This is a genomic window from Oerskovia enterophila, from assembly GCF_001692445.1.
GTDB lineage: Bacteria > Actinomycetota > Actinomycetes > Actinomycetales > Cellulomonadaceae > Oerskovia > Oerskovia enterophila.
Map to the genome: position 1 here is coordinate 57,672 of NZ_MAQA01000004.1, position 115,343 is coordinate 173,014.

Here is a 115,343-nt window from a genome sequence, read left to right on the forward strand (position 1 = left end):
GCTCTCGGTCCAGCCCGTCGACGGCGCCGCCCGCTTCGGCGTGCTGCCCGCGGGGACCACGGTCACCAAGGGGGCGTCGCTGTTCCCGCGGCTCGAGGACCCGGTCGTCGAGGGCGCCTGACCATGGCTCGCAAGCGCGAGCGCGGGTGGCCGCCCGCCCCCGAGGCGTTGCCGCTGCCCGTGGTCGACGACCACACGCACCTCGAGTCGATCGCCGGCGTCCTGCCCGACGTCGACGAGGAGGGGCGACCCGTCCCGGTCCCGACGGTCGCGCAGCACATCGAGGATGCGGCCGGGGTCGGGGTGGACCGCATGGTCCAGGTCGGCTGCGACCTGCCCTCGGCCCGGCTGACGGACGCCCTGGTGCGTGAGCACCGGGCGCTCCTCGGGGCGATCGCGATCCACCCCAACGAGGCGACCCTGCACGCGGGCGTGACCGAGGTCGGCCCCGACGGGCTGGTCCCGACCCCCGAGGCGCGCCACGCCGTCGGGCTCGACGACGCGATCGCGGAGATCGCCGCGATCGCTCGCGACAACGACCGCATCCGGGCGATCGGCGAGACGGGCATGGACCTCTTCCGCACGGGCCCCCAGGGCGCAGCCGTCCAGCGCGAGTCGTTCCGGGCGCACGTCGCGCTCGCCAAGGAGCTCGGGCTCCCGCTCCAGATCCACGACCGCGACGCGCACGCCGAGGTCATCGAGGTCCTCCTCGCCGACGGCGCCCCCGAGCGGACGGTCTTCCACTGCTTCTCGGGCGACGCCGAGATGGCGAGGCTGTGCGCCGCGCAGGGCTGGTACCTGTCGTTCGCGGGACCTGTGACGTTCGGCGCCAACGACGAGCTGCGCGCGGCTCTCGCGGCCGTGCCCCTGGGCCAGGTGCTGGTCGAGACCGACGCGCCCTACCTGACGCCGCACCCCTACCGCGGACGGCCCAACGCGCCCTACCTCCTGCCCCACACCGTGCGGAAGGTGGCCGAGGTGACCGGGACCGGGCTCGAGCAGGTCTGCACGCGGCTGAGCGAGACTGCCGAGCAGGTCTACGGCCCCTGGTGACAGCTCGGGCGACGACCTGACGAGTCCCCGTTCCCCCGCCGTGCGGTGCGTCCCGGCCGACGCGCCGGACGGGCTTCCCCCGAAGGTCGCGTTTCCACTACGGTCTGCTTGTCCGTGATGCCGGGAGCGTCACCGGACGCAGGTCGAGACAGGAACGGAAGGTCACGTGGTCGGTGGCGACGGGGTGCGCAGGAGCTCCTTGACGGGTAGGTGGCGCCTGGCCGCGCAGGCGGCGATCCTGGCGACCGTGGTCGGGACGACCGGAGTCTTCGCGCTCGCCCACAAGTCCGTGGTCCTCGACGTCGACGGCGAGGTCCGCACGGTCAGCGCGTACGGCTCGACCGTCGGCGACCTTCTCGACTTCCAGGACGTCGCGATCAAGGACTCCGACCTCGTGGAACCGGCGGCAGACGAGCGGGCGACCGACGGCGGCACCATCGTCGTCCGGACGAGCCGGCAGATCTCGCTCGAGCTCGACGGGAAGCCGCAGACGTTCGTCACGACGGCCCGCACGGTCGGTGAGCTGCTCACTGCCCTCGGCCCGCGCGCCGAGGGCGCCATGACCTCGGCGTCGCGCTCGCAGTCGCTCGGTCGCGAGCAGATCCGGGTCTCGACCCTCAAGACCGTCCACGTCGCCGTGGACGGCGCGATCGTGACCGCCACGACCTCCGAGGCGTCGGTCGAGGGGGTCCTGGAGCACGCGGGGATCACCCTGTCGGTGGGCGACGCGGCGTCGGTCCCGCTCGGTGCCGCCGCGGTCGACGGCATGCTCGTGCTCGTCACGCGGGCCGCGAGCGGCGCGGCGACGGTCACGGAGACCCTCCCGTTCGAGACCGAGGAGGTCAAGGACCCCTACCTCCCGCAGGGGCAGCGCAACGTCCGGACGTCGGGCAAGGTCGGCGAGGCCGTGACGACCTACGCCATCCAGACCGTCGGCGGTACCGAGGTCTCGCGGACCGTGGTGGACCGCACGGTGACGCGCGAGCCGCGCACCGAGGTCGTCGTGGTCGGTTCGCTCGACCCGTCGACCATCAAGGTCGACCCGGGGTCGTCCAAGGCGATCGCCAAGTCCCTCGCGGCCCAGCGCGGCTGGGGTGACGACCAGTTCGCGTGCCTCGACCTGCTCTGGATGAAGGAGAGCAAGTGGAACGCGACGGCAGAGAACAGGTCGAGCGGCGCGTACGGGATCCCGCAGGCCCTCCCGGGCTCCAAGATGGCCAGCGCCGGAGCCGACTGGCGGACCAACCCGGCGACCCAGATCACCTGGGGGCTGGGGTACATCGAGGGCCGCTACGGCACGCCGTGCGGCGCCTGGAGCCACTCGCAGGCCAAGGGCTGGTACTGAGCAAGGGCCGTGCGAAGACCCTGTGAGGGTTCTCTCCGCAGGGGCTCGCCAAGCCCTGACATAGGTGGTGAAAACCGGACAGGGCGGCGGTGCCGCGCTCGGAAGGGGTTGGCACTGGATAACGGATCGGTTACGGTCAACTGTCGCGCACTGCAGCCCGCCCTGTCGTCACCCGCTCATCACCGGGGGCGAGACGGACGGAGGGTGCGCGTCCTGCTGTCGGCCCGAGAAGTGGTCCGTCGGTGGTAGACGACAGCCGGATCGGTCGTTCGGAACCAGCGGTAGGACGTCCTCGGACGCCCGCCCCGACGCTCCTCGGAGCCCAGGGCCGTCGGTGGCGCGCTGCGCCGTCCGAAGTCCGTGCCCGGGAGGCTCGACGACTGGACTCGAGTGAACAACCCCATTGACCGGACCGCTCACGCGGCCAGCGCCGACAGCGCAGCCAACACCCCCCAGACCCCTTCTCCTCTCGACGGCGTCGAGGCACAGGCCTCCGCCCCCACAGCCACCAAGCGCCGCCGCTGGCCCCTGATCGCCGGTGCGACGGCCATCGCACTCGTCGCGACCGGAGCAGTCGCCTACGGCAGCGCCAAGAAGACCGTCCAGCTCGACGTCGACGGCAACATCACGACGGTCTCGACGTTCGCGGGCTCGATCGAGGGTCTCCTCGACGAGCAGGACGTGCGTGTGACCGACCGCGACCTGATCGCCCCCGGGGCCGACGCGCCCCTCAAGAACGGTGCCGACGTCGTCGTGCGCTACGGGCGTCAGGTGACCGTTCAGACCGACGGCGCCCAGAGCGACGTGTGGCTCACCGCGCTCGACGCCGACGAGGCGCTCGAGACCCTCGCGGACCGCGGCAGCGACGTGCGTCTCGTGGCCTCGCGCTCGGGAGCCGACGGCCGCGCCGCGCTCTCGCTGCGTCTCGACGCCGACGGGCCCGTCGCCGTCGTCGCGGACGGCGAGACCAAGACGGCCCCCGACGGCAGCATCGGCGTGAACGCGATCCTCGACCAGCAGGGCGTCGCCCTGGGCGAGCTCGACCGCGTCTCCGTGGCCCGTACGGCCGAGGAGACGTCGGACGTGCCCGCGGTCTCGCTGGTCGTCCAGCGCGTCGCGGTGAGCGAGGTCCCCACGGTCACCCCGATCCCGTTCGAGACGGTCACCGAGCAGGACGCGAACCAGTTCGCGGACCTCGCCCCGGTCGTCAAGCAGGAGGGCGTCGAGGGCGCCTCGACCAAGGTCGAGAGCGTGACCACGGTCGACGGCGTCGAGGAGTCCCGTGAGCTCGTGTCGGACGGCGTCACGTCCGATCCGGTCGCCAAGATCGTCGTGCAGGGCACCAAGGAGCGGCCCAAGGCTGCCCCGAAGGCTGCTGCGGCGGCCCCGAAGGCCGCTGCCGCTCCCGCTGCCCCTGCCCCCAAGGCGAGCGCACCGGCCGCGGCGGCACCGAGCACGGTCGGCGGCGACGTCTGGGCCGCGCTGGCCAAGTGCGAGTCGGGCGGCAACCCCGCGACGAACACGGGCAACGGCTACTACGGCCTCTACCAGTTCTCGGCCACCACCTGGCGTGCGATGGGTGGCTCCGGCCTCCCGTCCGACGCCTCGGCCGCGGAGCAGACGCAGCGTGCGCAGGCGCTCCAGGCCCGCTCGGGCTGGGGTCAGTGGCCCGGGTGCGCCCGGAAGCTCGGCCTGCTCTGAGCGGTCCTGGCATCCTGACCGCGGCCACGGGCTGAGGTCGGACGAACGAGGGGTGTGGCCCACGGCGCGAGCCGTGGGCCACACCCTTTTCCTGTGCCCACTGGTTGCCCGGTGGCCGCCCGCTGGCCGCCCGCTCGGTGTCCGCGCGGACGAGAGACGCGCGCCGGGCGCGACGTCCGGGTCTGTCCGGGTGTGCTCGGATCGTCCTGTGACGTGGGTCGCGAGCTGGCGGGGCCGACTTGGTGATCGATAACGAGTCGGTTACGGTCGAGTGTCCCGCGTGCAGAAGTCGCCTCGGTGTGATCGGAGCGCGGGCGCCGTGTCGGCAGGGTGCAAGCCCAGGGCCCGACACCCTGGACCGCCGGATCGGCTGGTCGAGCCCCTGGAGCGACCCCGTCGCCTCGCGCCGTGCGCGGACCAGGGTGGCGCCGCAGCGCGCGCCTCGACCCCCCGTGCCCGGACAGCACGACGACTGGACCCTCGTGAAGAACCCTTTTCGCAGCATCGCCGGCGCGCACCGCGCGCGCCCCGCAGCCACCTCCGACGTGACGTCCACCGACGCCATCTCCTCCCAGGGCGTCGAGGCCCAGGCCTCCGCCTCCGCCACCAGGCGCCGCCGCTGGCCCCTCGTCGCGAGCGCGACGGCCGTCGCGCTCGTCGCGACCGGAGCGGTCGCCTACGGCAGCGCCAAGAAGACCGTCGAGCTCGACGTCGACGGCGAGGTCGCCACGGTCAGCACGTACGCAGGCTCGGTCGAGGGCCTCCTCGCCGAGGAGGGCGTGCGTGTGACCGACCGCGACCTGATCGCCCCCGGGGCCGACGCGCCCCTCAAGAACGGTGCCGACGTCGTCGTGCGCTACGGGCGTCAGGTGACCGTCCAGACCGACGGCGCCCAGAGCGACGTGTGGCTCACCGCGCTCGACGCCGACGAGGCGCTCGAGACGCTCGCGGCGCGCGGCGGCGACGTGCGTCTGGTCGCGTCGCGCTCTGCGGCTGACGGCCGCGCCGAGCTCGGCGTCCGCCTCGACGCCGACGGGCCCGTCACCGTCGTCGCGGACGGCGAGAGCAGGACGGCCCCTGACGGGTCGATCGGTGTGGACGCGATCCTCGAGCAGCAGGGCATCGTCCTGGGCGAGCACGACCGCGTCTCGGTCGCCCGCGACGCCACGGCGGACCCTGCGGTGTCCCTCGTCGTCCACCGCGTGGTCGTCACGGACCTTCCGACCGCGACCCCGATCCCGTTCGAGACCACCGTCCAGGAGGACGGCAACGTCTACAAGGACGAGGCTCCGACAGTCGCCCAGGAGGGTGTCGAGGGCGTGCACACGCTCGTCGAGCGCGTGACCACGGTCGACGGGGTCGAGGAGTCCCGTGAGGTCGTCTCGGACGGCGTGACGTCCGAGCCGGTCGCCAAGATCGTGGTGCAGGGCACCAAGGAGCGCCCGAGCGGCCCGGCAGCGGCCGGATCGGCGCGCGAGATCGGGCAGCAGCTCGTCGCGGCCCGTGGTTGGGGCAGCGAGCAGTTCGCGTGCCTCGACAAGCTCTGGACCAAGGAGAGCAAATGGGACTCGTCGGCGACCAACCCGTCGTCGGGCGCGTTCGGCATCCCGCAGTCCCTGCCCGCCTCCAAGATGGCGAGCGCCGGGGCCGACTGGCGGACCAACCCCGCGACCCAGATCACCTGGGGTCTCAACTACATCGCGGGCAGCTACGGCACCCCGTGCGCGGCGTGGGGACACTCGCAGGCGAAGAACTGGTACTGAGCCTGCCCTGGCGACCGTCGGGCGCTGAGCCTGCGCAGGCGGACGTCAGGTACCGGTCCGCGAGCACCGCTCGCGGCGGCCGGCACCGGTCCAACCGGTAGGCTTCCCCGCATGAACGACACCCCCAACGCCCTGCTCGGTCCGGCACAGATCCGCGACCTGGCAGGGCGTCTGGGTGTGCGGCCCACCAAGACGCTCGGGCAGAACTTCGTGCACGACGGCGGGACCGTCCGCAAGATCGTCCGGACCGCCGGGATCGGGGCGGGGGACCGGGTGGTCGAGGTCGGACCGGGCCTGGGATCCCTCACGCTGGGCCTGCTCGAGGTGGGGGCGAGCGTCGTCGCGGTCGAGATCGACCCGCCCCTGGCGCAGCAGCTCGCCGCGACCGTGGCCGTGCACCAGCCCGACGCCGCCGACCGCCTGACCGTCGTGGCCGCGGACGCGCTCGAGGTCACGGAGCTCCCGGGCGAGGCGCCCACGGCGCTCGTCGCGAACCTGCCCTACAACGTGGCCGTCCCCGTCCTGCTGACCTTCCTCGAGCGCTTCGACTCGCTCGAGCGTGTCCTGGTCATGGTCCAGGCCGAGGTCGCGGACCGGCTCGCCGCCCCGCCCGGGAGCCGCACGTACGGCGTGCCGTCGGTCAAGGCCGCCTGGTACGCCTCGGCCCACCGTGCCGGGACCGTGGGGCGCAGCGTGTTCTGGCCCGTGCCGAACGTCGACTCCGCGCTCGTGGCGCTCGACCGCCGTGAGCCTCCGACCACGACGGCGACGCGCGAGGAGGTCTTCGCGGTCGTCGACGCGGCCTTCGCGCAGCGTCGTAAGATGCTCCGCTCGGCCCTCGCGGGGATCGCGGGCTCGTCGGCCGCGGCGGTCGAGGCTCTCGAGCGCGCGGGCGTCGACCCCACAGCGCGAGGCGAGCGGCTCACGGTCGAGGAGTTCGCGCGCATCGCGGAGCAGCTCCCGCTCGTGCAGGCCGAGGCCGCCGCTTCCGCAGGCGAGCACCCGGAACGACCTGGCACAGTGGACGCGTGAGCCCCCACCTGTCCGCCGCGCCTCCGGTGTCCGTCCGGGTCCGGGCGCCCGGGAAGGTCAACCTGTCGCTGCGCGTCGGGGCCCGTCAGGAGGACGGCTACCACCCGCTCGTGACGATCTTCCAGGCGGTCTCGCTCGTCGAGGAGGTCACGGCGACGCTCGAGACCCCCGGTGCGGGACTGTCCCTGACGGTCTCGGGCGCGCAGGCCGAGCGGGTCCCTGTCGACGAGACCAACCTGGCCTGGCGGGCCGCGGAGTCCCTGGCCCGGTACGCGGGCGTGGACGCGGACGTCCGGCTGCACATCCACAAGGGCGTGCCCGTCGCGGGCGGCATGGCCGGCGGTTCGGCCGACGCCGCGGCGGCGCTCGTGGCGTGCGACCTGCTGTGGGAGACCGGGTTGTCGCGGGCCGAGCTGTCGGACCTCGCGGCCGGGCTCGGCTCGGACGTGCCGTTCGGGCTCGTGGGGCACACGGCAGTCGGGACCGGGCGGGGGCACCTGCTGACACCCGCGATGGCCCGGGGCGAGTTCCACTGGGCGTTCGCGGTCCGGGACGAGGGCCTGTCGACCGCCAAGGTGTTCCAGACGTTCGACGAGGTCGTGGGCGGGACCCCCGACGTCGAGCTGTCGGACGACACCGAGCTCATGCAGGCACTGCGCGCGGGGGACCCCGTGGGGCTGGGCCGCGCGCTGCACAACGACCTCGAGGCCGCGGCGCTCGCCATGGCCCCCGAGCTCGGCCGGACGCTCGAGGTCGCGCACGAGGTGGGCGCGCTCGGCGTGATCGTCTCGGGCTCGGGTCCCACGGTCGCGGCGCTGGCCCGCAGCAGGCAGCACGCGCTCGCGATCGCGGCCTCCTGGACTGCTGCGGGCGTCGCCGACTCGGTGCACTGCGCCACGGGTCCGACGTCGGGCGCGCGCGTCCTGGCCTCCTGACCGGTCCCGCTCGGTACGACCGGGAGCTCGGTGCGACCGGAGGCAGCCCTCGGACGGCGGCCCAGCCCGGGGCGCGGTGGTCGGTACGCGTCGGCGCATCCCCGACGTCCCGGCCCCCGATGCCCGGCGCGTATCCTCGCTAAGGCACTTCCACCCTCTCGAAGGAACTCATGGCACACCTCCTCGGCGCCGACGACATCCGTCTCGTCGTCGGCACCCGCACCCTGCTCGACGGCGTGAGCCTGGGCCTCGACGACGGCGACCGCGTGGGCGTCGTCGGCCCCAACGGGGCCGGGAAGTCGACGCTGCTGCGTCTCCTCGCGGGGACCGCCGTGCCCGACGCCGGACGCGTCACCCGGGTGGGCGGGCTGCGGATCGGCATGCTCGACCAGCGCGACGAGTCGCCCGCGGGGACCAGCATCCGCGACCTGGTCCACGGCGAGTCGGCCGAGCACACCTGGGCGGGGGACGCGGGCATCCGTGCGGTCCACGCGGGCCTCCTCGGCGACCTGGACCTCGACGCCCCGGCGAACACGCTCTCGGGCGGGCAGCGTCGCCGCGTGGCCCTCGCGGCCCTGCTGGTCGCCGACCACGACGTGCTGTTCCTCGACGAGCCCACCAACCACCTCGACGTCGAGGGCGTCGCGTGGCTCGCCGAGCACCTGCAGGCGCGGTACGCGCGCCCCGGTGCCCGGGGGGCGCTCGTGGTCGTGACGCACGACCGCTGGTTCCTCGACGCGGTGTGCACGCGCATGTGGGAGGTCACGGGCGACGGCTCGGGCGCGGTCGAGGGGTACGAGGGCGGGTACGCGGCCTACGTCCTGGCTCGTGCCGAGCGGGCCCGCACCGCCGCGGTGACGGCCGAGAAGCGCAACAACCTGCTCCGCAAGGAGCTGGCCTGGCTGCGCCGCGGCGCCCCCGCGCGCACGTCCAAGCCCAAGTTCCGGCTCGACGCGGCCGCCGCTCTCATCGCCGACGAGCCGAACCCGCGCGACACGCTCGAGCTCACGCGCATGGCCACGCGCCGCCTGGGCAAGGACGTGCTGGACCTCGAGGACGTCACGGTCCGCATGCCGGCTCGCGACGGGGATCCCGATGCTGCGGAGAAGGTCCTGTTCGACGACGTGACCTGGCGCCTGGGCCCCGGCGACCGCTACGGCGTGGTCGGGGTCAACGGCGCGGGCAAGACGACGCTCCTGCGCCTGCTGGCCGGACGCCTCGCGCCGAACGAGGGCACGGTCAAGCGCGGCAAGACGATCCACGTCGCCGAGCTCACGCAGGACATCGACGAGCTCGACGCGATCGGCGGCCTGCGGGTCGTGGAGGTCATCGAGCAGGAGAAGCGCACGGTCGCGGTCGACGGCAAGGAGCTCACGGCCGCGCAGCTCGTCGAGCGGCTCGGGTTCACGCGCGAGCGCTCGCAGACCCTGGTCCGCGACCTGTCCGGTGGTGAGCGTCGGCGCCTGCAGCTCCTGCGGCTCCTCGTCGGCGAGCCCAACGTGCTCCTGCTCGACGAGCCCACCAACGACCTCGACACCGACACCCTGGCTGCTATCGAGGACCTCCTCGACGGCTGGCCCGGGACGCTCGTCGTGGTCTCGCACGACCGCTACCTGCTCGAGCGGGTCTGCGACCGCGAGGTCGCGCTGCTGGGCGACGGGACCATCCGCGACCTGCCGGGTGGCGTCGAGGAGTACCTCGCGCTGCGCAAGGCCATGATCGCCGCGGCAGCGGGATCGTCTCGGGCGGGAGGGACGCGCGCGGGCGCGACGGCCGGCGAGGCCGGTGCGTCGTCGTCGGGCACGGGGAGCAGCGGCGACGCGACGGACGCCCAGCCCGCCCCCTCGGGCGCGGACGTGCGCGCCGCGAAGAAGGAGATCGGTCGCATCGAGCGACGCCTGTCCAAGATCGCCGAGCTGGAGGCACGCCTGCACGACAAGATGGCGGCCCAGGCGACCGACCACGCGGCGATCCTCGACCTCGACAAGCAGCTCCGGGAGCTCGCGGACGAGAAGGAGACGCTCGAGACCGAGTGGATGGAAGCGGCCGAGCTGCTCGACTGACCTCGCGCACCGCCGGGCGCGGAGCTCGTGCGAGGCGCGCCCGGCGTCTCTCGCACGGGCTCCGCGCTCAGCGGGAGGCGGTCACGCCTCGAACTGGCCCACGACCGTGCGCAGCAGGTTCGCCAGGCCGAGCCGGTCCGCGGGCTCGAGCGCCGCGAGGACCTCGCGCTCGACCGCCAGCAGGTCGGACATGGCGGCGTCGACACGCTCGAGGCCCTCGGGCGTGAGCTCCACGAGCACGCCGCGCCGGTCGTCGGGGGAGCGGTGACGCTGCACCAGGCCGCGGGCCTCGAGGCGGTCGATCCGGTTGGTCATGGTGCCGCTCGTGACGAGCGTCTGCGTGATGAGCGCGCCGGGGGACAAGCGGTACGGCTCGCCCGCCCGGCGCAGCGCGGACAGCACGTCGAACTCCCAGGTCTCCAGGTGCCCGCGCGCGAACGCGCTGCGGCGCGCGAGGTCCAGGTGCCGGGCAAGCCGGCTGACGCGGGAGAACACGGTGAGCGGCTCGACGTCCAGGTCCGGACGCTCGCGCTGCCAGGCGTCGACGATGCGGTCGACCTCGTCCGGGTGCGGGTGCTGCATGACGTGAGGCTACTCGACATTCCTCGACATCAAGAGTCTTGACGGGAGCTCCCGCCCCGGTCGGGGACCCGTCAGCTCGCGCGCAGGGCGTCCTTGAGCTTGATCCGGCCCCCGGTACGGAGCACCGCGTTCGAGTAGATCTTGCCCGCGAGCCACACCAGGACCGGCACGAGGGCCAGCGACAGGCCGACCGCGAGCAGGATCTCCCACGTCTCTACCGTGCCCAGCGCGATGCGGATGGGCATGAGCAGCGGCGAGCAGAACGGGATGTACGAGAGCCACACGACCAGCGGGTTCTCGGGGTCCCACGGGCCGATCGAGATCCCGATGATGTACGGGATCATCATGAGCATCAGGACCGGGGTGATGACCGAGCCCACGTCCTCCTGGCGCGAGACCAGCGCCGCGAGCGCCGCCAGCGCGAGCGAGTACATGACGAACCCGATCACGAACCACACGAGCACCCAGGCCGCGGTCGCGCCCAGGTTCACGCTGCTCGCGTCGACGAGCCCGAGCGCGAACGCCGTCCCGACGCCGCCCCCGACGACCACGACGAGCTGGAGGAGCCCGATCGCTCCGATGCCCAGGACCTTGCCCGCCATGAGCTGCCACGGGCGGATCGTCGCGAGCAGCAGCTCGACCACGCGGCTGGTCTTCTCCTCCACGACGCCCTGCGCCACGAGCTGGCCGCACGTCATGAGCGCGATGAAGATGAGGATGCCGCCGACCATGCCCGTGACGATCTGAGCGGGGTCGCGCTCCTCGGCGGGTTCGAGCGACTCGACCGTGGGGGCCGCGGACGCGATCTCCTGCGCGACCGCGGACGGGTCGCCGCCCAGGTCGGTGATGGCACCGGACAGCGCGGCCTGCTGGGCCAGCCCCGTGAAGACGGGGGTCAGGGTCGTGCCCAGCTCCTCCTTGACCACGACCGTGAAGGACCCGGGCGTGCCGGTCACGAGCGCGTCGAGGCTGCCGTCGGCGACCTGCTCCCGGCCGTCGGTCTCCGAGACCTCGCTGACCTGGATCTCGGTGCCGACCGCGCCTCCCGCGGCCTCGAGCTGGGGGCCCAGGGCCTCGGCGCCCGACGTGACGCCGACCTTCTGGGCCGCGGGCTCCTGGCCGCCCACGACGCTCAGCAGGAACCCGCCGAGCACGACGCCCACGAGCAGGGCGACCGTGGTCCAGACGAACGCCTTGGACCGGATACGTGTCGAGATCTCCCGGCCGGCCACGAGCGAGACCGCGCCCCACGTGCTCACGGGCGAGTGGCGGGTCGTCGTCGGCTGTCGCACGGCGCTCATGCCGAGGCCTCCTGTCGGGTCGAGGGGGTCGTGCGGGAGCCGGTCGTGCTGTCCGGCGCGGGGGCCTCGTCACTGCTCACGACGTGGCGGAACAGCTCGGTCAGCGACGGGCGCTGCGGCGTGAACTCGCGCACGGGCCCCGTGGCCAGGGCCGCGCGCAGCACCGCCTGCTCGGCCCCGTCCTGCGGCGAGTCGACCTCGAGGAAGGTCCTGGCGCCGTCGTACCGCAGGACACGGACGCCCGAGAGCTCGGACGCCCAGCCGGGCGGCGCGGCCGGGGCGTCGACGACCCACTGCGGGCGCTGCGTCGCGCGGAGCTCCTCGATCCCGCCGACCTCGACCATCTCGCCCGCCTTGACGATCCCCACCCGGTCGCACAGCCGCTCGACCAGGTCGAGCTGGTGCGACGAGAAGACGACGGGCACGCCCGCGGCGGCGCGGTCGCGCAGGACGCCGCTCATGACGTCGACCGCGACGGGGTCCAGACCGGAGAAGGGCTCGTCGAGCACCAGGATGTCGGGGTCGTGGACGAGGGCGGCCGCGAGCTGGACGCGCTGCTGGTTGCCGAGCGAGAGCTTCTGGACCTCGTCACCGCGCCGGGCGTCGATCCCGAGCACCTGCGTCCAGTGCTCCATCGCGGTGCGGGCCGCGACGGTGCCCAGCCCGTGCAGCCGGGCCAGGTAGACGAGCTGGTCGCCGACCTTCATCTTGGGGTAGAGCCCGCGTTCCTCGGGCATGTAGCCGATCCGACGACGCATGGCCAGGTCGAGCGGTCGGCCGTCCCACCGGACCTCGCCCGAGTCGGGCGCGAGCACCCCGAGCGCGATGCGCATGGTCGTCGTCTTGCCCGCCCCGTTCGACCCGACGAAACCGAAGATCTCCCCGGCCCCCACCGTGAAGGACATGTCGCGCAGCGCACGCACGGTCCCGTACGTCTTGTTCAACCTGTCGATCTCGAGAGTCGCCATGGACCTACGAAACCACGGACGGCGCGAGCCGTCACGGGCGGAATGTCATGAGTTCGTGGCTGTGCCCCGGCCGGGGCGCGAGGTCCGGGGCGCGCGCCGGCGCTCAGGCCTCGGGGCGCGGCTTGCTCGTGAGCGCGGGGTTCTTCTCCATGCCGGACAGGCCGTTCCACGCGAGGTTCACGAGGTGCGCCGCGACGTCGGTCTTCTTGGGGCTGCGGACGTCGAGCCAGTACTGGCCCGTCAGGGCGACCATGCCCACGAGCATCTGCGCGTAGATGGGGGAGACCCGGGGGTCCAGGCCACGTCGCTTGAACTGGTCCGCGAGCAGGTGCTCGACCTGCGTCGCGACGTCGCCGATGAGGCTCGAGAACGTCCCCGTCGCCTGGGCGACGGGCGAGTCGCGCACGAGGATGCGGAACCCGTCCTCGGACGTCTCGATGTACGTCAGCAGGGCCAGGGCCGTGCGCTCGAGCAGGACCTTGGGGTGCCCACCCGACGAGAGCGCGCCCGTGAGCGCCGAGGTCAGGCCCTGTATCTCGCGGTCGACGATGACCGCGTAGATGCCCTCCTTGCCCCCGAAGTGCTCGTAGACCACGGGCTTGGACACCTCGGCGCGCGCGGCGATCTCCTCGACGCTCGTGCCCTCGAAGCCCTTCTCCGCGAACAGGACGCGGCTCACCTGCAGCAGCTGTTCGCGGCGCTGGCTCGCCGTCATGCGGGATCTGGGAGGTCGTCTGGAGTCTGCAGCCACGGGTCCATCATGCCGTGCCGGTGCTCGCGGGGTCGGGGCGCGCCCTGTGCTGGGACGGGGCGCAGCACGCGCGAGTGATGTGCTCCTCACACGTTCTCCCCACGTCCAGGACCCGTTCGGGCGTGGAGCACGGCGCGGGACCTGGCAGACTGTTCTCCGGACGAGCGATGGCGCGCGCGGTCGGGGGTCGCCCCGCGGGTGTGCGCGTGTGTCTGGTCCGTTCCGCCTTGGTGTAATCGGCAGCACAAGGGTTTTTGGTGCCTTTAGTCCAGGTTCGAGTCCTGGGGGCGGAGCTCGTGCAACCAACCCGATGGGAGCCCCAGTGACCGACGCTGTGCCCGACGCACCGCCAGTGCCAGCCGCAGTCATCGTCCTCGCCGCTGGTGCGGGGACGCGGATGAAGTCCGCAACCCCCAAGGTGCTCCACCCGCTCGCCGGGCGCAGCATGCTCGGCCACGCGATGGTCGCAGCGCGCGACCTGTCGCCGCAGCGGATCGCCGTCGTGGTCCGCCACGAGCGTGACCTCGTGGCCGCCGCCGCGCTCGAGGTCGTCCCGACGGCCCTCGTGGTCGACCAGGACGAGGTACCCGGGACCGGGCGAGCCGTCCAGTGCGCGGTCGAGGCGCTCGACGTGCGTGCGCAGGCCGAGGCAGCCGTCCACGGTGTGCCGATCGGGCACGAGGGCCGTGGCCCGGTCGAGGGGCTCGAGGGGTCGGTCGTGGTCCTCGCGGGCGACATCCCGCTCCTGGACGCCGCGACGCTCTCCGAGCTGCTGGCCGCGCACCACTCGGGCGGCAACGCGGTCACGGTCCTGACGACCGAGGTCGACGACGCCACGGGCTACGGCCGGATCGTGCGCGACGAGCAGGGCGGGGTCCTGAGCATCGTCGAGCACAAGGACGCGACCCCCGAGCAGCGCGCCATCCGCGAGATCAACTCGTCGGTCTACGTGTTCGACGCCGGGATCCTGCGCGGCGCGCTGCGCCAGGTCACGCAGGACAACTCGCAGGGCGAGGTCTACCTGACCGACGTCCTGCAGATCGCCCGCGAGGGCGGCGGACGCATCGGCGCGCTGCGCGTGGCCGACCCGCTGCTCGTCGAGGGCGCCAACGACCGCGCCCAGCTCGCGACGCTGCGCGCCGAGCTCAACCGCCGCATCCTCACGCGCTGGATGCTCGGGGGCGTGACCGTGATCGACCCGGCCACCACCTGGGTCGACGTCGACGTGGACCTGGGCCACGACGTGACGCTGCTGCCGGGCACCCAGCTCCACGGCGCGACCACGATCGGCGCGGGCTCGACGATCGGCCCCGACACGACGCTCACCGACATGGAGATCGGCGCGGGGGCCACCGTGGTCCGCACGCACGGCAGCCTGTCGGTCATCGGTGACGGCGCGAGCGTCGGACCCTTCGCCTACCTGCGCCCCGGCACGGTCCTGGGCGAGAAGGGCAAGATCGGCACGTTCGTCGAGACCAAGAACTCGACGATCGGAACCGGTTCCAAGGTGCCGCACCTGTCCTACGTGGGCGACGCGACGATCGGCGAGCACACCAACATCGGCGCCGCGAGCATCACGGTCAACTACGACGGCGTCTCCAAGCACCGTACGGTCATCGGCTCGCACGCCCGGACCGGCGCGGACAACATGTTCGTCGCCCCGGTCACGGTGGGCGACGGGGCCTACACCGCCGCCGGCTCCGTGATCCGCCGCGACGTGCCGGCCGGCGCGCTCGGCGTGAGCGGTGCACCGCAGCGCAACGTCGACGGCTGGGTCGCCCGCCGTCGTCCCGGCACGGCTGCGGCAGAGGCCGCGGCCCGTGCGCACGAGACCGACGACGAGACGCCCCCGCCGCTGGGTGCCCAGGCCCAGGCTCAGCTCGCCGAGGCCTCCGCGACGCCTCCGGCCCCCCGACCGACCCCCGTGCCCGCCAGCCCGGGTGTCCCCACCGTCCCCGACGGATCCAGCACCACGACCAGCAGCACGAACGAAGGGTCTTCCCCACGATGAGCAGCACGATCGCCGGCACCGGGGACAAGTCCCTCGTCCTCGCCTCCGGGCGCGCGCACCCCGAGCTCGCCAAGGACGTCGCGCGGGAGCTGGGCATCGACCTGCTCCCCACGACCGCGTACGACTTCGCCAACGGCGAGATCTACGTGCGCTTCGGGGAGAGCGTCCGCGGTGCGGACATCTTCCTCCTGCAGAGCCACACCGCGCCGATCAACCAGTGGATCATGGAGCAGCTGCTCATGGTCGACGCGGCCAAGCGCGCCTCGGCCAAGACCATCACGGTCGTCCAGCCCTTCTACGGCTACGGGCGCCAGGACAAGAAGCACCGTGGGCGCGAGCCCATCTCGGCCCGCCTCATGGCGGATCTCTTCCGGACCGCCGGCGCCGACCGCCTCATGAGCGTCGACCTGCACGCCGCACAGACCCAGGGCTTCTTCGACGGCCCGGTGGACCACCTGTGGGCCATGCCGATCCTCACGGACTACGTCCGCACGCGCGTCGACACGACGAACGTCACGGTCGTCTCGCCGGACGCGGGCCGTATCCGCGTGGCCGAGCAGTGGGCCGCGAAGCTCGGTGGGGGCCCGCTCGCGTTCGTCCACAAGACGCGCGACATCACGCGTCCCAACCAGTCCGTGGCCAACCGCGTCGTGGGTGACGTCGAGGGCCGCGACTGCGTCCTGGTCGACGACCTGATCGACACGGGCGGCACCATCGCGGAAGCCGTCAAGGTGTGCCTCGCGGCCGGTGCCAAGTCGGTCATCGTCGCGGCGACGCACGGCGTGCTGTCCGACCCGGCGGCCCAGCGCCTGTCCGAGTGCGGTGCGAGCGAGGTCGTCGTGACCGACACGCTGCCGATCGCCGCGGACAAGCACTTCCCGCAGCTCACGGTGCTCTCGATCGCACCGCTCCTCGCCCGCGCGATCCGCGAGGTCTTCGACGACGGCTCGGTCACGTCGCTGTTCGACGGCAACAGCTGAGCCCGGCTCCGTCCGACGGCCCGACCCCTCGACTCGTTCGAGGGGCCGGGCCGTCGTCGTTCCCGTCCTGAGCCGAGCGGCGGGTACGACGAGGCGGACGGGCGGCTCCGTCGTCGGGCTGGCAGGATGCCTGCTGTGACCCAGACGCAGACCCAGGACCTGTCCGCCGGCGTGACCACCACGGGGCAGGGCGCGGCCACCGCCGTGCCCGACGTCGTCGTGGTCGAGCTCGGCGCCGAGGCGAGCGGCGACGACGTCCAGGTCGCGCTCGACTCCGCCAACGAGGGGGTCCGCGCCGCGCGCGAGGCACTCCTCGCGGGCGGGGTCGCGGACGAGGACCTGCGCACCGCGCAGACGTCCACGTGGACGCAGCAGTCCCAGCAGCCCGACGGCGCCACGAGCCTCAGCGTCACGGCCCGCCTCACGCTGCGGGTCACGGTGCGCGACGTCGCGGCGTCGGGAGAGCTCGTGCGGGCCGCGCTGGGCGCAGCCGGGCCCGTCGCCCGGCTCGACTCGATGCGCTTCGCGGTGAGCGCCCCCGGGCCCCTCGCGGTCGCAGCCCGCGAGGAGGCGTTCGCCGACGCCCGGACCAAGGCCGAGCAGTACGCAGCCCTCGCGGGTCGGAGGCTGGGCGCGGTCGTGGAGGTCAGCGAGCAGGGCGGCGGGTTCGCTCCGGTGCCCCGCATGATGTCGGCCAAGGCCGCGGGCGTCCACGACGCGCTGGCCGTGGACCCCGGGCGCGAGCAGGTCGACGCGAGCGTGACCGTGCGCTGGGCGTGGGCGGACTGAGCGGCTCGTGACATTTCTCAGGGGGTAGAGGGCCACGGGGCCGCTACGTTGTCTGCATGCTCATCATCGAGGACTACCTCCTGCTCGTGCTGGACGACGTCACGGGCAAGCCCGTCGGTGACAGCTCGTACCTCCAGCAGATCGCCGGCGGGGCGCTCCTCGTCGAGCTCGCGCTCCTGGGCCGGGTCGACCTCGCGGGTGACGCCTCGGGCTGGCGCTCGGGGCGCGTCGTGGTCCGTGACCAGGCGCCTACCGGGCGCCTGCTGCTCGACGACGCGCTCACCGTGGTGAAGTCGAGGGAGGGCTCCAAGCCCAAGAGCCTCGTCGAGGCGCTCTCGCGGACCAAGGCGGCCGACGCCGCGCTCGACGACCTGGTCGCGCGCGGCCTGCTGCGCCGCGAGGACGGGCGGATCCTCGGCATCTTCCCGACGACGCGCTGGCCTGCGGCGGACTCGCGTCACGAGGGCGAGCTGCGGGGCACGCTCGCACGCGTCCTGCTCGACGGCGGAGTGCCCGACGAGCGGACAGGGGCGCTCGTCGCGATCCTCGCCGCGACCCGTCAGGCAGGGCGCGTCATGGCGGCCGGTGCACCGCTCACCGCCTCCGAGCGTCGGGCCGTGGACCAGCGGGCCACGGCGCTCGCGGAGGGGAGCTGGGCGGCCGGGGCGACCCGGAAGTACGTCGAGGAGATCACCGCGGCCACGACCGCGGCGATCACGACGACCGTCGTCATCTCGGGGGCGACGGCCTGACCGGCGATCCCGCTCGTGTCGCGACACGAGCGGGTTTCCCTTGACGTCGTGCGCCCAGGTACAGTAGTTCGGTTGCCTCGGCGAGGGACGTCTGACGGCCGGTGAGTCACCGGAAGGTCAGCAGGATCTGAAGGATCCCCGTAATCGACTGGGCGGTCGTCCTCGTGCGCCCGTCATGTGTCCCGCGCCGACGCAGCCGCCCGTCCACCGGTGACCAACCAGCCGGCCGGACAGCCGACTGCTTCCCACTGGTAGTCGGCCCGCAAACGTTCTTCAGGAGCTCACGTGTCCGATATCAAGCTTGTCGCAGAGGCCCGCACCGAGTTCGGCAAGGGTGCCGCCCGCCGTACCCGCCGCAACAACCAGATCCCCGCCGTCCTGTACGGGCACGGCACGGACCCGGTCCACGTCGCGCTCCCCGCGCACCAGACCACGCTCGCCCTCAAGCACTCGAACGCGCTCTTCACGATCGCCTTCGACGGCACCGAGGTCCTGGCCCTGGCCAAGGACGTCCAGCGCGACCCGGTCAAGGACGTCGTCGAGCACATCGACCTCCTCATCGTGAAGAAGGGCGAGAAGGTCGACGTCGACGTTCCCGTCCACGTCATCGGTGAGGCCGCTCCTGGCACCATCCACATCGTCGAGCAGCTCACGCTCTCGATCCAGGCCCTGGCGACCAACCTGCCCGAGGTCATCTCGGTCGACATCACCGGCCTCACCGCCGGCACGGTCGTCTTCGCGGGCGACATCGCGCTGCCCGAGGGCAGCGTCCTCGTGACGGAGCCGACCGCCGACGTCGTGCTCATCACCGAGCCGCGCGTCGAGGCCACGGCCGCCGAGGTCGCCGCCGAGGCAGAGGCCGCTCCGCTCGTCTGATCGACCTGACGGTCCGATCCACCGCTCTGGACCCGGTCCTCGAGCGGCAGGACCCTGACGACCCGAGGCGTCCGGTGCAGCACTGCACCGGACGCCTCGGACGTTCCCCCGACCTCGACCAAGGACACAGGTGACATGACCGACCAGCCGTGGCTCGTCGTCGGGCTGGGGAACCCCGGCCCCACCTACGCGGGCAACCGCCACAACGTCGGGCACATGGTGCTCGACGTCCTGGCCGGCCGCTCCGGCTCGACCTTCAGCGCGCACAAGGCCCGCGCGGCCGTCGCCGAGGCCCGCCTCGGCGTGCTGCCCGGCGGAGCGCCGGGACCGCGCGTCATCCTGGCCAAGCCGTCGACGTACATGAACACCTCGGGCGGCCCCGTCGCGGGCCTCGCCCAGTACTTCGGGATCGACCCCGACCACGTGGTCGTCGTGCACGACGAGGTCGACATCCCGTTCGGCGACGTCAAGCTCAAGTCGGGCGGTGGCGAGGGCGGCCACAACGGCCTGCGGGACATCACCAAGGCGCTCGGGACGCGTGACTACCTGCGCGTGCGGGCGGGCGTCGGGCGCCCCCCGGGTCGCATGGACACGGCCGACTTCGTCCTCAAGAACTTCTCGGGCGCCGAGGCCAAGGAGCTGCCGTTCCTGCTCGACGACGCCGCCGACGCGGTCGAGATGGTCCTGACCGAGGGGCTCCTCGCGGCCCAGGGGAAGTTCCACACCAAGGCGTGAGCGGCTCTCCGTCGGCTCTCGCGCATGGAGCCGCGGCGTTTCACCCGGGTGAGGTGTCCTTGTCGCCCCGTTTCGCCCGGACCTGACACCTAGGCTGGATCGATATCCATTCCTGGGCGGGTCGTCGACGTCCTGCCCCACGACGGAGGCACGATGACCGAGGGTGTGGCACTGGCGCACGACTACGCGACGCAGCGCGGCGGCGCCGAACGGGTGGCGCTCTGGCTCGCCGAGGCGTTCCCGGGCTCACCGATGTACACGACGCTGTACGACCCCGACGGGACCTTCCCGGAGTTCGCGGACCTCGACCTGCGCACCTCGGCTCTCGACCGTGTCGGCCCGTTGCGCCGTCACCACCGGCTCGCCCTGCCGTTCCTCGCCCCCGCCGTCTCGGCGCAGCGCGTCGAGGCCGACGTCCTGCTCGCGAGCTCGACGGGCTGGGCCCACGGCTACCGGGGAGCCGGGCGCACCGTGGTCTACTGCCACGCCCCGGCCCGGTGGCTCTACCAGCGGGACCGCTACCTGGGCGGCCGGGACGGTGCGAGCACGGTCGACCGCCTGCGCGGCGGGGTCGCCTCGACCGCGTTGTCCGCGCTCACCCCCGCCCTGCGGGCCTGGGACCGGCGGGCCGCCGGTCGCGCCGACGTCTACCTCGCCAACTCGACCGTCACGCAGCGCGCGATCCGCGACGCGTACGGCATCGAGGCCGAGATCCTGCCCCCGCCGCCCGCGATGATGCCGGCGGGGCTCGAGCGCGAGGTGCCGGGGCTCGAGCCGGGCTTCCTGCTGTGCGTCGCCCGGCTCCTGCCGTACAAGAACGTCGACGTCCTGATCGAGGCCGCCCGGCTGGCGGGCAGGCAGCTCGTGATCGTCGGCGACGGGCCGGACCGCGCGCGCCTCGAGGGGCTCGCCGCACGGGGGCGAGCGACCACCGGACGCTGGGGCACGCCGTCGGGCACGGGGAGCCCGGGCGGCGCGACGACGCTCCTGGGCCGCGTCGACGACCCCGAGCTGCGGTGGCTCTACCGGCACTGCTCGATGCTCGTCGCGGCCTCGTACGAGGACTACGGGCTCTCGCCGCTCGAGGCGGGGGCGTTCGGGCGCCCCTCGGTCGTGCTGCGGGACGGCGGCTACCTCGACACCGTGGTCGACGGGGTGACCGGGACGTTCTTCGACGCGCCCGAGCCCGCGCTCGTCGCGCAGGCTGTCCAGGAAGCCCTCGGCGTCTCGTGGGATGATGACGCTCTGACGTCGCACGTCGAGACCTTCGCGCTCCCGCGCTTCGTCGCTCGGCTCCGCGAGGTGGTAGACGCGCAACGAGGGTTCGTGCACACGGAGCCCAGCACGCCAGGGGAGAGGAACCCATGACCGTCCGGGAGTTCATCCGTACCGTGTGGGCCGGCAAGTGGTACGTGCTGGCCGCCGTGCTCGTGGTCGTCGCCGGCGCGCTCTACTACCTGAACCAGCAGGAGACGGTCTACAAGGCGACCGCGACAGTGCAGCTCATCGGCGTCCAGTCGGCACAGGGCGGGGAGCAGGTGGTGGAGGTCACGGTCGCGACGGACCTCGACGACGTGACGTCCGACCCGGTGGTCGAGGCCGCGGCCACGTCTCTCGGGTACACGGGCACCCCGGCGTCCCTCGCCGCGATGGTCTCCGCGGACTACCCGGGCGAGAGCCAGAAGCTCATCGCCATCAACGCCAAGACCCTCGACCCGCAGGAGTCCGAGGACGTGGCGAACGCGTTCGCCGAGGCGTACGTGGCTCAGCTCGTGATCCTCCGCGACGACCAGGTGGCGACGCTCGACGCTCGACGACAGGCACTGGCCGAACAGCTCGCCGGCGTGACCGCGCGGCTCGTCGCCAACCCCGAGGATCCCCTCGCCCTGGCCGAGAAGGAGACGATCGTCACCGACTACACGACCCTGACGGTGCAGGCGAACACGTTGCGCGCGATCGGTGTCCCGGCGGAGGTGCAGACCCCCGCGACCGGGGCGGAAGCGCAAGGTCCCGGGCCGAGCACCGTCTTGGCGCTGGCAGTGCTCGCAGGGCTCGTCGCGGGCATCGGGCTGGCGTTCGCGCGCCGTGGGCTCGACGTACGGGTGCGTGGGGCGGCCGATGCGGCACGCCTGGCGCAGAGCCCGGTGCTGGCCGAGCTGTATGGGGTCCGGACGTCCGACCGCGAGTACGGCCACTCACACACGCTCCCGGTCTCACGGAAGGTCGCGACGCCCTTCACCGAGTCGATCCGTGAGCTGAGGACTGCCGTGCAGGTCTCGCTCGCCGAGGCGGACAAGGTCGTGGTCGTCGTCACCGCGGCGGACCCGCACGCCCCCCGCACCTTCATCGCGGCGAACCTCGCGGCCTCGTTCGCGCTGAGCGGTCGGCGGACGATCGCGGTGTCGGGTGACCTGCGCAGGCCAGAGCTGGACCGTGTGCTGCCCCCTCCGGACGGCTGGTCCGGTGACCCGCACACCCTGCGGCCGACCACGGTTCCCAACCTGGGCGTGTTCCCCGTCCCCGAGGAGGAGATGGACCCGGCGGACTTCCTCGCGACGACCCGCGCGGGAAAGCTCATCGCAGACCTGAGCGACAACGCCGAGGTGGTCGTGATCGACGCGCCTCCCGTGCTCGCCGCGGCCGACGCGACGATCCTCGGTCGGTACGCCTCGGGAGTGGTCCTCATCGCCTCGGCAGGCAAGACGGACCGCGCGGTGCTCGCCGAGGCGTCCGAGCGGCTGCGGATCAACAACGTCCCGCTCGTCGGGATCGCGCTCGCGGGCGTCAAGAGCGACCGACGCATGCTCTACGCGTCGACGTACGGCGACCCCGACGGCGACGGTACGCGACGCAGCGACCTGCCCACGGGAGGGCAGACGACCCCGTCGGCAGAGGCTCCTGCGCTCACGGCAGAACGCCCTGACACAGGGGCTCCGGGAGAGCCGCCTGGTCCGCAGATCGACGAGCCGCGGCGAGCGGCCAGGGAACGTGCGGCCGCTGTCGTCACGGGCACGTCGTCCCTCGGCGCGACCGCGCCTCGGGGTGCGGCGGGCCACGAGCAGGACGCACCCTCAGGGCAGGACGAGGAAGCGGCGCCGGCCTCGCCGGCCTCGCAGGCCTCGCAGACCTCGCCGGGCGAGTCGGCGCAGCAGACGCCTCCGGCCCGGCCGACGCAGACCCCTGCCGTTCCGGCCGGCCCGGGGCAGCTTCCCCGCCGTGACGGGGTCGAGGGCCGGTCCGCACCGCTGCTCGCGCCCGAGTGGGGCAAGATCTCGCAGTCGACCGGTTCGCAGGCCACGTCGGCTCCGAAGAACGGCGCGGGTGGGCCGGACACCGACGCGTCGCCGTCGGCCGAGCGTCCGGCTCGGAAGCTGCCGTTCCGCTGGTGACGACGCCTGGCGCCGATCGACCGACGCGCGTCCTGGTCCTCGATCACACGGGCGAGCTCGGCGGGGCCGAGCTCGCACTCGTCCGGCTCTGCCACGCTCTTGGGCCCGAGGTCGACGTCCGCGTCCTGCTCTTCTCCGACGGGCCGCTGGTCGAGCGGCTGCGCGCCGCCGGTGTGGCGACCGAGGTGCTCGCGCTCGACCGGCGGACGGCGACGACGAGCAGGGAGTCGGTGGGGCGGGCGAGCCTCTCACAGCTCGTCTCGCTGCTCCGGCTCGTCCCGTTCAGCTGGGCCCTCGCTCGACGCGTCCAAGGCCTTCGGCCCGACGTGGTCCACACGACGTCTCTCAAGGCGGACCTGCTGGGCGTCGTGCCCGCCAGGTGGGCGAGGTCTGCGCTGGTCTGGCACGTGCACGACAGGATCGCCGACGACTACCTGCCGTCGCGGGTCGCGCGCGTCTTCCGGTGGGCTGCAGCGAGGTTCCCCGACGCCGTGATCGTGAACTCCGAGGCCACGGCGTCGACGCTCCCGGTCGGGACGACCGTGGCCTACCCGGGGTTCGGGGCCGGGCAGGACCTCGCCGGTCCACGTCCCCCGCTCCCTGCCGGGCGCAGCGGGCCCGTCGTGGGAATGATCGGACGCATCAGCCGGACCAAGGGGCAGCTGGAGCTGGTAAGGGCCGCGCGGACCGTGCTGGACCGGCATCCGGCCGCCGTCTTCCGTGTCGTCGGCGAGCCCAGCTTCGGTGCCGAGGAGTACGCCGACCAGGTCCGCGCCGAGGCGGAGCGGCTCGGTGTCGCGGACCACGTCACATGGGTCGGCTTCGTCGCGGACCCGTCGACCGAGCTCGACGGCTTCGACGTGTGCGTGCACGCCTCGCCCGTCCCGGAGCCGTTCGGGCAGGTCGTGGTCGAGGCGATGATCCGCGAGGTCCCCGTGGTGGCCGCGCGGGCAGGCGGCGTCGTGGAGATCCTCGCCGGTCCGCCGGGCGAGCCGGCGCTCGGGCTCCTCGTCGAGCCGGGCGACGAGGAGTCGCTGGCACAAGGAATCCTCGCGGTCCTGGATGCTCCGGGGGAGGCGCGCGACCGGGCGGTACGTGCAGCGGTCGTCGCGCGGCGCCGGTACTCGGCGGCACGGACCGCGGAGGTCGTCAGCGGGGTCTGGCTGAGAGCCGCCGGGCGCGCTCGATGACCGCACGCATCGCCTGACCCTGCGCCTCCCAGGTCGGGATGTCGTCGTCCTGGTGGACGTCCGTCGTGGCGGTCGCCGTGAGGGCTGCGAGGACTGCTCCGGGATAGGCCTCGGGTTCGGCGACCGTGACGCGTGGGTCCAGCGCGTCGCGGAACCCGGCGACGGGGGTCGCCAGCACGGGGCGTCCGACCGCGCGGTACTCGTACAGCTTGAGCGGGTCGAGGCTGTCCGTGAAGTCGTCGACGATGTGCGGGACGAGCAGCACGGTTGCGTGCTGGAGGTAGGCCGGCACGTCCGTCCACGGCCGGGCCCCGAGAATCCGGACTCCGGCCGCCGCCAGGGCCTCGTACTCCTGGCCCGTGAGGTCGAGGACCGGACCGACCACGACCACGCTCCCGGCGCTGCGGGTCGCGAGCGCCGTCCGGCGGACGAGGTCGAGGTCGAAGCGGTCGCGGTGGACGGTCCCGAGGTAGAGCGCGACGGGTCCCTGGGGCAGGTCCTGGGGGCGTCGCTGGGGTCGCCGGTATCGCTCGACGTCGACGCCGTTCGTGATGAGGGTGACGTCTCGCTCGGTGCCCTTGGTCGCGGCCAGGTGGGGTGAGCAGACCGTCACCTCGTCGCACGCGGTGAGCAGCAGGGTCTCGTCCGCGAGCAGTCGGCGGCGGATCTCGGGTGCCCGGTCGGCCGCCAACCAGTCGTCGGTCACGTCGTACAGCGAAGGCCAGTCGGTCTCCTGGACGAGCGTCGCGGCCGCGGGATCGTTGACCCACAGGACGGGATGCCCGAGGCCGACCTTCCGCGCCGCACGGCGGACGAGTCCGGCGAGCCGGGAGTCGACCCGCGGGTCGATCCGGCGGGGAAGGATCTTGGTCGGCTGGTAGAGCCAGAGCTGGTCCGGGCCGACGCCCTCGAGGGGGTCCGCGCGTCGCAGTCCCTTCCCGGGACGCGGGCGGAACCCCCGCCGCACCTCGTGGAGCGGGTCTGCTGCTGGCTCGACGAAGAGGACCCTCAGACGCGGGTCGCCGCGCAGCAGCTCGGTCACGAGGTACTGGTTGCGGCGCCACACGATGTCCCAGCTCTCGAGCGAGATCACGACGAGCTCGTGGACCGTGCGGTCTGCCGCGCTGGTCATGTCGGGTCGCTCCTGGGGGTCGGACGTCATGGTCGGGGGGCCTGGAGCACGGTGCGGTAGACGGCAGTGGTGCCCTCGACCTGCGCGAGCGGGGTGAAGCGGGACCGTTGCACCGCGCGGGCGGCCGTGCCGTACGCGTCGCGCCGCGCTGTGGATGCCGCGAGCACCGACAGGCTCTCGCCTGCGCGCACCACGTCGGTGGGTGGGTAGAGCGCGAGGGGGTCGAGCCCTGCGAGGGTCTCCAGGTGGCCGCCGGCTCCGGCGGCCACGACGGGCAGGCCGTTCGACATCGCCTCGAGGACGCTGAGCCCGAGTCCCTCGACGGGGCACGGTGCGAGCAGGACGGCGGCGCTGCGCATGAGCTCGTCGACGTCCGACCGGGGTCCGAGGAGCTGGACGTGCCCACCGAGCCCCTCGTGCGCGACGAGCTCCTCGAGCGCGGGCCGCTGTGACCCGTCGCCCGCCACGAGGAGCCGCCACCCCCGCTCGTGCAGTCCGGACGCCGAGAAGGCGAGGACTCCGAGGTCGGTGCGCTTCTCGGGCTCGAGGCGCTGGACGAGCAGGACGGACCTCTCCCTGTCGGCCGCGCTCGGCCCGTCAGGACGGTCGTCGATGCCGGGGTGGACGACGACGCTGTCGCCGTCGACGTGGTCGGCGACGTACTGGCTGATGGAGATCTGCGCACGGACGGGCGCGCGGGCGACCAGGGCGGTGAGCCCGGCGGCAGGTCCGCTGCCGCGGGTCCGGGCGAAGTGCCGGGTCGAGACGACCGGCGGCAGGCCCCGGGAGGTGACGGACCCCAGGGCCGCGGCGATCTCGGCCGAGGTCATGTGGACGTGCACGACGTCCGCGCCGCGCGAGGCTGCTCGGAGCGTCCGGACGACCTGGCGCAGGGACCCGGCGGGCAGGACCCGCACCGACGCGTCGTCGATGGTCTCGACCATCCGTGCACGGTGACCGCCGATGACCACGACCTGGTCACCGTGGGCAGACTGGGCCCGTGCCAGCCGTGCGACGTGCCGCTCGACACCTGCGAAGGCGTCGGACTGCACGACATGGAGAACTCTCACGAGGACGGTTCCTTCGGGTCGGGGGTGCTGAGCGCCATGCTCCTCGCCGTGCCGGCGGCGTCGATCATCTCCTCGACGGAACGCAGGTCGTCGACCGGGAGCGCGGCTCCGGTCTCGACGCGCGCTGCCCGTCGGGACTCTGCGTAGGCGTCTGCCCCTACGCAGACACCGACGATGAGGAACGGCACCGACACCTGGACCGAGACCCAGAAGAGGTCGAACTGCCCTTGGATGAAGCGCATGAGGAGGACCGAGAACGCGAGCGTCCCGAAGCGGGGGTTCATGCGCCACAGCACGACGAGCGACCCGAAGAACAGGACGAGGAACGCGACGACCCCGACGATCCCGGCCGACGTGAGGACCTCGAGCTCGGCGTTCGGGGGCTGGAAGGTGTACTCCGTCCGGTTCGCGACCCACCAGCGCAGCCCGACACCCACCCAGGGGCTGCGCTCCCACACGTCGATCGCCTGCTCGTACCAGGTCAGCCGCTGGTAGGCGGAGTTGAACTGGTCCTTGGACGCGAGCTGTTCCTGGACCGCGGTCCACACGAAGTAGACCGCGGGGATCGCGGCGAGCAGGATGAGCTTGGAGCGCTTGCGGTCGGGGTCGGAGCGCAGCGTGATGAGGACGACGCCGATCGCCAGGCCGATCAGGGCCTGGCGTGACTGCGAGGCCAGGACCCCGAGCCCGCACAGCCAGAACGCCGGGAAGGTGAACATCTTGGGCCATCCGACCCACCACGGGCGGGCATAGGCCAGGAGCGCAGCGCTCCCGAGCACGCAGCCGATGAAGTTCTTGTGCATCGCGAACGGGATCTCGAGGTACACGGGGCCCGTGTTGCCGGCCGCGAGCTGCTGGAGAGCGGTGACGCACGTCAGTGCCGCGATCACGAGGCAGGGGATCATGAACAGCGTCAGCCCGAGCCGGGCGCGCCCCGCCCGGCCGACCGCCCATCCGACCAGGAGCGCGCCGCCGACCGAGAGCCAGGCGTGGAACCACTCGACGGTGTTCGCGGTGTACGGGTTGGCGATGACCGTGAAGAGCGTCGCCACCTGGTAGAGCGCGGAGAGCCACAGGAGCGAGCGCATGGGGCGTGAGAGCGGTCGCTGGGCGAAGAAGAGGGCGAACCAGAAGGCGCCGAAGAGAGCGAAGTCGCTGAGGGAGAGGTTGACCGCGTCACCGCCGACGCGTTCGACGACCACCATGGCGGGCATGGCGAGGATCGGGAGGGCGGCGGGCTCGTAGATCGTCATCCCGACCACGAGCACGAGCGCGGCGACCGCGACGGCGATCGCGCTGTAGCCCGGCACGAGGAAGCCCACCCCGACCAGCACGGCGGCGACGGCGACCGACCCGGCGGCCCAGGCGGCGGAGCGACGGATCACGACGACAGCTCCGGCGAGGGGCGGGCTCGCACCACCGCGGCCTCCGCACGCAGCGGACCGCGGAGGTACAGCGAGACCCGACGACGTGCAGCGGCGCGTCCCTCGCCCCGCAGGGCGACGCCCCGGGCGACCGATCCTGCGAGCACTCCCGTGCGCGCGAGCTGCCATCCCACCGCGCCGAAGTGCTTGCGCAGATATCTCTCCTGGGACGCGTGGAAGTGCGTCTCACGGCGCGTGGGGTCGCTGCTCGTGGCCCCGCCGAGGTGCAGCGCCTGCACCTCGGGGACGGCCACGTGCCGCCGCCCCAGGAGGGTCGCACGGTAGGCCCAGTCGGTCTCCTCGGCGTAGAGGAAGAAGCTCTCGTCGAAGAGCCCGACCTCTTCGAGCGCGTCGGCCCGCAGCAGCAGCACGGACCCGATGACGAAGGACCGGTCGGCGGGAGCGCGGCGCAGCGAACCGAGGCCCACCGCCTCGACCCAGGTCCCGGTCGGCGACGGGTAGGGCCACACGACGCGCGCGCTCTCGCCGTCCCCGTCGACCTGGGCCGGCCCGACGCTCGCGAGGTCCGGAGCCTCGTGGAGCCGGGCCTGGAGCGTCAGCACGTCCTCGGGGGTCACGACGGCGTCGGGGTTGAGCAGCAGGACGTCGGCCCCGGGGACCTGGCGGTGCCGGATCCCGTGGTTGACCCCGGCGGCGAAGCCGCCGTTGCGCCCGGGGTCGAGGTAGCGCGCGCCGGCGAGCTCGGCGACCTCCTGGATCGTCGGCAGCGACGAGTTGTCGACGACCGTGAGCGAGAGCTTCCCCACGAGCGGGGCCAGCGCGTCGCGGACCAGGTCGGGGGAGCCGTAGGCGACCAGGACCACCTCGGGAGCGGGCCGCTCCGTGCTGCCCGACGGCGCCGGGCCGCCCTGGGCGTCAGCGTCACGTCGCGTGGTGCCGACGGGAGGGGACGAGCGCGCCGTGGCCTCCTCGTAGATCGCCCGGTAGCGGCGGGCGACCTCGGGCCACGCGCACGTGGCCGCGCGGGCCGCGCCTCGACGTCGGAGGGAGTCGGCCAGGCCCGGCTCGTCGGCGACGCGCACGAGGGCGTCGTGCAGGGCGACGGGGTCGCCGGGAGGGACCAGGAGACCGGCGCCGCCGACCACGTCGGGCAGTGCGCCCGAGTCGCTCGCGACGACCGGGACGCCGCAGGCCATGGCCTCGACGGCGACCCGGCCGAACTGCTCGATCCACCCGGGGGTGTCGAGCGAGGGCACGGCCAGGACGTCGAGGGCGCGGTAGAACGAGACCAGGTCGTCGCCGGTGAGCGGGCCGACGAACCGCACCCGGTCACCGAGCGGCCGAGCCCGCTCGCGCAGTGCCGGGGCCGAGGGGCCGTCGCCGGCGAGCGTCAGGTGCAGCCGCTCGTCGCCCTCGACCGCCGTGAGGAGCACGTCGACGCCCTTGTGCGGGGCCAGGCGGCCCGCGTAGCCCACCCGCACGAGACCCGCCGGGGAATCCCCCGGGGCATGGGGGCCTGCCGAGTCGCGGCCCGGGTGACGGGGAGCGGGGACGGACGCGACGCCGTCGGACGGGGTGGCGGGAGAGGGGGCAGGCGAGAACACCGAGAGGTCCACGCCCAGCGGGACGACCTCCACGGCCCCCCGCGCGCCCTTGGCGCGCACGATGCGTGCGGCGGCCTCGTTGCAGACTGAGACGGCCGCGGCGCCGCGCAGTGCGGCGCGCTCGAAGGCCCGGAAGGGCCAGGGGTAGCGCTTCGAGATGTTCTGCGCCGAGTACAGGACGTAGGGCGGCGCGGGGCGCCGGGACCGGCCGGGCAGGTGTGCGCGGAGCCAGCGCAGGGCGAGGATCTCGGCCGTCGCCAGGGCGAACGGCTCCTCGTGGACGTCCAGCACGTCCCAGGACTCGCCCAGCGCACGCCAGAGGGGGCCGGGGGCGTACACGAAGAGCGCGGGGTGGGTGCCCACGGTGCGGACGCCCCGGACGGGCTCGCCCGGTCGGGGACGCAGCGGGACCGTGGTCCCGGCCTCGTCCCACGAACGCGCGGACACGAGGTGCACGTCGAGACCCAGCGCGCGCAGAGCCCGCTCGCGCTCGCGCCACGCGTCGACGACTGCGCTGTGCGAGACGCGGAGGATCCTCATGTGGGAGATTGTCCCCCAGCAGGAGGCCGCTCCCCCTGTCGTCCCATCGAATTCACCCAGATCGCCCTGAGGAGCCTTGTGCCCGACCGAGCCGCCGACGAACCCCTGGTGAGCGTCGTGCTCGCCACCAACCGCGGTGGTCCCTTCCTGGCCGAGGCACTGGCCTCGGTCGCTGCGCAGACGTACTCGCACGTCGAGCTCCTCGTGGTCGACGACGGATCTCCCGACCCGACCGAGATCCAGGGGCTCGTCGCGTCGGCCGGGCTCGGGACGGTCCTGCGGCTCGAGCCGTCAGGGGTGTCCGCCGCGCGCAACGCGGGGGTCCAGCGTTCGCGCGGCGACCTGCTCGCGTTCCTCGACGACGACGACCGCTGGCACCCCGACCGGCTGCGGCTGGCCGTCGAGGCGCTCGTGGGCCGCCCCGACGCCGTGATCGGCTACTGCGCGATGCGCACGATCGACCCCGCAGGGGAGCAGGTCGTGGCAGCGGACCAGCGCGCGGCGCGCGACGCGCGCGACGTCGTCCGGGGACGGACCGGCATCATGCTGCCGAACCTCGTGATGCGCCGGAGCGCGTTCGACGCCGTGGGCGGGTTCGACCCGGCGTACCGCCAGGGCGAGGACCTCGACCTGGTCCTCGCGGCCGCGACGCTCGGTCCGTTCGTCTTCGTCGACGCCGTCCTGGTCGACTACCGGTACCACCCCGGCAACACGACGCGGGCCTACCGCGATCTGGCGGCCGGGATACGCGTGATCCTGCGCGCCCGCCGCTCGCTCGCGCGATCTGCCGGCAGGACGGAGCTCGACGCCGCCTACCGTGACCGGTTGCGTGCCAACGACCGGTTCGCGGCGTGGAGCGCGGCGCGCGCAGCGCGGGCCGACCTGTCGGACCGCCGGTTCGGGGCGGCGGTCGGGCACGTCGTGTGGGCGGCGAGGTTCGCGCCGACGGCGCCGGTCGACTGGGCGCGCGAACGCGTGCGGCGGCTGGTGGACCGGGAGCGCTAGGAGCGCCCCCCGTTCCAGTGCGCGGGCGGGACGATCGGCGGGGCCGGCGGGACGTGCCCGAACCGCCACCCTGCACTCCAGCTCAGCCTCCAGACCAGGTCGGACAGGTCGCCGGGGCGCCGCACCGTGGACGCCTTGCGGAACGCCTTGCCGACGAACCCGACGCCACGCACGACGATCGTGCGTCCTCGACGTACGAGGGCAGCGAGGCGGTCCGCGGCGCCGCCCCGTGCACGGGTGGACGGGGCGTCCCCCGCAGCGGGGGCAGCGTCCGCGTCCGACGACGACGGGTCGCTGGGCTCGATCGACGCGTCCCCGAGGAGCAGCGAGTACCGCAGACTCAGCCAGCGCTCTCCCGCGCCGTACGCGAAGGACTGGCGGGCAATGTTCCGCAGGCCGTCCCGGCGCCGGACGTGCAGGACGACGTCCGGGACGAACACCAGGTCGTGCCCTGCGAGCTGGACCCTGATGCAGAAGTCGTCGTCCTCTGCCGTCCGCGCCCCCTCGAAGAACCCGCCCACCTCGTCGAAGACGGCCTTGCGCACGCCCATGTTCCCGGATCCGGCGGTCACGAACTGCTCCAACCCGGGCTTGACGGTCAACCGGTCGGTCTGCGCGGTCCAGGTCACCGACGACTTCAGGTCGCTGTTGAGCCGTGCGCCCTCGAAGGGGCCCGCGACGAACTCGTGCTCGCCGAGCGCTCGGTGGACCGCCTCGACCCAGCCGTCCGCGACCATGTCGTCGGCGTCGCAGAACGCGAGCGCTGACGCCCTCGCCTGGGCGACGGCGATGTTGCGCGCGGCGCTCGGGCCGCGGCGGGCGGACGCGTCGACCAGCCTCAGCTCGGGCATGCGCGCGGTCCACTCCTGGACGAGCCGCCGGGTGCCGTCGTTCGACCCGTTGTCGCTCACGATCACCTCCCAGGGCCAGGCAGGGCGTTGCGCGAGCAGCGCGCCCAGCTGGACCCCGAGGGTCGACTCGGCGTCGTACGCGGGGATGACGACCGAGAGCTCGGGGGGATCGCTCTCGCCGGGGTGTGCGCTCACGACGTTCGCATCCTCTCGCGGGCCATGCTCATCACGGGCTGGTAGCCGGACACGAGCTCGTGAGCCGTCATGGTCCGATAACCGTCCGCGGACAGGCGGTCGAGCACGAGCCCGAGAACCTCCGCACGGTCGAAGTCCGGGAAGACCTCGTCCTCGGCGAGCGTCTCCGGGTCGCCGCGGTCGTCGTGGAGGAGGAGCATGCTCCCCGGGAAGACCGTGGACAGCGCGCGGTCGGCGATGCGGGTCTCCTCGTCGTCGACCCAGTCGAACGCGTCCCCGGACCAGATCAGGACGTCGAGCCCCAGGCCGGCGATGCCGTGGGCCTGGCGGACCGTGTGCGCCCCGTACGGGGGGCGGAACGAGACGAGCGGTGCGGAGACGAGGGACTCGACCTCGTCCTTCGCGTCACGCACGTACCGCACGGCCTCGGTGTCGCCCATCGTCAGCAGCGACCTGTGGTCCTGTCCGTGGAGGGCCAGCTCGTGCCCCTCCGCGAGGATGCGTCGCGCGATCTCCGGGTGCGCCCGGACCTGCCGGGCGAGAGCGAAGAACGTCGCGGTCGCGCCGCGGGAGGCGAGCAGGTCGAGGAGACGAGGCGTGTGCTCGGGGTGCGGGCCGTCGTCGTACGTGATCGAGACGACGCGGTCCGTGGTGTTGACGCAGAACGTCCCCAGGGCGCGGGTCGCGAGACGGGGAAGCGGCAGGCGGGTGTAGGCGACCTCGGCGAAGCGACCGCCCACGGGTGGCGGGGTGCTCTCGATGTCGCGGCGGCGGACCACGATCCCGCGTGGCGGACGGCGGGTGGTGGCGCGGCCTGCGCCTTGCCGGGACTCGGCCATGGTCTGACCCTCTCTGGTCGTCCAGGACACGGACGGCGCCTGCGGACGTGCTGGTGGCGGTGCAGCGAATGCTACGGGACGGGCGCGACGGCGGTGAGGTGTCAGGTCCGGACCCCGTCGAGCGCCTCGAGCTTCGCGCGCGCATCGGGGGAGGTCGCGCTCGCGGCGACGAGCTGGGGCCGGAGCGCGTCGACCGCGTCCGCGAGGGTCACACCGAGCATGTGGTGGAAGGACCAGTCGTCCTCCGGGTCGAACGCCGGGTCGAGGCTCCGGTCCCGAGGGAGGGGGTCGTTGCCCGTGATGTCCCCGGAGTCCAGGAAGGGGATGCCAGGGGTCCGCGGCCCGAACGTCTCGAAGTCGGTCACGACGGGCCTGCCGTCGAGCAACCAGATGTTGTGGGGCTGCAGGTCGCCGTGCAGGTTTCCGGTGAGGTAGATCTCGAGCAGCACGTCCAGGGTCCAGGCCCCGAGCGCGACGCGCTCCTCGCGCGAGAGCTGCTGTCCGGCGACGTCGAGCCGCGCGTCGTCGGGCAGCCGTGGCACGGTGAATCCTCGCTTGTGCCACCTGACCACGGGCATGCGCCACGGCCGGTGACCGAACAGGTCTCCGGTGGCCTTCTCCGCGAGGAAGGCGTCCCTGCCGACCCGCGTGCGGGCGAAGTACTTGGAGACCGTGGGCCGTCCCTGGTGCGAGGTGTAGACGGTCACCGAGCGGTCCGTGGCCTTCACGAACGTCGCACCCACGGGGCTGCCGAAGATGTACACCATCCGCGCACGGTCGACGACGCGGTGCACGAACGAGCGCGGCGGCGGCCCTTCTTCCTGGACGGCAGGAATGCTCATGACGACTCCTCGACTCGGGTTGCGGTCGCGGACCCCCACGATCGATGACGGCAACGGTAGCCGGGAGCGCTCGGCGGGGTCCACGTCGAGGGGCCGGGTGAGCGGGCGAAATCCGCGCGGCTCGCCCGGTGGCGGTCAGGACAGACGATCCTTCAGGGCGTGGAACGCCGAGCGCAGACGGTGGTACGCACCGCGGACGACGCGCGACCTGCCGAGGGTCCGCGCGGCCCGGCTGCGCTTCGCGGACTGCCAGATCTCCGCGGTCGCGACCTTGAGCGGAGGGTCGGCGAGCACCGTGAGGCGGAAGCGCTCGAGGAACGCGACGTTCCGGTGCACCGCGGGGTCGACGGGCAGAGGGACCGTGAAGTCGTGACCCGCCAGGTAGCCGTCGAGCAGCGAGGCGGCGACCGCGTCGTCCGTGAGGTTGCGGGCGGTCTCCTCGGGCAGGCCGACCTGGAGCGCGAGGTCCGCCAACCGGGTCACGTAGGCGGGCTTGACGGCCGGCTTCTGCACCTTCGCGTGGTAGAGCAGGGAGAAGAGGTGGTCGTCGTGACGGGGGACGGCCACCAGGGTGTCGTGCCACTCGCGGCGGGCGAGGATCTCGCGCTGCCACTCGGTGTCGAGATATCCGTCGCCCACGTAGCGGGTGTCGAAGAAGACCTCCTCGCCTCCGACCGACGTGCGGAACTGCGCGCCCTCGGGCCCCGGATACACCTCGGTCGCGTTCAGCACGGCCGCGAGGTCGGTCTGGTCCCGGCACAGGACGTCGATCTCACGGTCGTCCTCGAGCGTCCCGGGCAGGTCCTCGAAGTTGCGCAGGACCACGTACTCGGAGGTGTGCCGCAGGACCCGGAAGAGCGTGTCGAGGCTCTCCCACCCGTCGCTGCCCACGAGGTCCTCGGCCAGGACCGAGATCTCCTCGACGGGAGCCTCCTTCGCCAGGACCTCGGCCAGCCGGTCGACCCCCAGGATCAGGGTCGCGTCCCGGAAGAACTCGCGGACGTTGTTGCTCGAGTGGATCCGGTACCCACCCGTGAGGTCGCGCCCGGCCCGCTTGACACGGGCGATGTTGACGTTGGTGAGCTCGACGTAGCCCGAGACGTTCTGCCGGTAGGAGTAGGCCGGCGCGTGGTCCTCGAGGACCAGCAGGAGGAACGGGCCGTCCCCGACCTCCTCGTGCTTGGGCGACGTCCCCCAGAGCGTCTGCCCGTAGAGGCGCTCGAAGTTGTTGACCATCTTCTCGGCGCTCCACCGCACCTCGACCTGCGCGAGCACCGTGAAGTCGGCGGCGACGAGATCGAGGATCTCCCGCTCGTGCTCACGGCCGCCCGACCACACGACCAGGAGCTGGAGGTCACGGTCCAGCTGGTGCCGGAACGCGTCGACCTCGGGCGTCCACCGGTACGTCAGCCGGGTCGGGTCGTAGGCGGTCACCGGGGTCCGGTCCGCGCGCTCGGTCTGCGCAGGGTCGAGGTCGGTGCCGGGACGGTTCATGGCGCGACAGTAACGCACACCTGGCGGTGATCGTCGGGGTTCGGCGCGCGGGAAGGTGCCTCTCGCCGGGTGAACTTCTGGGACCGACTATCGCCGGCTTCGGCCCCGATGGTTCGATGGGAGGTGGTGGCCGCTCCGGGGGCGCGCCGCGGGCAGTCGCCGCGGCGTGCGGACGCACCGCACGAGACTCCGGACAGGAACGAAGTAGATGGCACGCTCTGACGGATCTCACCGTCGACCCGCGACGGCTCGCCGCTCGGTGGTGCGGATCACCGCGCCGCTCCTGGTCGGTGCCCTCGTCCTCGCGACGGCCGGGTCGGTCGTCTCCGGTGACCTCCGCGCAGCCTCGGCAGCGGGCCCGGGGAACGTTCCCGTGACCACGGTCCAGGGCGACACCAGGGCCGAGGGCCGGGAGATCGGTGGCCTCGTCGGGCAGGACGTCGCCTCGAACTTCTCGGCGGACGGCGCAGGGCCCGAGACCCCGACGACGGTCGCGACGTCGCTGTGGTGGCGGTGGACCGCGCCCGAGTCGGGCCGGATCAGCTTCTCGACGAGCGGTAGCGAGCTCGACACCACGGTCGCCGTGCGTCGCGCTGCGGCACCGACGACCGTCGTCGCGTCCAACGACGACGACGGCGACGTCGCGACGTCGCAGGTGGCCTTCGACGCGGTCGCGGGCGAGGAGTACCTCGTCGAGGTCGGGACCAAGGCCGGTGAGCCCGGGCTCGTGACGTTGGCGTGGCAGACGCCGGCGCCCGCGGCCGACGCTGCGCCGAACGGGCCGAGCGCCCTGACCGCGGAGACGGCACTGACGACGACGGCCGTCCCGCTGAGCGGCAACACGGGCGAGAAGCCGCAGTCCAAGCTGTGGTTCGCGCACGACACCTGGTGGGCCGCGCTCGCCTCGACGAGCACCTCCCCCGCGGGGACGTGGGTGTGGCGCTACGACCTGACGGCCGGGACCTGGACCAACGTGGTGCGGATCTCGGACCGCACCGACGTGCGCGCGGACGTCAAGGTGGTGGGCGACGTCGCGCACGTGCTCCTCCACGGCCCGACGACGTCGCTCGTCTCGCTGGAGTACGTCGCCTCGTCGAACGCCTATCAGCCGTGGTCGCAGCGCACGACCGCGACCACGGTCTCGCTCCCCGGGAGCGAGACGGGGACCATCGACGTCGACTCGACGGGGCGGCTCTGGCTCGTCGCAGACACCAGCACGAGCATCCAGGCGCGCTACAGCGATGCGCCGTACACGACCTTCTCCGCCCCGGTCACCGTCGCCTCGGGCGTACTCGACGACGACATCGGCATGGTCACGGCTCTTCCCGGCGGCAAGATCGGGGTGCTCTGGTCCAACCAGAACACCAAGCGTTTCGGCTTCCGGACCCACGTCGACGGGACGAACCCGCAGACGTGGACAGCCGACGAGAAGCCCGCGCAGTCCTCTGCCCTGAACCTCGGTGACGGCATGGCCGACGACCACATGAACGTGGCGGTGGCGTCCGACGGCACCCTGTACGCCGCGGTCAAGACGTCGTACGACTCTCCGGGGTCGACCGTGATCGCGCTGCTCGTGCGTCGCGCCGGCGGCACGTGGGACCCGCTGTACGAGGTCGATCGTCTGGGTACGCGCCCGATCGTCGAGATCGACGAGGCCACGGGCCTCCTGCGAGTCGTCTACACGCACAGCGAGGTCCTCGACGACATCCTCGAGAAGGTGACCCCCCTCGACGCGATCTCCTTCTCCCAGAACGCCACCACGGTGCTCGACGGGACCTACAACAACGTCACGGGGGCCAAGCAGAACGTGCCCGGCGCGACGCTCGTCATGGCCGCCTCGAGCTCGACGGCGGGCACCGCGCGGCTGCCGTGGATCGACCCGCGTGGCCCGGTCGCCACGGCGGGCCTGACCGCGACGTCGGTCGGCGTCGCGGTGACGGGCACCCTCAAGGGCGCGTCGCCCGTGGGCGGTGCGCTGACGTTCGAGGTGGTTGCCGCTCCGGCGTCGGGCACGGTCGTGGTCACGAACCCCGCCACGGGGGCGTTCACGTACACGCCCGCCACCGGATACGTCGGGACCACGACCTTCACGTTCCGGGTCAAGGCGGGCTCGACGTGGTCGAACGTCGCGACCCAGACCGTGCGCGTGACCTCCGCTCCGGGGGTCCGCGGTACCTGGGAGCTCGACGAGGGCAGCGGGACGACGTCCGCCGACTCGTCCGGGTGGGCACAGACCGGCACGTTGTCGGGCGGCGCGACCTGGGTCGACGGCACCGACGGCAAGGCGGTCCGACTCGACGGGAACGCCGGCAAGGTGTCGGTCCCCGACTCCGAGGCGTTGGACGTGTCGTCGGCGTTGACGGTCTCGGCGTGGGTGCGTCCGGAGCGGCAGGCGACGCAGTACGTGGTGAAGAAGGCGGTGTCGGGGTCGTCCGACGGGTACGAGCTGGGGATCTCGAGCGCGGGGAAGCCGTTCTTGCGGGTCAACCAGAAGACGTCGGGGGACACGTTCCGGGTGAACGCGACGTCGGTGCTGCCGACGAACGGGAGCGCGTGGGTGCACCTGGCGGGGACCTTCGACGGTCAGCGGTTGCGGATCTACGTGGACGGCGTCGAGCAGGGTTCGATCGCGGGTCCGGCGTCGGTCGGGGTCAACACGCTGCCGTTGACGATCGGTGCGCAGCCCGACGGCCTGTACCCCTTCCAGGGGGCCGTCGACTCCGTGCGCCTCTCCGACCGTGCGCTGACCGCAGCCCAGATCACCGAGATCGTCCAGGGCGGTGGGCCTGTGCCCACGACCCCGGTCGCGACCGACGGGGCCTCCACGACCACGGCCGGTGCCGCGGTCTCGGGGACGCTCGCAGGGACCTCGCCGAGCGGGGGTGCGCTGACGTTCGAGGTGGTTGCCGCTCCGGCGTCGGGCACGGTGGTGGTCACGAACCCCGCCACGGGGGCGTTCACGTACACGCCGACCGCAGGTTTCGTCGGCGCTGACGCGTTCTCGTTCCGGGTCAAGGCGGGCTCGACGTGGTCGAACGTCGCGACCCAGAGCGTGCGGGTCACGGCCGTCGCAGGCACGCGGGGCACGTGGGAGCTCGACGAGGGCACGGGCGTCGTCGCCTCCGACTCGTCCGGGTGGGGATACCAGGGCGCTCTCTCCGGGGGGACGAGCTGGGTCACCGGGAAGTCGGGCAAGGCGGTCCGTCTCGACGGCTCGACCGGGCGCGTGTCCGTGGCGGACGCCGACGGGTTGGACGTGTCGTCGGCGTTGACGGTCTCGGCGTGGGTGCGTCCGGAGCGGCAGGCGACGCAGTACGTGGTGAAGAAGGCGGTGTCGGGGTCGTCCGACGGGTACGAGCTGGGGATCTCGAGCGCGGGGAAGCCGTTCTTGCGGGTCAACCAGAAGACGTCGGGGGACACGTTCCGGGTGAACGCGACGTCGGTGCTGCCGACGAACGGGAGCGCGTGGGTGCACCTGGCGGGGACCTTCGACGGTCAGCGGTTGCGGATCTACGTGGACGGCGTCGAGCAGGGTTCGATCGCGGGTCCGGCGTCGGTCGGGGTCAACACGCTGCCGTTGACGATCGGTGCGCAGCCCGACGGCCTGTACCCCTTCCAGGGGGCCGTCGACTCCGTGCGCCTCCTCGACCGTGCGCTGACCGCGGCGGAGGTCGCGTCGCTCCACGAGTCGGTCGAGCAGCCGGCCCTGCCGCCCGTCGCACAGGACGTCTCGGCGTCCACCACGGCCGGTGCCGCGGTCTCGGGGACGCTCGCGGGCAGCTCGCCGAGCGGGGGTGCGCTGACGTTCGAGGTGGTCGCCGCTCCGGCGTCGGGCACGGTCGTGGTCACGAACCCCGCCACGGGGGCCTTCACGTACACGCCCGCCGCCGGCTACGTCGGGACCACGACCTTCACGTTCCGCGTCGGCGCGAACGGGCTCTGGTCGTCCGTCGCCACGGCGAGGGTCCAGGTGACCCCGGCCGACGGCCTGCGCGGGGCCTGGGACCTCGAGGAGGGCACGGGGCTCGCCGCCGCGGACACGTCGGGCTGGGGCAACGTCGGAGCCCTGTCCGGAGGGACCACGTGGGTCACGGCCGGCGGTCGGTCCGCGGTGCGGTTCGACGGCGCGACGGGCAAGGTCTCGATCCCCGACGCGGACGCGCTCGACGTCTCGTCGGCCCTGACCGTCGCCGCCTGGGTACGGCCCGAGCAGGTCGCGACCCAGTACGTCGTCAAGAAGGCCTCACCGAGCGCGACCGACGGCTTCGAGCTGGGGCTGTCCAGCGCGGGCAAGGCCTTCCTCCGTCTCAACCAGGCGACGTCGGGGGACACCTACCGGGTCAACGCCACGTCGACGTACCCGTCGAACGGCACCACCTGGGTGCACCTCGTGGGGACGTACGACGGTCAACGCATGCGGCTGTACGTCGACGGTGTCGAGCAGGGGTCGGCCGCAGGCCCGGGGACCGTCGGGGTCAACACCCTGCCCCTGCTCCTGGGTGGGCAGCCCGGCGGCACGCTCCCGCTCAAGGGGGCCGTCGACGGCGTGCGGCTCTACGACCGTGCGTTGAGCGCTGCCGAGGTCGTCGCGCTCAGGACGCAGACTCCGCCGCCTGCCTGACGTCGCGGGTCGGGGGACGCTCTGCGCGGGTACGGCGCTCGTCCCTGGCCGTGCGCACCCGGACCGCGAGCACGCGTCGGCGCTGCCCCAGGGCCACGATCTCGCGGAGCAGCAGCTGCCCCGGCCAGCGTCCCAGCGCGGCCGTGAAGGACACCGTGCGCAGCCGCGAGGGGTAGAGCTCGTTCTGGTCGGGGTAGAGGGACGGGTGCATGCACGAGTCGAGCAGGTCGAGGTCGCCCTGGGCGGCGAACCGCTTGACCGTGAGCAGGCGCCCCAGGACGCCCGGCGCGTGCTGCGCCCCCTTCTCGGCATACTCGTCGTACCAGGCGAACAGCGTGCCTCCGGACCGGAGGAACGCGGCCATGTAGAAGGTCTCGCCCGCGGGCCGCAGGGCGAGCAGGGTCGCGCGCCCCGCGGCCGCGTGCGCACGGAAGACGTCCACGAACCACTCGGGTCCCTCGCGCAGCCGGGAGAAGCCGACCCCGTCGCGGTCCGGGTCGGCCTTCCAGGTCTCGAGCTCGAACCGGAGGAACTCGGCGGGGTCCTCGACGACGTCGAGCGTCAGGGAGTCGAGCTCGGCCGGGACGCCCGCAGCCTCCGTGAGGCGACGGGCCCGACGGCGGACGGCCTTGGCGCGCGACCTCGGGAGGTAGCCGAAGCTCCCCGGATCCTCGACCTCGGCGAAGCGGACCGCGGCCCGTTCGTCCCCGCCCCAGACGTGGAGCCTCGACCCCTCGTCCGCGAACGCCCGCTGGAGCGCGGCACCGCCCGGGCCGTCGCCCGAGACGAACGCCATCTCGATGCTCCCGCCGAGCTCGTGCGAGAACCGTCGGAAGGCCCGCACGAGGCCGGTAGCGGCTCGCCGGGTGTCGCCCTCGCGCAGGAGCGGGACGCCGAGCGAGGTGAACTGGTTGAGGATCGGTCCGTCGTTCGACGCGTGCCGGTGCGGCCAGCGGCGGTTCGCCGGGACCATCTCGTAGGGCATGAGCGCGAGCCACGTGCCGCCCGACTCGACGACCACCAGGCGCAGGGTGCGGTCCGGGTCGAAGTGCGCGGCGGTCGGGACCAGGAAGTCCGGCCCGTAGAACACGTTGGGCTCGGCGGCGTGGTCGGCGAGGTCTCTCCAGCGGGAGACGTCCTCGGGGCCGAGCGTGGAGACTGCGGCGAGGCGGACGGACAGGCGGGGCGAGTCGTTCGAAGGCATGGGTTCCCGTTCGAGGAGGCGGCGCGAAGAGGCCGCACGGCGGAGCGAGCCCTTGCGGGCTGCACGGGGGAGTGGCGGGGGCGAGAGAAGATCCTCGATCGACCCGAGGAGGGAGGAGAGGAGGTGTCAGCGAACCGTCGGGAAGCCCGACGGCGGGCCCTCACCGGGGTGCTCGAAGCCGAGCTCTGGCCCGAGGTAGGTGGTGCGTCGAAGGAACTCGGGATCGGCCGGTGCGGGGTCGGACGACGCATCGGTCCAGGCCCTGCCGGTGTGTCCCAGCGTCGCGGCCAGGATCCCGCGGTCGTTCCATGCCATGGTCGGGCGCCCTTCACGGGAGGTCGTTCCGATCATGACGCGTTCTCCGGCGTCTCGCGAGGCGTGCCCACGACGCGAGCACGCAGCCGGCGCAATGTCGGCACCGAGCGCACCAGGAGGCGCGGGAGGAGGCCGCGGGTCGCGAGCACGACCCCGACCAGCGTCCGCCGGTCCCGGTACAGACCGCTCGGACCGACGTTCTTGGGGTGCAGGCACGGGTCGAAACGGTCCGCGGTCGTCCTTCCCAGGACGAACTCCTGCTCCATGACCCGACCGATCACCCCGGGGCTGAACTTCGCGAACCGTTCGTCGTAGGTGTCCATCAGGGAGTAGAGAGACCCGCCCGCGCCCAGGAGCAAGGACATGTACACGACGTCCTCTCCTGCCGTCAGCGTCAGCAGGCGGAGGTTCTTGCGTTCGCGGAGCCCGTCGGTGACGTCGGTGAACCACTCGACCGCGCCCGGGGTCACCTCGAGGGCGCCGCCGTCCTGGTCGACGTCCCCCTTCCAGCCGGCGGCCTCCAGCGCGACGAAGGTCTCGAACGCGCGCGGGTCGTCCCCGCGGTCCTCCATGACGAGAGAGGATCCCGTGGCCTCCTCGAGGCGACGGGTCAGACGCTCGACCTGCTTGCGCTTGGAGCGGCTCAGGGCGTCCCGCGGGGCGGGCGCATCGCTCGCACGGTCGAGGAAGGCCCGTTCGAACCGGGATCGCTCGAGCATCGGGACCCCGGCGCGTCGGCACGCGTCGTGGAGCGCCTCGTGGAGCGCGCCGTTCCCCGGGAGGAGCGTGATCTCGACGAGCGGAGGCACGCCGTTGCGCCGGTCCGCGAGGAAGCCGAGCAGCCCGTCGAGCGCGACGGTCGCCTGCTCCGTGTCGACCAGCGGCGCGCACAGCGGCGCGTCGTCCTTGAGGAACGCACCCGCGGTGGTCGCGTACCGCAGGGGCGTCCCGTGGAAGCGGTCCTCGCGGCTGAGGGGGAGCAGGGCGATCATGCGGTCGTCTCGCTCGACGACGAGGAGCAGGATGCCCGAGGTGCGGGTGAGCCACCGGGACGCGGAGAGCAGGTAGGCGGGGGACAGGAAGGGGTTGGGCTCGAGCGCACGGTCGACCAGGTCGGCCCACCGTCCGGCCTCGGCCGGGGTGACGTCGCTGAGCCGCACGAGGCGGGAGGTCACGGGGCTCATGCGCTCGCCCCGGGTGTCCGTGCGCGGGCGCTCCCGAGCGCCGCGTCCAGCCGGGTGCGAGCCCGGGACCAGTCCATGTCGTGGGCGCGCGCGGCCCCGGCACTCTTGGACCGCGCGAGCAACGAGTCGTCGTCCGCGAGGGCGGCCAGCGCCTGCGAGAGCGCGCGGACGTCGTCGGGCGCGACGAGGATGCCCGCTGGTCCGACGGCCTCGGGGATGCCTCCGATGTCCGAGGCGACGACCGCAGCACCCGCGGCCATCCCCTCGAGCGCGGTGAGCGCGAAGGGCTCTGCCCAGCGCGACGGGACGACGACGACGTCGGCGGTCTGCAGGACCTCGCGGGCCTCGGCGCGCGGGAGGAAGCCCGTGAACGTCACGGGGCCGACCGCGCCGGACGCACGGCGTCGCAGGTCCTTCTCGTGGGGCGTCAGGGGGGCCGCGGCGTCGAAGCCCGCGGAGCCGACGACCGTGAGCCGCACGTCGTCGCGCGCGAGGGCACGGACCGCGTCCACGAGGACGTCGGCCCCCTTGTCGGGGATCGTGCGGCCGACGAAGACCACGTGCAGGCGATCGCCCCGAGGTCGTGGCCGGACCGGAGGGGGAGCGGGGGCGTCGACCCCGTTGTGCACGACGACGACACGGTCCTGGAGCGAGCGTGGGAGCAACGACGTCGTCTCGTCGGCCAGGAACTCGCTGACGCAGACGATGCGGTAGACCTGGCCGAGCGCGCGTGCCAGCTCGCGGTGCCCGTAGGAGCGCAGGAGCTGGTTGTGCGCGTACAGGACCGGGACGTGCCGCGACGCGTCGACGAGCGGGACGAGCTGGGGGGCGTTGTGCGCCAGGACGAACGACGGAGCCCAGGACGCCTGGTCCTGGACGGTGGCCGCGAACGCGCGGCGGGCGCCGAACCGGGGGAGGCCCACGCGCGACGACGCGGCGTCCAGGTAGCGGTCCGCGCGCCGCGCCGAGACCTGGGGGTACTCGACGACGTCCACGCCGGGATAGCGGTCCGGGTACGTCCCACGGGCCACGACGACCGACGACGGCGCGGACCCTGCGGACGCGCCGCGGACCAGGCCGTCCACGACGGTGGGTACAGCGCTGCCGGTCCTCGGGGAGTAGTGGTCGCCCGGCGTGATGACGTGGACGTACGGCCGGTCGACCGCGTCCGTGGATCGCTGCATCGAGATCCCTCCTGGCGGGCTCAGATCACGTCGGCGAAGCCACGCTCGAGCTTCTGGAAGATCAGCGCGCCGCCCGTGAAGGCGAGCCCCGACACCACGACCAGGGCGACCACCTGCCACGCCTCGGGGGCCGCCTGCCCGAGCAGCGACCAGCGGAAGCCTTCGAGCAGCCACGTGAGCGGGTTGATGTTGAAGATCCACAGCAGGTTCGCCGGGACGGCCTCCAACGAGTACGCGACGGGGGTCGCGTACATGAGGATCTGGACGACCCAGGGCAGGGCGTACCCGACGTCGCGGTACTTGACCATGACGGCCGAGCTCGCTACCCCGATCGCGGCGCCCAGCAGCACGGCCAGCAGCGTCCAGAACGGCAGGAGCAGGATGGGCCAGCCGGGGTTGATCCCGTAGACGAACAGCAGGATCACGAACAGCCCGAACGCGACGGCGTAGTCCACGAGGACCGCGAGGATCGTCGAGAGCGGCACGAGCATGCGCGGGAAGAAGACCTTCGACACGAGCGACTGGTTCGCCACGAGCGAGGACGACGAGCGGCTCGCGACGCCGCTGAACACGTTCCACGCGAGCTGGCCCGCGAAGGCGAAGATGAAGTACGGGACGCCGTTGCTCGGCAGGTCCGCCACCTGACCGAACACGATCGCGAAGATCCCGGCCGCGGCGAGCGGCTGCAGGATGACCCAGGCGACGCCGATCACGGTCTGCCGGTAGCGCAGCAGGACGTCGCGCCGACCGAAGCTGATGAGGACCTCGCGGGCCTCCCACAGCTCCTTGACCGACGGCAGGTCCCACCGCCCGGGCGGGGTGATCACGGTCTTGCTCATCGTCACCACCTCTCGTACTGGAAGTCGGCCAGGACCATGCCGTGGGTCAGCGCCTCGTCGGACGTGACCTCGGGGTACGGCGGGTTGGGCAGGACCTCGAAGGCCCCCGCGCCCTCCCAGGCGTCGAGGATGCCGGTCTTGCACACGTACAGGTCGTACGTGTACTTGCCCGGCTTGAGCCACAGGTCCTTGATGGTCAGTGCGCCGCGCTGCGGGACGGTCGGGTCGAGCCACAGGCCGACGAGGCGCGAGTCGCACTGGACGACGATGTTGCCGTTCATGTCGTTGACGTGGCACGAGACGAAGTAGCTGCCGACGAGGTCCGGGTTGGCGTTCACCGCGAACTCGATGACCTTGTCCTCGGTGGGCTCCATGGTCTCCTCGGCGATCGACGCCTCGGTGAAGCGGAGCTCGCCGGTGCCGGCACGTCGGGACGCGTCCTGCTGGGCGACGTGGAAGCTCGTGAAGCTGTTGCGGTACTCCGCGAGGGCGTCCTCGACGTTGCCCGCGTAGGTGAGCTTGCCCTGGTCGAGGTAGATCGCCCGGGTGCACAACGCGGAGACCGTCTGCGCCTGGTGGCTCACGTACAGCACCGTGCGACCGTCGCGCGCGACGTCGCGCATCTTGGCGAGCGACTTGGCCTGGAACTCGGCGTCGCCGACCGCGAGGACCTCGTCGATCGCGAGGATCTCGGTCTCGAGGTGCGCGGCGACCGCGAACGCGAGGCGCACGTACATGCCCGACGAGTAGCGCTTGACCGGGGTCTCGAGGAACTTCTCGACCCCCGAGAAGTCCACGATCTCGTCGAACCGGCGCTGGATCTCCTTGCGCCGCATGCCGAGCAGCGTGCCGTTGAGGTAGACGTTCTCCCGTCCCGTGAGCTCGGGGTGGAAGCCGGTGCCGACCTCGAGCAGGCTGCCCACCCGGCCGCCCAGCTCGATGCGGCCCGCCGACGGTGCGGTGATCCGGGTCAGGAGCTTGAGGAGCGTGCTCTTGCCCGCACCGTTGCGCCCGATGATGCCCAGGGCCTCGCCCCACGGAACCTCGAAGCTGACGTCCTTGAGCGCCTCGAAGTCCTCGAACTCGGGCTTGTGCAGCGGGTGCTTGACCCGGTTGATGACAGCCTCGGCAGCGGTCGTCGGCCGGAAGCCGCTCTTCGCGATGCGGTAGGACTTGCCCAGGCCCTTCACGGCAACAGCGGGATCCGCCACGGTGTCCCCTTCGGCATGGTGTCCGCGCGATGCGGATCGTGTGGTGGTCGGAGGAGTCTCGACCGGTGAGAACCGGGCCTTCTACGACACGGGCACACTATCAGCGGGCGGACGCCGGATCAGGCCCTGGAGCGGGTGGAATTCTCGGACAGCCAGGCGACGATCGGCGCGGTCGTGCGTTCCCACGGCAGCTGGTCCATCGCCCAGCGGTAGGTCCGCCGACCCTCGTCGTCGGCGAGCGCGGGGTCCGGACCCAGCCGCTCGACGAGCCAGGCGACCCACTCGTCGGTGTCGTTCGTGACGCGCGCCGGGGAGCCCAGGTGCGCGCTCGCACCGTCGGTCGTGGCGATCACGGGGCGCCCTGTCGCGAGGGCCTCGCCGAACTTGACCGGGGCGCCGACCCCCGCGCGCACGGGGACCCCGACCACGCGCGAGACCGCCGTGAGGTCGGTCAGCGCGGGGACGCGACCGAGCCCGCGGAAGCCCTCGATCTCGGCGAACCGCGCGGGGGTGCCGCTCCCCGCGACGTGCCACTCGGCGTCGGGCACGGCCTCGCGGACGCGGGGCCACACGTCCTTGGCGAACCACGCGATCCCGGCGGTGTTCGGGGTCCAGGACCAGTTGCCGAACATCCCGACGACGGGTCCCGGCACGGCGGCGGGGGGTGGCGGCCACTCGGACTCGTCGATCCCGTGCGGCGCGACGATCCGCCGCGCGGTCCCACCGTCCGGCAGGCGGTCGAGCTCGGCGGGCGAGCAGACGGAGACGGCCGACGCGTCGTGCAGGACGCGGTCCTCGATCCGGCGGAACGTGGCGGCCTCACGCGTCCTGCCGTACCGGGACAGCCAGGGGCTCATGACGTTGTGGACGTCGACGAGGACGGGGACGCCGAGCCGGCGCCCGGCCCCGCGCAGCAGCGCCCAGGACTCGAGGTGGGCCACGATCACGTGGTCGTACCGGCCCGAGCGCGCACGACGGCGCGCCAGGAAGTAGCGGGTCGGGTGGGGGAGGCGCTTGTGGAGGAACGGCGCGAAGCGCTCGACGGTCGCGATCTCCCGCAGGGTCGTGTCGTCCTGGTCCCCGGCGAGGGTCAGGACGTGGACGGACCATCCCGCGCGGACCAGGGCACGGATCTGGAAGTACTGGCGTCGTTGGCCGCCCTGACCGTCGCGGTCGGGGGTCTCGTTGCTCAGCCACAGGACCGATCCGCCTGAGGGCGCACGGGCGACGTCGGGCAGGTCCGTGTCCATGCGGTCAGCGTAGGGGATGGTCCGGGCGGTCGACCCTGCGCCCGAGGGGGTGAAATGTGTCCCCCGGGGCCTCTGGGGCGGCAGGGACCCGACGTACGATCGACCCTTGGCCCACCTTTCCGGGCCCGACGGGAGCACCGACGTGACCGACCCGCCAGAGCCGAGCGAGCGCCCCACCCCCTGGTACCGACGACGCCGGTCCTGGGTGGTCGGTGTCGCGGGGACGGTCGTGGTCGCCACGGCGGCCGTGCTGGTCGTCCGCGCGGTCGGCGACGGAGCAGCCGCGGACCCCGGGACGTCCGGTCCGCCCATGCCCACGGTCGTCAGCGCGAGCGAGCCGGGGGCGGCCCCGGTGTGCGGGTTCCCGGTGGTCGACAAGATCACGCACGACGGGGTCGACCCGGCCGAGCTCGGTGGGCGCCGGGACGTCGTCGACGACGTCGCGACCCTGACGGACGGCACCGTCCTCTCGATGCGGGTCCGCGACGGGCTCGCCTATGTCCTGGAGTGGGACCGGTCGAGCGCCTACCGCGTGACCCGCTACGACGTGACGACAGGTGAGGCGAAGGGCACGACGGACTTCGAGCTGCAGCTCGACGAGGGCAACGAGGCGTTCAGCCCCGAGCAGTTCGAGGTCGACGCCGACGGCGGGATCTACTTCCTCGACACGCTCATGCAGCGCCGCGACCTGGTCCGCTTCGAGCCCGACGGCACCCGGTCCTGGACGACGCACCTGCCCGAGGGCGACCAGACCGAGGGTGGGGTCCTCGACCTGTACGGCATGGCGATGTGGGACGACCTCGACGGCCGGCCCGTGATCGGCGTGCACGAGACCGAGCAGACCCTGCACCTCGTAGGGACCGACGGGAAGATCGTCGGCACCCGGGACGACTTCCCGGGCCAGGTGCTGGGGCAGCTCCCGGACGGCGGGCTGGTGCTCGAGTCGTCGGGGAAGTCGGACGCGGGGGCCACGGACGACCTGACGGTCCTCGACCAGGACGGGGCCGAGGAGCTGCATCTCGGGGCGACCGCGAACGGCAAGTGGGCGTTCGCCAAGCCCTCGCAGCACTGGTTCGACGCCGTGGTCGGCGTCGCACCGGCCCCCGACGGCGACGGTCTCGTGGTGATCGAGGACGGCCTCGGGTTCGAGCACGTGGGCGCGGACGGCGTCCGCCGCGGCGTGTGGCCCGACGCGCGCGCCGACCTCGACGCGGACTTCACGCTTCTCGACGGCTCGCCCCTCGTGCTCGACGACGGCACGTACTACGCGCTCACGACGAGCGAGGGGGCCGTCGCGCTCACCGCTGTCACGGCCGACCGCATGGCCTACCAGCTCGGTGCGCCCGTGAAGTACAACGCGATCAATGACGGCTTCCTCTCGGTCGTGGGGGCGGGGGCCGGGCTCGTGACCGACGAGGTCTACAACTACTTCCCGCCGGGCGAGGAGCCCGCGGTCCGCCTGAGCCTCGACGACTCGTGGGGGCGCTGGAGCGACACGTACGAGCTGCGCTTCCAGGTGCGGGGAGACCCGCGGGTGTTCGACCCGGTCGTGGGCGACGAGCAGGTCGTCGACATCCCGACCGACGGCGGGGACGTGCCCGTGACGCTGCCCGCCACGCGGCCCGGGGTCTACGAGGTCGACGCGGCGCTGGTCGACCGCGAGAGCGGCGACCCGGTCTCGGGGACGTGCCTGCGCTACACGGTCGGGGCCCCCGGCGCCCCGCTCGACCTCGCCGGGCTGGCCGACGGCGCCGACTGGGGCGGGGCTTCCGTCCTGCGCGGGGTGCAGCTCGCCGACCAGCTCGGTGTGGGCAGCTTCCGCTGGCAGCTCGACTTCGGCGCGATCGTGCCCGACCCGACCGGCACCCCGAGCGCCGACGGGCTCGTCTGGGACTCGCTCCCGAGCGCAGGCGTGCCCGAGCCCGAGGAAGGGGCCGAGGCCGACCCGTTCGCCGAGCTCGCGGCTGCTGCGGCGCTCGCGGAGGCCAGCGGCGTCACGCTGACGCTGCAGCTCGGGTCCGGCGGCGAGGCCGAGCGGGCGGCGGTCGACGCGGGCACCTGGGAGGGCTGGTCGCGCGAGATCGTCGCGGCGATCACGCAGGAAGCACCGGGGATCGTGGCCTGGCAGCCGTGGAACGAGCCCAACAACACGGGCTTCGACGACGGCGCGCAGTACGAGGAGCAGATCGGCGCGCCTTTCGCGGCCGGGGCGCGCGCCGCGTTCCCGGGGGTCCGGATCGTCGGCGGGAACACCCTGGGCATCGTGCCCGACTGGTGGGCCGCGCTCGTCGAGGCCGGCGGGTGCGCGTCGATGGACGTCGTCGGGATCCACCCCTACACGGGCCTCAACCGCTCGTGGGAGGAGCAGGGCTTCTCGCAGCCGGGCGACGACCTGGACGCGCTGCGCGAGGCCGTGGCCCCGTGCGGGGACCTGCCCGTCTGGGACACCGAGTCCGGCTGGTGGTCCGACGGCGTCGCGAACTTCTGGGCGGGTGGCTCGGACGTCGCACGCAAGCTGCTCTGGTACGGGTCCGAGGGGATCGACGAGTGGACGTACTTCTTCTCCGAGGGTGGCTTCGGGGAGTCTGGCAACTCGTGGTCGCTCGTCCAGTACGGCAGCTACGTCAAGCCGTCCGGGGCGGCGTTCGCCGCGACCTCGGCGCTGCTCGCCCCCTACGGGTCGCCCACGTTCGTCGAGACGGGCGCGCCCGGCACGTTCGCGGCCTCGGCCGTGGGACCGACGGGCGAGCAGCTGCTCGCGGTCTGGGGCGACGACCTGTCGACCACGCTGCGCGTCACGGCCGACGGCGGCCCGGGCACGCTGCGGATGGTCGACCAGTACGGGGCCGAGACGAGGATCGAGGTCGGCCCGGACGGTGCCGACCTCCCGGTCACGGGAGCGCCCGTCTTCCTCGTCGGTGCGCCGGGCCAGGCACTCGCGGTCGAGGCCATCCAGCCGTTCGGCCCGGACCTCCTGGCCGGCCGGCCTGTCACGGCGACCTCGACCCACGAGGAGGCCGACGCCCAGGTCGTGACCTCGGGGACGTTCGACGTCCGCGACCCGTGGAGATCCGGGCGCCTCGCGGACGACGTCGTCGACGAGAACCCCTCGGTGACCGTGACGACCGACGGGCCGCAGACGATCGACCGGATCGGCGTCGCCACGGCAGGGATCCGGTGCTGCAGCATGGGGCTGCGGGACTACACCGTCTCGGTCCAGCTGCCCGACGGCACGTGGCAGGACGTCGTCGAGCAGGAGGACCAGTTCTCCGACCGGGTCGCGGTGTTCGAGATCGACCCGGTCGAGGTCACCGCGGTGCGCGTCTCGGTGCCCATGACGACCGAGCGGGGCGTGCCCGTGCTCGCGGCGAACTACTCGGGCGTGGTGGGCGGGCTGCACCCGTCGTTCCTGCCGCTCGCCACTGAGAGCGCGTACGTCGCGACCGTGAGCGCGCTCCAGGCCTGGGGGCCCGGGGGAGCCTGAACCGCGTCAGCGCGCGGCCACGCTCCGCCACACGGCCGCGTGCTGCGCCGCGCTGCGCTCCCACGTGAAGTCGGCCGAGCGGACCCGGCCGCGCTCGACCATGGCCGCGACCTCAGGGTCGTCCGAGAGCACGAACAGGGTCGCCTGGGCGATCTCGTCGGGCGTCGGGTCCACGAGCAGTCCCCCGTCGCCCACGACCTCGGGCAGCGAGCTCGTGCGGGCCGCGACCACGGGCACCCCCGCGGCCATGCCCTCGAGCGCGGGCAGACCGAAGCCCTCGTAGTGCGAGGGGACCACGACGACGGCGGCGCCCGCGACCAGGCCGGGCATGACGTCGTCGGGCAGGCGACCCACGAGGCGTGTGCCCGCCAGCGCACCGAAGAGCGCGTCGCGCCGCGCGTTGCGCGGGCCGCTCATGACGAGCGTCAGGTCCGGGCGCGCGCTGTGGATCAAGGGCCATGCCGCGGCGAGGCTCTCGAGGTTCTTGCGCCGCGAGGCGCCCCCCGCGTGCAGCACGTACGGACCGGTGATGCCCAGGGCCTCGAGCGCCGCCGCGTCGAGCGGCGGGGTACGGAAGTAGCGCTCGTCGACCCCGTTGTAGGCGACGTGCGGACGCTCGACGCCGAGCAGCTCGGCGATCTCGTCGGCGCTGAACTCGGAGACGGTGACGACGGCCGCCGCGCGCCGGGCCTCCTCGGCGGCCGCACGCACAGGCCGGGACTCGTCGTCGAACCGCCAGGACACGACGTCCTGGATGGTCACGACGTCGCGCGTCGGGTGCGGGGGCAGCTCGAGCCCGACGCGGTGCACGACGGCGCCGCGCGGGTAGACGACCCGGCCTGCGGCCCTGCGGAGCGCGGGCGAGGCGGTACCGAGGCGGGAGAGGGGGAGGCGGAGCGTGCCCGGCAGGGGCGAGCGCAGCGAGCGGGCGACGGTGCGCTTCACGGTCCAGTCCCCGGCCCGTGCGGGAGCCTGCGACGCGGTGGGTGAAACCGTGTCCCCGGGGGGTGCGGAGAGGGCTCGGGCCGCCCGGGTGGCGACCTCCTCCTGATAAACTTGCGCGCCCATGGGCACCTCAACCGCGACGGTCGCGATCACCAGCTGCGGCATGCGGGGAGTCCGTTCTCTCGCAGGTCGGGAAGTGGCCCACTCTAGCCCTGCGCGGCCGCCGGGCCCCGGCCCTGAGAGGGCGAAATGAGTCCCCGGACCGCGCTCGTCACGAGCTCCTACGCGCCCCGCACGGGCGGGGTCGAGACCCACGTCCAGCACGTCGCGCGCGTCCTCGCCGCGCGCGGCGAGACGGTCGAGGTGTGGGCCGTCGACCAGGGTGAGCACCTCGGGACCCGCGTGCTCGACGGCGTCACGGTCCGCTACCTGCCGACGCCCCAGCCCTCGCGCGGCGCTCGCGGCGTCCTGTCCTTCGCGGTCCGCTGGCCCGCGGCCGCGTGGCGATGGTCCCGCGCGTACCGCTCGCTGCGCCCCGACGTCCTGCACGTGCAGTGCTTCGGCCCCAACGGCGTCTACGCCACGGCCCTGGGGCGCGTCACCCGCACGCCGCTCGTCGTCAGCTCGCACGGCGAGACGTTCGCCGACGACCACGACGCGCTCGGCACGTCGTGGTGGATGCGCACCTGGTTCGGCGCGGCCCTCGCGCGTGCGGACGCCGTGACGGGCTGCTCGACGATCGTCACCGAGGACCTGGCCGAGCGCTTCGGGTACGGGAGCGCCGTCGTCGTGCCGAACGGGGTGGAGCTCGGTGCGGGTCCGGCGGCAGCGGCAGCCCAGGCCGGTGGCGCGGGTCCCGCGGCCCCGGCCGACACCGGGCCGGTCGCCGGCGACGCGACCGAACCCGTGCTGCTCGCGGTCGGCCGCGTCGAGCACGTCAAGGGCTTCGACCTGCTGCTCGAGGCGTTCGCGTCGTCGGGACTCGCCGAGCGGGCCCGGCTCACGATCGCGGGCGACGGGTCGGAGCTCGCGGAGCTGCGGCGTCGCGCGCGGACGCTCGGGGTCGAGGACCGCGTGTCCTTCCCCGGGATGCTGGGACCGGACGCCGTCGCCGAGGCGCTCGCGGCGGCCACGGTCGTGGTGGTGCCGAGCCGCAAGGAGGCCGCGTCGATCGTGGTGCTCGAGGCCTGGCGGGCCGGGCGTCCCGTGGTCGGCACGGTGCTCGGAGGCCCCCGCACGCTCCTCACCGACGGCGTCGACGGCCTGCTCGTCGACCCCCGGGACGCCGCGGCGCTCGCGGGCGCGATCGGGTCGCTGCTCGACGCGCCCGACGTCGCGGCCGCGCTCGGGACCGCAGGCCGCCGCGAGGTCGAGGGCTACACCTGGGAGGCCGTCGTCGACCGGTACGACGACGTCTACGAGCGCGTCCTGAGATCCCGGTCCGCCCGGCGAGCCCGTGCGCCGAGATAGAACCTCCTGCGCGAGGTAGAGCTCAGCGGGTACTACCTCGACGCAGGAGGTTCTACCTCGCGAGCCACGCGCCGGCGCTGCGTGAGCGCGAGCACCAGGCACGTGAGCGCCCCCACGAGCGTGAGGGACGCGACGACGTCGCTCGGGCGGTGCGCGTGCTCGAGCAGCGAGGCGACGCACGCCACGAGGCTCACGACCACGGCCCACGCCACGAGAGCCCCCGAGCGGCGCGGCCAGAGGAACACGACCGCGACGCACAGCGCGGCGGTCACCGCGACGTGCCCCGAGGGCAGCGTGTTCTGGGGATAGGCCAGATCGGCGAGGTCCGGCCGGTCGAGCGCGACGTCGCGGAGCCAGCGTGCGAGCGGGACCGTGACGGCCACGACGGCCACGGCACGCACCACGTCCTTCCACCGACGGGCCCGCAGCGCGAGGACCCCGAGGACCGCGCACACGACCCCGAGCGCGACGGGCAGGGCCGGTCGCAGGACCTGCGCGAACGACCCGAGGAACGGGTTGAGCTGCTGCCACGAGACGAACGCGCCGTTGTCGATCTGCTGCCCTGAGAGCGTGCGGACGGTCACGACGTACGTCGCGGCGAACACGGCCCCGAGCGCCACGGCTGCTGCGAGCAGGAGCGGGACGCGGGCCGACCGCCCTGGGCGGGCGTCGACGTCGTGCAGCTCGTCCGTGGTCACGGCAGGCCTTCCTGGGAGTGCGTCGGGCGGCGGCTGGGGAGCGCCTGACGAGTGCCTGATCGAGCGCTCGCGGCCACTACGGGAACTGTCGGACGACGACGGCGCGGCATGGGGAATCCGGCCGGGTGAAATCAGTGCTCCCACTGTGGCCCCGGCGTCGTTCGGTGTCTACCGTCGTACTGCAGATGCCCCGGGCACCGATCTCGCGAGGTCCAGGGAAAGCGATCGCCGGACGACAGAGGGTCCTTCATGGCACGGAGTCGTGTGCTGAGCATCATCGACCTGACGGATCAGGAGATCGAGTCGTGGCGGGCGCTCGCCGCCCGTGCCGCCGAGCCCAACCCGTACTTCGAGCCCGAGATGCTGGTGCCCGCGGTGCGGGAGCTCAGCGGCGGGTCCGGGCTGCGGCTCCTCGTCGTCGACGAGGTCCCGGGCGGGGGCCCGCGGGAGGCCGAGCCCGGCGGCTGGTGGGCCGCGCTCCCGTTCGAGATGGTCCCGGGCGACAAGCACTGGCCGTGGCGGCACGCCTCGACCGGCTCGGACTTCCTCGCGCTCTACTGCCCGCTCGGGACGCCGCTCGTCGACGGCTCGCGCGTCGACGAGGCCGTCGAGGCGCTGGTCGACGCGTTCCACGAGCGGCGCCGTGAGCTCGGGCAGGCGATCGACCTGCACCTGCTCTCGCGGGACGGGCAGGTCAACCGACGCCTCGACGGGGCGTGCCGGGAACGCGGCCTGCCGGCGCACGCGTGGGGCGGTGACCCGCGGGGCGCTGTCCGGTTCGACGAGGGCGAGCCCGGGAGCTGGGCCGAGCGCATGCCCCGGGGCAAGTCGCTCGCCCGGGGCCGCCGACGGCTCGAGCGTGCGGTGGGCCAGACGCTCGTCCTGGAGGATCGTGCGGACGACCCGGAGATCGCGAAGGCGTTCCTCGACTTCGAGCAGCAGGGGTGGAAGGGCGACGCCGCGCGCGGGGGACTGGGCTTCAGGAACCGGCGGGGTGGTCAGGAGTGGTTCAGCGAGATGCTCGCCGGCTTCTCGACGAGCGGGCGAGCCCACGTCTTCGCGCTGGTGGCGGGAGGGGTCCTGCTGCACATGGCGGTGATCGTCTGCACCGGCTCCACGGCGTTCGGGTACTTCGACGTCTACAGCGAGGAGTGGGCGAGGTACGGACCCGGGGCGATCGGGCGCATGATGGCGCTGTCCTGGCTCGACGAGAACACCGACGTCGAGGTGTTCGACAGCTCGATGAACCCCTCGCTCTACAAGGACGCGACCGCCCTCTTCCCGGACCGGCTGACGATGGTCTCGTCGACCGTCGTGACCGGGGGCGTCTTCGCGCGCCTGACCATGCGGGTCATGCGGGCCGCCGCGCGTGTGGTGCGGCGCTTCCGGTGAGGCTTCACGGTGCGCCGGTGGGCAGCGCCGCCGCGGCAGGCGCTGAGGTCGCGAGCCGGGTCGTGCGCGTGGCCGATCTGGGCGCCGAGGACCTCGCGGCCTGGCAGCGCCTCGCGGACTCCTCGCTCGAGCCCAACCTCTACTTCGAGCCCGCCGTCCTGGGGGCGGCCGCCCGCGGGATGGGGGGAGGGCGCGCAGTCATGGCGCTCGTCGTAGCGGACGGGTCGGGCTGGCTCGCGTTCCTCCCGTTCGAGACCGTGGCTCGCAACCGGCTGTGGCCTGCGCGGCACGCGAGCCTCGACGGGCCGTTCGTCGAGCGTTTCGCGGCGCTGCGCGCGCCGCTCGTGGACGCGGCCCGCCCGCGGCTGGCGGTCGCGGCGCTGGTCGCGGCGCTCCATGCCCGACGGCGAGCGCTCGGCCAGGCGGTCGACCTCCCGTTGCTGAGGGCGTCGGGGGAGACGACGACGTTGCTGCTGGACGCCTTCGCCCGTGCGGGCATGCCGGTGCGCGAGTGGGACCGGATCTCGCGCGGGGCGCTCGTGCCGGGGCGGGGTGCTCGTGAGGAGCTTGGTCCGCAGCTGTCCGCCTCGCGGCGCAAGAACCTCCGGCGCGGGCGGCGACACCTCGTCGAGGAGCTCGGGCAGGAGCTGCGGATCGTCGACGCGACGGACGAGCCCGACGTCGTCGAGCACTTTCTCGACCTGGAGGCCGCGGGCTGGAAGGGCGACCGGGCCCAGGGAGGGGAGGCCCGGCGCGTGGTGCCCGGCGCCGCGGAGTGGTTCGCGGGACTGGTGGAGACCTACCGCGAGCGGGGTGAGGCGCACGTGCTGCGGGTCGGTCCGGCCGGGGCGCCGGTGTACCTCGCGGTGCGCGTCCGGCGCGACGGCGTGGTCTTCTCGATCTCCGACGCCTACGACCCGGCCTGGTCGGCGCACTCACCCGGGGCGTGGGGGCGGCTGCTCGGGATGCGCCTGCTCGCCGAGATGCCCGGGACGGTGCTGGTCGACAGCTGCATCGACCCGCGCCGGTACCCCGACGAGACGCTGCTCTACCCCGACCGCGTGGACCTCGTCTCGGTCACGTGCGCCGTGGGGAGCTGGCCGTCGCGGGCGCTGCTGTCGGCGATCGTGGCGTCGGGGAGGGTCCGTAGGTGGGTGCGGGAGCGGCGGGGCTGAAGGCAACGGAACGCGGCGGGTCGCGCGTCCTGGTGCAGCCAACTCGTGCCGAACTGCAACGGGATCACGCAGGATGAACCACTGCTGGTAGTGGTTCCTCAGAGCGGAGATGGCATGCAGAGGGTGTTGGTGAGGTATTGATGACGTCACAGCTGCTCAGTCGCGCGGCGGCGAGAACTGCGGTGATGCGTCGACTCGACGGTCAGTTCAAGGCGCTGGGGATGAAGAGGCTGAGCGGCACGCCTTCGGGTTGGGTGAGGTCGAACGATCAGGGCAGGGGTGCCGCCGTGTGGCTGCGATTCGAGACCGTTGGTCGGATGTTCTCGTTGATCGATGATGGTGAAACGAGAAAGGCGACCTGCGTCGGTGCCGAGGGGGGCTATGGGCCGGTGGGGTGGGAGATGTACAACATCGCGACAACCGTCTATAAGACGACGATGCTGCACGATGTTCTCTCCGCGCTTGACCGCGAGCTGCTGCGGGAGAGTGCGGCTCGGTTTGTCTTGCCGCTGGCGAACCGTTCAGAGGATCCGTATCTAGATGATTCCAGGTACCTGGAGTGGCGACTGACGAACCGTGATGCCTTCTTTCCGCTTCCTGACCTGGACTACGTGGATCAGTGGTGCGAGATGGCCGCGCCCGGGTTGCTCGACATTGCTCGGGAGCAGATCTCTAGGCTCTAGCACTGCACGGCTCGAGAACGTGCGGGGGATTGCCCACTTCGCGAGTCGCAGCTGGGGTGTCGTCATCGATGGTAGGGATTTGCGTCGCTCGGGTTGGTTGCCGCGGCTCGTCAGCTTGCGAGGTGCTGGTTGCGTTTCGCCAAGGCAGATCGTGGAGAGCGCACTCGCCGAGGACTCGCTGCTCGCACGCGGGCCTGCTCCCGACGCTCGACGATCCCGTTGGGCGAGACCTAGGTGCGTTGTGCTCCGGGTAGGCAGGGCGTGCGCGCTCCGCGAAACCACCGCGCCCCCTGTCACCCCCTCGGCGTAACCTGGTTCTCGCACCCTCAGCCCGGACCGCCGCCTCGACCTCGGTCCGGGCCGCTCGTGCTGTCCCGGCGTGCCCCGCCTCTCGCTGCGGGGCGCGTCGACCCGTGCCCTGCCTGTGGACGACCGCCGTCGGTGACCCTGCTCGAAGGAACTCATGAACCTCACCGGAATCCTGCCCGCCCTCCTGGCCGACCCGACCGCGCGCGCGGTCGTCGAGCACGTGCGCCTGCGGGGCGCGGTCGACGTCGTCGGACCGGTGGGCGTGCGTCCGCCGTTGCTCGCCGCGATGGCGGGGGCGACCGCGACCGGGGAAGCCGCCGGGGCCGCACAGGGCGCCCCGGCCCAGGGCTCCCGGCCCCTCGTCGTCGTGACCGCGACGGGTCGCGAGGCTGACGAGCTCGCGGCGAGCGTGCGCGCCTACCTGCCCGACGAGCTGGGCGACCTGGTCGCGGTCCTGCCCGCGTGGGAGACGCTGCCGCACGAGCGCCTGTCGCCGCGCAGCGACACGGTCGCCAAGCGGCTCGCGGTGTTCCGCCGCCTCGCGCACCCGACCAGCGAGATCAGCCAGTCGGGCCCGGTACGCGTCCTCGTCATGCCGGTGCGCGCGCTGCTCCAGCCGGTCGTCGAGGGCCTGGGTGACCTCGAGCCGGTCGAGCTCAGCACGGGTGAGACGGCCGACCTCACCGACGTCGCCGAGCGCCTGAGCGCGGCGGCCTACCAGCGCGTGGACATGGTCGAGCGGCGCGGCGAGTTCGCGGTGCGCGGCGGCATCCTCGACGTCTTCCCGCCGACCGAGGACCACCCGCTCCGCGTCGAGTTCTGGGGCGACGAGGTCACCGAGATCCGCTGGTTCGCGGTCGCGGACCAGCGCAGCCTCGAGATCGCGGACCACGGCGTGTGGGCGCCGCCGTGCCGCGAGATCCTCCTGACGGACGCCGTCCGCGCCCGCGCGGCCGAGCTCATCGAGACGCTCCCCGGCGCGACCGACATGCTCGACAAGCTCGCCGCCGGCATCGCCGTCGAGGGCATGGAGTCCCTCGCCCCGGTCCTCGTGGACCGCATGCTGCCCGTCCTGGAGCTCGTCCCCGACGACGCCCTGCTGATCATCAACGACCCCGAGCGCGTGCGCCGCCGCGCGCACGACCTCGTCGCGACGACCGAGGAGTTCCTCGCCGCGGCCTGGACCGGCGCCGCGGCGGGCGGCTCGACCCCGATCAACCTCTCGGCCGCGTCGTTCGAGACGTTCGCCGACGTCCACGACGTCGCCGAGCGTCGCGGCCTCGGGTGGTGGACGCTCAGCCCGTTCGGCTTCGACGAGGGCGCCACCCCCGACGGCGAGGCCCACCCGGGCGACGAGCTCCCCGGAGGCGAGGGCCCGACGTCGGGCATGGGCACGGACGGCGTGACCACCTTCACCGTGCCCGCGCGCAACGTCGAGTCCTACCGCGGGGACGTCGAGCGCGCGCTCGACGACCTGCGCTCCCTCCAGCACGCGGGCTGGCGCCTGGTCCTGACGACCGAGGGCCACGGTCCCGCACGTCGCATGACCGAGCAGCTCTCCGCGGTCGACACGGCCGCGCGCCTCGTTGCGTCGATCGACACCGAGCCCGACGGCGGCGTCGTGCTCGTGACGCCCGCACCCGTGGGGCCGGGCTTCGTCGCGCCGGAGCTCAAGCTCGCGGTGTTCAGCGAGTCGGACCTCACGGGACGCCAGGGGTCGAGCACGCGCGACATGCGCAAGATGCCCTCGCGGCGGCGCAACGTCGTCGACCCCCTCGCGCTGCGCGCGGGCGACTACGTGGTGCACGAGCAGCACGGCGTGGGGAAGTTCGTCGAGCTCGTGCAGCGCACGCTCGGCACGGGCGGCAACGCCGCGACCCGCGAGTACCTCGTCATCGAGTACGCGAGCAGCAAGCGCGGCCAGCCGGGCGACCGCCTGTTCGTGCCGTCCGACCAGCTCGACCAGGTCACCAAGTACACGGGCGGCGAGTCGCCCAGCCTGAACAAGATGGGCGGCTCGGACTGGGCCAAGACCAAGAGCCAGGCGCGCAAGCACGTCAAGGAGATCGCGGGCGAGCTCATCCGCCTCTACAGCGCGCGCATGGCCACGCAGGGGCACGCGTTCGGCCCCGACACCCCGTGGCAGCGCGAGCTCGAGGACGCGTTCGCGTACGTCGAGACGCCCGACCAGCTCGTCACGATCGACGAGGTCAAGGCCGACATGGAGAAGCCCGTCCCCATGGACCGGCTCGTGTGCGGCGACGTCGGCTACGGCAAGACCGAGATCGCGGTCCGCGCGGCGTTCAAGGCAGTGCAGGACGGCAAGCAGGTTGCGGTCCTCGTGCCCACGACGCTCCTGGTCCAGCAGCACTTCCAGACGTTCGCCGAGCGCTACTCGGCGTTCCCCGTGACGGTCAAGGCGCTCTCGCGCTTCCAGACCGAGGCCGAGTCCAAGGAGACGGTCGAGGGGCTCAAGGACGGCTCGGTCGACGTCGTGATCGGCACGCACCGCATCATCTCCGGGTCCATCAAGTTCAAGGACCTGGGCCTGGTCATCATCGACGAGGAGCAGCGGTTCGGCGTCGAGCACAAGGAGACGCTCAAGCAGCTCCGGACCAACGTCGACGTGCTCGCGATGAGCGCGACCCCCATCCCGCGCACGCTCGAGATGGCCGTCACGGGCATCCGCGAGATGTCGACGCTCGCGACCCCGCCCGAGGAGCGGCACCCCGTGCTCACGTACGTGGGCGCGTACGAGGAGAAGCAGATCTCGGCGTCGATCCGTCGCGAGCTGCTGCGCGAGGGCCAGGTGTTCTACGTGCACAACAAGGTCGAGACGATCGACCGCACGGCCCAGCGCCTGCGCGAGCTGGTCCCCGAGGCCCGCATCGGCGTCGCGCACGGCAAGATGAGCGAGTCCCAGCTCGACCAGACGATCACGGCGTTCTGGGAGAAGGAGCTCGACGTCCTGGTCTGCACGACGATCATCGAGACCGGCCTCGACATCTCCAACGCCAACACGCTCATCCTGGAGCGCGCCGACATGCTGGGCCTGTCCCAGCTCCACCAGCTCCGTGGCCGCGTGGGTCGTGGGCGCGAGCGCGCCTATGCGTACTTCCTGTACCCGCCCGAGCGCCCGCTGACCGACACCGCGCACGACCGCCTCGCGACCATGGCCGCCAACACGGACCTCGGCGCGGGCATGCAGATCGCCATGAAGGACCTCGAGATCCGCGGCGCGGGCAACCTGCTGGGCGGCGAGCAGTCGGGGCACATCGCGGGCGTCGGGTTCGACCTGTACGTGCGCATGGTCGGGGAGGCCGTGGCGTCGTTCAAGGGCGAGGTCGAGGAGGAAGCCCCCGAGGTCTCGATCGAGCTGCCCGTGGACGCCCACATCCCGCACGACTACATCGCGCACGAGCGCCTGCGCCTCGAGGCGTACCGCAAGATCGCGGCGGCCCAGGACGAGCCGGCGCTCGCCGAGGTGCGGGCCGAGCTGGTCGACCGCTACGGCGCGCTCCCGGAGGTCGTCGAGGCGCTGTTCGCGGTCGCCGACTTCCGCAACCACGCGCGCCGCGCGGGGCTCGCGGACGTCACGGCGCAGGGCAAGTTCGTGCGCTTCGCGCCCGTCGACCTCCCGGAGTCCGCGGAGCTGCGCCTCAAGCGCCTCTACCCGGGCACCATGCTCAAGCCCGCGATCCGCGCGTTCCTCGTGCCCTTCCCGACGACGGCGCGCATCGGAGGCCGTCCGCTGCGGGGCATGGAGGTGCTCGCCTGGGCGCGCCAGCTCATCGACGCGGTCATCACGGGCGACGTGAGCGCGGCCGCGTCGGTGGGGACGGCGAAGCGTTAGCCGTCGCTGTCGCGGCGGCAGGGTCCGCGGTGGGCGACGCGCCCGCGTCGGCGAGCGGCGCCGTCGGGCCGGGGGAGGCCTGCGCCGCGCCCGTGGGCGCGCCCGCCGACGCGCGCCGCCCCCGCCCCCAGCGGTTCACGACCAGGTGGCGTGCGGGCTCCTCGACGAACCGGTAGAGCGCGTAGGCCAGCGCCGCGGCGGCCACCGTGATGACGGCCGCGGCGAGCACCCCCGTCAGCGGCGTGGCCAGCACGCGGCGGATCACGAGCTCGTGCACCAGGTAGAACGCGTACGAGGCCGAGCCCGCGACGATCAGGACGCGGTGCGTCAGCACCCCTCGCCGGCCACGCAGGTCGCGCTCGGCGCAGAGCATGAGGAACAGTGCGAACGGCAGGACGAGCGCGACGCGGGCCACGGCCTCGGTCGCGTGCGTGAGCTCGGCCGCGACGAGCACCGCGGCGAAGATCCCGAGCACCCCGACCCATGGGATCCGCGACCGGTGGCCCTCGACGAACGCGAGACCCGCGACGACGCCCAGGACGAACTCGGGGAACCGGGCGAGGGGGAAGTGGTAGAGCACCTGGTAGGTGGTGGGGGCCACGACCGTCGCGACGAGCGGGATCGCGAGCGCCACGAGGGTCACGACGAGCCGGGTCCGGCCTGACCAGCTCCGCAGCAGCGGCAGGAGGAACGGGAAGGCGAGGTAGAACGCGAGCTCGCACGAGAGCGACCACGCGACGCCGTTGAGCCCGTACACGACCGCGGGGTCCAGCGACCAGGCCTGGAGCAGCAGGACGTTGGCCCCGATGATGCGGCCCGTGACGGGTGGGCTCCCGACGACCAGAGCGATGACCAGGGCCGCGACCAGCGTCACGAGGTGGTCGGGGTAGATCCGCGCGACCCGCCGGAGGTAGAAGCCGCTCCGCGGGAGCGCCGCGTTGGCCGTCCACGTCAGGATGAATCCTGAGAGGACGAAGAAGAGCGCGACGCCGGTGCTGCCGTAGTACGCACCGGGGATGTCGAGGACCTGCCAGTAGTCGAGGTGGAAGACGAGGACCGCCGCAGCAGCGATCGCACGCACTGCCGTGAGCGACGGAAGATGGCGCCGGACGACGGCGGGTCCTGCCGGAGTCGCCATCGATGTCCCCTGCCGCTGGTGCGCGGCCCTGTGGAGGGCCGCTCTTGCATCGTGGGCGCGGCGAGGGGAAGGGGTCAAGGATGAAGTGTGGTCACCTCGTCGGCCGGGCCTGCCCTGCCAGGACGGGGTCCTGCGTCGAGGAAGTCGCGGTATCGCACCACGGCCACCAGGAAGACGAGCACCGCGATCATCTCGAGGGTCTCCTCTCCGAGGACCGCGAGCTGTCCGACGAACGTCGCCCGGTCGAAGCCCTGGTCCTCGAGCAGTCCCGCGATCGCCTCGAAACCGACGGCGCCGGCCACGTAGAGGACCCCGGCCAGGGCCATGGGACGCAGGAACTGCCGGGGGAGCCGCCACAGGAGGGGGACCACGATCGCCGCCACGACGAGGGCGAGGGGACCGTAGAACGCGATCCAGCCGTTGAAGGGCAGGTCGGCGATGCTCCGGAAGTGCTCCTCGAGCGACGTCCCGAGGTGCTCGTGGAAGCTCGTCATCTCGTCGATCGACAGGTAGAGGAGCACGAACGCGATGAGTCCCCACGCCCAGCGGCGTCCCCGGTCCGGCTCGGCGTGCAGCAGGTCGCCGGTCACGAGGCCGGTCGACGCCAGCAGGATCACCGTGAACCAGGTGGGGACGTTCACCTCCTCGTCCATGCTGAAGTAGTGGACGAGCGGCTCGATCACCCCGCCGTGGAGGTCGGCTCCCTTCTCGAGGAAGTTCGCGAGGAGGTGCAGGACCGCCAGCACGGCGATCGCCAGCGCGAGGCGACGGACGAGAACTCTGACAGGCACGGTGACACGCAGCATGAGTGCTCCATCGACGACCCAGGCGAGCTCAGGCTCGGCTCGGAGACACTAGCAGCGACCGGACGTGACCACCACCACACCCGTCGCGCGTATCCATACCGCTCGGTCGGTGAGATAGTTGTCGCATCATGTTTCTCGACCTGAGCGCTCCCACGCGCACCCCCAGCACCGGACGGCACGGCTCGACGAGCGCCGCCCGCTGTTGTCGCTGTCTCTGAGCAGCCGCTGACAGGCGGCGTCCGTCGCGGGACCACCCCGACGTGACGGCCCCTCTCGCACAGGTCTGATCCTTCCCCCGCCTTCCGGCAGTCGCCTCCCCCTGCCTGCCGCGCCCTCGCGCGGCGCGCTGCGGCGACGCCCGACGGCCCCCTCGGCCCCCGGTCTCGTGGCTTCGTCCACGCCGTCGGACTGCCGACGCTCCACGATCCCCCTCGCCACACCGTCCGTCGGCCTACCGGTCGCGTCCGGGGTGGTCCCCGTGCAGCCCCGCTGCACCTCCTGGAACGGAAGAACCCCCATGAGAACCCTCAAGGCAGCCGCCGCGGTCCTGGCGACGACCCTCCTGCTCGCCGCGTGCGGCTCGGGCGGGTCCGGCGGTGCGAGCAGCAGCGCCGCGGCGAGCGCGGACGCCGAGATCGTCATCGGCTCGACCAACGAGCCCACCGGACTGGTCCGCAACGTCGGCGGCAGCTCGGGCGTCTCGCAGACCATGACGCGCAACGTCTTCGAGGGTCTGACCTCGGTCGACGTCGACGGCCAGGTGGTCCCGACCCTCGCGAAGGACTGGGACGTGTCCGAGGACGGTCTGGTCTACACGTTCCACCTGCAGCCCGACGTGCACTTCCACGACGGCTCGGACCTCACGGCGCAGGACGTCGTCTGGAGCATCTCGCAGACCATCGCGCCCGAGTCCAAGAGCGCGCGCAAGAACGACCTGTCGGTCATCTCGTCGATCACCGCGCCCGACGACGCCACGGTCCAGCTCGACCTGTCGCGCCGCAGCCAGTCGCTGCCGTTCTACCTCGCGTCCGTGACGGTCGTGCAGGACGGCGACACCGAGCTCACGAGCGAGAACGGCACGGGCCCGTACCGGTTCGTCGAGTGGACGCAGGGTGACCACCTGACGATCGAGCGCAACGACGACTACTGGGGCGAGCCCGCGAAGAACTCGGGCGTCACGTTCCGCTTCTTCAAGGACACGACCGCGCTCAACAACGCGCTCCTGACCGGTGACCTCGACCTGGTCATCGCGGAGGACTCCCCGGACCAGCTCGTGCAGTTCGAGGGGAACGACGCGTTCACGATCACGGAGGGCACGTCGACGACCAAGCAGATCTGGGCCTTCAACGACCGCGTCGCGCCGTTCGACGACGTCCGCGTCCGCCAGGCGCTGTACAAGGCGATCGACCGCGAGAAGGTGCTCGACGCGGTGTGGGACGGCTACGGCCAGGTCATCGGCTCGATGGTCCCCCCGACCGACCCGTGGTTCGTCGACCAGGCCGACGTGCACGCGTACGACCCGCAGGCCGCGAAGGACCTCCTCGCGCAGGCCGGCGTGAGCGACCTGACGATCGCGGTCGACTACGTCGCGGGAGACCCGTCCGAGACCATCGCCCAGCTCCTCCAGTCGGACCTCCAGGCCGTGGGCGTCACGCTCACGCTCAACCCGATCGACGACGCGACCTGGTACCAGAAGATCTACACGGACCACGACTTCCAGACCACGCTCATGGGCCACGTGAACCCGCGCGACGTCGTCTGGTACGCCAACCCGGACTTCTACTGGGGCTACGACAACAAGGACGTCCAGCAGTGGGTCGCGGACGCCGACCAGGCGGCCACGACCGAGGAGCAGACGGCCCTGCTGACCCAGGTCAACGAGACGATCGGGCAGGAGGCGGCGAGCGCCTGGCTGTACCTCGACCCGCAGATCCGGGTCGCTCGCGCCGAGATCACGGGCTTCCCGGTGAACCAGGTGACGGAGAGCTTCTACGTCGCCGACATCGTGCGGGAAGGCTGACCGAGTACCCATGTCCCGCTACCTCCTGACGCGCGTCGGCACGCTGCTGCTGTCGCTGGTCCTCGCGAGCGTCGTGGTCTTCGCCGTCCTCCGGTTCCTGCCGGGGGACAGCGCGGGCACGTCGCTCGGCGTGGGCACGACGAGCGACCAGCTCGAGCAGCTGCGTGCCGACCTCGGCACCGACCAGCCCCTGTGGACGCAGTACGGGCAGTGGGTCGCGGGACTGTTCTCGGGGAGCGCGGGCACGTCGTTCGTCTCGCGCCTCCCGGTGGGCGAGCTGATCGCGAGCAAGCTGCCGATCACGCTGCCCCTGAGCCTCGCGGCCTTCGTGGTCTCGGTGCTCGTGTCGGTGCCGCTCGGGGTCGTCGCGGCGGTCCGTCGTCGCGGCGTCGTGGGGGTCACGGTCTCGGCCGTGTCGCAGCTGGGCGTCGCGGTGCCGGTCTTCTGGGTCGGCGTGATCCTGGTGTGGATCTTCGCGCTCGAGGCGGGGGTCCTGCCGCCCGGCGGGTTCCCCCGCCAGGGCTGGGAGGACCCCGCGGCGGCCGTCAGGTCGCTGGTCCTGCCCGTGGCGACCGTGGCCATCGCCATGTCGTCGGTCATGGTCCGGTACGTGCGGTCGGCGACTCTCGACGTGCTGGACCAGGACTACGTCCGCACGGCTCGCTCGCTCGGCTACGGCCGGTGGCACGCCCTCGCGCGGCACGGGCTGCGCAACGGCGCGGTCCCGGTCGTCGCGATCCTCGGGATCGAGCTCGCGACGTCGTTGCTGGGGGCCGTGGTCGTGGAGAACGTCTTCGCGCTCCCGGGCCTCGGCACGCTGCTGGTCTCGTCGGTCGAGGGCCGTGACCTGCCGGTCGTGCAGGCGCTCGTCCTGGGGCTGACGGCCCTGGTCCTCGTCACGAACTTCCTGGTCGACCTCGCCCAGCGCGGCATCGACCCCCGGCTGCGCGCCGGCTCGGCCCTCGGAGGCGCACGATGAGCATCAACCTGGGCGGGGAGATCCCCGGGGCCGCTGCGGGCCGCATCGAGGTCGAGGAGTCGCTCGCGCCGCACGTCTCGGGCGGTGCGGGGGACGCCCCGCGCGCCCGACGGCGGAGCGTCAGCCCGTCGTTCGTCGCAGGTCTGGTCATGGTCGGGCTGGTCGCGCTCGTCGGTGTCGTCGCGATCTTCTGGACGCCCTACGACGTGGGCGCGGGCGCGGCCGGCACGGGCGGGCGCCTCGAGGGGCCGAGCGCGCAGTTCTGGGCGGGCACCGACCGGCTGGGGCGCGACCTGCTGAGCCAGCTCATGGGCGGGGCGACGGTCGCGATGACCGTGGCGATCGCCTCGGTCGTCATCGCGGGCGTGCTGGGCATCACGATCGGCGTGGTCGCGGCGGCGACCACGCGGTGGGCCGACGTCGCGCTGCTCAACGTGATCGACCTGATGATCGCCTTCCCGACCCTGCTGCTGGCCATGCTCATCGTGACGGTCCGAGGTGCGTCCCTGACCTCGGCGATCGTCGCGATCGGCATCTCGGGGGCCGCGGTGATCGCGCGCGTCACGCGGGTCAACGCCGCGCGGGTGCTGCGCGAGGACTACGTGACGGCCGCGACGGCGTCGGGCACGGGCTGGTGGGGGACCATCCTGCGCCACGTCCTGCCCAACGTGGCCCCCACCCTGCTGGTCCAGCTCATGCTGCTCGCGGGCGGGGCGATCCTCGCCGAGGCGTCGCTGTCCTACCTGGGGCTCGGCTCGCCGTCGGCCCTGTCCTGGGGGCGGCTGCTCAGCGCCGCCCAGAAGTCCGTCGCGGTCCAGCCGCTCGGGGCGATCCTGCCCGGGCTGCTCATCGCGTGGACCGTGCTCGGCCTGAACCTCCTGGGCGACGGCATCCGTGAACGGACCGACCCGAGCCTGCGAGGCGACCGATGACGCGCACGACCCCTCCCACGCCGAGCACCGCCGGCCCCACGACGAGTCACACCGGGCTCGAGGTGCGGGACCTGACGGTGGCGACGTCGTCGGGCCGGGTGCTGCTCGACCGCGTGAGCTGGCGCGTCGCGCCCGGCGAGCGCCTGGGCGTGATCGGCGAGTCCGGCTCGGGCAAGTCCCTCACCGCGGCCGCGATCCTCGGTCTGCTGCCCGACGGCATGGCCGCGACCGGGCAGGTCCTGCTCGACGGGACCGACCTGCTGCCCCTCGGTGAGAAGGCCCTGCGCCGCGTGCGCGGGGCCCGCATCGCGATGGTCTTCCAGGAGCCCCTCACGGCGCTCGACCCGCTCATGACGATCGGGCGGCAGATCGCCGGGCCGCTGCGTCTGCACCGCAAGGTCTCGCGTGCGCGGGCCGCCGAGCTCGCCGCCGAGCTGTGCCGCCTGGTGCGCCTCGACGACACCGAGCGCATCCTCGGTTCCTACCCCTGGCAGCTCTCGGGCGGGCAGCGCCAGCGCGCCTGCCTCGCCATGGCCCTCGCGTGCGAGCCCGACGTCCTGATCGCCGACGAGCCCACCACGGCCCTCGACGTGACCGTCCAGGCCGAGATCCTCGCCCTGCTCGACGACCTGATCGAGCGCACCGGGACGGCCCTGGTCTTCGTGTCGCACGACCTGCCCGTGGTCGCCCGCGTCACGCGCGACCTCGTGGTCATGCGGCACGGGAAGGTCGTCGAGGCCACGAGCGTCGCGCGCGCCCTCGAGGCGCCCGAGGACCCCTACACGCGCTCGCTGCTCACCGCGGCGCGCGCCGTGACCCACCTGCCCACCCTGGAGGACCGATGAGCGACCAGCCCACGAGCGGCGACCGGCCGGTAGGCGACGCCGCGCCTCTCGTCGCGCTCGACCGCGTGCGGCGCGAGTTCGGCGGGTCGCGCCGCACACCCCCGACGACGGCGCTCGCGGGCGTCGACCTCACGGTCCGGGCCGGGCGCAGCGTGGGGATCGTGGGCGAGTCGGGAGCCGGGAAGTCGACCCTCCTGCGGCTGCTGCTCGGGCTCGACAGCCCGACGAGCGGCACCATCGCCTACCGTGGCGCACCCCTGGACCGCCGGGACCGTGCGCTCATGCGGCGGTACCGGCGCGAGGTCCAGGTCGTCCTCCAGGACCCTCGCACGTCGCTCGACCCGCGCATGACGGTCGCCCGGATCGTCGCCGAGCCGCTGCGCTCGCTCCGGATCGGTGGCGACGTGTCGGCGCGCGTCGACGAGGTGCTGGGGTGGGTGGGCCTCGACCCCGACGCCCGGACCAAGTACCCGGCCCAGTTCTCGGGCGGCCAGCGTCAGCGCATCGCGATCGCCCGGGCCCTCGCGCCCTCGCCGTCGGTCCTGGTGGGCGACGAGCCCGTGAGCGCGCTCGACGTGTCGGTCCGCGAGCAGGTCATGGACCTGCTGCGCGGGCTCCAGCGCGACCTGGGGCTCACGCTCGTCCTGGTCAGCCACGACATGGCGATCGTCGGGCAGCTGTGCGAGGAGACCGTGGTGCTGCGCGGGGGAGAGGTCGTCGAGGCCGGCCCCACGCGCGAGGTGCTGACCCGGCCGGCCGCTGCGTACACGCGTGAGCTGCTCGCGGCGGTGCCGACGCTGCCCTGAGGGGCGTGCCGCCGTCGGGCACGGCGACGCAGCGGGATCCCGTCGACGGAGAGGGTTCTCGTCGAGACAGAGGCCTGCGGACCCCTGTCTCGACGAGACCCCTCTCTCGTGGCGCCTGAACTGCGCTGCCCGACAACCCGCAACCTTCTTGCATGTCCGGAAAGGGAGACACGTCCCTGGGGTCTGTGTAATCTTTCAGCAAGAACCCGCAATTCTCTGCAATGGTGACAGGCGCGGGTTCGGCCGGCGGTCAGGCCGGTCCAGGGGGACAGGGGGAGCGGTAACGCCCCGGCACCGACGCCGGGGCGCGGACGGGCAGCCACGCACCGACGCGGGGCTGTGCGCAGCACCGAACGGAGAACGCAGCAATGATGCTCAGCCGAACAACCAGACCGGTCCGCAGGAACTCACGGCACAGACTCCTCGCCGGGCTCACGGCGCTCGCCGTGCTCACCTCGGGCCTCGTCGCCGGGGCGGTACCCGCCTCGGCCAAGGCCCCGACGCCCTCGCCCGTGGTCGCGTCGGAGAACGGTCGAGGGAACGTCGTCCTCAACATGTTCCAGTGGACGTGGGACGCGGTCGCCGCCGAGTGCACCAGCACGATCGGACCGGCCGGCTTCGGATACGTCCAGGTCTCCCCGCCCCAGGAGCACATCCAGGGCACCGCGTGGTGGACCTCCTACCAGCCCGTGAGCTACAAGATCGAGTCCAAGCTCGGCAACCGCGCCGAGTTCCAGAACATGGTCAACACCTGCAGGACCGCAGGCGTGGGCATCGTGGTGGACGCGGTCGTCAACCACACGGCGGGCGCCGACACCGGCTCGGGCACGGGCACGGGAGGGACCAGCTACTCGGTCGACAGCTTCCCCGGGGTCCCGTACGGCGCGAACGACTTCAACGACTGCCGCGCCAACATCACCAACTACGGCGACCGGTACAACGTCCAGAACTGTCGCCTCGTCTCGCTCCAGGACCTGCGCACCAGCTCCGACTACGTGCGCGGCAAGATCGCGGGCTACATGAACGACCTGCTCGGCCTGGGCGTCGCGGGCTTCCGCATCGATGCGGCCAAGCACATCCCGGCCGCCGACCTCGAGGCCATCAAGGCCAGGCTCACCAACCCGAACGTCTACTGGGTCCACGAGGTCATCGGGGCCGCGGGCGAGCCCATCCAGCCGTCCGAGTACCTGGGCAGCGGGGACTCGCACGAGTTCAACTACGCACGAGACCTCAAGAGCAGGTTCGACGGGAGCATCAAGGACCTGCGCTACATCGCCGACAACAAGCTCGCTTCCGATCGTGCGGGGGTCTTCGTCGACAACCACGACACCGAGCGCAACGGCGAGACCATGAACTACAAGTGGGGCGCCAAGTACAAGCTCGCCAACGCGTTCATGCTCTCGTGGCCCTACGGCTCACCCTCGGTCTACACGGGCTACACGTGGACCGACAAGGACGCGGGCGCGCCCGGTGCCACCAACAGCTCGGTCCCCGACGCGAGCTGCTCCAGCAGCGCCTGGACCTGCACGCAGCGCTGGACCGAGATCGCGGGCATGGTCGGCTTCCACAACACGGTCGAGGGCACGTCCGTGACGAACTGGTGGGACGACGGCAACAACAACATCGCCTACGGCCGCGGTGACAAGGGGTACGTGGCGATCAACAACACCGGTTCGGCCGTGACGCGCACCTACCAGACGTCGCTGCCCGCGAACACCTACTGCGACGTCGTGGCGAGCAAGGACTGCTCCACGACGTACACCGTGAGCTCCTCGGGGACGTTCACCGCGACGGTGCCCGCGTACGGGGCGCTCGCGCTGCACGTCGGGAAGACCGGCGGCACGCCGTGCACGGTCGACTGCCCGACCACCTCCGCCACCACCGTCTACTACTCGACCTCGAAGGGGTGGAGCGCGTACAAGGTCCACTACAGGATCGGTGCGGGCGCCTGGACCACGGCTCCCGGCGTCGACATGACCGCAGCCTGCACGGGCTGGGTCTCGCGCGAGATCCCCGCGAACGGGGCCACCGTCACGGCCGCGTTCACCAACGGCTCGGGTACGTGGGACAACAACGGCGGCAAGGACTTCAGCCTCACGGGCCGGCACGTCCAGGTCTCGGGCGGCGTCGTGACCGCGGGTGACCCGTGCGCAGGGACCGGGGGCGGCGGGCCCGGTGAGACCGAGGGCGACGCGAGCTTCTCGGTCAACGCCACCACGGTCCTGGGGCAGAGCGTCTACGTCGTGGGCAGCATCACGGCCCTCGGGTCGTGGGCACCCGCCTCGGCCAAGCCGCTCTCGGCCGCGAGCTACCCCGTCTGGAAGCTCACGCTCGACCTGCCCGCCGGGACGACCTTCGAGTACAAGTACGTCAAGAAGGACGGCGCGGGCAACGTGGTCTGGGAGAGCGGTGCCAACCGCACCGCGACGGTCGGGGCGAACGGGGCCGTGACCTTGAACGACACCTGGAAGTAGCCGCAGCAGGCAGTCCGGAGGGTCCCCGTCCGGGGGCCCTCCGGTCCGTCGTCCCTACGATGGGCGCATGACCACGAGCGAGCCCTCCAGCCCCGTCGACCCCCTGCGCGAGTCCGTCGCCGTCATGGACCGCCTGTACTCGCCCGGCGGGTGTCCGTGGGACCGCGAGCAGACGCACGAGACCCTGGTCCGCTACCTCCTCGAGGAGGCGCACGAGCTCGCCGAGGCCATCGAGACGGGCGACCGCGCGGGCATGCGCGAGGAGCTGGGCGACCTGCTGCTCCAGGTCCTGTTCCACGCGCGCATCGCGAGCGAGGACCCGGTCGACCCGTTCACGGTCGACGACGTCGCGGCCGACCTGGTCGCCAAGCTCGTCAGGCGGCACCCGCACGTGTTCGCGGACACCGCGGTCGCGACGGGCGACGGCCACGCGGCCCTGTACGCCCAGTGGGACCAGATCAAGCAGCAGGAGAAGCAGCGCGAGTCGGTCCTGGAGGGGATCCCGCTCGCGCAGGGTGCGCTGGCCCGCGCGCAGAAGGTCCTGTCCCGCGCGGAGCGCGCCGGGGTCGGGGCGGTGACCTCGGGTTCCGGCCCGACGACGGAGCCCCCGTCGGTCCCGACCCTCGCCCCGGGCGAGGCGCGGCCGGGGAGGGGAGCGGCGCCGTCGGGCACGGTGGGCGGCGCAGCCGCGGGCGACCAGGACGAGAACCGCACCGGGCCCGAGGACGCGACCGAGCGGGCGTACGGGCGCGAGCTGCTCGACGTGGTGCGCCGCGCGCAGGCCGACGGCGTGGACGCCGAGACGGCGCTGCGGGGCGCCCTGCGCGAGGTCGAGCGGGCGATCGTCGCGACCGAGACGGGCGCGAGCGCGCCTCGAGGGTGACGCACGCCGGTGCTCCGGCGGGCGTGGACGGTCGACATGCGGGCGATCGTGTCCACGTGCCGACGGCGGGAGCACTATGTGTTCCCGACCACTAGGCTGGGTTGCGACAACCCCGGACGCGCCCGACCGCCATCGTCGCCTGCCCTGCGCTCCGGACCTGGAAGCAGCCTGAAGGAGCAACCGTGGCAAGCATCGAAGCCGTTGGAGCACGCGAGATTCTCGACTCGCGCGGAAACCCCACCGTCGAGGTCGAGGTCGTTCTCGACGACGGTACCTTTGCGCGCGCAGGCGTCCCCTCGGGTGCCTCGACCGGCGCCTTCGAGGCCGTCGAGCGCCGTGACGGCGACAAGTCCCGCTACCTGGGCAAGGGCGTCGAGAACGCGGTCAACGCGGTCATCGACGAGATCGCCCCCGAGCTGATCGGCTACGAGGCAGAGGACCAGCGCCTCATCGACCAGGCGCTGATCGACCTCGACGGCACCCCGAACAAGGGCAAGCTCGGCGCGAACGCCATCCTCGGCGTCTCGCTGGCCGTCGCGAAGGCCGCAGCCAAGAGCTCGGGCCTGGACCTCTACCGCTACGTCGGTGGCCCCAACGCCCACGTCCTGCCCGTCCCCATGATGAACATCCTCAACGGTGGGTCGCACGCCGACTCCAACGTCGACATCCAGGAGTTCATGGTCGCCCCGATCGGCGCCACGTCCTTCCGTGAGGCGCTGCGCACCGGTGCAGAGGTCTACCACTCCCTGAAGTCCGTGCTCAAGAGCAAGGGCCTCGCGACGGGCCTCGGCGACGAGGGCGGCTTCGCCCCCAACCTGCCGAGCAACCGCGACGCGCTGGACCTGATCCTCGTCGCGATCGAGCAGGCCGGCTTCAAGCCGGGCGTCGACGTGGGCCTCGCGCTCGACGTCGCCGCGACCGAGTTCTTCAAGGACGGCGCGTACCAGTTCGAGGGCAAGGCGACGAGCTCGGACGAGATCATCGCGTACTACAAGCAGCTCGTGGCGGACTACCCGCTGGTCTCGATCGAGGACCCGCTGTCCGAGGACGAGTGGAGCGCCTGGTCGCAGCTCGTCGCCGAGGTCGGCGACAAGGTCCAGATCGTCGGCGACGACCTGTTCGTCACCAACCCGGAGCGCCTCGCCAAGGGCATCGAGCTCAAGTCGGCGAACTCGCTGCTCGTCAAGCTCAACCAGATCGGCACGCTCTCGGAGACCCTCGACGCCGTCGAGCTCGCGCAGCGCAACGGCTTCACCGCGATGGTCTCGCACCGTTCGGGCGAGACCGAGGACACGACGATCGCCGACCTGTCCGTCGCGACCAACGCCGGCCAGATCAAGACCGGTGCCCCCGCCCGTGGCGAGCGCATCAACAAGTACAACCAGCTCCTGCGCATCGAGGAGGCCCTGGACGACGCGGCACGCTACGCCGGCGCCTCGGCGTTCCCGCGCTGGAAGGCGTGAGCTGACGCTCACCTGCTAGCCGCGGTCTGATCGCGGTCGGCAACCGGACGCCCGGTGGTTCCTCGGAACCGCCGGGCGTCCGTGCGTCCGGGGCCCTGCACGCCCCCACGAGAGCCTGCCGCGACGTGTCGGGGCGGCGCGGGTTGTGAACGCTTGGTGTGGATCCGACCACGTTGCCCGGCACGCCGCGGACCCTGCGGCGGGCGGGGACCGCGGGACGGCACAATCGGCACCATGCCCTCGAACCGCCGCCCGTCCGCCCCTGGCGCCTCGGCGCGCCCGGGCGGCCGTGGCGCGGGGGGATCGCGCGGGGACGGACGTTCGTCGTCGGGCCGCGCCCGCAGCGCAGGCTCCAGCCCGACGACGTCGCGCGCCGACGCGGGGACGTCCGGCCCGGCGTCGGGCAAGCCGGGGGCGGCGGGCACCGCGAAGCCGACGAAGGCTGCGTCGCCGGGGAAGTCCGCGAAGTCCCCGGGCACGAAGCCGGCCGGCTCGGCGTCCGCTGCGGCGAAGGGCTCGGCGAAGAGCTCCACGAAGAAGCCCCCGGCCCCGGGCGGGGCGGCCGCCCGCTCCGGGGCGGCGAAGGCCTCCACCACCCGGACCCCTCGTGCTCGCGGTGCAGCCGGGGGCCGCGCCCCCGCGCTCGCCGACCGTCGCCGGAGCAGGTACGGCCTGCTGCTCCCCGAGGTCGTGACGGTCCGCGCCCTGGTGATGTCCGTCGTCGTGCTCCTGGCCGTGATCCTCCTGCTGCCCACCGTGCGCGCCTACGTCAACCAGACGGGCGAGCTCCGCGCGCTGCGGGCCGACGTGGCCGAGGCGCAGGCGACGCGCGACGAGCTCGAGGTCGAGCTCGGCCGGTGGGACGACCAGGCCTACGTGATCGCGCAGGCGCGCGACCGGCTCAGCTACGTCATGCCGGGCGAGCGGGCGTGGCGGGTCGTCGACCCGGACACGGTCGTCGACGACCTGGACCCGGAGACGGGGCAGGTCGTGACCGACGGACCGGTCGACGTCGCGGGGCACGCCGGGGCGCCCTGGTACACCTCGCTGTGGCGCTCGGTCCAGCTCGCGGGAGAGCAGCCGGAGCCTGCGACGGTCGACCCCGCGGGCAGCGTGCAGCCCCCGCCGCCCGCGACCGACACCCCGACCGATCCCGCGACGCCCACGGGCTGACCCGGCGGATTGCAGAACCACCCGGGGGAGCGGGGACAATGGGAGGGCGCCGGTACCCGGCGCCGGACCAGCACCGCACGCCGCAGAACGGAACCTCTCGTGAACGACTCGCACCCCGCAGCCTCCGACCTGGGCGACGTCCCGGTCCCGGGGAACCCCTCGAGCAAGTCCACGGCCGCTACCGACGGCACCGACGCCGTGCCCGTCGTCCCCCAGGCCGACCGGTCCCGCCCCGAGGTGACCCCGGAGGACCTCGAGGTCCTGCAGGAGCAGCTCGGGCGCCCGGCGCGCGGCGTCGTCGGCATCGCGGCGCGCTGCGTGTGCGGCCGCCCGCTCGTGGTGCACACCGCCCCGCGCCTGCCCGACGGCACGCCCTTCCCCACGACCTACTACCTGACGAGCCCGGGAGCGGTCGCAGGAGCCTCGACGCTCGAGGCGAACAGTGTGATGAAGGAGATGTCGGAGCGCCTCACGCAGGACGAGGAGCTCGCGGCGGCCTACGCGCGCGCGCACGAGCACTACCTCGCGGCGCGCGAGTCGCTCGGCCACGTCGAGGAGATCGCGGGCATCTCCGCAGGTGGCATGCCCGTGCGCGTCAAGTGCCTGCACGTGCTCGTGGGCCACGCGCTCGCTGCCGGCCCCGGGGTGAACCCGCTCGGCGACGAGGCGCTCGTCATGATCTCCGGCTCGTGGCGCGCGGACCGCTGCACCTGCTGACCTCCTGAGCCGGTCCACGGGCGGGCCGAGCGCCCGTCGGCAGCGCGAGGGATGGCACCCTTGATGCCATGACTTCTTCTCGTGTCGCCGCGATCGACTGCGGCACCAACTCGATCCGCCTCCTCGTCGCCGACGTCGACTCCACGACAGGCGTCCTGACCGAGCTCGACCGCCGCATGGAGGTCGTGCGGCTCGGTCAGGGCGTCGACCGCACGGGACGCCTGGCTCCCGAGGCGCTGGCCCGCACGCTCGACCAGGCGGCCGAGTACGCGGCCGTGATCGAGGAGCTCGGGGCGACGCGCACGCGCTTCGTGGCGACGTCGGCCACGCGCGACGCGGAGAACCGCGGCGAGTTCGTCGAGGGCGTGCTCGCGCGCCTGGGCGTCGAGCCCGAGGTCGTGTCCGGGAACGAGGAGGCCGAGCTGTCGTTCCGCGGGGCGACCGGCGTGGTCGCGGCGCACCACGAGGGGCCGTTCGTGGTCGTGGACCTCGGAGGAGGGTCGACCGAGATCGTGCTCGGCACCGACGCGCCCGAGGCCGCGTGGTCCATGGACGTCGGGTGCGTGCGCCTGACCGAGCGCCACCTGCGCTCGGACCCGCCGACGGCCGAGGAGATCGCGGCGGCGCGGGCCGACGTGCGCGCCGCGCTCGACGTCGCGACGCAGACCGTCCCGCTGGGCAAGGCCGCGACGCTCGTAGGGCTCGCGGGCTCGGTGACGACCGTGACCGCGCACGCGCTGGGCCTCGAGCGCTACGACCGCGACCGGATCGACGGCGCGGTGCTGACGGTCGAGCAGACGCTGACCGCGTGCGAGGACCTGCTGGGGCGCACGCGCGCCGAGCGCGAGGCGCTGGGCTTCATGCACCCGGGTCGCATCGACGTGATCGGGGCGGGGGCGCTCGTGTGGGCAGAGGTCGTGCGCCGGGTCCGCGACGACGTCGCGGCCGCGGGCGGCGAGCTCACGTCGGTCGTGACGAGCGAGCACGACATCCTGGACGGGATCGCGCTCTCGATCGCGTGAGGTTCGCGGAGTCTCCCGCCGAGAAGTGAGTAGATGCCCCTGGATCGCGTGATCCAGGGGCATCTGCTCACTTCTCGGCACGACCCGAGACTGTGCGCGCCCGGAGCAGGGCCGCCACGCGTTCCGTCAGCCGGGCGGGGTGGCGGTAGACGTCGTCGGCCGTGACGATCACGGTCCTCCACCCGAGGTCCTCGAGCCACTGCCGCTTCGCGACGTCCCGGCGCCAGGTCCGCGCGTCGGTCCGGTGCACGTCCCCGTCGTACTCGATCGCGATCTTCTCCGCGAAGTAGGTCATGTCCGGGAGCGCGACGAAGCGTCCAGCCGGGTCCAGGACGGGAACGTTGACGGCCGGGCACGGCAGGCCTGCCCGTACGAGGACGAGCCGTGCCCTGGTCTCCATGGGCGAGTCGGTCCCTGGGCGGAGGTCGTCGAGGGCCGCCCGCATCCGCGCGACACCGCGCGCCCCGGCCGGCGTGGCGTGGACGGTCGCCTCCAGCGCGGCGCGGTCGGAGACAGGGTCCTTGCGACGCAGCAGCGAGTCACCGAGAACGACCAGCTCGTCGAGGGGCAGAGCCCCGGCGAGCTGGCGCCACGCTTGCTCCGCGGTCACGACCAGCAGTCCGTTCGTCCGGCGTACCGGCGGGTCGGCGTCGTGCGTGTGGATCACGTACCCGGCCCGCCGGGGGACGACGGCGCTGCTCGGGACGCTGACGTGCACGAGGTCGTCGCGGTCGACCCGCCAGGGAAGGTCGACGCCGTCCAGACGGAGCGCGCTGCCGTGGCTGATCGCCGAGCCGGGCGGCGCGCACCTCAGCAGCGCGCCGGCCCGGACGGTGAGGTCGCCCGCCCTGGCCGCGGCGACACGCAGGCCCCGGGTGGGGATCGCCAAGCCTGGATGGCGCAGCTCCTTGGTGGAGAGGCCGGCGGCTCGGCCCTCGGCCACCGTGAACGTTTCGTCGATGCGCATGCAGGCACTGTGGCGGGAACTGCGGGGTCGCGGTCGAGTTCCCAGGGGCTTCGGTGGACAGCGGTCGCGCGGGGCGGCCTGTGCACACGGATCGCCCCGCCGAGAAGTGAGTAGATGCCCCTGGATCGCGTGATCCAGGGGCATCTACTCACTTCTCGGCGAGCGCGTGCAATGAGGAGCGCGACACGCGGTAGTTCGCTCTGACAGGTAGTGCGGTTCGCGTAGTAGTGTCTGCCGCACAGGAGCCGGTCGAGCAGGGAGTCAGGGTGGACACCACACAGCTGTTGAAGGGCGTCCTCGACGCAGCGGTCCTCGCCGTCGTCGCGGACGAGGACGGGTACGGGTACGACGTCGTGCGTCGCCTGCGGGCCGCGGGGCTCGTCGAGGTGGGTGACGCCTCGGTCTACGGCACGCTGCGCCGCCTGTACTCGGGCGGGATGCTCACGAGCTACGTGGTCCCGTCCGACGAGGGCCCGCACCGCAAGTACTACGGCATCAACGCGCAGGGGCGGGCCATGCTCGACACCCAGCGCAAGGAGTGGCAGGAGTTCTCCGGCACGCTGACCGGCCTCCTCGGGACCTCGGAAGGAGCCGCGTGATGTCCACGACCATGAGCCCCGAGGCCGTGATCCTCGACCAGGTCCACCGCTACGCCGTAGACGTCCGCGCGCACCTCGCGGACCTGTCGCCCGAGCAGGTCGACGACCTGACCGACGGCCTCGAGGCGGACCTCGCGGAGGCGCTCGCCGACATGCCGGGTGCGTTGCGGCCCGCCCCTGTGGGGAGCGAGGTGCCCGACGGCGGAGCGACCTCGTTCCTCGACGTCACCGCACGCTTCGGTCCGGCCGCCGAGTACGCCGCCGAGCTCCGGTCTGCGGCCGGTCTGGATCCCGCAGCACCGGGGCCCCGCCCGCGGATCGGGGTGCGCGGACGCCTGCTCGTGCTCGGAGGGATCTTCGAGTCGGGGTGGAAGTCCCTGTGGGCTCCGGTGACGTCCACCTCGCAGTGGGCCGCGTTCTTGGAGTTCGCTGCGGTGCTCCGTCCCGTGTGGTGGGTGCTGCGGGCGTGGGTCGTCGTTCTCGTGCTCCATGCTTGGTTCGGCTTCTCGACCGGCTTCGCCCTGGTGCCGCGCGTGCCCTTCTGGCGCCTGCTCCTGCTGGTGGCGATCGTCGTGAGCGTGCAGTGGGGGAGGGGCCGGTGGCTGCGCTGGCGCGCGGTGGACACCCTGCGCAAGGTCGTGAACGTCGTCGCGGTCGTCGTGGCTGTGCCCCTCCTCCTGGGTGCGGCCTTCGGTGCGAGCAACGGGCTCACCGGCTGGGGCGGCTCTGACGATGGCGGGTCGTACTCCTACGGCTACGAGACCGGTTACGGGGCCGGCTACGAGGCGGCTCAGCGCGAGGGGACGAGCCAGGTCCGCACAGGGAGCGGGAACGGCGGCGTGTTCGTCGACGGCTCGCAGGTCAGCAACCTGTTCGTCTACGACGCGAGCGGACGAGCCCTCCAGGACGTGCAGATCTTCGACGACCAGGGGCGCCCCGTGCGGACCATCACGGGCGAGGGCACCACGCAGGCCTGGACCCTCCCGGACTTCGAGCAGGGCTGGTACTTCCAGCCGTCGTTCTCGACCGACGGTCGCGAGCGCTGGAACGTGTACCCCTTGCGCGGGCTGCCCGAGGACGCTGTCGAGTGGGACGGCTCCGAGCGGCCGGTGCCGCTCGAGGGCGAGCAGCCGCGGTCCATGCCGTCGCCCTTCCTGCAGGCGCAGCCGCTCCTGGTGCCCTCGACGGGCGGCAGCGGACAGGCGACCACCCCTGGCGCGTCGCCTGACGCTGCGCCCGACCCGTCGGCCCCCGACGCCCCGGCCTCGCCGGAGGCTCCGGCCGGCGGCGAGACCCCGGTCGACCAGTCGGTCGAGGGGACCACGACGCCGTCGGGCCGGGGGCCGGGCGCACCCTCCCCGGCCACCGCCCGACCGGTGCTCGAGGCCTCGACGGGAGCTGCGTCGTCGGGCGGCTGACCCCACGGTCCTCGACCTGAGGTTCGTCGGGCGACCCCGTCGGTCGCCCGACGAACCTCGATCTTCACCACCTCGCAACCCTCGCCAAAACGGCCGTACCGCCCCCAAACGACGCGCAACCCGGCCGCTTGTGAAGGTTGTCACGCCCACGGATCGGACAGAAGTTCACCAAGAAGTTGAAGACGGTAATACTCTGGTTTCATGCCTCAGAATGACCTGACCTCGGTCACCCCTGCCCAGAACGCGGACAGCGCTGCGTCGCCGCGTCCCCGCAAGGTCCCCCGCATCATCGTCCTGGGTGGCGGCTCTGTCGGTCTGTACTCGGCCCGCCGTCTCCGCAAGAAGCTCGGCAAGCGCGAGGCGGCCATCGTCGTCGTCGACCCGCGCCCGTACATGACGTACGCGCCCTTCCTGCCGGAGGCCGCCGCCGGGTCGATCGACGCGCGCGACGTCGTCGCGCCCCACCGCCGTGCGCTCAAGGGCGTCGACGTGCTCCAGGGCAAGGTCGTCGAGATCGACCACGCCGGGCGCAACATCACGATCCACCCGGAGGAGGGCGACGACTACTCGGTCTCCTACGACCACCTGATCGTCGGCCTCGGCTCGGTCTCGCGCACGCTGCCCATCCCGGGCCTCGCGGAGAACGCGATCGGCTTCAAGAACGTCGAAGAGGCCATCGCGGTCCGCAACCACGTCATCAACCGGATGGACGTCGCGTCGTCCACCTGGGACCAGGACATGCGCAAGCGCATGCTCACGTTCGCCTTCATCGGCGGCGGCTTCGCCGGCATGGAGGCGATCGCCGAGATCGAGGACATGGCGCGCTACGCGACCCGCAACTACCCGACGATCAATCCCGAGGACCTGCGCTTCGTGATGATCGAGGGCTCGGGACGCATCCTGCCCGAGGTCTCCGAGCCCATGGGCCTCTACGCGCTCGAAGAGCTCAAGAAGCGTGGCATCGAGTTCCACCTCAACACGTTCCTGTCGTCGTGCGTCGACGGTCACGTCGTCACCTCGACGGGCGTCGAGTTCGACACCGACACGATCGTGTGGACCGCGGGCGTCAAGGCGAACCCGGTCCTCAAGGAGAGCTCGGACCTGCCGGTCGACAAGCTCGGCCGCGTGATCGTGCTCCCGACGCTCCAGGTCGCGGACGAGGACGGCAACGTCATCCCCGACGCCTGGGCAGCGGGCGACTGCGCCGCCGTCCCGGACCTGCTGAACCCCGGCAAGTTCTGCCCGCCGAACGCTCAGCACGCGATCCGTGAGGCCACGCGCCTCGCCGACAACCTGGTCGCGGTGCTGCACAGCGACGAGCCGGTCGAGTACAAGCACAAGAGCGTCGGTACGGTCGCCTCGCTCGGCCTGTACAAGGGTGTCGCGGAGCTGTTCGGCATCTTCAAGCTCAAGGGCTTCCTGGCCTGGGCCATGCACCGCAGCTACCACGTGATGGCGATGCCCACGGGCAACCGCAAGATCCGCATCGCGATCGGCTGGATGGGCCAGTTCCTCATGGGCCGCGAGCTCGTCTCGCTCGGTTCGCTGCACGACCCGCGCGCGGAGTTCCGCCAGGCGTCCGTGCCGCCCAAGGCTGCGGGCGAGCCCGTCAAGCAGGAGGCCGTGTCGTCGGCCGCCGAGGCCGAGTCGGGCGGCGGCGAGGAGAAGTCCTCCGCGACTGCTCCCACCGAGGCTGCGGGCACCGAGGCGGACCACGGTCCCGCCAAGAAGGCGACCAAGAAGGCCGCGACCAAGGCCTGAGTCACCCCCGCACGTCAGTACGTCCAGAGGGCGGTCCCGGAAGGGGCCGCCCTCTCGGCGTTCCCGGGCCGGACCGGCTGATTCCCGGGGCGGCCTCGGCCGGGGCGCGTGCCCCACCCGTGTACCTGTGGCCGCGGGATCCCCTGCCGTGCGCGGCGGCGCGCACAATGGACGGGTGAGCACTCGCATGGTCGACGACCTGCGGTCCCGGGCGGGCCGTGCCCTGTTCGAGCGTGTCGCGGGGCCGGACGGCCCGGCCGAGCGCTCCCGGATCCACGACACCCCGGGCCCGCGCTGGTTCGCACCGGACTCGGCGATCGCGCGCGTCCACGGCGACGCGTCGATGTTCGTGGGCGGGCTGCGGGCCCTGCTGCTCCAGTCGTTGCACCCGCTCGCCATGGCGGCGGTCGCGGCGCACTCGGGGTACCGGGGCGACCCGTGGGGGCGCCTGGCCCGCACGAGCACCTTCCTCGCGGTCACGACCTTCGGGACGGTCGAGCACGCGCAGCAGGCGATCGACGTGGTCCGCTCGGTGCACGTCCGCGTGCGCGGCACAGCTTCTGACAGACGCCCGTACGCGGCCGACGACCCCTGGCTGCTGCGCTGGGTCCACGTGGCCGAGGCCGACAGCTTCCTCGCCGCGCACCAGCGCTACGGCGAGCGTCCGCTCGACGCCGCGGGCTGCGACGAGTACCTGGCCCAGGCCGCGACGATCGCGGACCGGCTCGGGGCCGTGGACCCGCCGCGCTCGCGCGCCGAGCTGGCGCGGGCCTTCGAGGAGTTCCGCCCACAGCTCGCCAGGACCACCGAGTCCGACGACGTCGCTCGCTTCCTGCTGTCCGAGCCGCCTCTCCCGTTCCTCGCCCGGGGCCCGTATGCGGCGCTGGGAGCGGCCTCGGTCGCGTCGTTGCCCCCGTGGTCACGACGCATGATCCCGGTGCGGTGGCCGATGCGGGGCGAGTCGGTGCTCGTCCGCGCCGGTGGCCGGACGGTCACGAAGGCGATCCGCTGGGCGCTCGCGGGGTCGTAGCCGGACGAGTCGGGCTGCTTCGGCCGAGCCACGCTGCGCCGCTGCCGGCGGGGACAGCCGCGCCGGACGGGCGCTCCGGTCGACCGGGCCGTCGCCGGGATATCCTCACCCAGGCCCCTATAGCCCAATCGGCAGAGGCAGCCGACTTAAAATCGGCGCAGTCTGGGTTCGAGTCCCAGTGGGGGCACGCGGATGACCTGCGGTGACGCTCAAGCAAGGGACCTGCGTGGGACTTTGCAACCCCGAGCACTCGCCCGCGTTCGCGGGCGGCCTCGGGCGCGAGCGCGCATCAGATGCGTGCGAATGTCGTTCGTGCACAACGTCCAGCTCGGCTACAACGGTCTCGGGGAGACGGTGGTCCTCCCGCCCGGCTACAAGTTCGGGTCGCTCGTCAACGCTGGCGAACGCCGCTGTCGAAGCTCGAGTACACGTTCGTGCACACAACAAGTTCGGGACTTCCGCGCCTGGGTCCCAGGGGACGTGCCCGTGGCCGTCGTGCCCGGCCTCACCGTCGGCACCGGATACGTCATCGGCCAGGACTCGCTCCTCGTGTCCACCGACCGGGCAGGCATCCGTGCAGAGTGGGGCACGCCGGGCGACTCCTTCACAAAGAACGAGCTCGTCGCCCGCGTCGAAGGTCGCTTCAGCCTCGACGCACCCCGGCCTCACGGAGTCGTGAAGCTCACGCTCACCGGCCCCTGACCCCCGAACCGCCAACGGCTCCGAACCACCAGTTCGGAGCCGCTGGCGTGCTGCGAAGACGACCCACCCGAGGGGGCGGTCAGATCGCTACGACCCCGCGCGGACGGAGAGTCCTCCGGCAGTGAACGCTCTCTCCCCGCACCTGAAAAGTTCAGGCGCGGTGCAGATCGTTAAGCAGAGAGGGTAGGTACGCGCGCAGCCGCTCCGAGTAGCGGAAGTCACGCGCCTCGCTTCGCAGCGGGAGCGAGATCGTCCTTCCGTCGGCGTAATGCAGCTCGACCCGGACGTGACCAGGCCACGGCGATCTAGAACCGCTGACGTCGTGATCCGTCGCGCTTCGACCGGCGCCGACGACAGCGTCGACGAGCCCACCCCTGCTGCGCACGGTGGTCGCGTGTGTACCTACCCCTTCGTCGGTCTGATGACCTTGGATCTCGACGACCAGGCTGGTGGTGAAGACCACGATGCGCGCGGAGTGGGCCGCGCTCGCACTCTCCTGTCCCGGGCCGAGCGTTGCACCGTCGACAAACTCGATCTTGGCCGCGTCGTCGATGACGAGTGCGAGGTCGCTCAGAGCGTAGCCGTACCACCCGGGAACCGGTTCGGTACCTCCCAACAGGTCGGAGACCCCCGACTCCCCTAGAAGAATCCTCTCGTGCAGGTCGCGGATCAGGTTCTCGACAGACATCGGTTCTTCCCTCTCGTCGGTGAAGTTCGCCCGACCCTAGCGGCCCAGTCGATCCTGGCGACAGATGGCAGGGCGCACTTCACCCTCACGAGGAGCTGATGGCGATGCCACGCAAGCCTGCTGCTCGCCCGGCACCGTCGGCGCACCCGTCGTTCATGAAGGGTGGACTCGGGGCGCTCCGTCCGCATTGGGGTCCAGTGATTACACCGCCCCCTCTACGCGCGGTCGAGATCCGTGATGAGCGAGGATAGGAACATGGTCAGCCGTTCCGAGTAGCGGGACTCGCCATTGGTGCCGCGCGGGGTGGATTGTCCGCCGTCGGTGCAACGCAGATCGGCATGTCGACGATACGTCAGCGTCTTCTACGGTTCGGTGAAGGGATCCTCCACCATCGGGGCTCCGGGTTCAGTCCCAACTCGGGTCGGCCGTGCCAAGGGGCCCGCCAGTCGTGCTCTTGACTCAGTTCCTCAAGACTGAGGGTGAGAGCATCGACGTTCTCTTTCGACGAGAAGAGGTCGTTGATGCGCACGCCCATGAGTTCGATGCCCGTTGCCTTTGATGCGGGACCTACGATGTCCTTCCGTATGGCGATCATGAAGTCTGCGACAAGTCGCATGGTGATCTGCGCGGGTGGCGTGGGGACGGCGGCGGAGGCCAGGCGGAACCGTGCGAATGCGACGAGCACCTCATCGGAAGCGTACGTGATCGAGTCGATCATGAAGCGCGGTATGGCTTCTTCGGCCGAGAGCTCCGCACGAACCTTCGAGTCACCCCTGAGATTTGCCTTGGCGGCGTCCGGAGTGAGCATGTTTCCTAGCGCTTGCAGCACCGGCTCGTACATCGCAGTCTTCTTCGCGGACAACCGTTCCTCGAGTTGGCGGATTCGAGCCGCTTCGTTCTCTCGGCTCTTGGCCTTGTACGCAAAGATTGCAGCGATGATCGCTGAGCCCAGGGCGAAGAGCGCTGGGATCAGGGCCAGTATCGAGTCGCGCGTCATGGGCGGCAGCGTACTCACATTTTGTCGGACCGAGGCGGGTGAAGTTCCTGCGGGTACCTTTACCTGCCTAGACGAGCTCGAGGGAGACAGTGCCGCGCAGGCGGCGTCCGAGGGCGTCGGGTGAGATGCCGAGGTGCGCGGCGGCGGTGGCGTGGGAGATGCCCGCGTCGTGCAGGGCGTTGCGGACGTTCTCGGTCGTCGCGTCGGGCCGGCGAACAGTCGTGGTGCTCATGATGTTCCTCCTTGAACGGTACTGCTTGGTTAGTTTTGCGCGGCTTGCGTGGGGTACATCTGGGGGCGTGTCCACCGGGTTGTACCACCCAAGAAATGGCGGAATCTCGTGGTTTCTGGCGGGGGTATACGTGCTACACCTGTTCACCCGCCGTCGGCGAGCCGGGAGAGAGTTGCCGCGAGTGATTGGTCACGCTCCGAGGACGCGTGCTGATACTTGAGCGCCATGTGCGGCGTCGAGTGTCCGGCCCGGGCTTGGAGCTCGGCGACGGTGGCACCGGACTGTGCCGCGAGCGTGAACCCGGTGTGTCGCAGGTGGTGGAACCGGAAGGTCTCGGGCAGGGATGTGCGCTTCACGGCGACGTTCACCTCGTGCGCGAAGGTCGACAGGTGCAGGTGGCTGGTCTCGCCCGGGTGGCGGGGGAACGGGAGTGCGTCGTCGGGACTGTTGACCCACTGCTTGAGGTGGTCTCGAACAGCCTGGGCCCTGTGGGGTGGAACTGCGATCGTGCGGACGCCGGCCCCGGTCTTGGGAGGGCCGACGACGGGCCCGCCTGGGGGGAAGGTTACGCCGCGATCGACGCGGACGGTTTCCTCGGTCACGTCGCCGCGTCGCAGCTCGAGTACTTCACCGGCCCGGACCTGGCACCAGGCACCGAGGAGAATCGCGAGTCGCAGATGCTCGGGTACTGCGTCTGCGAGTTCGATGACCTGTGCAGGGGTAGCGGTGACGACGGGGGTCTTGGCCCTGGTCTGTGCGCCTCCGCGGATCGCGCACGGCTGGGAGGGCATCAGCCCTTCCTCGACTGCCGAGGAGCAGATTGACTTGAGGAGTGCGTACGCGCGGGCGTTGATCGTCGGCGTTCCCGACGGTAGAGCGGCGTTCCAGGCGCGGATGACGGCTGGGGTCACCTCGAGGGTGAGCGCCCCCAGGGTGGGGCCGATCTGCTTGCGGAGGTAGTGCCGATAGGTTGCCGCCGTCGAAGGCCTCAACGGTCCGCCCCGGGCGCTGCGACGGTTCGTGACCCATTCCTCGGCGTACTCCGCCAGGGCGACGCGTGAGGCCAGGCTCCCGGGTCGCAGGGCGCCGTCCAGGATCTCGGTGCGTGCCCGGGCCAGCCAGGCCGTGGCTGCACGCTTCGTGGAGAAGGTTGCGGGCGCGTTGACCGACAAATTCGGTCGAGAGCCTGGGACTGCGTACCTCACCCTGTAGTTCCCGCTCGGGAGCTGCTCGACGGTACCGAATCCGGATCGTCATGCCATGGGAACACAACCCCTCATTGCGTGGGACCTACGTGGGACCCGTCGTGCACCCGTGTGCCATTCCCTGTCTATGGACAACTGGCATTGGTGCAGGTCAGACCTGTCTATTGGTACCTGCTGGCGTCTTGTGCCTACGTGCGCAGTCTGGGTTCGAGTCCCAGTGGGGGCACTTCGGAGTTCGTATGGCAGGATCCTCCCCATGAACATCCCCCCGAAGGGCTGTGCCGCGTAGGCCCCCATCGCAGGTTCGAGCGCATCGAACCATGCCTCGGCGATCCGATCGCCTGAAGAAGGACGGCCGCTTGTCCGGCTCGGTCCACTCAGCCATCGCACGGCTGGAATCTCGTCGTTTCTGGCCCAACGCGTTGTCCGCTGACCTCGCCCTCCTGGAGACGGTCGCGCGCCAGGGGAGGTGGCCGTCGGACTGTTGCGGATGCAGCCCCGACGTCTACCAAGGACGCATCGACCTCGAGCGCGCCGCCCATGCCATGCCACGAGGCCCTGCCCGCGAGCTCCGGCGTCTGCTCGCGTCCCTCGATGCCAGGATCCTGGCGAGCGGCGCCTTCGTGGTCGAGCCACCTGCGAGCGGATGGTGGACCGTGCCGCCCGACCGTCGCTGGTGGTTCGAACGGTGATCGCAGCGGGCCGTCCACCGCTGGCACTATGACAACCCCGTCGGACCGTCCGGCTCCGGGTCCTCGGCGGCCTCCTGGCCGAGGGACACCTGGTTCCCGTCGGGGTCCAGCACGCGGGCGACGCGTTCGCCCCACGGCTGGTCCTCGGGCGGCGAGACCACGACGACCCCGGCTGCGGCCAGGTGCGACACGGCCTGGTCGCAGTCGTCGACCGCGACCCACAGGTGCGTGTGCCCGACGTCGGCGCTCTCGCGGTCGACCCCGATCCCCAGCGACGCGTCGCCCACGGCGACCGAGACGTAGACGGGTGGGCCGTCGGCGGGGAACTGGTACGTCACGGTGCCGCGCAGGAGGTCGCGGTAGAAGACGAGCGCCCGGTCGAGGTCGGTCGTGGTGAGGATGGGGAAGAGCGTGCGGAACATCGGTGGGCCGCCTCTCGCGAAGGTCTCCTCGGAGTCGTTCCCACGTTACGCCAGCAGCAGACGAGCCACTCCTGCGGGCATCCCGGGCGTGGGTCGGCGCTAGGTTGAGGGGACGAGGGCCGCCGAGCCCGCGACCGCGACGAAGGAGCACGCGATGGCAGCCGCAGGCCAGGTGGTGCTCTTCGAGCGCCGGACCGCCGAACCGTTGCTGCGCCACGTCGTGGGCGGGATCCTGCGGGCAGAGCGCACCGAGCAGGCGCGCACCCTGCTCGACGTCGCCCTCGCGGCGCAGGTCTCGACCGCGTACCTCTCGGAGGTCGAGCGCGGCCGCAAGGAGGCGTCCTCGGAGGTGCTCGCCGCGATCTGCCGCGCGCTCGGCCTGCGCGTGGTCGACCTGCTGGCGCGCAGCCAGGACGAGTTCGACGCCGAGGCGAACCGCCGTGCGGGCGTCGAGCGCCGCAGCCTCACCTCGCGGCCGCGTGCCGCGCGCGAGCTCCACGCGCTGGGTCCGACTCCCGCCAGGACGGCGTCGTCACGCCAGAGCGTGTCCACGACGACGGTCCTGCTGGTCGCGGCCTGATCGCCTCGGCTCACCCCGTCCACCGCGCCGTCCCCGGCCGGGCCCGCCTCGTCCCCTCGCCCCGCGGGCCGCGCGCTCCAGCGAGCCACCGATTCCGCCGAGGGTGAATCGCCCCCTCCCGCGCGGCGATCTGTCCGTTTCGCCGCGCGCCCGCGACCGGTCGGTGGTGTGCTGAACGGATGTCGCAGACGAACCCGGCCCCGACCCTCCAGGACCTCGTCGACCGAGCCGTGATCCTCTCGACCGAGCACCAGGCGCACTTCGCCGAGCTGGGTGGCGAGTCGGCGTGGGACGCCGACCTCGAGGCGGGCACGCTCACGTTCCACAGCGAGATCCCGCTGGTGTGCGGGGCGCACTTCCTGGGCACCGCGGCCCCGGGGACGCAGAGCTGGTTGTGGGGCTGGCACAACGTCAACAACTTCCCCGAGGGCGTCGTGGCCGCGGCCGAGCACGTCCACCAGCGCGGGGTCTCGGGAGGCATCTTCGAGCTGAGCACGGCCGAGATCCTCCTGACCGACGCGGTCCCGTACCGGCTCGCGCTCGCGGCCAAGGCCGTCACGGGCCACTTCACGCACTTCGCGGCCCCCACGGGCGGCGGGACGTGCGCATGGTTCCTGCTGACCCACCCGCGGTTCGAGCTCCCGCCGGCCTCGGTCCCGCGGGTCCTGCGCGTGATCCCGGAGGGGATCGGCAGCACGACGGTCGCCGACCACCGCCGCGCGGTGCGCGCGTACGCGGTCCTGCGCGGCCTCGACATCCGGTGGCTCGACGAGCAGACGGCTGTGGTCGGGGCGTCCGACGGCGAGGTGACGGTCGCGTTCGACGGTCACGGTCGCCTGACGAACCTGTCCGCGACGCTCACGGCCGCCCCGGAGCCGGAGCCCGCGCCGGCGCCGCCGCCCGAGCGGCCCGAGCGCCGCGGCTGGTTCGGCCGCAAGAAGTAGCCTCCCCTCCGCCCGCCCGGCTCACCGCGCGGGCGACCCGGGCGCGGGAGGTGAGCGACGCCGTCGGGCAGGGGGACCACCGTGCCCGACGGCGCCACGCACCTACGCCGCGACCGGCAGCTTGCGCGAGGTCACCACGGCGTCGGCGAGCCCGTACTCCACGGCCTGGTGGGCCGTGAAGATGCGGTCACGGTCGGTGTCGGCACGCAGCCGCTCGACGGTCTGGCCAGTGTGCCGTGCGAGGACGAGCTCGGTCTCCGCGCGCAGGCGCAGGATCTCCTGGGCCTGGAGCGTCAGGTCGGAGATGGTGCCCTCGGCGCCGCCCGAGGGCTGGTGCAGCAGGACCCGCGAGTGCTCGAGCACGAACCGCTTGCCGGGAGTCCCCGCGGCGAGCAGCACCGCGGCGGCCGACGCGGCCTGACCCATGCAGATCGTCGAGACGTCCGAGCGGATGAACTGCAGGGTGTCGTAGATGGCCATGAGCGCCGTGATCGACCCGCCGGGGGAGTTGATGTAGAGCCCGATCTCCTGGTCGGGGGCGTCCGACTCGAGGTGCAGGAGCTGGGCCATGATGACGTTGGCGACGCCGTCGTCGATCTCGGTGCCGAGGAAGATGATGCGCTCCGAGAGGAGGCGGCTGAAGACGTCGAACGCGCGCTCGCCGAGCGGGGTGCGCTCGACGACCGTCGGGATCGTGTAGGTGGACATCAGAGACCGACCTTCCGGGAGTGGGCGGTGGGGCGGACGTCGTCGACCGACGTGACGACGTGGTCGACCATGCCGTAGGCGAGGGCCTGCTCGGCCGTGAACCAGCGGTCGCGGTCGCTGTCGGCCGTGACGGTCTCGGTGGTCTGGCCCGTGTGCTCGGCCGTGAGCCGGTGCATGAGTCCCTTGGTGTACTCGAGGTTCTCGGCCTGGATCGCGATGTCCACGGCCGTCCCCCCGATCCCGGCGGACGGCTGGTGCATCATGATGCGCGCGTGGGGGAGCGAGTAGCGCTTGCCCGCGGTGCCCGTGCACAGCAGGAACTGGCCCATGCTCGCGGCGAAGCCCATCGCGAGCGTGCTGACGTCGTTGGGGACGAGCTGGATGGTGTCGTAGATCGCGAGCCCCGCGCTCACCGAGCCGCCGGGCGAGTTGATGTAGAGCGCGATGTCGGCGCGCGGGTCCTCGGCCGAGAGCAGCAGGATCTGCGCGCACACGCGGTTCGCGACGGCGTCGTCGACGGCGGTGCCGAGGACCACGATGCGCTGGTGCAGCAGGCGCGACGCGAGCTGGTCGTCGAAGGGGGAGCTGGGCGGCGGGGCCGCCTCGGTCCGCAGGAGCGGTGGCTGGTTCGTCATGCCTCGACCATCTCGCGGGGGAGGAGGGCGAGGTCGGGGTATCTGCCGGGGGCGGATCTGCCGACGGCAGACGGGATCCGCGGTGCGACGACGCACCGCGGGATCCGGTCAGACCATCGAGCGGCCCTCGTGCAGACGAGCGGCGAGCTGTGCCCGGTCGTCCGCGGCGGCGTCGAGCCCGGTGCGGCGGGCGAGCCGCAGCGCGTGCGAGGCTGCGCGGCGCTCGCCCCAGGTCGTGAGCCGGGCGCCCGTGACGACGAGGAACCGGTCGCTCGGGCGCAGCGCGCGCAGGGACGGTGAACGGAGGTCGGCGTGGGTCGGTGCGTAGGTGCTCATGAGGGGTTCTCCTTGCCGTTGATCAGGGGGAACGCGTTGAAGTGGACCTGGACGGGGCGGGCCCCGGGGGTGTCCTGCTGACCGGCGAACCGGTCGAGGACCGTGTCGCTGAAGCGCTGCCATTCGGCCTGCACCTCGGCGAGCTGCTCCTTGGTGAGCCACATGTTGATCGTGGCGAGCGTCGCGCCCGAGTCGAGCCACGCGCGGTCGAGGGTGCGGGCGTTGTCGAGGAAGTCCATGATCTTGCGCTGACGCATGGCCTCGAACTCGCGGTTGACCGCCAGCGTCGCGACGACGGCGCCTTGGTTGCCGTCGCCCGCCGCGGCCTCGTCGTCGGGCAGCTCGATGGTGAACCCGCCGGGCGCCCGCTCCCACCAGCGCTCGCGGGCGGTGCCACGGCCCGGGACCTCCTGGACGAACCCGTGACGCTCGAGCTGGCGCAGGTGGTAGCTCGTGGCGCCGCTCGACTCGCCGAGCAGCTCGGCCAGACCGCTCGCTGTCAGTGCGCTGTGGTGCCCCAGGAGATCGAGGATCTGGATCCGCAACGGGTGCGACAGCGCCTTGAGCGCGTCAGGGCCGACGGGCCGCTGAGTGCGGGGCTCGGGTGCCTGCTCGGGTTCGTGGTTCGTGGGCATGACACTACCGTAGCGATGCAAAGATCTCTTTGCAAGAGTTTCTTTGCAAGAAGTTCTTTGGAACCGGTGGTGGTGGCGTGGCGCGGTGGTCCGCGGGGTACGGAGCGTTGCGCCACGCCAAGCGGGCGGGGGGCCTCAGTCCGTGGCCCTGCGTCCGCCGCGCTTGTAGGCGTCCAGGTCGTCGTTGAGCCGTTCGAGCAGCTCGCCCAGCAGTGCCCTGTCCAGGCGTGACCAGTCGGCCAGGACCTCGGCGTAGAGCTCGGTGCGCATCTCGCGGTGCCGGGCCAGCTCGTCGACGCCCTGCGGCGTGGCCTCGACCAGGACGGCGCGCCCGTCCGCAGGGTCGCGCGTGCGGCGGGCGAGGCCGGCCCTCTCCATCGCGACGACCTGCCGGGTCACGGTCGAGGCGTCGAGGCCCAGGTGGTCGGCAAGGGTGTTGACGTTCTGGGCCCCGTCGACGAGGAGGTCGTGGAGCAGGAGGTAGGCCGACCTGTCGAGGGTGCCGCTCGGCGGCCCCCCGGCCCGGACCGACTTGGCCCGTCCCGCGGCCGTGGTCCGTTCGGCGCGCCGCAGGAGCTGGGCGAGCTCGAGCTCGATGGTCGAGAGCACCTCGCGCGCGGCCGGATCGGGCGCCCCGGTGCTGCCGTCGGCGAGGCGATCCGCAGAACTGTTACCCCGAGCAACTGTCATGGGTGTATTCTACAGGTAGTTATCTGCATGATGCAGGTAAATCCCGGCGGAGCCCCAGCGGCCCGCGCACCAGCACCCACCAGACCCCGGGGGACGTGTGTCCAGAACCACCAGGAACGAGCCCAACAAGACCGCGATCTACGCGACCGCCCTCACGGCCTTCTTCGCGATCGCCGGTATCGCCGTGGTCGACCCGATCCTGCCGATCATCGGCCAGGAGATCGGCGCGACCACCTGGCAGATCGAGCTGCTCTTCACCGCGTACATCGCCGTCATGGCGATCGGCATGATCCCGGCCGTCCTGGCGACGGGCAGGTTCGGCTACAAGAAGGTCCTCGGCGCGGGCGTGAGCCTGGTCGCGGTCGCGGCGATCCTCGCCGCCCTCTCGCAGAGCATCGGCCAGCTCGCCGCGCTGCGCGGGCTGTGGGGCCTGGGCAACGCGATGTTCTTCGCGACCGCGATGGTCCTGCTCGTCTCCTTGGCCAACGACCGCGAGTGGGTCGTGGGCCTGTTCGAGACGTGCGTGGGCCTGGGCTTCGCGGTGGGCCCGCTCATCGGCGGGCTGCTGGGCCAGTTCAGCTGGCGCATCCCGTTCCTCGCGTGCGGCCTGTTCATGATCGTCGCGCTCGCGCTGTCGATCACGCGCCTCAAGGACCCGGCCGAGAAGCCCGCGCCTCTCCACGTGGGGCAGGTCTTCGCGCTCTTCCGCAAGCCCGGCTTCCGGGCGCTGTGCATCGTGACCGCGGCCTACAACTTCGTGTTCTTCATCATCCTGGGCTACACGCCCGTGTTCCTGGGGCTCGACGTCATCCCGCTCGGCCTCGTCTTCACGGCGTGGGGCATCGGGCTCGCGTTCGGCATCCTGGTCGTGGGTCACCGGCTCGCGCACGCGGTCGGCGCGGTCCAGACCATGGGGATCGCGGTCGGTGGCGTGCTCCTGGCCACCGTGGCCCTCGCGCTCGACCTCGGCACGGCCTGGTCGGTCGTCGTCCTGGTGGTCGCGGGCGTGTTCATGGGCATCGCCAACGCGAACCTGACCGACCTCTCGCTCGCGCTCGGCAGCCCCGACCGCCGTGTGACCACGGGCGCCTTCAACCTGGTCCGGTGGGGCTTCGCCGCCCCGGCGCCCGTGATCGCGGGCCTGCTCCACCCGGTCGGCCTCACGGTCCCGTACTGGGTCGGCGCGGGCGTGCTCCTCGTCGGGGTCGTCGCGTTCCTCGCGACGGCTCACCAGATGGCGGGCGAGCTGGGGGAGTCGGTCCTGTGGTCGCGCTGGAACCGCCGGGCCCGGGCCGTCGAGGGGACGCCCGAGGAAGCGCTCGGCGAGATCTGAGCGGGTGGTGGGCGGCGCCGTCGGGCCGGGCGGGACCTCCCGTCCGCGATGCCCGACGGCGCCGCTCGCCCCTCGCCTACGCCTCGCCCGGGCCAGAGGAGCCGGGGGCCTCGTGCTCGTGCGCGCCGTCCTCGCGCACGACGCGCAGCAGCCCGGCGAGCCCGGCCTGGAGACCTTCGAGCTCGGCGATCGTGAGCCGTGCGAGGGTCTCGGGCCCGGCGGGCCCGTCGTTGGCGACGATGCTGCGCACGGCCTCGGCCCCGCGCTCGGTCGCGGCGACGAGGCGGACGCGTCCGTCCTCGGGGTCGGGGCGCCGGGACGCCATGCCGGCGGCCTCGAGCCGGTCGACGATCCCGGAGATCGTCGCCGGGCTCACGCCCAGGACCTCGCCGAGGTGGGTCGTGCTGCGCTCGCCGTCGATGAGCAGGATCCCCAGCGCGCGCATCTGCTGGGCGGTCAGGTGCGTGCGCATGAGCGGCTCGAGACGCCGTGCGAGCACGAGCTCCTGCAGGGTGCTCTGCGCCTCGACGAGCTCGTGCTCGAGCCGGGCGCGGTGGGGGTCGGGGGACGGGGTCACGCGGCAGACTCTAGCGGAGGCACCACGCGCGTCCTGGCCCTGCGAGGCCTCGTGACCTGCGGTTTCCCGGCTGCTGGGACGCGGGAACTTCTCGGAATTGCTTAGCGTTAGGCTAACGACCCCGCGACGACGACGTCGTGACAATCCACCGTGCCCTGGAGGCCCCGTGTTCCGTCTCGCCCGAACGTCGCTGGCGAACCGCGCCGTCGTCGCGCTCGCCACGATCGCGATAGCCGTGTTCGGCGTCGTCAGCATGGGATCGCTCAAGCAGGAGCTCATCCCGAGCCTGCAGATCCCCACCGCCGCCGTCGTCGCCGTGTACCCCGGGTCCGCCCCCGCGATCGTCGAGCAGCAGGTCACGACTCCCCTCGAGACCGCTGCGCGGGGTGTCGACGGCGTCGAGGACGTCACGTCGAGCTCCTCGACCGGCATGTCCGTGACGACCGTGCAGTTCACGTACGGCACCGACATGGACCTCGCGGCCCAGCAGCTCCAGACCGCGGTCACGCGCGTGAGCAGCCAGCTGCCCGCCGACGTGGACCCGACCGTCGTGACCGGCTCGGTCGACGACCTCCCCGTGATCCAGCTCGCCGTCTCGGGCGGGGCCGACGAGGCCGCGCTCGCGGAGACGGTCAACGGTGTCGTGGTCCCCGCCCTCGAAGAGGTCGCGGACGTGCGCAGCGTCGCGGTCAGCGGCGTCGCCGACCAGCAGGTCACGATCGACCTCGACGTCGCGGCCCTCGCCGCAGCGGGCCTGAGCCCGGCCCAGGTCACCACGATCCTCCAGGACAACGGGGTGGTCGTCCCGGCCGGGACGGTCGCCGCGGGCGACCGCACCCTGTCCGTCCAGGTCGGCTCGGCCATCACGAGCGCCGACGACCTGGTCAACCTGCCCCTGGTCGTCTCTCCCTCGGCAGCAGGCCCGACGGCGCCTGCCGGCCCGAGCGCCCCCGTGACCCTGGGCGACGTCGCGACCGTGACGGTGGGCCCCCAGCCCGCGACCTCCTACTCGCGCCTCGACGGCGAGCCCGCGCTCGCCGTGGCGATCACCAAGACCCCGGCCGGCAACACGGTCGAGGTCTCGCACGCGATCCAGACCGCGATCGACGACATGGACGGTGCCCTCGAGGCGAGCGACGTGCGCGTCGAGGTCGTGTTCGACCAGGCCCCGTTCATCGAGGAGTCCATCGAGGGCCTCGCGACCGAGGGCCTGCTCGGCCTCGTGTTCGCGGTCGTCGTGATCCTGCTGTTCCTCGCGTCCCTGCGCTCGACCCTGGTCTCGGCCGTCTCGATCCCGCTGTCCCTGTTCGTCACGTTCATCGTCATGAACGCGACCGGGTACACCCTGAACATCCTGACCCTCGGGGCCATGACGGTCGCGATCGGGCGCGTGGTCGACGACTCGATCGTCGTGATCGAGAACATCAAGAGACACCTGTCCTACGGCGAGAAGAAGACCACCGCGATCCTCACCGCGGTCAAGGAGGTCGGCGGCGCCATCACCGCATCGACGGTCTGCACCGTCGCGGTCTTCCTGCCCATCGCGCTGGTCGGCGGCATGGTCGGCGAGCTGTTCCGTCCGTTCGCCATGACGGTCGCGATCGCCATGACCGCGTCGCTGCTCGTCGCCCTGACGATCGTCCCCGTCCTGGCCTACTGGTTCATCAAGGCCCCCGCGGTCCCGGCCGACCCCGAGCAGGCCCGCATCGTCGCCGAGCAGGCGCGCGAGGCGGCCGAGCTCAAGGAGCGCCGCGGGCTGTGGCAGCGCGGCTACCTGCCGACGCTCAACGCCGCACTGCGCCACCCCGCCATCACGCTGACCGTCGCGGTCGCCGTCCTCGCGGGCACGGTCGCGCTCGTGCCGCGCCTCGAGACCAACTTCCTGGGCGACTCCGGCCAGGACACCCTCACGGTCACCGAGTCCTTCGCCCCGGGCACGTCGCTCGAGACCCAGGACGCCGCGGCCCGCGAGGTCGAGCAGGCGCTCATGGACCTCGACTCGGTCGACACCGTCCAGACGACGGTCGGCACCGCGGGCGGCCCCGAGGCCGCGTTCTTCGGTGGCGGCGGGTCGCCGCAGGCCACGTTCTCCCTGACCCTCGCGGCCGACGCCGACGGCGTCGAGGCGCAGCAGGAGGTCCGCGACGCGGTCGCGGACCTGGGCGGCGAGGACTCCGAGGGCATCACGGTCGCCGGTGCGGACGCCGCGTTCGGCAGCTCGACCGTCGACCTCGTGGTGCGCGCCCCCGACACCGAGACGCTGGCCGCCGCGGCGGACCAGGTCCAGCAGGTCGCCGAGGACACCGAGGGGGCCTCCGAGGTCACCAACAACCTCGCGAGCGCCCAGTCCACGATCCAGGTGACCGTCGACCGGGACGCCGCGGCCGCCGTCGGGCTCACCGAGACGCAGGTCGCCGGGACCGTCGCGAGCCTCATGTCCCCGGCCCCCGTGGGGAGCGTGAACCTGGGTGACGGGCCCGTGCAGGTGCGCGTCGCCGTCGGGCAGGCTCCTGCCACGGTCGACGAGCTCGAGGCGCTCGTGGTGCCCACGGCCGCGGGCGTCGTCCCGCTCACCCAGATCGCGAGCATCGACGAGGTCGACGTGCCCACGTCGATCTCCCGGGTCAACGGCGAGCGCAGCGCGACCATCGCGGTCACGCCCGCCGGCCAGGACCTCGGCACGCTGACCACGGCCCTCACGGCCGCGATCGAGGACCTCGACCTGCCGGGCGGGGCGACCGTCGAGCTCGGCGGCGTCGCGACCCAGCAGGCCGACGCGTTCGCCGACCTGGGCCTCGCGCTGCTGGTCGCGATCGCGATCGTCTACCTCGTCATGGTCGCGACCTTCCGCAGCCTGCTCCAGCCGTTCATCCTGCTCGTGTCGATCCCCTTCGCCGCGACCGGTGCGCTGCTCCTGCTGCTCGCCACGGGCACACCGCTCGGGGTGCCCGCGCTCATCGGCATGCTCATGCTGGTGGGGATCGTGGTCTCGAACGCGATCGTCCTCATCGACCTCATCAACCAGTACCGCGAGCAGGGCCGCGGGCTGGACGAGGCCGTGCTCGAGGGCTCGCGCCAGCGACTGCGCCCCATCGTCATGACGGCCGCGGCGACGATCTTCGCGCTCACGCCCATGGCGATCGGCATCACGGGCGGCGGCTCGTTCATCTCGCAGCCGCTCGCGCTCGTCGTGATCGGCGGGCTCCTGACGTCGACGCTGCTCACGCTCGTCGTGGTGCCCGTGCTCTACACGATCGCCGAGCGTGCGGGCGAGAAGCGCGCCGCCCGGCGCGCCGCGAAGCGTGAGGCCGAGGCCGCGGAGCTCGTCGACAGGAGCACGGCGAAGCCGGAGGCCGAGCCCGCGGTCTGACCCCCCGGGGCAACTGCCCGCGGGCCCGCCGCGCGCGGGCCCAGCACGCCGAGGCCCGCCCGTCCGGAAGGACGGGCGGGCCTCGGCGTGTCCTCAGTCGTCGGCGGTCACGAGCACGGGCGCGAGCGCCTCGTCGAGCCAGTCGAAGACCCGCTGCTCGGTCAGGGCGCGCGCGAGGGGCTGACAGTGCAGGTTCGCCCCCTCGGCCGCGGTGAACCGCACGAGCGTCGCGACGTCGGGCGCGAGCCGCACGAGCTCGTCGGACTGGCCCGGCCAGAACTGCTCGCCCTCGGGGGCCGTGACGAGCAGGGGAGTGGTGATGCGTGCGGCGACGTCCCGCAGGTCGTACTTCTGGACCTCGCGGAGAGTGGCGGCGTACCCCTCGACCCTGTAGGGGCGGGAGCGGAACCGCCAGGTGGCCGCAGTGGCCTTCGACAGACGCAGGCCCATGTCCATGTCCCGGTCGAACGCGTGGTCCTTGCCCTCGTCGAGGAGCTTGAGGAGCGTCTTCGGCATCGTCCGGGTCCAGGAGGCCGCGACCTCGACGACCCCGGGATCGACGACGGCCGCGGCAGGACGGTGCTCGAACGCCAGCGCGCGCGGCACCCAGTAGCCCCCCTGGCTCGACCCGTAGACCGCGATCCGTGCGGCATCGACGTCGTGGCGGTCCACGAGCGCGTCGAGCACGGGGGTCAGGACCGCCTCGAAGTCGTGGCGGAACGGCACCTGGTGCTCGAACAGCATCGACTGCTGACCCGGTCCGTCGAACACGAAGGCGTGGTACCCGCGGCGCAGCGCGCCCGCCACGCACGCCGTCCACATCGAGGTCAGCGAGCCGTCGGACCCGTTGACCGCGACGAGCAGCGAGCGCGGGGGGACCCGCCCCGGGTCGGCCGCGATCGCTGCGGTGGACGCGGCGTCGGACGCGCTGAAGAAGTACCCGGGCAGCGTCGTGCCCTCGTACGGGACGTCGATGCGCTCGACGACGAGCCCGCTCGTCCCGACCCACCGGTCCCACGCGTCGCGATGCTTGCGGAACGTGGGCAGGAGCAGGCTGTCGTCCTCGAGCGCGGCCACCGCGTCGACCGCGACCGCGTAGTACGCCGACGCCCGCAGGAACGCGGCGGCGGCGCTCGCGTCGTGCCCGGCGGCCGCCGCGTCCGTGGCGATCCCGGCGACCCGGTCGCCGAGATCGTGCCACGCGTCGAACCATCCCCTGTGATCCTTGTCGCGCACGTGCGCGACGGCAGCGAGCACCTCGCCCACGTCGGCGGCCCCGCTCGAGGCGCCGCCGAGGACGGTCCGGATCTCGTAGTCGCGGTCGTGGTCGCCGGAGAACCCGGCGTCGAACGGGTCGTGGTGGGCTGGCATGGCGATCCTCTTCCGCGACGTGCAGGGACGGAGCCGACGGGCGTCGGGCCCCTTCCGACGATCCTCCCGATCCCGTCGGCCCACCACCCGGCCCGACGGCGTCGCTCAGCTCGGGCGCGCCACGCCCGTCTCGTACGCCAGGACCACGGCCTGGACGCGGTCGCGCAGACCGAGCTTGCCCAGCACCCGCCCGACGTGGGTCTTGACCGTGGCCTCGGAGACCACGAAGCGCGCCGCGATCTCGGCGTTCGACAGTCCCTCGCCCAGCGCGGCGAAGACCTCGAGCTCGCGTGCGGTCAGCTCCCGCAGGCGGGGGTCGTCGACACCGTGCCCCGGGCCGGCAGCCCCCTGGGCGTGCGCGTCCTCGGGCAGGTAGCCCGCGAACATCTCGAGCATCCGGCGCGTGACCCGCGGCGAGACGGCGGCGTCGCCGCTCGCGACGTTGCGGATCGCGCCGACCAGCTCGGCGGGCCGGGCGTCCTTGAGGAGGAACCCGCTCGCACCCACGCGCAGCGCCGCGAACGCGTACTCGTCGAGGTCGAACGTCGTGAGGATGATGACCCGGCTCGCGGGGAGCTCGGCGACGATCCGCTCGGTCGCGTCGATCCCGTTGACACCGGGCATGCGTACGTCCATGAGGATCACGTCGGGGCGCAGGGCCGTGGCCTGGGCGAACGCGGTCTCGCCGTCGCTCGCCTCGCCGACCACCTCGATGTCGTCCTCGGCGGCCAGGATCATGCGGAAGCCCATGCGCAGCAGCGACTGGTCGTCGACGAGCAGGACCCGGACCGGGTGCGCGGCGTCGTGCGGCACGGCGCCCTCGGCACCACCCGGACGCTCCGCGGGCGGGAGGCTCACAGCGCGACCCCCGTGCCGCCGTCGGGCCGGGACGCCTGGTCGCTCCCCGTGCGGTCGAGGCGCAGCCTCGCCACGACCTCCCAGCCCGAGCCCGTGGGACCGGCCGTGACCGTCCCCCCGTAGACGGCCGCACGTTCGCGCATCCCGATGATCCCTCTTCCTGTGCCGATGGGTTGGTCGCCCGCGATGCCCGCGGGCAGCGGGCGGGCGTCCGCGCCGTCCCGGGCCGTCCCGCCCGGTGCGCGGCCCGCCTTGTTGGTGACCGTGATCTCGAGCCAGTCTCCACCGTCGGGTGCGCCCGCGTCACGCCGGGCGATCTCCACCACGACCATGGGCGTCAGGGGCGCGTAGCGCAGGACGTTGGTCAGCGACTCCTGCACGATCCGGTGCGCGGCCTGGCGCAGGCCCGGGTCGGGGTCCGGCTGGACGCCGACCCGCACGAGCCGCACGGGCAGGCCCGCGTGCCGGAAGCGTTCTGCGATGTCCTCCATGGTCGGGACGTCGGCGGTCGGGGAGAGCGGGGCGACCGAGCCGTCGGGGTCGCGCAGGACCCCCAGGACCCGGCGCATGTCGGCGAGCGCGGCCCGGCCCGTCTCGGTCAGCTCGTCGAGCGCCTGGCCCGCGAGCTCGGGGTCCTTGGCGCCCAGGGCCTTGGCGCCGTCGGCGAGCGCGACCATGACGGTCAGGCTGTGCGCGACGACGTCGTGCATCTCGCGCGAGATCCTCGCGCGCTCGGCCGCGGCCGCGAGCTGGGCCTGCTGGTCGCGGTCGCGTGCGATCGCGTTGGCGCGCCCCACGAGGTCCGCGACGTGCTGACGCCGCCCGCGCACGCTCGACCCGATCGCGATGCCCAGCAGCGCGAACGTGAGCGTGATCGCGACGGCCGCGACCCGGGCTCCCGTGACCTCGCCGCTGCCCACCTCGGCGCGCACGATGGCCCCGGACTCGCTCACCGCGAAGTCGTACCAGATCATCTCCGCGGCACACACGGTCAGGACCAGCGCGCCCAGCACGCTCCACGCCACGGCGGGGCGGTACGTCGTCGCGACCGCGTAGATCGCGAACGCGACCGCGAGCTCGAAGCCCGCAGAGTCGCCGCTGAGGGCGATCGTGAGGACCGCGAGGACCCCGATGACCGCGGCGGTCAGGAGCGGGTTGCGGCGGCGCCACAGCAGCACCGCGCCGCCCGCGAGCGTCGCGGCGGCGACGCCGTAGCGTGCGTGCTCGGGCGGCAGCAGGGTCGTCAGCAGGCCGGGGACGGTGAACCAGGCCGCGACGAACCAGTCCATGACGACCGGGTGACGCACGAAGTACCGGCGGACCGGCCCGAGCTTGCGCGCGTCGAGCTCGGTGAAGACCGCGATGCTGCCCGAGCGCGGCCGGGTGGAGGGCTTGGGTGCCTTGCCGGCACCGGGGACGCCGGGCGCCCCGGGACGCACGGCGCCCGACGCCGGACCACGGGTCTCGTGGTCCGGCGCCGGGCTGTGCGCGGCGCGGGAGATGGTCAGGCGTCCCGACGCTTGAGCAGCACCGCGGCGACGACCAGGACCAGGACGGTCCAGCCGACGAGGACGCCGTAGCCGACCCACGGTTCGAGCGCGCCCGAGGCGGAGGCTCCGGTCATGGGGTCGATCGACCCGCCCGTGGCGAGCAGTCGCTCACCGGCCACCCCGGGGAGGAACTTGTAGATGTTCTCCACGACCTTGTTGCCCGTGGCCATCGCGACGATCGACAGGATCTGCGGGACCACCATGAGCAGGCCGACGACCGTGAAGATCGCTCCGGCCGTGCTCCGGAGCAGCGCGCCGATGCCGAGCGAGAGAGCCGAGATGGTCGCCACGTAGAGCGCCGCGCCGACGAGGATGCGCACGTTGTCGCTCGACCCGAGGTCCAGGGCCATGCCCTGGTTCGACAGCAGCGGGGCCGTGACGAGAGCCGAGAGGCCGACGCCGAGGAGCGTGACGACGAAGCTCGTCACGAAGAGCACGGCCAGCTTGGCGAAGAACGCCGGCAGGCGGCGCGGGACGGCGGAGAACGTCGAGCGGATCATGCCCGTGGAGTACTCGCCGGTGATCGCGAGCACTCCGAGCACCGCGATGGCGAGCTGTCCGACCGAGTAGCCGATCGTCACGATCGTCGCCGAGGGGAAGAAGTCGGACATCGACGCGCCGTCGGCCCCGCTCGTCTCGACGTCGGGGATGTTGATGATCGCGGCGAACATCAGTGCGATCCCGACCATGACCACGACCGTGATCGCGAGCGTCCACACGGTCGAGCGCAGGGTCCAGAGCTTGATCCACTCGGACTTGAGGACACCGCCGAAGGTGAGGCGGGCGGACGAGGCGCGCTGCGCCGTCGGGCGTGCTGCGGAGACGGTGGCGGCGGTCATCGCTTGGCTCCTTCGGAGATCGGGGCGTCGGCCGGAGAGTCGACGCCGTGGCCCACGTGCTGGGTCGCGGACTCGGTCTGGTACTCGACCGAGTCGGCCGTGAGGAGCATGTACGCCTCCTCGAGGGTCGAGGTCACGGGCGTGAGCTCGTGCAGGACGATGCCGGACGCCGCGGCGAGCTCGCCGATGCCGGGCGCCTCGACGCCCGTGATCTGGAGCAGGCTGGGCTCGTCCGACGTGACCGTCGCGCCATCGCGGGTCAGCAGCTCGGCGAGCTGCGTGGCCTGCGGGGTGCGGACGCGGACCGTGTGCTGGGCGCCGCCGTCGACGATGTCCTTGACGGGCGCGTTCGCGATGATGCGTCCCTTGCCGATCACGATGATGTGGTCCGCGGTCAGCGCGACCTCGCTCATGAGGTGGCTGGACAGGAAGACCGTCCGGCCCTCGGACGCGAGGTAGCGGGCCAGGTTGCGGACCCAGAGGACGCCCTCGGGGTCGAGGCCGTTGACCGGCTCGTCGAGGATGAGCGTCTTGGGGTCGCCCAGCAGCGCTGACGCGATGCCCAGGCGCTGACCCATGCCGAGCGAGAAGCCGCCGACGCGCTTCTTCGCGACCGACTGCAGACCGGTCATCTCGATGACCTCCTGCACGCGGGTCTTCGGGATGTTGTGCGTGGCCGCCATCGCGAGGAGGTGGTTGTAGGCGCTGCGGCCCGTGTGCACGGCCTTCGCGTCGAGGAGGGCCCCGACCTCGGTCAGGGGCGAACGGTGCGCGGCGTAGGGCTGACCGTTGACGGTCACGGAACCGGCCGTCGGGCGGTCGAGCCCCATGATCATGCGCATCGTGGTCGACTTGCCGGCGCCGTTCGGGCCCAGGAAGCCCGTGACCTGGCCGGGCTGGACGGTGAAGGAGATCCCGTCGACAGCTGTCTTGGGCCCGTACCGCTTGGTCAGGCCTCGTGCTTCGATCATGCTCGCCCCTCGGGTGGGTTGCGTGTGGTGGCTCGTACGTCCTCCAGCCTAGGGACCGGGGCGTCCGCAGGGATGCCCCCGCACGGTCGATCTTCACGACCGGGTCGCGTACGCCGCAAGGATGACGTCGTCGACCAGGGGAGCGATCCTGCGCCCCGAGCGGGTGGAAAAGTCGGACGAAGCCCCCGGGAACACCGGCGCGAACCCGCTCGTTGCATAGGATGGAAACACGGCCAGCGACACCCGCCTCGCCAGAGGGCACTGGACGCCGCGACCAGGAGGAAGCATGAGCAACCCCGTCTTCAACAACAGCGCCATCTTCGGCGAGCCCAAGCGCGCGCGCACCAACCAGGGGGCTGCGGGCACCGTCCAGCAGAACCCCGCGTACGGCACGCCCCCGCAGCAGGCCCAGTACGGCAGCTACGGCGCCCAGACCGCCGACGCCGCGACGCTCGACGCCATGTACAACGCGCCGACCGCGACGACCGCGGACACCAAGCGCCTGACGTACGACGACGTCATCATCAAGACCGGTGGGCTGCTCGCTCTGCTCGTCGTCGTGGGCGCCGCGAGCTGGCAGCTCGTCGACACCATGCCGTTCCTGTGGATCGGCGGCGCGATCGTCGGCCTGGTCCTGGGTCTGGTCAACGCGTTCAAGAAGAGCCCGAGCCCCGCGCTCATCGTGGCGTACACGATCGCGCAGGGCGCGTTCCTCGGTGGGATCAGCGCGTTCTACAACACGCAGTGGAACGGCGTCGTGGTCCAGGCGGTCCTCGCGACCGTCACGACGTTCGCCGCAGCCCTCTTCCTCTTCAAGTCCGGCAAGGTGCGCGTCACGCCCAAGTTCACGCGCTGGCTCATCATCGCGATGGTCGGCTACCTGGCCTTCTCGCTCGTCAACCTCCTGCTGACGATGACGGGCGTCCTCGACGGCTGGGGCATGCGCTCGGGCGGCCTCGGCATCATCGTCGGTCTCGTCGCGGTCGGTCTCGCGGCCGCCTCGCTCATCGTCGACTTCGACTCGATCAAGCGCGGCGTCGAGGCCGGCGTCCCCGCCAAGTTCGCCTGGTCGGCAGCGTTCGGCCTCATGGTCACGCTCATCTGGCTGTACCTCGAGTTCCTGCGTCTGTTCGCGATCCTGCAGGGCAACGACTGACCTTGGCCGACGCCCGGAAGAAGTCCCCGGCACCCGCTTCGGAACCCGTTCCGACGCGGGTGCCGGTCTTTGCCGCCGGCCTCGTGCTGGCTGCCTTCACGCTGCTCGCCCTCCAGGTGCCCTACGGGCTCCTCGTGGGTCGCAGCCTCCCCAACGCCGTCGCGTGGATCACGGTCGCCGCGGTCGTCATCCTGCTCGTGATGCTCACGGCCGGTGCGGTCGTCGCCTGGCTCGGGCACCGCATCTCGCGCGAGTGGGACGAGCGCAAGGCGACCACGCTCTTCTTCGTGCTCGGTTTCGTCGGGGTCGGGATCTGGAGCTTCATGGTGCTCGGCTCGCTGCTGAGCGCCGCGACCGGGAACCCGGGCACCGCGACGAGCGGCGTCGCCCTGGCCTCGGTGCTGTACCTGGCGGTGGCAGGAGGTCTGAGCGGCGCCGTCGGGCGGTACTTCGCACGTGACGCTGCGGACCGTCCTCTGCTCGTCGTGGTCCTCGGGGTCGCGGTCGCCCTGTGTGCCGTGCTGGGCGGGATGGCCCTCGGCAGCGCATGATCGGTGCATGAAGTTCGCACACCACATCTCCGACCTCGTCGGCGGGACACCCCTGGTCCGGCTCGGATCGGTGACCGACGGCCTCTCTGCGACGATCCTCGCCAAGGTCGAGTACCTCAACCCCGGCGGCTCCGTGAAGGACCGCATCGCGCTCAAGATGATCGAGGCGGCCGAGGCCTCCGGCGAGCTCGCTCCCGGCGGCACGATCGTCGAGCCGACCTCGGGGAACACCGGCGTCGGGCTCGCGCTCGTGGCGCAGCGCAAGGGGTACGACTGCGTGTTCGTCTGCCCCGACAAGGTGAGCCAGGACAAGCGTGACGTCCTGGCCGCCTACGGGGCGCGCGTCGTCGTGACCCCCACGGCCGTGGCTCCCGACCACCCCGACTCCTACTACTCGGTCTCGGACAGGCTCGTCGCCGAGATCCCCGGGGCCTGGAAGCCCAACCAGTACGCCAACCCCAACGGCCCCGCGTCCCACTACGAGAGCACGGGCCCGGAGATCTGGGCCGACACCGACGGCCGCGTCACGCACCTCGTGGCGGGCGTCGGGACGGGCGGGACCATCACGGGGACCGGTCGGTACCTCAAGGACGTGTCGGCCCCGCGGGAGGCCGAGGCCGGTGGCCGGGTGCACGTCGTCGGGGCCGACCCCGCCGGGTCCGTCTACTCGGGCGGCGACGGTCGTCCCTACCTGGTCGAGGGCGTGGGCGAGGACTTCTGGCCGGCCGCGTACGACCCGACCGTGCCCGACGAGATCATCGCCGTGAGCGACGCCGACTCGTTCGAGATGACGCGCCGGCTCGCGCGCGAGGAGGGCCTGCTCGTGGGCGGCTCGTGCGGCATGGCCGTGGTCGCGGCGCTGCGGCTGGCGCAGCGGCTCGAGGACGAGGACCCCGAGGCGGCGGCACGCGCCGTGGTCGTCGTGATCCTGCCCGACGGCGGGCGCGGCTACCTGTCCAAGATCTTCAACGACTCCTGGATGCGGTCCTACGGGTTCCTCGACGCCGAGGAGGGCGTGACCGCGGGCGACATGCTGCGCTCCAAGAGCGGGCAGCTGCCGGACCTGGTCCACACCCACCCGGGCGAGACCGTGCGCGACGCGATCGAGATCCTGCGCGAGTACGGCGTCTCGCAGATGCCCGTCGTCGGGGCCGAGCCGCCCGTCAAGATCGGCGAGGTGGCGGGGGCCGTGAGCGAGCGGGCCCTGCTGGACGCGGTGTTCTCGGGCAAGGCGTCGCTCGCCGACCGGGTGGACAAGCACATGGAGGCGCGGTTCCCGCTCATCGGGGCGGGCGAGGGCGTCGCGGCGATCCGCTCGGCGCTGCACGACGCCGACGCGCTGCTCGTGATCGACGACGGCGACCCGGTCGGGGTGCTCACGCGCCACGACCTGCTGGGCTTCCTGGCGCACTGACGGCCGCTGGTTCGCCGGCCCGCCGAGGGTGACGGAACCGCCCGTCGAGGGTGACGGAACCGCCCGTCGAGGGTGACATCGGATGTCACCCTCGGCATTGGTGGCGGTCACCCTCGGCGAACGGGCGTCACCCTCGGGGCCGATCCAGGTCACCCTCGGCGTTCGAGGTGAGGGTCCACGCCACGAGCCAGCAACCAACGGCCAGCAGCACCCCGTGCGCGATCCGTCCTGCTGGCGGCGTGAAGAACTGCGGCAGGTAGAGCGCGAGCCCCGCTGCGAGCGGGACGCCCACCCAGCGGGGCACGAGCCCGCCGCGCCACCCGGCCACGGCCACGAGCACCCCGCTCGCGCCGATCGTCAGCAGACCCGCGCCGAACATCGTCACCGCGACGGGCTGCATCCGGATGGCCTCGATCGTCGTCAGGAAGTCGAGGCTGCCGGTCGAGAGGGCATCCTGCGCGATCGCATGGATCCCGAAGATCTCCGCCCCGAAGTAGGGCAGGACCAGCCCCGCTCCCAGCCAGCTCGTCACCACCGCGCCCGACGCCGGAGCCTGGCCCCGTGTCCCGGCGAGCCTCTCGCGCAGCGCGAGGAGGGAGGCGGGGAGCAGCACGAAGCCCGCCGCGCCGCACAGGTGCGCAGCGATCCAACGCCCCGAGGCGAGCGCGGCGGCGAGCTCCGGCGCGGCGACGTCCTCGGGGACCCACGGGCGTACGAGCGGGAACGCGAGGAAGAGAACGCCCGCGACCACGAGCAGGATCGCTCCAGTGCGGGGGCGGACGAGGCCCAGGTCGGGGCGGGTCCGGTCGATCGACGGTGCGTTCATGGCGGCTCTCCTTCGGTGGGTGGGACGGCGGTCGCGTCAGGACGTGGCGGGGCGGGCGAGGTCCGCGATCCCGACCACGAGCAGGCCGACGAGGACCTCGAAGCTGTGGTCGACGTCGTCGGGCATCCCGAACCCGCCGAGGAGCTCGAGCGAGACGAACCCGTGGACCGCCGACCGCACTGCGCGGATCGCGTCGACCGTCGAGGCCTCCGGCAGGCCGAACCCGCGCAGGACCGCCGCGACGACCGCGACGGACTCGGCGCCCGCGAGCGACAGCGGGTCGTCGGCCTGCGCGCCGAGGTCGGGCGAGACCTGCGTCGCGGCGTACCTGCCCGGGTGCTCGCGCGCGAAGCCGCGGATCGCGTGCGCGAGCGCGGAGAGCGCGTCCGGGCCCGAGCGGCCGATCGTCGCCGCCGCCGCAGCGCGCGTGAGGTCGTCGACCGCGACCACGGCGACCGACCGCCGCAGGTCCGCGAGAGAGCCGACGTGCTTGTAGAGGCTCGGGGTCGCGACCCCGGCCGCCGCGGCGACCTTCGCGAGGGTGAGGTCGGCGAACCCTTGCGGGCCGCCGTCGTCCACGACCCGCAGCGCGAGGGCCGTGACCGCCTCGCGGCTCAGGCCCGCCCTAGCCACGGGCGGCCCAGCCGTGCGCACCGGCGGACGAGCGCAGGCCGTCGAGGAACGCGAGGGTCGCGGGCGCGACCACGTCGGGGGACTGGTGCTGCGGATAGTGCCCGACGTCGGGCACCAGGTGGCCCTGCGCGCCGATCGACTCCTGGATCCAGGTGAGCTCGGCGGCCTGGTCCGAGAAGTCGGGGTCGAGCGACCCCATGAACGCGACGGCCGGGGCGTGGACCTCGGGGAGCCGCGCCTCGACCGGTGCGTGCGTGAGGGCGAGCGCGAGCTCGCGGAAGCTGCGCAGACGACCGGGCTCGCGCATCGAGGCGCGGAGCGCGGCCACGTGCTCGGCATGCCACGGGGCCTTGCGCCCCTTGGTCAGCGACGAGTAGAAGCCTGCCCACGCGGCGGCGCCCCAGGGGCGGGCCAGGGTGACGCGGTAGAGCAGCCGGCTCGCGCGGGCGCGGGCGGCGCTCACGGCCGGGTCCCGCAGGAACGGGCCGAGGAGGACGAGGCCCGCGACGGCGTCGGGTCGCTCGGCGGCAGCCCACGTCGCGGCGCCGGCGCCCATCGAGCTCCCGACCAGGACCGCGGGCCCGCCCAGCTGCTCGACGAGCGCCAGGAGGTCCTGGCCCGTCGCGACGTCGCCGTGCGTGCGGAAGGTCGTGTCGCTGTCGCCGTGGCCGCGCAGGTCGGTCACGGCGACGCGGTAGCCCGCGGCCACGAGCGGGGGCACGAGGTCGCGGTAGGTCGAGCGCAGGTCGCCCATGCCGGGGACGGCGACCACGAGCGGGCCCGTGCCGGTCACGGTGTACGCGATGCGCCCCTCGGGGCGGGGGAGGAACTCCACGGTCTGGTGAGTGCTCATAGCGAATAGGCTAATGCCATTAGCCAAGGGTGTGCAAGAGGGGCACGTGGGTCTGTCCGTCACCCTCGGCAGGAGAGCCCGTCACCGTCGGCGGGCCGCCTCGAAGTGCCCCGCGTCGTCGCGCCGCTCCTCGGCCCGCACCACGTGCACGACCGCGTTGATGAGCGCGAGGTGCGTGAACGCCTGCGGGAAGTTCCCCAGGTGACGACCCGAGTGCGGGTCGATCTCCTCGGCGTACAGGTCGAGCTCGCTCGCGAACGACAGCAGCCTCTCGCACAGCGCCCGCGCCCGGTCGAGCTCCCCGACCTCGACGAGCGCCGACACGAGCCAGAACGAGCAGATCGTGAACGTCCCCTCCTCGCCCGAGAGCCCGTCGTCGGTCTCGTCGGTGCGGTACCTCAGCACGAGCCCGTTGACCGTGAGCTCGCTCGCGATCGCGTCGACCGTCGCGACCACGCGCGGGTCGTCGGACGGCAGGAACCGCAGGAGCGGGACGAGCAGCAGCGACGCGTCCAGGGCGTCGGAGCCGTAGCGCTGGACGAGCACCCCGCGCGCGTCGACCCCGTGCTCGAGCACGTCGGCGCGGATCTCGTCGGCCACGGCCTGCCACTGGTCGGCGTAGTCGGGCTCGTCGTACATCCGGGCCAGGCGCGCCCCGCGGTCGAGAGCGACCCAGCACATGACCTTCGACGACGTGAAGTGCTGGGGCTCGCCGCGGATCTCCCACAGCCCGCGGTCGGGCTCGCGCCAGTGCGCGGCGGCCTCCTCGACCTGGGCCTTGAGGACGGGCCACAGGGACTCGGGCAGCTGCTCGCGCGACTTGGCGTGCAGGTACACCGAGTCGAGCACGGCGCCCCACATGTCGTGCTGCTGCTGGTCGTACGCGGCGTTCCCGACGCGCACCGGTCGGGCGTCGTCGTACCCCGCAAGGTGGTCGAGCGTGCTCTCGGTGAGCTCGGTCTCGCCCCCCACGCCGTACATGATCTGCAGCTCGCGCCCGTCCCGGCAGACGTCGTGCACGAACGCGAAGAAGTCGTCTGCCTCGCGGTCGAGGCCCAGGGTGTACAGGCCCCACAGCGCGAACGTCGAGTCGCGGACCCACGCGTAGCGGTAGTCCCAGTTCCGCTCGCCCTGGGGTGCCTCGGGCAGGGACGTGGTCGCGGCGGCGAGCAGCGCCCCGGTCGGGGCGTACGTGAGCCCCTTGAGCGTGAGCGCGCTGCGCTGGAGGTACGAACGCCACGGGTGGTCGGGGAAGACGCCCTGCGTGATCCAGTCGCGCCAGTACTGCTCGGTGCGGCCCAGGGCGTCGGCGGCCTCGGGCCAGGTCGTGGGGGTGGGACGGTCGGACCACGACAGCGTGACGTACGCGGTCTCGCCCGCGCTCATGCGCGTGCGGCCCTGCGCGCGACGGTCCTCGACGCCGAGCCGCAGGCTGCCGCTCAGGCGCAGGTCGGGGGTCGAGGCGTGCGCCGAGCGGGTCACGAGCGTGCTGTACGTGGGCCCCTCGTACTCCCACCGCGCGGGCTCGCGCCCGTAGTCCGGGAGCGGCTCGCACACGACCTCGACGTCCACGGTGCCGTTGACGCACACGATGGTGCGCAGCAGCATGTGCTCGGCGTCGCAGTCCGTGGGCGTGCGCCGGTGCGTCCGTGAGCGTTCGTCGACGTTGTGCCACGGCCCCATGAGCATCGCGTCGCGCACGACGAGCCAGCCCGTGGGCGTCTGCCACGTCGTCTCGAGCACGAGCGTGCCCGGCACGTAGCGCCGCGCCGCAGGCACGCGCGCGCCGTACGGCCCCACGCGGAACGAGCCCGCCCCCCGGTCGAGCACCGCCGCGAAGATGCTGGGCGCGTCGGGGCGCGGCACGCACATCCACTCGATCGCGCCGCTCGGGGCCACGAGCGCGTTGCACTCGCAGTCGGACAGGAACGCGTACTCCGCGATCCCGGGGTACGCCGAACGTCGCCCGCTCGGCACCTGGGCGCCGCCCGCGTGCGTCACGGGCGAGTCGAGCCCGTCGCCCGCGTCCACGGGCCGGGCCGAGTCCGCCGGGGCGAGCGGGGCGGCGTCCTGGGTGGTCTCGCGATCGGCACGCGGAGCGTTCATGCAGCCAGCGTGCGCCTCGGGGCGGCAGTTGTCAGGTGGAGCGGTGCCCGACGGCGGAGCGCACCCAGGAGCGTGCGGTGCGCTCCGGCGTCGGGCGGGCCGAGTCGGGCAGGGGTGCACCGGCGCGGGCCGGTGCTGGCCGCTGCCGGGCGCTTAGGCTTGTCCCCGAAACCCTGACTCCCACCGAGAGGTAGCACCATGAGCACGCAGCTCCCCACCGCGTCCGGCACGTTCGGCGACAAGCCCGTCCTGACCTTCCCCGAGGGCGGCGCACCCGCCGGCCTCCAGGTCCAGGTCCTCGAGGAGGGCAGCGGCCCCGTCGTCACCGCGGGTCGCACCATCGTCGTGAACTACCTGGGTCAGGTGTGGGACGGCGACATCTTCGACACCTCGTACGACCGCGGCCAGACCATCTCGTTCCCCATCGGGACCGGCGCGGTCATCGGCGGCTGGGACAAGGGCCTCGTGGGCCAGAACGTCGGCTCGCGCGTCCTGCTCTCGATCCCGCCGGAGCACGGCTACGGCATGCGCGGCGTCCCCCAGGCGGGCATCGGCGGCACGGACACGCTGGTCTTCGTGGTGGACGTCGTCGGGGTCCAGTGACTCCTCGCGACTGACGGGCCGGGGCCCTCAGGTCCTCACCGGGCGACGCTGCGCGTCACCGTGAACTTGGGGCCCCGGCCCGCCTGCGTCGTGGGGCCGACAGCGCGCTCGAGCGCGGGACGGTAGCGCAGGTGCGAGTTGTAGACGGTCCACAGCTCACCGCCCGGGCGCAGCACGCGCCCTGCGGCCGCGAACATGCGGTGCGCGACGCCCGTGCTCAGGGCCGCGCCCTGGTGGAAGGGCGGGTTGCACAGCACGACGTCGGCGCTGCGGTCCGCGAGCGAGGAACCCACGTCGTCGCGCACCACGCGCACCCGCTCGCCCACGCCGTCGGCCTCTGCCGTGGCGCGGGCCGAGCGCACCGCGGCCTCCGACTGGTCGGTCGCCACGACCAGGGCGTCCGGGCGCGAGCGCGCGAACGAGACCGCGAGGATGCCCGTGCCGCAGCCCAGGTCCACGGCATCGGTCGCACCGGGCGAGACCTGGTCGAGGAAGCCCAGCAGGTAGCGCGTGCCGATGTCGAGGCTCGCGCCCGCGAACGCCGCGCCGTACGCGACCACGTCCAGGTCGAGCTCGCCCAGGTGCGCGGTCACGGGATACGTGAGGTCGACGGAGGGCCGGGGCCCGCGGGCCACCAGGACGCGCGACTTCTGCCGCGCGAGGCTCGCCCGCACGTCCGTGAAGGACTCCGCCAGCACGTCGTTCATGGCCGGGGTCATGTGCTTGAGGCGGCCCCCCGCGAGCAGGAGCACGTCCGGGGCGGCGTACCGCGCCACGTGCTCCGCGACGTCGCGGAGCGCGGCGAGCGAGCGCGGGAGCTGGAGCACGACGACGCGTGCCCCCCGCAGCAGGTCCTCACCGAGCGGGAGATGGGTGAACGTGGCGTCCAGGCCGGGGAACGCGCCGCGCGACGCTTCCTGGGCGTTGCGGTCCAGGGCGGTCTCGCTCATGAGGGCGTCCTGGTGGACCCGGACGCCCGAGAGCCCGTGCGCCACCACGGCACCCAGGGTCAGCGCCCCGAACCGGTCGTCGATCACGACGACCTCCCCGGGGCCGGTCGCGGCCAGGGCGCTCGCGGCCTCGTCGAGCAGCAGCCTGTCGGTCGCGTCGACCGCCACGAGCGTGGGGTCTGCCGTACCGCCGCGCGGGTGACCGGGGCCGTCGTCGGGCGCGAAGCGCTCGAGCCCCGCGAGCAGCCGGTCGAGGGCGGCCTGGTCGCGCGCGGGCTGGGGGCGCGCAGGCGTGCTGGGCGTGACGGGGTGGTCGGAGGTGGGGGAGGGCACAGGACAAGTCTGCCCTGCCCCGACCCGCCCGGCGTCAGCGCAGGTGGGCGGCGGCGGCCTCGCGGACCGCCGCCGCGACCCGGTCGAGCGTCGGGGAGTGCAGGCGCCACTGCTGCCAGTACTGCGGCACGGTCAGGCTCGCTGCGTCGTCGAACCCCACGAGCCGGCCTGCAGCCTCCGCCTCCTGGCTCTGGAGGTCGGGCAGCATGCCCCAGCCCATGCCGAGCTCGACCGCCCGCAGGAACTCGTGCGAGGCCGGGACGTGGTGGCGCGGGCCGCCCGCACGACCACGCAGGTAGCGGTCCTGGAGGTCGTCCTTGCGGTCGAACACCAGGACGGGCGCCGCAGCGAGCGCGGCAGTCGTGGGACCCCCGGGGAACCAGCGCTCGACGAACGCGGGGCTCGCGAAGGGGCGGTAGCGCATCCGGCCCAACGGCGTCGAGCGGCAGCCGGGCACGGCAGCGGCGACCGACGTGATCGTGGCGACGGCCGTGCCGTCCCGCAGGAGGTCGATCGAGTGGTCCTGGTCCTCGCGCAGGATCTCCAGCCGGGCCCAGGACGAGGCCTCGGCGAGCACGGGCAGGGCCCAGGTCGTCAGGGCGTCGCCCGTGATGACGAGCGTGATCTCCGGGGTGCTGCCCGAGGTGAGGTCCAGCTCGGCCAGGACCTCGGCGTGCTGGAGCGCGAGCCGGCGCGCGTGGCGCACGAGCACCTCGCCGGGCGCCGTGAGCGTCGCGGGCCGGCCCCGGCGCACCAGCACCTGGCCTACGGCGGCCTCGAGCGCACGCATGCGCTGGCTGACGGCGGAAGGGGTCACGCCGAGGTGCTGCGCGGCGGCCTCGAACGTGCCCGTGGTCGCGATCGCGTCGAGCGTCCGGAGCTGGTCGGGCTGGAGGTCCACCATGAGCAGATCTTAGGGTTCTGCAGAAACATTCGCTGTACTGAACCCCGGGCCGTGCCTACCGTGGAGGGCGTGACCACCCTCGCGCCCCTGATCGCCGGCCTCGGCACCGGACTGTCCCTGATCGTCGCGATCGGCTCGCAGAACGCGTTCGTGCTCCGGCAGGGGCTGCGGCGCGAGCACGTCCTGCCCGTGGTCCTGGTGTGCGCGCTGTCGGACCTGGTGCTCGTCGCGGCGGGCGTCGCGGGCCTGGGCGTGCTCGTCTCGAACGCACCCGTGCTGCTCGCGGTCGTGCGCTGGGGAGGTGCCGCGTTCCTGCTCGTCCTGGCGGTGCAGGCCGCCCGGCGCGCGCTGCGTCCCGCGACCCTCGAGGCGGCCGGAGGTGGGCTGCGGATGTCGGTGGGTGCCGCCGTCGGGACCGCGCTCGCCCTGACGTGGCTCAACCCGCACGTCTACCTCGACACGGTCCTGCTGCTCGGCTCGCTCGCGGCCGCGTACGGGGAGAGCGGGCGCTGGGTCTTCGGGGCCGGGGCGGGGATCGCGAGCATCGTGTGGTTCACGACGCTGGGATTCGGGGCGCGAGTGCTCGCCCCGGTCTTCGCACGACCCGTCGCGTGGCGCGTGCTCGACGGCGGGATCGCGCTCGTCATGGCCGTGCTCGCGGTCGTGCTCGTGGTGCGCTGACGTGTCGCCCTCCGGGTGTCGACCCGGAACCGTGGTGCGCCCCGGTGCTGAACACGGGTAGCGGTGTCGTGGGGCTGCCGGGTCGGTGCCGAGCACGAGGTCGTGGTCGTTCTGGCGGGCTTGGCGACCGCAAGGTCGTGCTCGAGCGAGCGCAACGTCGTGATCGGCGCCACGGAGGGGCACGGATGGGCACGGATGCCCACGGATGCCAACTGACGGCCACGGCGCCCCGGCGGGCCCCGCCGTCTGGCACGCTGGGCGCGTGGACGAACAGAGCACCGAGACCCCGGCCCGCGTGGCCATCACCTACTGCACGCAGTGCAACTGGATGCTGCGCGCGGCGTGGCTCGCGCAGGAGCTGCTGACGACGTTCGGGACCCGGCTCACCGAGGTGGCGCTGGTGCCCGGCACGGGCGGGATCTTCCAGATCCACGTGGGTGACGAGCTGGTGTGGGACCGCAAGGAGAAGAAGGGCTTCCCCGAGGTCCCGGTGCTCAAGCGGATCGTGCGCGACCGCGTGGCCCCCGGCCTCGCGCTCGGTCACACCGACCGCGCCGGGGGCGCCTCCTAGCCGCTGCCTCCGGGCCGCTCAGACGACGCGAGGCGTCACTCGCCCGCCGCGGCCTTGTGCTCGGCCTCGCGGTTCGCGCGTGCGACCTTCTTGGCCTTCTTGAGGTCGCGCTCCTTGATGCGCTCCTCCTCGGCGCGGACCTCGGCCTGGACGGTGCGCTCGCGCTCGAGCCACGCCGGCGGGTCCTCACGGAGCTCGTTGATCTGCTCGGTGGTCAGTGCTTCCTCGACGCCGCCGCGGGCCAGACCCGCGATCGAGACGTTCAGGCGACCGGCGACGACGGGTCGCGGGTGGGGTCCGTTGCGGCGGAGCTCGACGAGCCACTCGGGCGGGTTGGTCTCCAGCTCCTCGAGCTGGCCGCGCGTGATGGTCCCCTCCTGGAACTCCTGGGGAGTGGCGGGAAGGTACACCCCGAGCTTCTTCGCCGCGGTAGCGGGCTTCATGGTCTGGGAGGAGTGCGGGGTGCTCATGGTCCCAGGGTATCGGTCCCGGCCGCGGTTCCTCGTCCCGGGGCGGCTAGTGTTGTCGGGTGGAAGAGACTGCGCGCAGCGCCGAGCACGAGGCCGAGCAACCGGCCGAGGACGTATCCGACGCGCAGGCCCCCGGCTTCCGCGTGGCCTACGTCCCCGGCGTCACCCCGTCCAAGTGGGTGCGGACGTGGATCGACCGCGTCCCCGAGGTGCGTATCGAGGCGCTCGCGGTGCCGTCCGCGCAGGTCGAGGCCCTCCTGCTCGACGGCGGAGCGGACGTCGCGATCCTGCGGCGCCCCGTGCGCAGCGAGGACCTGAGCCACATCGCGATGTACACCGAGGTGCCCGTCGTCGTCGTGCCTCGCGACCACGTCTTCGCGGCGCTCGAGAGTGACGAAGCGCTCACCGTGGCCGACCTCGCCGACGAGGTGCTCCTGCACCCGCTCGACGACGTGCTGGGCTGGGCCGAGGGCCCCGACGGCGCTGCCGCGGACGACGACCGGCCCGCGCTGCCCGGCAAGCCCGCGCGCGAGCGGCCCGCCACCACGGCCGACGCGATCGAGCTGGTCGCCGCGGGGATCGGGCTGCTGGTCGTGCCGCAGTCCCTCGCGCGGCTGCACCACCGCAAGGACCTGACGTACCGGCCGCTCGGCGACGGCCCCGAGGCGCCGGTCGCGCTGGGCTGGGTCACCGAGGACAAGACGGACCTCGTCGAGGAGTTCATCGGCATCGTGCGCGGCCGCACCGCGAACAGCTCGCGAGGCGTGGCCGGCCCGACGCCCCCCACGCCCGAGACGAGCAAGAAGAAGGACGGGCGTTCGTCGTCGGGCAGCAAGAACGGTGCAGGCGGCAAGGGGGCGAGGGCCACGAGCGCCGCCGCGCGCAGCGGCGCCAAGCAGGCCCCGAGCGGCGGCAAGAAGTCCGGCAGGTCGGT

General features: G+C 72.6%; 99 protein-coding genes and 2 tRNA genes (2 of these 101 cut by a window edge). 54 read left to right on the forward strand and 47 right to left on the reverse strand.

What is annotated here, in order from left to right:
- From metG to OERS_RS02835, 8 genes are all read left to right on the forward strand, one after another.
- On the forward strand, positions 1–121 hold the 3' end of the coding sequence (gene metG, locus OERS_RS02800; protein WP_139107662.1) for a methionine--tRNA ligase. It extends 1,526 nt beyond the left edge of the window; the window shows 121 of its 1,647 coding nt (coding positions 1,527–1,647); its start codon lies off the left edge, out of view; it ends in the stop codon at positions 119–121.
- A 2-nt stretch (positions 122–123) separates the two neighbouring features.
- Positions 124–1,053, forward strand: coding sequence for a TatD family hydrolase (locus OERS_RS02805; RefSeq protein ID WP_068624273.1), 930 nt, complete (start codon positions 124–126; stop codon positions 1,051–1,053).
- 199 nt (positions 1,054–1,252) lie between these two features.
- Positions 1,253–2,398: an aggregation-promoting factor C-terminal-like domain-containing protein gene (locus OERS_RS02810; RefSeq protein ID WP_231907679.1), complete on the forward strand. Its 1,146-nt coding sequence runs from the start codon at positions 1,253–1,255 to the stop codon at positions 2,396–2,398.
- Between the two features lie 390 nt (positions 2,399–2,788).
- Positions 2,789–4,099, forward strand: a complete 1,311-nt coding sequence (locus OERS_RS02815; RefSeq protein WP_248948307.1) for a resuscitation-promoting factor — start codon at positions 2,789–2,791, stop codon at positions 4,097–4,099.
- Between the two features lie 452 nt (positions 4,100–4,551).
- Positions 4,552–5,862, forward strand: coding sequence for an aggregation-promoting factor C-terminal-like domain-containing protein (locus OERS_RS02820; protein ID WP_248948309.1), 1,311 nt, complete (start codon positions 4,552–4,554; stop codon positions 5,860–5,862).
- A gap of 111 nt (positions 5,863–5,973) precedes the next feature.
- Positions 5,974–6,894 (forward strand): 16S rRNA (adenine(1518)-N(6)/adenine(1519)-N(6))-dimethyltransferase RsmA, encoded by a 921-nt coding sequence (rsmA, locus tag OERS_RS02825; RefSeq protein WP_068624277.1) that lies wholly within the window; start codon positions 5,974–5,976, stop codon positions 6,892–6,894.
- Entirely contained in the window at positions 6,891–7,829 is a 939-nt protein-coding gene (locus OERS_RS02830; RefSeq protein ID WP_068624279.1) for a 4-(cytidine 5'-diphospho)-2-C-methyl-D-erythritol kinase, read from the forward strand. The genes rsmA and OERS_RS02830 overlap by 4 nt, the downstream gene beginning before the upstream one ends.
- Before the next feature lie 170 nt (positions 7,830–7,999).
- Positions 8,000–9,892, forward strand: coding sequence for an ABC-F family ATP-binding cassette domain-containing protein (locus OERS_RS02835; protein WP_068624281.1), 1,893 nt, complete (start codon positions 8,000–8,002; stop codon positions 9,890–9,892).
- Between the two features lie 81 nt (positions 9,893–9,973).
- Here the strand turns inward: OERS_RS02835 and OERS_RS02840 are convergent, their stop codons facing one another.
- The 4 genes from OERS_RS02840 to OERS_RS02855 form a co-directional block, all read right to left on the reverse strand.
- A complete protein-coding gene (locus OERS_RS02840; protein WP_056645596.1) occupies positions 9,974–10,474 on the reverse strand; it encodes a MarR family winged helix-turn-helix transcriptional regulator in 501 nt (166 codons plus the stop codon).
- A 71-nt stretch (positions 10,475–10,545) separates the two neighbouring features.
- The gene (locus OERS_RS02845) at positions 10,546–11,775 is read right to left on the reverse strand and encodes an ABC transporter permease (RefSeq protein ID WP_056645599.1); all 1,230 of its coding nucleotides are present in this window, start codon (positions 11,773–11,775) and stop codon (positions 10,546–10,548) included.
- The gene (locus OERS_RS02850) at positions 11,772–12,743 is read right to left on the reverse strand and encodes an ABC transporter ATP-binding protein (protein WP_068624283.1); all 972 of its coding nucleotides are present in this window, start codon (positions 12,741–12,743) and stop codon (positions 11,772–11,774) included. Before OERS_RS02850 ends, OERS_RS02845 begins: the two co-directional genes overlap by 4 nt.
- 103 nt (positions 12,744–12,846) lie before the next feature.
- Positions 12,847–13,458 carry a TetR/AcrR family transcriptional regulator gene (locus OERS_RS02855; protein ID WP_056645605.1) on the reverse strand — a complete coding sequence of 204 codons (612 nt, stop codon included), beginning with the start codon at positions 13,456–13,458 and terminating at the stop codon, positions 12,847–12,849.
- A gap of 257 nt (positions 13,459–13,715) precedes the next feature.
- Here OERS_RS02855 and OERS_RS02860 point away from each other — a divergent pair.
- From OERS_RS02860 to OERS_RS02905, 10 genes are all read left to right on the forward strand, one after another.
- Positions 13,716–13,787, forward strand: a tRNA-Gln gene (locus tag OERS_RS02860).
- Positions 13,788–13,804: 17 nt separating this feature from the next.
- A complete protein-coding gene (glmU, locus tag OERS_RS02865) occupies positions 13,805–15,505 on the forward strand; it encodes a bifunctional UDP-N-acetylglucosamine diphosphorylase/glucosamine-1-phosphate N-acetyltransferase GlmU (protein WP_068624285.1) in 1,701 nt (566 codons plus the stop codon).
- A complete protein-coding gene (locus tag OERS_RS02870; protein WP_056645611.1) occupies positions 15,502–16,485 on the forward strand; it encodes a ribose-phosphate diphosphokinase in 984 nt (327 codons plus the stop codon). Before glmU ends, OERS_RS02870 begins: the two co-directional genes overlap by 4 nt.
- A gap of 135 nt (positions 16,486–16,620) precedes the next feature.
- Positions 16,621–17,274, forward strand: a complete 654-nt coding sequence (locus OERS_RS02875; protein WP_231907675.1) for an SIMPL domain-containing protein — start codon at positions 16,621–16,623, stop codon at positions 17,272–17,274.
- Between the two features lie 56 nt (positions 17,275–17,330).
- The gene (locus tag OERS_RS02880; protein ID WP_068624289.1) at positions 17,331–18,026 is read left to right on the forward strand and encodes a GOLPH3/VPS74 family protein; all 696 of its coding nucleotides are present in this window, start codon (positions 17,331–17,333) and stop codon (positions 18,024–18,026) included.
- A gap of 285 nt (positions 18,027–18,311) precedes the next feature.
- Complete coding sequence (locus tag OERS_RS02885) at positions 18,312–18,902, forward strand: 50S ribosomal protein L25/general stress protein Ctc (protein WP_056645624.1); 591 nt, start codon at positions 18,312–18,314, stop codon at positions 18,900–18,902.
- 135 nt (positions 18,903–19,037) lie between these two features.
- Positions 19,038–19,637, forward strand: coding sequence for an aminoacyl-tRNA hydrolase (gene pth, locus OERS_RS02890; RefSeq protein WP_056645627.1), 600 nt, complete (start codon positions 19,038–19,040; stop codon positions 19,635–19,637).
- Between the two features lie 153 nt (positions 19,638–19,790).
- Positions 19,791–21,005 carry a glycosyltransferase gene (locus tag OERS_RS02895; protein WP_068624291.1) on the forward strand — a complete coding sequence of 405 codons (1,215 nt, stop codon included), beginning with the start codon at positions 19,791–19,793 and terminating at the stop codon, positions 21,003–21,005.
- A complete protein-coding gene (locus OERS_RS02900; protein ID WP_068624293.1) occupies positions 21,002–23,026 on the forward strand; it encodes a Wzz/FepE/Etk N-terminal domain-containing protein in 2,025 nt (674 codons plus the stop codon). Before OERS_RS02895 ends, OERS_RS02900 begins: the two co-directional genes overlap by 4 nt.
- The gene (locus tag OERS_RS02905) at positions 23,023–24,216 is read left to right on the forward strand and encodes a glycosyltransferase (RefSeq protein ID WP_068624295.1); all 1,194 of its coding nucleotides are present in this window, start codon (positions 23,023–23,025) and stop codon (positions 24,214–24,216) included. The genes OERS_RS02900 and OERS_RS02905 overlap by 4 nt, the downstream gene beginning before the upstream one ends.
- Here OERS_RS02905 and OERS_RS02910 read toward each other — a convergent pair.
- From OERS_RS02910 to OERS_RS02925, 4 genes are read right to left on the reverse strand one after another with little or no spacing between them, the layout of a single operon-like run.
- A complete protein-coding gene (locus tag OERS_RS02910; protein WP_068707778.1) occupies positions 24,176–25,348 on the reverse strand; it encodes a glycosyltransferase in 1,173 nt (390 codons plus the stop codon). The two genes, OERS_RS02905 and OERS_RS02910, sit on opposite strands and share 41 nt — an antisense overlap.
- Before the next feature lie 26 nt (positions 25,349–25,374).
- Complete coding sequence (locus OERS_RS20965) at positions 25,375–26,418, reverse strand: glycosyltransferase family 4 protein (protein ID WP_082848822.1); 1,044 nt, start codon at positions 26,416–26,418, stop codon at positions 25,375–25,377.
- Entirely contained in the window at positions 26,415–27,803 is a 1,389-nt protein-coding gene (locus OERS_RS02920; RefSeq protein WP_068624301.1) for an O-antigen ligase family protein, read from the reverse strand. The genes OERS_RS20965 and OERS_RS02920 overlap by 4 nt, the downstream gene beginning before the upstream one ends.
- Positions 27,800–29,947: a glycosyltransferase gene (locus tag OERS_RS02925; RefSeq protein ID WP_068624303.1), complete on the reverse strand. Its 2,148-nt coding sequence runs from the start codon at positions 29,945–29,947 to the stop codon at positions 27,800–27,802. The genes OERS_RS02920 and OERS_RS02925 overlap by 4 nt, the downstream gene beginning before the upstream one ends.
- Positions 29,948–30,025: 78 nt before the next feature.
- Here OERS_RS02925 and OERS_RS02930 point away from each other — a divergent pair, with 78 nt between their 5' ends.
- Positions 30,026–30,952: a glycosyltransferase family 2 protein gene (locus OERS_RS02930; protein ID WP_068624305.1), complete on the forward strand. Its 927-nt coding sequence runs from the start codon at positions 30,026–30,028 to the stop codon at positions 30,950–30,952.
- On the opposite strand, the gene OERS_RS02935 is transcribed toward OERS_RS02930, so the two are convergent.
- The 4 genes from OERS_RS02935 to OERS_RS02950 form a co-directional block, all read right to left on the reverse strand.
- Positions 30,949–31,998, reverse strand: a complete 1,050-nt coding sequence (locus OERS_RS02935) for a glycosyltransferase family 2 protein (RefSeq protein WP_068624307.1) — start codon at positions 31,996–31,998, stop codon at positions 30,949–30,951. The two genes, OERS_RS02930 and OERS_RS02935, sit on opposite strands and share 4 nt — an antisense overlap.
- On the reverse strand, positions 31,995–32,837 hold the full coding sequence (locus OERS_RS02940) for a polysaccharide deacetylase family protein (RefSeq protein WP_082848820.1): 843 nt from the start codon (positions 32,835–32,837) through the stop codon (positions 31,995–31,997). The genes OERS_RS02935 and OERS_RS02940 overlap by 4 nt, the downstream gene beginning before the upstream one ends.
- 101 nt (positions 32,838–32,938) lie before the next feature.
- Complete coding sequence (locus tag OERS_RS02945) at positions 32,939–33,679, reverse strand: BUD32 family EKC/KEOPS complex subunit (RefSeq protein ID WP_068707768.1); 741 nt, start codon at positions 33,677–33,679, stop codon at positions 32,939–32,941.
- 135 nt (positions 33,680–33,814) lie between these two features.
- Positions 33,815–35,173 carry a hypothetical protein gene (locus tag OERS_RS02950; RefSeq protein WP_068624313.1) on the reverse strand — a complete coding sequence of 453 codons (1,359 nt, stop codon included), beginning with the start codon at positions 35,171–35,173 and terminating at the stop codon, positions 33,815–33,817.
- Positions 35,174–35,381: 208 nt separating this feature from the next.
- Between OERS_RS02950 and OERS_RS02955 the strand changes: the two genes are divergently transcribed.
- Positions 35,382–39,794 carry a LamG-like jellyroll fold domain-containing protein gene (locus tag OERS_RS02955; protein ID WP_139107666.1) on the forward strand — a complete coding sequence of 1,471 codons (4,413 nt, stop codon included), beginning with the start codon at positions 35,382–35,384 and terminating at the stop codon, positions 39,792–39,794.
- On the opposite strand, the gene OERS_RS02960 is transcribed toward OERS_RS02955, so the two are convergent.
- The 7 genes from OERS_RS02960 to OERS_RS02990 form a co-directional block, all read right to left on the reverse strand.
- The gene (locus OERS_RS02960) at positions 39,766–40,998 is read right to left on the reverse strand and encodes a GNAT family N-acetyltransferase (RefSeq protein WP_068624317.1); all 1,233 of its coding nucleotides are present in this window, start codon (positions 40,996–40,998) and stop codon (positions 39,766–39,768) included. The genes OERS_RS02955 and OERS_RS02960 overlap by 29 nt on opposite strands.
- 126 nt (positions 40,999–41,124) lie before the next feature.
- Entirely contained in the window at positions 41,125–41,349 is a 225-nt protein-coding gene (locus OERS_RS02965) for a hypothetical protein (protein ID WP_139107667.1), read from the reverse strand.
- On the reverse strand, positions 41,346–42,497 hold the full coding sequence (locus OERS_RS02970) for a GNAT family N-acetyltransferase (RefSeq protein ID WP_139107668.1): 1,152 nt from the start codon (positions 42,495–42,497) through the stop codon (positions 41,346–41,348). Before OERS_RS02970 ends, OERS_RS02965 begins: the two co-directional genes overlap by 4 nt.
- Positions 42,494–43,681 (reverse strand): glycosyltransferase family 4 protein, encoded by a 1,188-nt coding sequence (locus OERS_RS02975; RefSeq protein WP_068624322.1) that lies wholly within the window; start codon positions 43,679–43,681, stop codon positions 42,494–42,496. The genes OERS_RS02970 and OERS_RS02975 overlap by 4 nt, the downstream gene beginning before the upstream one ends.
- 20 nt (positions 43,682–43,701) lie before the next feature.
- Positions 43,702–44,520, reverse strand: a complete 819-nt coding sequence (locus OERS_RS02980) for an ABC transporter permease (protein WP_056764177.1) — start codon at positions 44,518–44,520, stop codon at positions 43,702–43,704.
- A 2-nt stretch (positions 44,521–44,522) separates the two neighbouring features.
- Complete coding sequence (locus OERS_RS02985) at positions 44,523–45,731, reverse strand: ABC transporter ATP-binding protein (protein ID WP_082618494.1); 1,209 nt, start codon at positions 45,729–45,731, stop codon at positions 44,523–44,525.
- Between the two features lie 119 nt (positions 45,732–45,850).
- Positions 45,851–46,981 (reverse strand): glycosyltransferase family 4 protein, encoded by a 1,131-nt coding sequence (locus OERS_RS02990; RefSeq protein ID WP_068624324.1) that lies wholly within the window; start codon positions 46,979–46,981, stop codon positions 45,851–45,853.
- 106 nt (positions 46,982–47,087) lie between these two features.
- On the opposite strand from OERS_RS02990, the gene OERS_RS02995 reads away from it, so the two are divergent.
- The gene (locus tag OERS_RS02995) at positions 47,088–50,465 is read left to right on the forward strand and encodes a hypothetical protein (RefSeq protein WP_169834185.1); all 3,378 of its coding nucleotides are present in this window, start codon (positions 47,088–47,090) and stop codon (positions 50,463–50,465) included.
- Between the two features lie 6 nt (positions 50,466–50,471).
- On the opposite strand, the gene OERS_RS03000 is transcribed toward OERS_RS02995, so the two are convergent.
- Positions 50,472–51,575, reverse strand: a complete 1,104-nt coding sequence (locus tag OERS_RS03000) for a glycosyltransferase family 4 protein (protein ID WP_068624328.1) — start codon at positions 51,573–51,575, stop codon at positions 50,472–50,474.
- 84 nt (positions 51,576–51,659) lie between these two features.
- Between OERS_RS03000 and OERS_RS03005 the strand changes: the two genes are divergently transcribed.
- Entirely contained in the window at positions 51,660–52,880 is a 1,221-nt protein-coding gene (locus OERS_RS03005; RefSeq protein ID WP_068624330.1) for a glycosyltransferase family 4 protein, read from the forward strand.
- A 32-nt stretch (positions 52,881–52,912) separates the two neighbouring features.
- On the opposite strand, the gene OERS_RS03010 is transcribed toward OERS_RS03005, so the two are convergent.
- Complete coding sequence (locus tag OERS_RS03010; protein ID WP_068624332.1) at positions 52,913–53,578, reverse strand: phosphatase PAP2 family protein; 666 nt, start codon at positions 53,576–53,578, stop codon at positions 52,913–52,915.
- A gap of 249 nt (positions 53,579–53,827) precedes the next feature.
- Here OERS_RS03010 and OERS_RS03015 point away from each other — a divergent pair, with 249 nt between their 5' ends.
- From OERS_RS03015 to mfd, 4 genes are all read left to right on the forward strand, one after another.
- Positions 53,828–54,970, forward strand: coding sequence for a GNAT family N-acetyltransferase (locus OERS_RS03015; protein ID WP_083201177.1), 1,143 nt, complete (start codon positions 53,828–53,830; stop codon positions 54,968–54,970).
- 17 nt (positions 54,971–54,987) lie between these two features.
- The gene (locus OERS_RS03020; protein ID WP_068624336.1) at positions 54,988–56,145 is read left to right on the forward strand and encodes a GNAT family N-acetyltransferase; all 1,158 of its coding nucleotides are present in this window, start codon (positions 54,988–54,990) and stop codon (positions 56,143–56,145) included.
- Between the two features lie 140 nt (positions 56,146–56,285).
- A complete protein-coding gene (locus OERS_RS03025; RefSeq protein WP_068624338.1) occupies positions 56,286–56,828 on the forward strand; it encodes a hypothetical protein in 543 nt (180 codons plus the stop codon).
- 463 nt (positions 56,829–57,291) lie between these two features.
- Positions 57,292–60,990, forward strand: a complete 3,699-nt coding sequence (mfd, locus tag OERS_RS03030; protein WP_068624340.1) for a transcription-repair coupling factor — start codon at positions 57,292–57,294, stop codon at positions 60,988–60,990.
- Here mfd and OERS_RS03035 read toward each other — a convergent pair.
- Together OERS_RS03035 and OERS_RS03040 are read right to left on the reverse strand one after the other, a co-directional pair.
- Entirely contained in the window at positions 60,941–62,128 is a 1,188-nt protein-coding gene (locus OERS_RS03035) for an acyltransferase family protein (RefSeq protein WP_083201178.1), read from the reverse strand. The genes mfd and OERS_RS03035 overlap by 50 nt on opposite strands.
- A gap of 74 nt (positions 62,129–62,202) precedes the next feature.
- Entirely contained in the window at positions 62,203–62,934 is a 732-nt protein-coding gene (locus OERS_RS03040; protein ID WP_068624343.1) for a hypothetical protein, read from the reverse strand.
- Between the two features lie 517 nt (positions 62,935–63,451).
- Here OERS_RS03040 and OERS_RS03045 point away from each other — a divergent pair.
- The 11 genes from OERS_RS03045 to OERS_RS03095 all read left to right on the forward strand — a co-directional run bounded on the left by OERS_RS03045 (position 63,452) and on the right by OERS_RS03095 (position 76,248).
- A complete protein-coding gene (locus tag OERS_RS03045; RefSeq protein ID WP_068624345.1) occupies positions 63,452–64,954 on the forward strand; it encodes an ABC transporter substrate-binding protein in 1,503 nt (500 codons plus the stop codon).
- Positions 64,955–64,964: 10 nt separating this feature from the next.
- On the forward strand, positions 64,965–65,933 hold the full coding sequence (locus tag OERS_RS03050) for an ABC transporter permease (protein ID WP_056645730.1): 969 nt from the start codon (positions 64,965–64,967) through the stop codon (positions 65,931–65,933).
- Positions 65,930–66,865 (forward strand): ABC transporter permease, encoded by a 936-nt coding sequence (locus OERS_RS03055; RefSeq protein WP_082608445.1) that lies wholly within the window; start codon positions 65,930–65,932, stop codon positions 66,863–66,865. The genes OERS_RS03050 and OERS_RS03055 overlap by 4 nt, the downstream gene beginning before the upstream one ends.
- Complete coding sequence (locus OERS_RS03060) at positions 66,862–67,710, forward strand: ATP-binding cassette domain-containing protein (RefSeq protein ID WP_068624347.1); 849 nt, start codon at positions 66,862–66,864, stop codon at positions 67,708–67,710. Before OERS_RS03055 ends, OERS_RS03060 begins: the two co-directional genes overlap by 4 nt.
- Complete coding sequence (locus OERS_RS03065; protein ID WP_068624349.1) at positions 67,707–68,516, forward strand: ABC transporter ATP-binding protein; 810 nt, start codon at positions 67,707–67,709, stop codon at positions 68,514–68,516. Before OERS_RS03060 ends, OERS_RS03065 begins: the two co-directional genes overlap by 4 nt.
- A gap of 368 nt (positions 68,517–68,884) precedes the next feature.
- Entirely contained in the window at positions 68,885–70,990 is a 2,106-nt protein-coding gene (locus OERS_RS03070; protein WP_248948311.1) for a carbohydrate-binding module family 20 domain-containing protein, read from the forward strand.
- 67 nt (positions 70,991–71,057) lie between these two features.
- Positions 71,058–71,873: a MazG family protein gene (locus tag OERS_RS03075; RefSeq protein WP_068624353.1), complete on the forward strand. Its 816-nt coding sequence runs from the start codon at positions 71,058–71,060 to the stop codon at positions 71,871–71,873.
- Positions 71,874–72,055: 182 nt separating this feature from the next.
- Positions 72,056–73,336, forward strand: a complete 1,281-nt coding sequence (gene eno, locus OERS_RS03080; protein WP_068624355.1) for a phosphopyruvate hydratase — start codon at positions 72,056–72,058, stop codon at positions 73,334–73,336.
- A 234-nt stretch (positions 73,337–73,570) separates the two neighbouring features.
- Positions 73,571–74,509, forward strand: coding sequence for an FtsB family cell division protein (locus OERS_RS20975; protein WP_139107672.1), 939 nt, complete (start codon positions 73,571–73,573; stop codon positions 74,507–74,509).
- Positions 74,510–74,707: 198 nt separating this feature from the next.
- On the forward strand, positions 74,708–75,226 hold the full coding sequence (locus tag OERS_RS03090; RefSeq protein WP_068624424.1) for a DUF501 domain-containing protein: 519 nt from the start codon (positions 74,708–74,710) through the stop codon (positions 75,224–75,226).
- Between the two features lie 68 nt (positions 75,227–75,294).
- Complete coding sequence (locus OERS_RS03095; protein ID WP_068624357.1) at positions 75,295–76,248, forward strand: Ppx/GppA phosphatase family protein; 954 nt, start codon at positions 75,295–75,297, stop codon at positions 76,246–76,248.
- Positions 76,249–76,315: 67 nt separating this feature from the next.
- Here OERS_RS03095 and OERS_RS20980 read toward each other — a convergent pair whose 3' ends face one another.
- Positions 76,316–77,215, reverse strand: a complete 900-nt coding sequence (locus OERS_RS20980) for an endonuclease domain-containing protein (RefSeq protein ID WP_068624358.1) — start codon at positions 77,213–77,215, stop codon at positions 76,316–76,318.
- A 266-nt stretch (positions 77,216–77,481) separates the two neighbouring features.
- Here OERS_RS20980 and OERS_RS03105 point away from each other — a divergent pair, with 266 nt between their 5' ends.
- From OERS_RS03105 to OERS_RS20985, 6 genes are all read left to right on the forward strand, one after another.
- A complete protein-coding gene (locus OERS_RS03105) occupies positions 77,482–77,814 on the forward strand; it encodes a PadR family transcriptional regulator (protein ID WP_056645746.1) in 333 nt (110 codons plus the stop codon).
- Complete coding sequence (locus OERS_RS03110; RefSeq protein WP_068624360.1) at positions 77,814–79,232, forward strand: hypothetical protein; 1,419 nt, start codon at positions 77,814–77,816, stop codon at positions 79,230–79,232. Before OERS_RS03105 ends, OERS_RS03110 begins: the two co-directional genes overlap by 1 nt.
- Before the next feature lie 201 nt (positions 79,233–79,433).
- Complete coding sequence (locus OERS_RS03115; RefSeq protein WP_082848740.1) at positions 79,434–80,993, forward strand: NAD(P)/FAD-dependent oxidoreductase; 1,560 nt, start codon at positions 79,434–79,436, stop codon at positions 80,991–80,993.
- A 175-nt stretch (positions 80,994–81,168) separates the two neighbouring features.
- Positions 81,169–82,023 (forward strand): oxygenase MpaB family protein, encoded by an 855-nt coding sequence (locus OERS_RS03120; RefSeq protein ID WP_231907627.1) that lies wholly within the window; start codon positions 81,169–81,171, stop codon positions 82,021–82,023.
- A 113-nt stretch (positions 82,024–82,136) separates the two neighbouring features.
- Positions 82,137–82,210: transfer RNA gene (locus OERS_RS03125), tRNA-Leu, on the forward strand.
- Between the two features lie 116 nt (positions 82,211–82,326).
- Positions 82,327–82,725, forward strand: coding sequence for a hypothetical protein (locus OERS_RS20985; RefSeq protein WP_139107673.1), 399 nt, complete (start codon positions 82,327–82,329; stop codon positions 82,723–82,725).
- 151 nt (positions 82,726–82,876) lie between these two features.
- On the opposite strand, the gene OERS_RS03135 is transcribed toward OERS_RS20985, so the two are convergent.
- The 5 genes from OERS_RS03135 to OERS_RS03150 all read right to left on the reverse strand — a co-directional run bounded on the left by OERS_RS03135 (position 82,877) and on the right by OERS_RS03150 (position 86,961).
- Positions 82,877–83,413, reverse strand: a complete 537-nt coding sequence (locus OERS_RS03135; RefSeq protein WP_068624366.1) for a hypothetical protein — start codon at positions 83,411–83,413, stop codon at positions 82,877–82,879.
- A 352-nt stretch (positions 83,414–83,765) separates the two neighbouring features.
- Positions 83,766–84,410, reverse strand: a complete 645-nt coding sequence (locus OERS_RS03140) for a hypothetical protein (RefSeq protein WP_139107674.1) — start codon at positions 84,408–84,410, stop codon at positions 83,766–83,768.
- 67 nt (positions 84,411–84,477) lie between these two features.
- Positions 84,478–84,642 carry a hypothetical protein gene (locus OERS_RS21430; RefSeq protein ID WP_169834186.1) on the reverse strand — a complete coding sequence of 55 codons (165 nt, stop codon included), beginning with the start codon at positions 84,640–84,642 and terminating at the stop codon, positions 84,478–84,480.
- Positions 84,643–84,785: 143 nt separating this feature from the next.
- The gene (locus OERS_RS03145) at positions 84,786–85,814 is read right to left on the reverse strand and encodes a tyrosine-type recombinase/integrase (protein ID WP_083201181.1); all 1,029 of its coding nucleotides are present in this window, start codon (positions 85,812–85,814) and stop codon (positions 84,786–84,788) included.
- 751 nt (positions 85,815–86,565) lie between these two features.
- A complete protein-coding gene (locus OERS_RS03150) occupies positions 86,566–86,961 on the reverse strand; it encodes a VOC family protein (RefSeq protein WP_068624372.1) in 396 nt (131 codons plus the stop codon).
- A 154-nt stretch (positions 86,962–87,115) separates the two neighbouring features.
- On the opposite strand from OERS_RS03150, the gene OERS_RS22210 reads away from it, so the two are divergent.
- Together OERS_RS22210 and OERS_RS03160 are read left to right on the forward strand one after the other, a co-directional pair.
- The gene (locus tag OERS_RS22210) at positions 87,116–87,541 is read left to right on the forward strand and encodes a helix-turn-helix domain-containing protein (RefSeq protein ID WP_083201182.1); all 426 of its coding nucleotides are present in this window, start codon (positions 87,116–87,118) and stop codon (positions 87,539–87,541) included.
- Between the two features lie 179 nt (positions 87,542–87,720).
- Complete coding sequence (locus tag OERS_RS03160; protein ID WP_068624374.1) at positions 87,721–88,485, forward strand: DUF6882 domain-containing protein; 765 nt, start codon at positions 87,721–87,723, stop codon at positions 88,483–88,485.
- 102 nt (positions 88,486–88,587) lie between these two features.
- Here OERS_RS03160 and OERS_RS03165 read toward each other — a convergent pair whose 3' ends face one another.
- From OERS_RS03165 to OERS_RS03185, 5 genes are all read right to left on the reverse strand, one after another.
- On the reverse strand, positions 88,588–89,193 hold the full coding sequence (locus OERS_RS03165; RefSeq protein WP_068624375.1) for an ATP-dependent Clp protease proteolytic subunit: 606 nt from the start codon (positions 89,191–89,193) through the stop codon (positions 88,588–88,590).
- Entirely contained in the window at positions 89,193–89,828 is a 636-nt protein-coding gene (locus OERS_RS03170; protein WP_056645766.1) for a ClpP family protease, read from the reverse strand. Before OERS_RS03170 ends, OERS_RS03165 begins: the two co-directional genes overlap by 1 nt.
- A 108-nt stretch (positions 89,829–89,936) precedes the next feature.
- The gene (locus tag OERS_RS03175) at positions 89,937–90,164 is read right to left on the reverse strand and encodes a hypothetical protein (protein ID WP_068624377.1); all 228 of its coding nucleotides are present in this window, start codon (positions 90,162–90,164) and stop codon (positions 89,937–89,939) included.
- A complete protein-coding gene (locus tag OERS_RS03180) occupies positions 90,161–90,799 on the reverse strand; it encodes an ArsR/SmtB family transcription factor (protein ID WP_082848739.1) in 639 nt (212 codons plus the stop codon). Before OERS_RS03180 ends, OERS_RS03175 begins: the two co-directional genes overlap by 4 nt.
- Before the next feature lie 135 nt (positions 90,800–90,934).
- Complete coding sequence (locus tag OERS_RS03185; RefSeq protein WP_082848738.1) at positions 90,935–91,489, reverse strand: MarR family winged helix-turn-helix transcriptional regulator; 555 nt, start codon at positions 91,487–91,489, stop codon at positions 90,935–90,937.
- Between the two features lie 97 nt (positions 91,490–91,586).
- On the opposite strand from OERS_RS03185, the gene OERS_RS03190 reads away from it, so the two are divergent.
- The gene (locus OERS_RS03190) at positions 91,587–92,822 is read left to right on the forward strand and encodes an MFS transporter (RefSeq protein ID WP_056645780.1); all 1,236 of its coding nucleotides are present in this window, start codon (positions 91,587–91,589) and stop codon (positions 92,820–92,822) included.
- 76 nt (positions 92,823–92,898) lie between these two features.
- Here the strand turns inward: OERS_RS03190 and OERS_RS20990 are convergent, their stop codons facing one another.
- Entirely contained in the window at positions 92,899–93,399 is a 501-nt protein-coding gene (locus OERS_RS20990; protein ID WP_056645783.1) for a MarR family winged helix-turn-helix transcriptional regulator, read from the reverse strand.
- Between the two features lie 166 nt (positions 93,400–93,565).
- Here OERS_RS20990 and OERS_RS03200 point away from each other — a divergent pair, with 166 nt between their 5' ends.
- A complete protein-coding gene (locus OERS_RS03200) occupies positions 93,566–96,769 on the forward strand; it encodes an efflux RND transporter permease subunit (RefSeq protein WP_068624380.1) in 3,204 nt (1,067 codons plus the stop codon).
- A 93-nt stretch (positions 96,770–96,862) separates the two neighbouring features.
- Here the strand turns inward: OERS_RS03200 and OERS_RS03205 are convergent, their stop codons facing one another.
- The 5 genes from OERS_RS03205 to OERS_RS03225 all read right to left on the reverse strand — a co-directional run bounded on the left by OERS_RS03205 (position 96,863) and on the right by OERS_RS03225 (position 102,358).
- Entirely contained in the window at positions 96,863–98,140 is a 1,278-nt protein-coding gene (locus OERS_RS03205; RefSeq protein WP_068624382.1) for an alpha/beta hydrolase family protein, read from the reverse strand.
- 105 nt (positions 98,141–98,245) lie between these two features.
- Positions 98,246–98,890, reverse strand: a complete 645-nt coding sequence (locus OERS_RS03210) for a response regulator (RefSeq protein ID WP_197486996.1) — start codon at positions 98,888–98,890, stop codon at positions 98,246–98,248.
- A gap of 104 nt (positions 98,891–98,994) precedes the next feature.
- Positions 98,995–100,437: a sensor histidine kinase gene (locus OERS_RS03215; RefSeq protein ID WP_068624384.1), complete on the reverse strand. Its 1,443-nt coding sequence runs from the start codon at positions 100,435–100,437 to the stop codon at positions 98,995–98,997.
- 65 nt (positions 100,438–100,502) lie between these two features.
- Positions 100,503–101,387 (reverse strand): ABC transporter permease subunit, encoded by an 885-nt coding sequence (locus OERS_RS03220; protein WP_056645794.1) that lies wholly within the window; start codon positions 101,385–101,387, stop codon positions 100,503–100,505.
- Positions 101,384–102,358 (reverse strand): ABC transporter ATP-binding protein, encoded by a 975-nt coding sequence (locus OERS_RS03225; protein ID WP_056645797.1) that lies wholly within the window; start codon positions 102,356–102,358, stop codon positions 101,384–101,386. Before OERS_RS03225 ends, OERS_RS03220 begins: the two co-directional genes overlap by 4 nt.
- A gap of 286 nt (positions 102,359–102,644) precedes the next feature.
- On the opposite strand from OERS_RS03225, the gene OERS_RS03230 reads away from it, so the two are divergent.
- Genes OERS_RS03230 through OERS_RS03240 form a run of 3 tightly spaced genes read left to right on the forward strand, consistent with a single transcriptional unit; the run spans position 102,645 to position 105,479 of the window.
- On the forward strand, positions 102,645–103,514 hold the full coding sequence (locus OERS_RS03230) for a Bax inhibitor-1/YccA family protein (RefSeq protein WP_056645800.1): 870 nt from the start codon (positions 102,645–102,647) through the stop codon (positions 103,512–103,514).
- A 59-nt stretch (positions 103,515–103,573) separates the two neighbouring features.
- Entirely contained in the window at positions 103,574–104,065 is a 492-nt protein-coding gene (locus OERS_RS03235; RefSeq protein ID WP_139107675.1) for a hypothetical protein, read from the forward strand.
- 7 nt (positions 104,066–104,072) lie between these two features.
- Positions 104,073–105,479 (forward strand): cystathionine beta-synthase, encoded by a 1,407-nt coding sequence (locus tag OERS_RS03240; protein WP_056645807.1) that lies wholly within the window; start codon positions 104,073–104,075, stop codon positions 105,477–105,479.
- A gap of 127 nt (positions 105,480–105,606) precedes the next feature.
- Here OERS_RS03240 and OERS_RS03245 read toward each other — a convergent pair whose 3' ends face one another.
- From OERS_RS03245 to OERS_RS03260, 4 genes are all read right to left on the reverse strand, one after another.
- A complete protein-coding gene (locus tag OERS_RS03245; RefSeq protein ID WP_082848736.1) occupies positions 105,607–106,305 on the reverse strand; it encodes a hypothetical protein in 699 nt (232 codons plus the stop codon).
- Positions 106,306–106,341: 36 nt separating this feature from the next.
- On the reverse strand, positions 106,342–106,938 hold the full coding sequence (locus OERS_RS03250; RefSeq protein ID WP_082848744.1) for a TetR/AcrR family transcriptional regulator: 597 nt from the start codon (positions 106,936–106,938) through the stop codon (positions 106,342–106,344).
- Positions 106,931–107,791, reverse strand: coding sequence for an alpha/beta fold hydrolase (locus OERS_RS03255; RefSeq protein WP_068624389.1), 861 nt, complete (start codon positions 107,789–107,791; stop codon positions 106,931–106,933). Before OERS_RS03255 ends, OERS_RS03250 begins: the two co-directional genes overlap by 8 nt.
- Before the next feature lie 81 nt (positions 107,792–107,872).
- On the reverse strand, positions 107,873–109,897 hold the full coding sequence (locus OERS_RS03260; protein ID WP_083201183.1) for a glycoside hydrolase family 15 protein: 2,025 nt from the start codon (positions 109,895–109,897) through the stop codon (positions 107,873–107,875).
- Between the two features lie 198 nt (positions 109,898–110,095).
- Between OERS_RS03260 and OERS_RS03265 the strand changes: the two genes are divergently transcribed.
- The gene (locus OERS_RS03265) at positions 110,096–110,500 is read left to right on the forward strand and encodes an FKBP-type peptidyl-prolyl cis-trans isomerase (protein ID WP_056645814.1); all 405 of its coding nucleotides are present in this window, start codon (positions 110,096–110,098) and stop codon (positions 110,498–110,500) included.
- A gap of 35 nt (positions 110,501–110,535) precedes the next feature.
- Here the strand turns inward: OERS_RS03265 and OERS_RS03270 are convergent, their stop codons facing one another.
- Positions 110,536–111,783, reverse strand: coding sequence for a class I SAM-dependent methyltransferase (locus tag OERS_RS03270; RefSeq protein WP_248948313.1), 1,248 nt, complete (start codon positions 111,781–111,783; stop codon positions 110,536–110,538).
- A gap of 34 nt (positions 111,784–111,817) precedes the next feature.
- A complete protein-coding gene (locus OERS_RS03275; protein WP_068624390.1) occupies positions 111,818–112,687 on the reverse strand; it encodes an ArgP/LysG family DNA-binding transcriptional regulator in 870 nt (289 codons plus the stop codon).
- 69 nt (positions 112,688–112,756) lie between these two features.
- On the opposite strand from OERS_RS03275, the gene OERS_RS03280 reads away from it, so the two are divergent.
- The gene (locus OERS_RS03280) at positions 112,757–113,368 is read left to right on the forward strand and encodes a LysE/ArgO family amino acid transporter (RefSeq protein WP_169834187.1); all 612 of its coding nucleotides are present in this window, start codon (positions 112,757–112,759) and stop codon (positions 113,366–113,368) included.
- 262 nt (positions 113,369–113,630) lie between these two features.
- The gene (locus tag OERS_RS03285; RefSeq protein WP_248948314.1) at positions 113,631–113,939 is read left to right on the forward strand and encodes an Rdx family protein; all 309 of its coding nucleotides are present in this window, start codon (positions 113,631–113,633) and stop codon (positions 113,937–113,939) included.
- A gap of 35 nt (positions 113,940–113,974) precedes the next feature.
- Here the strand turns inward: OERS_RS03285 and OERS_RS03290 are convergent, their stop codons facing one another.
- Positions 113,975–114,409 (reverse strand): DUF5997 family protein, encoded by a 435-nt coding sequence (locus OERS_RS03290; RefSeq protein WP_056645819.1) that lies wholly within the window; start codon positions 114,407–114,409, stop codon positions 113,975–113,977.
- Between the two features lie 59 nt (positions 114,410–114,468).
- Between OERS_RS03290 and OERS_RS03295 the strand changes: the two genes are divergently transcribed.
- Positions 114,469–115,343 carry the 5' portion of a LysR family substrate-binding domain-containing protein gene (locus OERS_RS03295; RefSeq protein ID WP_068624392.1) on the forward strand. The gene runs 55 nt beyond the window's last position, so the window shows 875 of its 930 coding nt (coding positions 1–875); it begins with the start codon at positions 114,469–114,471; the stop codon falls past the right edge of the window.

Coding starts and splice junctions, on each gene's coding strand:
- OERS_RS22210 (WP_083201182.1), top strand. CDS start 87,116: ATGGCAGCCGCAGGCCAGGTGGTGCTCTTCGAGCGCCGGACCGCCGAA.
- OERS_RS03265 (WP_056645814.1), top strand. CDS start 110,096: ATGAGCACGCAGCTCCCCACCGCGTCCGGCACGTTCGGCGACAAGCCC.
- OERS_RS03165 (WP_068624375.1), bottom strand. CDS start 89,193: ATGTCCACCTACACGATCCCGACGGTCGTCGAGCGCACCCCGCTCGGC.
- OERS_RS02900 (WP_068624293.1), top strand. CDS start 21,002: ATGACCGTCCGGGAGTTCATCCGTACCGTGTGGGCCGGCAAGTGGTAC.
- OERS_RS21430 (WP_169834186.1), bottom strand. CDS start 84,642: ATGAGCACCACGACTGTTCGCCGGCCCGACGCGACGACCGAGAACGTC.
- OERS_RS02970 (WP_139107668.1), bottom strand. CDS start 42,497: ATGAGCCCCGTGACCTCCCGCCTCGTGCGGCTCAGCGACGTCACCCCG.
- OERS_RS02845 (WP_056645599.1), bottom strand. CDS start 11,775: ATGAGCGCCGTGCGACAGCCGACGACGACCCGCCACTCGCCCGTGAGC.
- OERS_RS02850 (WP_068624283.1), bottom strand. CDS start 12,743: ATGGCGACTCTCGAGATCGACAGGTTGAACAAGACGTACGGGACCGTG.
- OERS_RS03230 (WP_056645800.1), top strand. CDS start 102,645: ATGAGCAACCCCGTCTTCAACAACAGCGCCATCTTCGGCGAGCCCAAG.
- OERS_RS02880 (WP_068624289.1), top strand. CDS start 17,331: ATGCTCATCATCGAGGACTACCTCCTGCTCGTGCTGGACGACGTCACG.
- OERS_RS03255 (WP_068624389.1), bottom strand. CDS start 107,791: ATGAGCACTCACCAGACCGTGGAGTTCCTCCCCCGCCCCGAGGGGCGC.
- OERS_RS02945 (WP_068707768.1), bottom strand. CDS start 33,679: ATGAGCATTCCTGCCGTCCAGGAAGAAGGGCCGCCGCCGCGCTCGTTC.
- mfd (WP_068624340.1), top strand. CDS start 57,292: ATGAACCTCACCGGAATCCTGCCCGCCCTCCTGGCCGACCCGACCGCG.
- OERS_RS02835 (WP_068624281.1), top strand. CDS start 8,000: ATGGCACACCTCCTCGGCGCCGACGACATCCGTCTCGTCGTCGGCACC.
- OERS_RS03160 (WP_068624374.1), top strand. CDS start 87,721: ATGTCGCAGACGAACCCGGCCCCGACCCTCCAGGACCTCGTCGACCGA.
- OERS_RS03035 (WP_083201178.1), bottom strand. CDS start 62,128: ATGGCGACTCCGGCAGGACCCGCCGTCGTCCGGCGCCATCTTCCGTCG.
- OERS_RS03260 (WP_083201183.1), bottom strand. CDS start 109,897: ATGAACGCTCCGCGTGCCGATCGCGAGACCACCCAGGACGCCGCCCCG.
- OERS_RS03225 (WP_056645797.1), bottom strand. CDS start 102,358: ATGATCGAAGCACGAGGCCTGACCAAGCGGTACGGGCCCAAGACAGCT.
- OERS_RS03240 (WP_056645807.1), top strand. CDS start 104,073: ATGAAGTTCGCACACCACATCTCCGACCTCGTCGGCGGGACACCCCTG.
- OERS_RS03045 (WP_068624345.1), top strand. CDS start 63,452: ATGAGAACCCTCAAGGCAGCCGCCGCGGTCCTGGCGACGACCCTCCTG.
- OERS_RS02965 (WP_139107667.1), bottom strand. CDS start 41,349: ATGATCGGAACGACCTCCCGTGAAGGGCGCCCGACCATGGCATGGAAC.
- OERS_RS03245 (WP_082848736.1), bottom strand. CDS start 106,305: ATGAACGCACCGTCGATCGACCGGACCCGCCCCGACCTGGGCCTCGTC.
- OERS_RS03150 (WP_068624372.1), bottom strand. CDS start 86,961: ATGTTCCGCACGCTCTTCCCCATCCTCACCACGACCGACCTCGACCGG.
- OERS_RS03185 (WP_082848738.1), bottom strand. CDS start 91,489: ATGACAGTTGCTCGGGGTAACAGTTCTGCGGATCGCCTCGCCGACGGC.
- OERS_RS02895 (WP_068624291.1), top strand. CDS start 19,791: ATGACCGAGGGTGTGGCACTGGCGCACGACTACGCGACGCAGCGCGGC.
- OERS_RS03115 (WP_082848740.1), top strand. CDS start 79,434: ATGCCTCAGAATGACCTGACCTCGGTCACCCCTGCCCAGAACGCGGAC.
- glmU (WP_068624285.1), top strand. CDS start 13,805: ATGGGAGCCCCAGTGACCGACGCTGTGCCCGACGCACCGCCAGTGCCA.
- OERS_RS02950 (WP_068624313.1), bottom strand. CDS start 35,173: ATGAACCGTCCCGGCACCGACCTCGACCCTGCGCAGACCGAGCGCGCG.
- OERS_RS02805 (WP_068624273.1), top strand. CDS start 124: ATGGCTCGCAAGCGCGAGCGCGGGTGGCCGCCCGCCCCCGAGGCGTTG.
- OERS_RS02960 (WP_068624317.1), bottom strand. CDS start 40,998: ATGCCTTCGAACGACTCGCCCCGCCTGTCCGTCCGCCTCGCCGCAGTC.
- OERS_RS03290 (WP_056645819.1), bottom strand. CDS start 114,409: ATGAGCACCCCGCACTCCTCCCAGACCATGAAGCCCGCTACCGCGGCG.
- OERS_RS02975 (WP_068624322.1), bottom strand. CDS start 43,681: ATGCAGCGATCCACGGACGCGGTCGACCGGCCGTACGTCCACGTCATC.
- OERS_RS03060 (WP_068624347.1), top strand. CDS start 66,862: ATGACGCGCACGACCCCTCCCACGCCGAGCACCGCCGGCCCCACGACG.
- OERS_RS20985 (WP_139107673.1), top strand. CDS start 82,327: ATGTCGTTCGTGCACAACGTCCAGCTCGGCTACAACGGTCTCGGGGAG.
- rsmA (WP_068624277.1), top strand. CDS start 5,974: ATGAACGACACCCCCAACGCCCTGCTCGGTCCGGCACAGATCCGCGAC.
- OERS_RS02910 (WP_068707778.1), bottom strand. CDS start 25,348: ATGACCAGCGCGGCAGACCGCACGGTCCACGAGCTCGTCGTGATCTCG.
- OERS_RS03210 (WP_197486996.1), bottom strand. CDS start 98,890: ATGGGCTTCCGCATGATCCTGGCCGCCGAGGACGACATCGAGGTGGTC.
- OERS_RS03015 (WP_083201177.1), top strand. CDS start 53,828: ATGGCACGGAGTCGTGTGCTGAGCATCATCGACCTGACGGATCAGGAG.
- OERS_RS03000 (WP_068624328.1), bottom strand. CDS start 51,575: ATGCCGCAGCTGGTGATCGCGACCGTCGCGGTTGAGGTGCCCATGGGC.
- OERS_RS02925 (WP_068624303.1), bottom strand. CDS start 29,947: ATGAGGATCCTCCGCGTCTCGCACAGCGCAGTCGTCGACGCGTGGCGC.
- OERS_RS03180 (WP_082848739.1), bottom strand. CDS start 90,799: ATGCCCACGAACCACGAACCCGAGCAGGCACCCGAGCCCCGCACTCAG.
- OERS_RS03070 (WP_248948311.1), top strand. CDS start 68,885: ATGATGCTCAGCCGAACAACCAGACCGGTCCGCAGGAACTCACGGCAC.
- OERS_RS03220 (WP_056645794.1), bottom strand. CDS start 101,387: ATGACCGCCGCCACCGTCTCCGCAGCACGCCCGACGGCGCAGCGCGCC.
- OERS_RS03205 (WP_068624382.1), bottom strand. CDS start 98,140: ATGCCAGCCCACCACGACCCGTTCGACGCCGGGTTCTCCGGCGACCAC.
- OERS_RS02940 (WP_082848820.1), bottom strand. CDS start 32,837: ATGGCCGAGTCCCGGCAAGGCGCAGGCCGCGCCACCACCCGCCGTCCG.
- OERS_RS03140 (WP_139107674.1), bottom strand. CDS start 84,410: ATGACGCGCGACTCGATACTGGCCCTGATCCCAGCGCTCTTCGCCCTG.
- OERS_RS20975 (WP_139107672.1), top strand. CDS start 73,571: ATGCCCTCGAACCGCCGCCCGTCCGCCCCTGGCGCCTCGGCGCGCCCG.
- OERS_RS02840 (WP_056645596.1), bottom strand. CDS start 10,474: ATGCAGCACCCGCACCCGGACGAGGTCGACCGCATCGTCGACGCCTGG.
- OERS_RS03065 (WP_068624349.1), top strand. CDS start 67,707: ATGAGCGACCAGCCCACGAGCGGCGACCGGCCGGTAGGCGACGCCGCG.
- OERS_RS20980 (WP_068624358.1), bottom strand. CDS start 77,215: ATGCGCATCGACGAAACGTTCACGGTGGCCGAGGGCCGAGCCGCCGGC.
- OERS_RS03110 (WP_068624360.1), top strand. CDS start 77,814: ATGTCCACGACCATGAGCCCCGAGGCCGTGATCCTCGACCAGGTCCAC.
- OERS_RS02955 (WP_139107666.1), top strand. CDS start 35,382: ATGGCACGCTCTGACGGATCTCACCGTCGACCCGCGACGGCTCGCCGC.
- OERS_RS03025 (WP_068624338.1), top strand. CDS start 56,286: ATGACGTCACAGCTGCTCAGTCGCGCGGCGGCGAGAACTGCGGTGATG.
- OERS_RS03175 (WP_068624377.1), bottom strand. CDS start 90,164: ATGAGCACCTACGCACCGACCCACGCCGACCTCCGTTCACCGTCCCTG.
- OERS_RS03135 (WP_068624366.1), bottom strand. CDS start 83,413: ATGTCTGTCGAGAACCTGATCCGCGACCTGCACGAGAGGATTCTTCTA.
- OERS_RS03095 (WP_068624357.1), top strand. CDS start 75,295: ATGACTTCTTCTCGTGTCGCCGCGATCGACTGCGGCACCAACTCGATC.
- pth (WP_056645627.1), top strand. CDS start 19,038: ATGACCGACCAGCCGTGGCTCGTCGTCGGGCTGGGGAACCCCGGCCCC.
- OERS_RS03040 (WP_068624343.1), bottom strand. CDS start 62,934: ATGCTGCGTGTCACCGTGCCTGTCAGAGTTCTCGTCCGTCGCCTCGCG.
- OERS_RS03005 (WP_068624330.1), top strand. CDS start 51,660: ATGAGTCCCCGGACCGCGCTCGTCACGAGCTCCTACGCGCCCCGCACG.
- OERS_RS03275 (WP_068624390.1), bottom strand. CDS start 112,687: ATGGTGGACCTCCAGCCCGACCAGCTCCGGACGCTCGACGCGATCGCG.
- OERS_RS03075 (WP_068624353.1), top strand. CDS start 71,058: ATGACCACGAGCGAGCCCTCCAGCCCCGTCGACCCCCTGCGCGAGTCC.
- OERS_RS02990 (WP_068624324.1), bottom strand. CDS start 46,981: ATGGACACGGACCTGCCCGACGTCGCCCGTGCGCCCTCAGGCGGATCG.
- OERS_RS03170 (WP_056645766.1), bottom strand. CDS start 89,828: ATGACGAACCAGCCACCGCTCCTGCGGACCGAGGCGGCCCCGCCGCCC.
- OERS_RS03050 (WP_056645730.1), top strand. CDS start 64,965: ATGTCCCGCTACCTCCTGACGCGCGTCGGCACGCTGCTGCTGTCGCTG.
- OERS_RS02980 (WP_056764177.1), bottom strand. CDS start 44,520: ATGAGCAAGACCGTGATCACCCCGCCCGGGCGGTGGGACCTGCCGTCG.
- OERS_RS03055 (WP_082608445.1), top strand. CDS start 65,930: ATGAGCATCAACCTGGGCGGGGAGATCCCCGGGGCCGCTGCGGGCCGC.
- OERS_RS02870 (WP_056645611.1), top strand. CDS start 15,502: ATGAGCAGCACGATCGCCGGCACCGGGGACAAGTCCCTCGTCCTCGCC.
- OERS_RS02855 (WP_056645605.1), bottom strand. CDS start 13,458: ATGACGGCGAGCCAGCGCCGCGAACAGCTGCTGCAGGTGAGCCGCGTC.